The organism is Caedibacter taeniospiralis (genome assembly GCF_002803295.2).
Classification (GTDB): Bacteria; Pseudomonadota; Gammaproteobacteria; order Francisellales; family Francisellaceae; genus Caedibacter; species Caedibacter taeniospiralis.
In genome coordinates, this window is sequence record NZ_PGGB02000005.1 from 1 (window position 1) to 94,844 (window position 94,844).

The 94,844-nt window shown below is 42.0% G+C and carries 78 protein-coding genes; 55 read left to right on the forward strand and 23 right to left on the reverse strand.

Annotation, left to right across the window (positions count from 1 at the left end):
- Nucleotides 1–43 precede the first annotated feature (43 nt).
- The 3 genes from yajC to secF all read left to right on the forward strand — a co-directional run bounded on the left by yajC (nt 44) and on the right by secF (nt 3,462).
- The gene (gene yajC, locus CU053_RS02845; protein ID WP_100551294.1) at nt 44–406 is read left to right on the forward strand and encodes a preprotein translocase subunit YajC; all 363 of its coding nucleotides are present in this window, start codon (nt 44–46) and stop codon (nt 404–406) included.
- A 145-nt stretch (nt 407–551) separates the two neighbouring features.
- The gene (secD, locus tag CU053_RS02850; RefSeq protein ID WP_100551295.1) at nt 552–2,498 is read left to right on the forward strand and encodes a protein translocase subunit SecD; all 1,947 of its coding nucleotides are present in this window, start codon (nt 552–554) and stop codon (nt 2,496–2,498) included.
- 10 nt (nt 2,499–2,508) lie between these two features.
- Nucleotides 2,509–3,462 carry a protein translocase subunit SecF gene (gene secF, locus CU053_RS02855; protein WP_100551296.1) on the forward strand — a complete coding sequence of 318 codons (954 nt, stop codon included), beginning with the start codon at nt 2,509–2,511 and terminating at the stop codon, nt 3,460–3,462.
- A 4-nt stretch (nt 3,463–3,466) separates the two neighbouring features.
- Here secF and CU053_RS02860 read toward each other — a convergent pair whose 3' ends face one another.
- Nucleotides 3,467–4,666, reverse strand: a complete 1,200-nt coding sequence (locus tag CU053_RS02860; protein WP_100551297.1) for an MFS transporter — start codon at nt 4,664–4,666, stop codon at nt 3,467–3,469.
- Between the two features lie 328 nt (nt 4,667–4,994).
- Between CU053_RS02860 and gyrA the strand changes: the two genes are divergently transcribed.
- From gyrA to CU053_RS02880, 4 genes are all read left to right on the forward strand, one after another.
- Nucleotides 4,995–7,640, forward strand: coding sequence for a DNA gyrase subunit A (gene gyrA, locus CU053_RS02865; protein WP_100551298.1), 2,646 nt, complete (start codon nt 4,995–4,997; stop codon nt 7,638–7,640).
- A gap of 3 nt (nt 7,641–7,643) precedes the next feature.
- The gene (gene dxr / locus CU053_RS02870) at nt 7,644–8,822 is read left to right on the forward strand and encodes a 1-deoxy-D-xylulose-5-phosphate reductoisomerase (protein WP_100551299.1); all 1,179 of its coding nucleotides are present in this window, start codon (nt 7,644–7,646) and stop codon (nt 8,820–8,822) included.
- 342 nt (nt 8,823–9,164) lie between these two features.
- A complete protein-coding gene (gene bamA / locus CU053_RS02875) occupies nt 9,165–11,546 on the forward strand; it encodes an outer membrane protein assembly factor BamA (RefSeq protein WP_233263322.1) in 2,382 nt (793 codons plus the stop codon).
- Nucleotides 11,547–11,613: 67 nt separating this feature from the next.
- On the forward strand, nt 11,614–12,153 hold the full coding sequence (locus tag CU053_RS02880; protein WP_100551301.1) for an OmpH family outer membrane protein: 540 nt from the start codon (nt 11,614–11,616) through the stop codon (nt 12,151–12,153).
- A gap of 44 nt (nt 12,154–12,197) precedes the next feature.
- Here CU053_RS02880 and CU053_RS02885 read toward each other — a convergent pair whose 3' ends face one another.
- Nucleotides 12,198–13,379 (reverse strand): class I SAM-dependent rRNA methyltransferase, encoded by a 1,182-nt coding sequence (locus CU053_RS02885; protein WP_100551302.1) that lies wholly within the window; start codon nt 13,377–13,379, stop codon nt 12,198–12,200.
- A 231-nt stretch (nt 13,380–13,610) separates the two neighbouring features.
- Here CU053_RS02885 and epmA point away from each other — a divergent pair, with 231 nt between their 5' ends.
- The 5 genes from epmA to CU053_RS02910 all read left to right on the forward strand — a co-directional run bounded on the left by epmA (nt 13,611) and on the right by CU053_RS02910 (nt 20,146).
- The gene (gene epmA / locus CU053_RS02890; RefSeq protein ID WP_267901798.1) at nt 13,611–14,579 is read left to right on the forward strand and encodes an EF-P lysine aminoacylase EpmA; all 969 of its coding nucleotides are present in this window, start codon (nt 13,611–13,613) and stop codon (nt 14,577–14,579) included.
- A 76-nt stretch (nt 14,580–14,655) separates the two neighbouring features.
- Nucleotides 14,656–15,609 (forward strand): transaldolase, encoded by a 954-nt coding sequence (gene tal, locus CU053_RS02895; RefSeq protein WP_100551304.1) that lies wholly within the window; start codon nt 14,656–14,658, stop codon nt 15,607–15,609.
- Between the two features lie 7 nt (nt 15,610–15,616).
- Complete coding sequence (gene ispG, locus CU053_RS02900) at nt 15,617–16,822, forward strand: flavodoxin-dependent (E)-4-hydroxy-3-methylbut-2-enyl-diphosphate synthase (RefSeq protein WP_100551305.1); 1,206 nt, start codon at nt 15,617–15,619, stop codon at nt 16,820–16,822.
- Nucleotides 16,823–16,932: 110 nt separating this feature from the next.
- Nucleotides 16,933–18,039 (forward strand): PDDEXK nuclease domain-containing protein, encoded by a 1,107-nt coding sequence (locus CU053_RS02905; protein WP_100551306.1) that lies wholly within the window; start codon nt 16,933–16,935, stop codon nt 18,037–18,039.
- A gap of 70 nt (nt 18,040–18,109) precedes the next feature.
- Complete coding sequence (locus CU053_RS02910; protein ID WP_100551307.1) at nt 18,110–20,146, forward strand: FAD-dependent oxidoreductase; 2,037 nt, start codon at nt 18,110–18,112, stop codon at nt 20,144–20,146.
- A gap of 26 nt (nt 20,147–20,172) precedes the next feature.
- Here CU053_RS02910 and rsgA read toward each other — a convergent pair whose 3' ends face one another.
- The 5 genes from rsgA to leuS form a co-directional block, all read right to left on the reverse strand.
- Nucleotides 20,173–21,153, reverse strand: coding sequence for a ribosome small subunit-dependent GTPase A (rsgA, locus tag CU053_RS02915; protein WP_100551308.1), 981 nt, complete (start codon nt 21,151–21,153; stop codon nt 20,173–20,175).
- Nucleotides 21,154–21,234: 81 nt separating this feature from the next.
- Nucleotides 21,235–21,975 carry a 3-oxoacyl-ACP reductase FabG gene (gene fabG, locus CU053_RS02920; RefSeq protein ID WP_100551309.1) on the reverse strand — a complete coding sequence of 247 codons (741 nt, stop codon included), beginning with the start codon at nt 21,973–21,975 and terminating at the stop codon, nt 21,235–21,237.
- A 184-nt stretch (nt 21,976–22,159) separates the two neighbouring features.
- Nucleotides 22,160–23,095 carry an ACP S-malonyltransferase gene (gene fabD, locus CU053_RS02925; RefSeq protein WP_100551310.1) on the reverse strand — a complete coding sequence of 312 codons (936 nt, stop codon included), beginning with the start codon at nt 23,093–23,095 and terminating at the stop codon, nt 22,160–22,162.
- A gap of 139 nt (nt 23,096–23,234) precedes the next feature.
- Complete coding sequence (locus CU053_RS02930) at nt 23,235–23,795, reverse strand: LPS-assembly lipoprotein LptE (protein WP_100551311.1); 561 nt, start codon at nt 23,793–23,795, stop codon at nt 23,235–23,237.
- 6 nt (nt 23,796–23,801) lie between these two features.
- Nucleotides 23,802–26,231: a leucine--tRNA ligase gene (leuS, locus tag CU053_RS02935; RefSeq protein WP_100551312.1), complete on the reverse strand. Its 2,430-nt coding sequence runs from the start codon at nt 26,229–26,231 to the stop codon at nt 23,802–23,804.
- Between the two features lie 299 nt (nt 26,232–26,530).
- On the opposite strand from leuS, the gene CU053_RS02940 reads away from it, so the two are divergent.
- The 4 genes from CU053_RS02940 to CU053_RS02955 all read left to right on the forward strand — a co-directional run bounded on the left by CU053_RS02940 (nt 26,531) and on the right by CU053_RS02955 (nt 29,995).
- Entirely contained in the window at nt 26,531–27,280 is a 750-nt protein-coding gene (locus tag CU053_RS02940; RefSeq protein ID WP_158106959.1) for a DUF2147 domain-containing protein, read from the forward strand.
- A 127-nt stretch (nt 27,281–27,407) separates the two neighbouring features.
- Nucleotides 27,408–28,028: a penicillin-binding protein activator LpoB gene (gene lpoB, locus CU053_RS02945; RefSeq protein WP_100551313.1), complete on the forward strand. Its 621-nt coding sequence runs from the start codon at nt 27,408–27,410 to the stop codon at nt 28,026–28,028.
- Nucleotides 28,029–28,111: 83 nt separating this feature from the next.
- On the forward strand, nt 28,112–29,500 hold the full coding sequence (locus CU053_RS02950) for a COG3014 family protein (RefSeq protein ID WP_100551314.1): 1,389 nt from the start codon (nt 28,112–28,114) through the stop codon (nt 29,498–29,500).
- A gap of 12 nt (nt 29,501–29,512) precedes the next feature.
- Complete coding sequence (locus CU053_RS02955; RefSeq protein ID WP_100551315.1) at nt 29,513–29,995, forward strand: hydrogenase maturation protease; 483 nt, start codon at nt 29,513–29,515, stop codon at nt 29,993–29,995.
- Here CU053_RS02955 and pta read toward each other — a convergent pair.
- Together pta and CU053_RS02965 are read right to left on the reverse strand one after the other, a co-directional pair.
- Nucleotides 29,961–32,060, reverse strand: coding sequence for a phosphate acetyltransferase (gene pta, locus CU053_RS02960; RefSeq protein ID WP_100551316.1), 2,100 nt, complete (start codon nt 32,058–32,060; stop codon nt 29,961–29,963). The two genes, CU053_RS02955 and pta, sit on opposite strands and share 35 nt — an antisense overlap.
- A 212-nt stretch (nt 32,061–32,272) precedes the next feature.
- On the reverse strand, nt 32,273–33,448 hold the full coding sequence (locus CU053_RS02965; RefSeq protein WP_100551317.1) for an acetate/propionate family kinase: 1,176 nt from the start codon (nt 33,446–33,448) through the stop codon (nt 32,273–32,275).
- Between the two features lie 136 nt (nt 33,449–33,584).
- Between CU053_RS02965 and CU053_RS02970 the strand changes: the two genes are divergently transcribed.
- From CU053_RS02970 to CU053_RS03020, 11 genes are all read left to right on the forward strand, one after another.
- Nucleotides 33,585–33,992 (forward strand): hydrogenase maturation nickel metallochaperone HypA/HybF, encoded by a 408-nt coding sequence (locus CU053_RS02970; protein ID WP_233263323.1) that lies wholly within the window; start codon nt 33,585–33,587, stop codon nt 33,990–33,992.
- A gap of 167 nt (nt 33,993–34,159) precedes the next feature.
- Complete coding sequence (gene hypB / locus CU053_RS02975; RefSeq protein ID WP_100551318.1) at nt 34,160–34,903, forward strand: hydrogenase nickel incorporation protein HypB; 744 nt, start codon at nt 34,160–34,162, stop codon at nt 34,901–34,903.
- A gap of 368 nt (nt 34,904–35,271) precedes the next feature.
- Entirely contained in the window at nt 35,272–37,602 is a 2,331-nt protein-coding gene (gene hypF, locus CU053_RS02980; protein WP_233263324.1) for a carbamoyltransferase HypF, read from the forward strand.
- Nucleotides 37,603–37,787: 185 nt separating this feature from the next.
- A complete protein-coding gene (locus CU053_RS02985; RefSeq protein ID WP_100551320.1) occupies nt 37,788–38,021 on the forward strand; it encodes a HypC/HybG/HupF family hydrogenase formation chaperone in 234 nt (77 codons plus the stop codon).
- On the forward strand, nt 38,018–39,124 hold the full coding sequence (hypD, locus tag CU053_RS02990; protein ID WP_100551321.1) for a hydrogenase formation protein HypD: 1,107 nt from the start codon (nt 38,018–38,020) through the stop codon (nt 39,122–39,124). Before CU053_RS02985 ends, hypD begins: the two co-directional genes overlap by 4 nt.
- Nucleotides 39,121–40,146 (forward strand): hydrogenase expression/formation protein HypE, encoded by a 1,026-nt coding sequence (hypE, locus tag CU053_RS02995; RefSeq protein ID WP_100551322.1) that lies wholly within the window; start codon nt 39,121–39,123, stop codon nt 40,144–40,146. Before hypD ends, hypE begins: the two co-directional genes overlap by 4 nt.
- A 210-nt stretch (nt 40,147–40,356) precedes the next feature.
- Nucleotides 40,357–41,463: a 4Fe-4S dicluster domain-containing protein gene (locus CU053_RS03000; RefSeq protein WP_100551323.1), complete on the forward strand. Its 1,107-nt coding sequence runs from the start codon at nt 40,357–40,359 to the stop codon at nt 41,461–41,463.
- Nucleotides 41,460–42,311, forward strand: coding sequence for an FAD/NAD(P)-binding protein (locus tag CU053_RS03005; protein ID WP_100551324.1), 852 nt, complete (start codon nt 41,460–41,462; stop codon nt 42,309–42,311). The genes CU053_RS03000 and CU053_RS03005 overlap by 4 nt, the downstream gene beginning before the upstream one ends.
- Before the next feature lies 1 nt (nt 42,312).
- Nucleotides 42,313–43,134 carry an NADH-quinone oxidoreductase subunit B family protein gene (locus CU053_RS03010; protein ID WP_100551325.1) on the forward strand — a complete coding sequence of 274 codons (822 nt, stop codon included), beginning with the start codon at nt 42,313–42,315 and terminating at the stop codon, nt 43,132–43,134.
- Nucleotides 43,131–44,438 carry a Ni/Fe hydrogenase subunit alpha gene (locus CU053_RS03015; protein ID WP_100551326.1) on the forward strand — a complete coding sequence of 436 codons (1,308 nt, stop codon included), beginning with the start codon at nt 43,131–43,133 and terminating at the stop codon, nt 44,436–44,438. The genes CU053_RS03010 and CU053_RS03015 overlap by 4 nt, the downstream gene beginning before the upstream one ends.
- 51 nt (nt 44,439–44,489) lie before the next feature.
- Nucleotides 44,490–45,419 (forward strand): HoxN/HupN/NixA family nickel/cobalt transporter, encoded by a 930-nt coding sequence (locus CU053_RS03020; RefSeq protein ID WP_100551327.1) that lies wholly within the window; start codon nt 44,490–44,492, stop codon nt 45,417–45,419.
- 48 nt (nt 45,420–45,467) lie between these two features.
- Here the strand turns inward: CU053_RS03020 and CU053_RS03025 are convergent, their stop codons facing one another.
- Nucleotides 45,468–45,758, reverse strand: a complete 291-nt coding sequence (locus CU053_RS03025; protein WP_100551328.1) for a YciI family protein — start codon at nt 45,756–45,758, stop codon at nt 45,468–45,470.
- 133 nt (nt 45,759–45,891) lie between these two features.
- Here CU053_RS03025 and CU053_RS03030 point away from each other — a divergent pair, with 133 nt between their 5' ends.
- Nucleotides 45,892–47,226 carry a chloride channel protein gene (locus CU053_RS03030; RefSeq protein WP_100551329.1) on the forward strand — a complete coding sequence of 445 codons (1,335 nt, stop codon included), beginning with the start codon at nt 45,892–45,894 and terminating at the stop codon, nt 47,224–47,226.
- Nucleotides 47,227–47,464: 238 nt separating this feature from the next.
- Here the strand turns inward: CU053_RS03030 and dnaB are convergent, their stop codons facing one another.
- From dnaB to CU053_RS03045, 3 genes are all read right to left on the reverse strand, one after another.
- Nucleotides 47,465–48,865 (reverse strand): replicative DNA helicase, encoded by a 1,401-nt coding sequence (dnaB, locus tag CU053_RS03035; protein ID WP_100551330.1) that lies wholly within the window; start codon nt 48,863–48,865, stop codon nt 47,465–47,467.
- 11 nt (nt 48,866–48,876) lie between these two features.
- Complete coding sequence (locus CU053_RS03040) at nt 48,877–49,926, reverse strand: recombination-associated protein RdgC (RefSeq protein ID WP_100551331.1); 1,050 nt, start codon at nt 49,924–49,926, stop codon at nt 48,877–48,879.
- Nucleotides 49,927–50,143: 217 nt separating this feature from the next.
- Entirely contained in the window at nt 50,144–50,944 is an 801-nt protein-coding gene (locus CU053_RS03045; RefSeq protein ID WP_100551332.1) for an outer membrane protein assembly factor BamD, read from the reverse strand.
- Between the two features lie 87 nt (nt 50,945–51,031).
- On the opposite strand from CU053_RS03045, the gene rluD reads away from it, so the two are divergent.
- The 11 genes from rluD (at nt 51,032) to xerD (ending at nt 62,202) form a co-directional block, all read left to right on the forward strand.
- On the forward strand, nt 51,032–52,132 hold the full coding sequence (rluD, locus tag CU053_RS03050) for a 23S rRNA pseudouridine(1911/1915/1917) synthase RluD (RefSeq protein ID WP_100551333.1): 1,101 nt from the start codon (nt 51,032–51,034) through the stop codon (nt 52,130–52,132).
- Nucleotides 52,133–52,186: 54 nt separating this feature from the next.
- The gene (locus CU053_RS03055) at nt 52,187–53,455 is read left to right on the forward strand and encodes a hypothetical protein (RefSeq protein ID WP_100551334.1); all 1,269 of its coding nucleotides are present in this window, start codon (nt 52,187–52,189) and stop codon (nt 53,453–53,455) included.
- Between the two features lie 268 nt (nt 53,456–53,723).
- On the forward strand, nt 53,724–53,906 hold the full coding sequence (locus CU053_RS03060) for a hypothetical protein (protein WP_100551335.1): 183 nt from the start codon (nt 53,724–53,726) through the stop codon (nt 53,904–53,906).
- A gap of 27 nt (nt 53,907–53,933) precedes the next feature.
- Nucleotides 53,934–56,153 (forward strand): hypothetical protein, encoded by a 2,220-nt coding sequence (locus CU053_RS03065; protein ID WP_100551336.1) that lies wholly within the window; start codon nt 53,934–53,936, stop codon nt 56,151–56,153.
- Between the two features lie 258 nt (nt 56,154–56,411).
- Nucleotides 56,412–57,218 (forward strand): 23S rRNA (adenine(2030)-N(6))-methyltransferase RlmJ, encoded by an 807-nt coding sequence (locus CU053_RS03070; RefSeq protein WP_100551337.1) that lies wholly within the window; start codon nt 56,412–56,414, stop codon nt 57,216–57,218.
- Between the two features lie 158 nt (nt 57,219–57,376).
- Nucleotides 57,377–57,637, forward strand: coding sequence for a 30S ribosomal protein S16 (gene rpsP, locus CU053_RS03075; RefSeq protein WP_100551338.1), 261 nt, complete (start codon nt 57,377–57,379; stop codon nt 57,635–57,637).
- Between the two features lie 150 nt (nt 57,638–57,787).
- Nucleotides 57,788–58,360 carry a ribosome maturation factor RimM gene (gene rimM, locus CU053_RS03080; protein ID WP_100551339.1) on the forward strand — a complete coding sequence of 191 codons (573 nt, stop codon included), beginning with the start codon at nt 57,788–57,790 and terminating at the stop codon, nt 58,358–58,360.
- 14 nt (nt 58,361–58,374) lie between these two features.
- Nucleotides 58,375–59,166 carry a tRNA (guanosine(37)-N1)-methyltransferase TrmD gene (trmD, locus tag CU053_RS03085; protein ID WP_100551340.1) on the forward strand — a complete coding sequence of 264 codons (792 nt, stop codon included), beginning with the start codon at nt 58,375–58,377 and terminating at the stop codon, nt 59,164–59,166.
- Nucleotides 59,156–59,503 (forward strand): 50S ribosomal protein L19, encoded by a 348-nt coding sequence (gene rplS / locus CU053_RS03090; RefSeq protein WP_100551341.1) that lies wholly within the window; start codon nt 59,156–59,158, stop codon nt 59,501–59,503. The genes trmD and rplS overlap by 11 nt, the downstream gene beginning before the upstream one ends.
- A gap of 168 nt (nt 59,504–59,671) precedes the next feature.
- Nucleotides 59,672–61,267, forward strand: coding sequence for an ATP-binding protein (locus CU053_RS03095; RefSeq protein WP_100551342.1), 1,596 nt, complete (start codon nt 59,672–59,674; stop codon nt 61,265–61,267).
- 47 nt (nt 61,268–61,314) lie between these two features.
- Nucleotides 61,315–62,202, forward strand: coding sequence for a site-specific tyrosine recombinase XerD (gene xerD / locus CU053_RS03100; protein WP_100551343.1), 888 nt, complete (start codon nt 61,315–61,317; stop codon nt 62,200–62,202).
- Here xerD and CU053_RS03105 read toward each other — a convergent pair.
- Together CU053_RS03105 and CU053_RS03110 are read right to left on the reverse strand one after the other, a co-directional pair.
- Entirely contained in the window at nt 62,199–62,678 is a 480-nt protein-coding gene (locus CU053_RS03105) for a hypothetical protein (protein WP_100551344.1), read from the reverse strand. The two genes, xerD and CU053_RS03105, sit on opposite strands and share 4 nt — an antisense overlap.
- 92 nt (nt 62,679–62,770) lie before the next feature.
- Complete coding sequence (locus tag CU053_RS03110; RefSeq protein WP_100551345.1) at nt 62,771–63,481, reverse strand: UDP-2,3-diacylglucosamine diphosphatase; 711 nt, start codon at nt 63,479–63,481, stop codon at nt 62,771–62,773.
- Nucleotides 63,482–63,543: 62 nt separating this feature from the next.
- Here CU053_RS03110 and hldE point away from each other — a divergent pair, with 62 nt between their 5' ends.
- Nucleotides 63,544–65,079 (forward strand): bifunctional D-glycero-beta-D-manno-heptose-7-phosphate kinase/D-glycero-beta-D-manno-heptose 1-phosphate adenylyltransferase HldE, encoded by a 1,536-nt coding sequence (gene hldE, locus CU053_RS03115; protein WP_325063825.1) that lies wholly within the window; start codon nt 63,544–63,546, stop codon nt 65,077–65,079.
- A gap of 35 nt (nt 65,080–65,114) precedes the next feature.
- Entirely contained in the window at nt 65,115–66,491 is a 1,377-nt protein-coding gene (gene mpl / locus CU053_RS03120; RefSeq protein WP_100551346.1) for a UDP-N-acetylmuramate:L-alanyl-gamma-D-glutamyl-meso-diaminopimelate ligase, read from the forward strand.
- Here mpl and CU053_RS03125 read toward each other — a convergent pair.
- Complete coding sequence (locus tag CU053_RS03125) at nt 66,445–67,647, reverse strand: ArsB/NhaD family transporter (RefSeq protein WP_100551347.1); 1,203 nt, start codon at nt 67,645–67,647, stop codon at nt 66,445–66,447. The two genes, mpl and CU053_RS03125, sit on opposite strands and share 47 nt — an antisense overlap.
- 395 nt (nt 67,648–68,042) lie before the next feature.
- Here CU053_RS03125 and malQ point away from each other — a divergent pair, with 395 nt between their 5' ends.
- The 4 genes from malQ to CU053_RS03145 all read left to right on the forward strand — a co-directional run bounded on the left by malQ (nt 68,043) and on the right by CU053_RS03145 (nt 75,609).
- Nucleotides 68,043–69,425, forward strand: a complete 1,383-nt coding sequence (gene malQ / locus CU053_RS03130; protein WP_100551367.1) for a 4-alpha-glucanotransferase — start codon at nt 68,043–68,045, stop codon at nt 69,423–69,425.
- A gap of 41 nt (nt 69,426–69,466) precedes the next feature.
- Complete coding sequence (gene glgB / locus CU053_RS03135) at nt 69,467–71,362, forward strand: 1,4-alpha-glucan branching protein GlgB (protein WP_233263325.1); 1,896 nt, start codon at nt 69,467–69,469, stop codon at nt 71,360–71,362.
- A 178-nt stretch (nt 71,363–71,540) separates the two neighbouring features.
- Nucleotides 71,541–73,025, forward strand: coding sequence for a glycogen synthase GlgA (glgA, locus tag CU053_RS03140; RefSeq protein WP_100551349.1), 1,485 nt, complete (start codon nt 71,541–71,543; stop codon nt 73,023–73,025).
- Between the two features lie 88 nt (nt 73,026–73,113).
- Nucleotides 73,114–75,609: a glycogen/starch/alpha-glucan phosphorylase gene (locus CU053_RS03145; RefSeq protein WP_100551368.1), complete on the forward strand. Its 2,496-nt coding sequence runs from the start codon at nt 73,114–73,116 to the stop codon at nt 75,607–75,609.
- Between the two features lie 304 nt (nt 75,610–75,913).
- Here the strand turns inward: CU053_RS03145 and CU053_RS03150 are convergent, their stop codons facing one another.
- Nucleotides 75,914–77,629: a phospholipid carrier-dependent glycosyltransferase gene (locus CU053_RS03150; RefSeq protein ID WP_158106960.1), complete on the reverse strand. Its 1,716-nt coding sequence runs from the start codon at nt 77,627–77,629 to the stop codon at nt 75,914–75,916.
- Nucleotides 77,630–77,911: 282 nt separating this feature from the next.
- On the reverse strand, nt 77,912–79,324 hold the full coding sequence (glnA, locus tag CU053_RS03155) for a glutamate--ammonia ligase (protein ID WP_100551351.1): 1,413 nt from the start codon (nt 79,322–79,324) through the stop codon (nt 77,912–77,914).
- A gap of 151 nt (nt 79,325–79,475) precedes the next feature.
- Between glnA and CU053_RS03160 the strand changes: the two genes are divergently transcribed.
- From CU053_RS03160 to CU053_RS03170, 3 genes are all read left to right on the forward strand, one after another.
- Nucleotides 79,476–79,964, forward strand: a complete 489-nt coding sequence (locus CU053_RS03160; protein WP_199244194.1) for an RNA pyrophosphohydrolase — start codon at nt 79,476–79,478, stop codon at nt 79,962–79,964.
- 6 nt (nt 79,965–79,970) lie between these two features.
- Nucleotides 79,971–82,229, forward strand: a complete 2,259-nt coding sequence (gene ptsP, locus CU053_RS03165; protein ID WP_100551352.1) for a phosphoenolpyruvate--protein phosphotransferase — start codon at nt 79,971–79,973, stop codon at nt 82,227–82,229.
- Nucleotides 82,230–82,291: 62 nt separating this feature from the next.
- Entirely contained in the window at nt 82,292–83,146 is an 855-nt protein-coding gene (locus CU053_RS03170) for a hypothetical protein (protein ID WP_100551353.1), read from the forward strand.
- Here CU053_RS03170 and CU053_RS03175 read toward each other — a convergent pair.
- The 5 genes from CU053_RS03175 to CU053_RS03195 are packed head-to-tail and all read right to left on the reverse strand — an operon-like array spanning nt 83,121 to nt 86,661.
- Nucleotides 83,121–83,867 (reverse strand): SDR family oxidoreductase, encoded by a 747-nt coding sequence (locus CU053_RS03175; protein ID WP_100551354.1) that lies wholly within the window; start codon nt 83,865–83,867, stop codon nt 83,121–83,123. The two genes, CU053_RS03170 and CU053_RS03175, sit on opposite strands and share 26 nt — an antisense overlap.
- Nucleotides 83,868–83,902: 35 nt before the next feature.
- Nucleotides 83,903–84,592, reverse strand: coding sequence for an aspartyl/asparaginyl beta-hydroxylase domain-containing protein (locus tag CU053_RS03180; RefSeq protein WP_100551355.1), 690 nt, complete (start codon nt 84,590–84,592; stop codon nt 83,903–83,905).
- Nucleotides 84,593–84,603: 11 nt separating this feature from the next.
- Complete coding sequence (locus CU053_RS03185; protein ID WP_100551356.1) at nt 84,604–85,437, reverse strand: class I SAM-dependent methyltransferase; 834 nt, start codon at nt 85,435–85,437, stop codon at nt 84,604–84,606.
- The gene (locus CU053_RS03190) at nt 85,434–85,619 is read right to left on the reverse strand and encodes a Trm112 family protein (RefSeq protein WP_100551357.1); all 186 of its coding nucleotides are present in this window, start codon (nt 85,617–85,619) and stop codon (nt 85,434–85,436) included. Before CU053_RS03190 ends, CU053_RS03185 begins: the two co-directional genes overlap by 4 nt.
- Nucleotides 85,612–86,661: a GNAT family N-acetyltransferase gene (locus CU053_RS03195; RefSeq protein ID WP_158106961.1), complete on the reverse strand. Its 1,050-nt coding sequence runs from the start codon at nt 86,659–86,661 to the stop codon at nt 85,612–85,614. Before CU053_RS03195 ends, CU053_RS03190 begins: the two co-directional genes overlap by 8 nt.
- Nucleotides 86,662–87,479: 818 nt before the next feature.
- On the opposite strand from CU053_RS03195, the gene aepX reads away from it, so the two are divergent.
- The 7 genes from aepX to CU053_RS03230 all read left to right on the forward strand — a co-directional run.
- Nucleotides 87,480–88,208 carry a phosphoenolpyruvate mutase gene (gene aepX, locus CU053_RS03200; protein ID WP_267901799.1) on the forward strand — a complete coding sequence of 243 codons (729 nt, stop codon included), beginning with the start codon at nt 87,480–87,482 and terminating at the stop codon, nt 88,206–88,208.
- Between the two features lie 114 nt (nt 88,209–88,322).
- Entirely contained in the window at nt 88,323–89,435 is a 1,113-nt protein-coding gene (aepY, locus tag CU053_RS03205) for a phosphonopyruvate decarboxylase (RefSeq protein WP_100551360.1), read from the forward strand.
- 3 nt (nt 89,436–89,438) lie between these two features.
- Entirely contained in the window at nt 89,439–90,671 is a 1,233-nt protein-coding gene (locus CU053_RS03210; protein ID WP_199244192.1) for a pyridoxal phosphate-dependent aminotransferase, read from the forward strand.
- Between the two features lie 11 nt (nt 90,672–90,682).
- Entirely contained in the window at nt 90,683–91,504 is an 822-nt protein-coding gene (locus CU053_RS03215) for a phytanoyl-CoA dioxygenase family protein (protein WP_100551361.1), read from the forward strand.
- Nucleotides 91,505–92,596: a 2-aminoethylphosphonate aminotransferase gene (locus tag CU053_RS03220; RefSeq protein WP_100551362.1), complete on the forward strand. Its 1,092-nt coding sequence runs from the start codon at nt 91,505–91,507 to the stop codon at nt 92,594–92,596.
- Complete coding sequence (locus CU053_RS03225) at nt 92,586–93,662, forward strand: pyridoxal-phosphate-dependent aminotransferase family protein (RefSeq protein ID WP_100551363.1); 1,077 nt, start codon at nt 92,586–92,588, stop codon at nt 93,660–93,662. The genes CU053_RS03220 and CU053_RS03225 overlap by 11 nt, the downstream gene beginning before the upstream one ends.
- Nucleotides 93,663–94,326: 664 nt before the next feature.
- Nucleotides 94,327–94,844, forward strand: a 518-nt coding sequence (locus CU053_RS03230) for a reverse transcriptase N-terminal domain-containing protein (protein ID WP_199244193.1), incomplete at its 3' end; no start/stop codon positions are given.

The window sequence follows — 94,844 nt, forward strand, 5'->3', positions numbered from 1 at the left end:
ACATTGTATTGAATATAAACAAATATAAATAGGAGAAACAGAAATGTCTACTCGACAWAAATTTTTAGTCGTTTTGTCATCGGTGTTATTATTAACGGGCAGCGCCTTTGCCGAGGGAGTCGCAGGTGGTTCTGCCATGAGCTCGATTTTGATGCTCGTCGCATTTTTTGCGATTTTTTACTTCCTGTTGATTCGTCCACAAATGAAACGCAATAAAGAACAACGCAAGATGATTTCTGAGCTTGGCAAAGGGGATGAAGTAATGACCAATGGCGGAATTATCGGTAAAATCGTTAAAGTCGGTGAAAACTATACTGAACTGGAAATTGCCGAGAATGTGGTAATCAAAGTCCAAAAAAGTGCAGTTTCTGGCGTTTTGCCAAAAGGTGCTGTCAAAACCAATTAATGTCGGTTAGATTTTTAGGCGGTGACTATATTTACGCCCATTGCTCAGTGTGAGTGTGACACTGATCACTCACACTGACACGCTTGTGCGGATTATTTGCACAAGCCGATTTTTATACAGTCAAATAAACTAAGGTATCAGGATTATGCTTCATCTGAGACAAAAAGCTGCGGTTAACAAGTATCCTTTATGGAAATACATCTTAATTCTGGTGATTGTCATTTTGGCAGTTATCTACGCTTTACCCAATTTATTTGGTGAAACGCCATCACTACAAATATCGCCCAAAGATGGTACGGTAAATGCTGAGTTTGTCACCCAAATAAAAGACACATTAGATCAACAAAAAATTCCCTATAAGTCTCTAAAACAAGATTCAAGTACGGTAGTGCAAGTCAGATTTGCGGATGCTGAAGATCAGATTGCAGCACGCACAGTGCTACAAAAAAGCATGGGAAGTGACTATATCATTGCACTTAATATGGCGGCAAATACGCCAAACTGGCTATTGGCATTGGGAGCAACCCCCATGAACTTGGGGCTTGATCTGCGTGGCGGGATGTATTTAGTGCTGGAAGCGGATACACAGTCAGCGATTAATGCCCGTTTAGATAGCACTTTGGATAGCGTAGTACAAGGGCTGAAAAAAGTAGCAGTGACTCCTGAGTCACAATTGAAAGCCTCGCAAAAAACGGAAATAAGCAAAGCACTGCCTGTACCTGTGACCTATAGCAGTATTGGCTACGTGGCGCTTAGCTTTGCAAGCACAGCAGATTTGGATAAAGCACTTGATTATTTAAAAACGGATTATACCAAGACGCAGAATAATCAGCTGGTTTATAGTGCACTCAAAGATAAAGCCTTACTCATTGCCTTTAACAGCCAGTTGTTAGCGCAGATTAAGCAAGAGGCGATATCTCAAGTGGTAACAGTAATGCGTAATCGCATCAATGCCTTGGGTGTGGCGGAGGCTTCGGTTGCAGCCTCTGGTGACTCACGGGTGATTATTGAACTTCCAGGACTCCAGGACGCCGCACGAGCGAAGCAGATTTTAGGTGGGACATCGACAGCAAGTTTTTATATTGTCTCCCCTGTAGTTGATCGCTTAAAAGTCGAAGAGCAAGGCATTAAGGTTTATCCATTAAGCTCAAATGGCAAAACTTTTTATTACCAGCTTGATGGCAACTCGGTGGTCAGTGGTAGTGCGATTGTGAATGCCTCCCCTGGGGTTGATCATCAGTCTGGTCAGCCAATTGTTGCGGTTCAATTAAGCTCTGATGCTGCAGGTAATTTCAGAGAGGTAACCAGTAAGCATGTTGGTGATTTAATGGGGGTCATGCTGGTTAATACAACCTACCAGAAAGAGCTTGTTGATGGTAAAGAGGTAAGTCGTATTGATAAGACTGAAAAACTCGTTAATGCCGCAACGATTCAAACGACCTTGGGTGCCAATTTTCAAATCACGGGACTTGATCAGCGTGAAGCCAATAACCTGGCGTTGATGATTCGCTCAGGCGCCTTGCAGGTGCCAGTGCACATTGCCCAAGAACAGCAAATTGGTCCTACCCTTGGCAAGCAAAATATTGACCAGGGAATGCTTTCGATCGTAGTGGCACTCGTGCTGATTGTAATCTTTATGACGATTTACTACTGCCTGTTTGGGATGATTGCCAATATTGCCCTGGTGCTGAATATCGTTTTAACCATTGCAATTCTATCTATTATTCCTGGAGCCACCTTAACTTTACCAGGCATTGCGGCCCTGGTGCTTCATCTTGGAATGTCGATTGATGGTAATGTGTTAGTGTTTGAACGTATTCGCGAGGAGCTTAGAAATGGCGTTCCTGTACAAAGTGCAATCTCAGCGGGCTATGATCGCGCTTTTGCCACCATTGTTGACTCAAATGTGACGACTTTGATTGTTGCCGTGATCTTATTTGCTGTGGGAACTGGAACAGTAAAAGGGTTTGCCGTGGTATTGATCATTGGCATTTTAACCTCAATGTTTACCGCAGTAACCGTTTCAAGAGGCATGACCAACTTAATTTATGGGTCACGTCGCAACCTGAAAAAATTATCGATTGGCTTATAGGAGTCTTGGCATGGAGTTTTTTAAACGTAAAACCAATATCGACTTTATGGGCATTCGCAAATGGACGGCAGTGGTGTCTGTTGTGCTCATTGGGTTATCCTTTATTTTTCTTTTTGCCCGTGGACTCAATATGGGACTTGATTTCACTGGGGGTTATCAGATTCAGGTGAATTATCAGTCCACCCCATCCACGCAGGAAGTTGCTAAAACGCTCGAAAAAATGGGTTTCTCAGCCGTTGAAGTGACTACCTTTGGCTCAAGTGACAGTTTAATGATCAAACTATCTGCGCCTAAGGGTGAGAATGAGCAAAGCACGATTAATCAGGATGGGCAATCCACTCAACAACTTCTGCAGCAGCAAGTGGAAGCGGCTCTTGGGCAACAGGCGCATGTAACCAGTCTAAACTATATTGGACCTCAGGTAGGCAAAGAATTAGCAACCAATGGATTGTTAGCCTTGATTGTTGCCATGATTTGCATTATTGGTTACATTGCCTTTCGTTTTGAGATGAAATTTGCCATTAGTGCAGGCATTGCCCTGTTACATGATCCCATTCTTATCTTAGGTGTTTTTTCTGCTTTTCAGCTGGAGTTTAGTCAAGTAACACTGGCGGCACTGCTTGCGGTCATTGGCTTCTCCCTCAATGACACCGTGGTTATCTATGATCGCGTACGTGAAAATTTCCGTAAGATGCGTAAAGCCAGTGTGATTGAGGTGATGAATCGCTCTATCAATGACACCCTCTCAAGAACCATTATTACCTCAGGCTTAACCTTATTGGTGGTTGTTGTACTTTATTTCTTCGGCGGTCCTTCATTACATGAGTTTTCATTAGCGCTTATCCTAGGTGTGATTGTTGGCACCTATTCTTCCATCTATGTTGCAGGGGTTTTAGCGGTGTTGTTTGGTTTGAAACGTGAATCCCTTCTTCCGCCACAGAAGTTAGAGGATGATAGACCTTAGTTTATCAAGGAAGTTTTATCTCATCATTGAGGTTGTTGGTGGGATTAAAATGTATCAGCAAAAGGATGGCTAAACTATAGAATCCCGTAATCATTCCCCCTAAAAGGATGAGACTAGGATGCATGGTATTTGCAAAAATAAGCGCTAAAGCGACGATAAGATCAATACTAAGCCCGTAGATAGAGGATGCTACAGCGCTGTAGGGCTTATCAATCAGCAAAAAAGCTATCGTCACTGTATTAACACTAACGAGTGCTGATGAGAAACCAAATAAAATGGCACTAAGGATAACAAAGTAAAGGGCGGAGGCTTTGGGTATGAAAAACGCGCTAATAAACAAGATTCCGCTAAATGCTGCAACAAAAGAAAAAATCAGCGCACTCTTCTCATAGCTTATTAAGCCGTTTAACCAGCGGAGGTTGATAAAGCGTGCAAGTGCGCCAAAGAAAATCAGCAAAAAGGATAACCAGCCATAAACAATGGTATTGTAACCCAGTGAGTCGATAACGATATAAGGCGTGCAAATATAAAAAACAGACATGCCTGCCCAGGCAACTGAAGTGACATAACAATAGCTTAAAAAACGTGCGTTTGTGATGATGTGTAGCATCTTTCGACCACTTGAGGTATGCGTTTTGTTATGGTTGATTTGCGGTTCTTTAAAGTAGTTCAAAACAAGGATCAGTGTCACTAATGCAACAAGGATAACACCGCTAAAAACCCATTCCCAGCCGCCAAAATAAACGATATACCCGCCGATAAACCCGGCAATAGAGGGTGCTAAATAAAATAATAAGGCCAAGCTTTGCCAGGTTTTTACATAGGTGTTACCACTGAGTAAATCTTTAGGTAATGCTACAACAACAATGTAAAGACCTGAGGCTCCAACGCCTTGTAGAATTCGACCGATGTAAAACAGCAGAATATTATGCGAAAAAAGGCAAACAATGCTGCCAGCGATAACCACCAGGCAGTAAAGTATCAGTGTTTTTTTACGTCCAAACTTATCGCTGATAATCCCGGCAGGAATGGCAAAAATAGCACCCGCAATAACGAATAAACTCAGTGTTAATTGGCTTTGCCCAACACTGACACCAAAGTCATTTTGTAGTAATGGCAATGCTGAGATGTACATGTCATAGGCGCAAACATAGACGCCGACTAAAAAAACAGCAAAAAAGTAAACGTAATTTTCGGGTTTCATGATGGCACTGATTAGAAATTTTCCCGCAGTATATACTGCCTAAACCGCGTTTTACAGGCTTTATTACTGTGCTATCTGCGATCATTTATGGGGCAAAATTACCATCTTCTGTTATATGAATAAGCACAAGGATTGATAAGTGTGAGTTGTCAGTGAGGGTGTGACTCTGATCACTCACACCGACACGCTTGGGTAAATTATTTTCCCAAGCCTAAACGCATAATGTTTAAGCTTGCACACGATATGCTGGAGAATCCTGTTTCTGTGCGGTGGCGACTATGCTATAATCCGCGCTAGTTTTTGGAATATTTGAAGCGTTTATATCTCTATGACAACACAATTTGCCAATGAAGTTTTCCCAGTTACTATCGAGCAAGAATTAAAACAATCTTATTTAGATTATGCCATGAGTGTCATCGTTGGGCGTGCGTTACCTGATGTACGTGATGGTTTGAAGCCCGTGCACAGGCGCGTACTCTTTGCCATGAAAGAGCTGGGGAATGACTTTAATAAGCCCTATAAAAAATCCGCACGCGTTGTGGGGGACGTAATTGGTAAATACCATCCTCATGGGGACACGGCAGTATATGATACGATCGTGCGCATGGCGCAGCCGTTTTCACTGCGCTACATGCTTGTGGATGGGCAGGGTAACTTTGGTTCGGTTGATGGTGATTCACCTGCGGCGATGCGTTATACCGAAGTGCGGATGTCTAAAATTGCCCATTCACTCCTGATTGATATTGATAAGGAAACCGTTAATTTCTCACCAAACTATGATGAGACCGAAATGATTCCTGATGTGTTGCCAACACGTATTCCAAATTTGCTCGTTAATGGTTCTTCAGGGATCGCGGTAGGTATGGCAACCAACATTCCACCACACAACTTAAATGAAGTCATTGACGGGGTTATTGCATTAATTGAAAACCCTGATCTGACCATTGAAGAGTTAATGGCATACATTCCAGGACCTGATTTTCCAACGGCAGCTTACATCAATGGTCGCTCTGGTATTGTGGATGCTTACAAGACAGGGCGGGGTCGTGTGATCATGCGCGCCAAAGCTTCCATCGAAACCGATAAAAAAACGGATCGTGAACAGATTATCGTGAGCGAGCTGCCGTATCAGGTCAATAAGGCGCGCCTTATTGAGAAAATTGCTGAGCTGGTCAAAGATAAGAAAATCGAGGGTATTTCTGAACTGCGCGACGAGTCGGACAAAGATGGGATGCGTATCGCAATCGATGTCAAACGTGGTGAAGTTGCAGAGGTTTTACTGAATAATCTTTATTCGCAGACACAGATGCAATTAAGCTTTGGCGTTAATATGGTAGCACTCGTGGACAATCAGCCGAAGCTTTTAAATCTTAAAGAAGTAATTGAAGCATTTATTCGTCATCGCAAAGAAGTGGTAACGAGGCGCACGATTTTTGAATTAAGAAAAGCCCGCGAGCGTGCGCATATTTTAGAAGGTCTGGCGATCGCCTTGTCGAATATCGATGAAATGATTGCGTTGATTAAAGCTTCAAAAACTCCCGCCGAAGCGAAAGAAGCACTCTTGGCACGGTCATGGTCAGGTGATCTGGTTGGTCAAATGTTACAAGGCGTGGATCAGGATTTATATCGAGTTGATGGACTAGCTTCACATTATGGGCTTCGTAATGGTGACTATTTCTTATCTCACGTTCAAGTGGATGCCATCTTGGAGTTGCGGTTACATCGCCTGACCGGTTTAGAGCAGGATAAAATTTTAGATGAGTTTAAAGCACTTTTACTGCGCATTGAAGAGCTCATCGCGATTTTAAAAGATGTTAAGCGTCTACTTGAAGTGATATGCGAGGAGCTACAAGAAGTCAAAGAGCAATTTGGCGATGCGCGTCGCTCCGAGATTATTGCATCACAACTGGACTTAGGCTATGAGGATTTGATTACCGAGGAGTCCATGGTGGTGACACTTTCGTATGATGGTTATGTCAAGGCACAACCCTTAAAAGACTATAATGCGCAAAAGCGTGGAGGGCGAGGGAAATCATCAACGCAAATGAAGGAAGAAGATTTTGTTTATAAACTGCAAATTGCCTCGACACACGACATGATGCTGTGCTTTTCAAGCTTAGGTAAAATTTATTGGAGCAAAGTCTATGAATTTCCGCAAGCAGGCAGAGCTGCCAAAGGCAGACCAATCAACAATGTTTTCCCTCTGGAACAAGGGGAAAGAATTACTGCCATGCTTGCAGTAGCCGAATTTAGTGAAGGTTCAAATATCTTCATGGCAACCAAGCAGGCAACGGTGAAGCGAATCGAATTATCCGCATTTTCGCGACCGCGTAAGGGCGGAATTTATGCCTTGACACTGGATGAAGGCGATGAGCTGTTACATGTGCATTTAACGCGTGGTCAGCAAGAAATTATGATGTTCTCAAATGCGGGCAAAGCCATTCGTTTTAATGAGGATGAGGTTCGTACCGTAGGACGTACCGCGCGGGGTGTCCGAGGCATGCGCATTCAAGAGGATCAAAGCATCGTTGGCGTAATCGTCACCGATCCTGATCAGGGGGTTGTGCTTACAGCCACTGAGAATGGCTATGGTAAGCGTACCGCCGTGGCTGAGTATCGCAAAACAGCGCGCGGTTCACAGGGGGTTATCTCAATCTCAACTTCAGATCGCAATGGTCAAGTAGTTGCAGCTGGATTAGTTGAAGAAACAGACAATATTATGCTGATGACCGATCAAGGTGTTTTGATTAGAACCAGAGTAAGTGAAGTGCGTGAAACAGGTCGCTCGGCCCAAGGGGTTAAATTGATTAACCTTAAATCTAATGAAAAACTTGTTTCGGTGCAAGTGGTTGCTGAAGCTGAAATTGATGATGGTCTGGATGAGGAAACGCCTTTAGAGCATGCCATTGAATCAAGTGCCACTGATGATGTGGAGCCAGAGCAAAACATTGACGATGAGAACGACTTGGAGTAATTGGTGAAAGTCATCACAATCCTGGGAGCTACGGGTTCAGTCGGGGTAAACACCCTGGAGATTATTCGTGATAATCCCAATGATTTTGAAGTTTATGCACTGACGGCGCGTTGCAATATAGAACTTTTGTACCAGCAGTGTTTGCAGTTTAAACCAAACTACGCTGTGGTTGTCAGTGAGGACTTAGCCAGTAAATTAGCTAATGATTTAGCAGAAGTAAATAGTCAAACCATGGTACTGTACGGTGAATCCGCACTGATTGAGGTTGCATCCGCCAAAGCAGTTGATATGGTCATGGCAGCGATTGTTGGTATTGCGGGTTTAAAATCAACCTATGCGGCTATTGAAAAAGGTAAAACTATTTTGCTGGCAAATAAAGAGACCTTGGTCAGCGCAGGAGAGATTTTCATTCATGCCGCTAAAAAATCAGGAGCAGTCATTTTACCTGTGGATAGTGAGCACAATGCCATTTTTCAATGTTTGCCAGAGTATGCTAAAGCGTACGATGAACAAACCATTGCTAAAATTATTCTGACTGCCTCAGGAGGTCCTTTTCTCGATAAGCCCTTAAATGAATTAAAAAACATTACACCAGATGAGGCGTGTGCGCATCCAAATTGGCGGATGGGGCGAAAAATTTCGGTTGATTCCTCAACGATGATGAATAAGGCATTAGAAGTCATCGAAGCTTATTGGCTGTTTGGGGTGCCCGTTGAGCGTATTGAAGTGTTGATACATCCGCAGAGTATTGTGCATTCAATGGTTGAATATCATGATGGCAGTTTTATCGCGCAGCTTGGATCTCCCGATATGAAAACGCCGATTGGCTATGCAATGTATTATCCGAAGCGGCATAAAGTTAATGTGCCAAAATTGGATTTTACAGCAAAGCCATTAAGCTTTAGCACGCTAGACCTTGAACGCTTTGCAGTGATTTCATTGGTGTACCAAATTTTGAAAGAAAAAAATTATGCCGCAGCAATTGTACTAAATGCAGCCAATGAAGTGTTGGTTGAGGCTTTTTTGGCGGAAAAAATACAATATCTGCAGATAATCAAGTATATTGAGCAGGCTCTGAAAGCGCTTCAATTCGATAAGGCACGAACCATAGATGAGGTCATAGCCATCGATGCAAAGACACGAAAATATGTCGTAGACTTGATTGGTACGATATGTAAATAACTGGAGTTACTTATTTTTGCTTCACTACCCCTCCTCGCAGGTCTGACCACTCTGGAGTGGTCAGACGCGCTCGGCACCCCTTCACTGGTGAAGGGGAATTTCCCGAAAGCGTATCATTTAATTCCCCTTCGTTAGCGAAGGGGGCGAAAAGCGCCTTAAAGGAAGCAAACAGTTTTGCTTCCTTAGCTTTGAGCGCTGTAAGCTCCGCGCGCAGCTGGAGGACAATGCGAAGCGGACGGGGTAGTGCGAATAAACGTAGGGGCGTATTGAATATGCCGTTGTGGGCAGAAATACGGTCAATACAAAAAATGTAAACTTAATTAAGAATGAAGGAAGATTGGCTTGAGCTTATCATTAAAAAAAACGTTACTACTGACGCTATTGGGTGTGACGCCCTTTGTGGTGACTTATGCGCAAGGCGACTTTATTGCTAGCAAGATAAAGGTAGAGGGCTTGGAGCGTATTTCTGAAGAAACCGTGCTTAACGATCTAGGCATTCACACCGATCAGAAGGTGAGTGCTGCTGAGACAAACGAGGTCATCAGATCACTCTACAGCAGTGGATTTTTCAAAAGTATACAGTTATATCAAGAGGGTAATACGCTTATTGTTAAAGTAGCTGAGCGTCCAGCAATCAGTGCGGTGGACTTTACGGGTAATGATAAGATCAAAAATGACGATATGAAAAAAGTGCTGCGTGAGGCAGGGCTTGATGTCGGTAATATTGCTAATCCTGAGATTTTATTCCAGGTGAAACAATCGCTTTTAATGCAATATGCGCTCATGGGCTATTATTCGACAACCGTAGATGTAGAAGAAGTTACAGAAGCGCGAAATCGTGTTGCGATTAAAATCAATATCGCTGAAGGCAAAACGGCAACGGTACGCCGCATTGATGTCCTCGGCAATAAAGCCTTTTCGCAGAGTGAGTTGATTGACAATATTACCTTTAAAACACCATCAATCTGGAATTTATGGGGACTGTTTAGCTCTAAGGTGGATTACTCACCAACGAATATGCAGTCATCGGTTGAAGATCTTAGCAGCTATTATATGAACAATGGTTACTTAGATTTTAAGGTAACCTCTCAACAATCCTCTTTATCTCCTAACAAGGAGAACGCATTTATTGCATTTGATATTAATGAAGGGGAAATTTATAAAGTATCTGCAGTTTTACTAGAGGGTAAGTTTGTTGTGCCAAAGGCTGATCTTGAGAAGCTCATTACTTTTAGGGCAGGAGATGTTTTTTTGCGGCAAAAAGTACTTGATAGTGCCAAAGCAATAACGCAAGCACTAGGAGATAAGGGTTATGCTTTTGCCAACGTTAACCCTCTGCCAAAACTTGATAAGGATAATAAAACCGTCGCATTCACGTTCTACATAGATCCTGGCAAGAAAGTCTATATCAACCAGATTAACTTTTTGGGCAATAATGTTACCAATGATTATGTTTATCGCCGTCAGATGCAGTATTTTGAGACGGGGGTTTACAATCAATCAATGATTGATCAGTCCAAGATCAAGCTGCAGCGTATGCCATTTGTAGAAGATGTAACCGTTAGAAAAGTGCCGGTATCTGGTTCTGATGATCTGGTAAACATGGACTACGATATTAAAGAGCGCAGCGCCAATTCAATCAGTGCAAGTATTGGTTACTCGCAGTTATATAACTTTATGATTGGTGGTAATCTTGCATTACCAAACATCCTGGGCACGGGGAATCAGTTTTCAATTGGTGCAAGCCTGTCAAGTGTTTATCAAAGCTTGAACATGTCTTATACGGATCCCTATTTCACCCAATCGGGCATTAGTCAAACGATCAGTACCTATCTATCGCGCACGGATTATGATAATACTTCAGTAGCAAGTTATCGCTTAAACCAGTACGGTGCGAACTTAGGTTATAGCATACCCACCTCAGCATTTGATTCTATTAGTATTGGTGGTGGGGTAGATCACACACAAGTCTTGCAGCCAAGTGGTGGGAGATCCAGCATTCTGCAATGGTTTGTTCAGCAAAATGATGGACAAACTTCGTTTAATACTTTCACGGCGAATTTAGGCTGGAATCATAATTCAACCAATCGTGCGTACTTTCCAACGGAAGGCACGGTTTTAGGGATAAATGGTACGGTATCCGTGCCTGGAGTGAGTGATCTGCAATGGTATAAAGCCACAGGTTCCGCAGGATTCTTTCATCCAATCATCGGGGATGTGACCTTGTCAGTCAAAGGTGGTGTCGGTTATGGTAATGGTTATGGCAAAACAGAGTATTTACCATTTTTCCAAAACTTCTATGGCGGTGGTTGGGGCTCAGTGCGTGGTTTTGCCCAAGGTGGGATGGGTCCTTCGGATACCTATACACCAAACGGTGAAGCTGCACAACAAGGTAATTCGATTGGTGGAAACTTAAATGTCTATAGCAATATTGATATACTATTCCCGATTCCAGGGTTGAAGGACAGTCGCAATATGCGTTTGGGTGTGTTTTTTGACTCAGGAAATGTGTATAACACCTACGATCTGTCGGGCGCTGGGATTTGGCCTGGAACTGCTGGGAATAAGTCCCCGACTTTCTCAAATTTACGTTATTCCGTTGGGGTTGAATTTCAATGGCTGTCACCATTGGGTGCCATGGCATTTAGCCTGGCAAAAGCATTAAACACAAAACCTGGGGATTCGACTCAGGTATTTCAGTTCACACTGGGCCAAACCTTTTGATTGACTGAAATTGCGTAACTTCAGTGATTGAGTAGATTTTTTTTTGGATTAATTCAAGGAGTAAAATATGAAAAAACGAATGATGATTGGCTTGACTGCAATGGCAATAACTACAGGAGCGTTTGCTGCAGATGCAAGTAGCCTAAAAATCGGTCTGGTTAATCCTGTCGAAATTTACCAAACGGTGCCTCAAGGCGAAGAAAGTATCCATGCCTTACAAACCAAATTACAGCCCAAAGCAGATGAGTTACAAAAGCAACAGCAGGACTTAATGACTAAACTGCAGACTCTGCAAACCAATGCGCCCACTTTAACAAAGATTGATTTAGATAAACAGCAAAAGGCACTAGCAGATGAACAGGAAAAGTTCAAGCAGCAGGCATTAGCGTTTAGACAAAGTGAGATGCAACAAGAGCAGCAAGTCGCACAAGCATTCCAGGCAAGCTTTAATACGGCAGTAGAGGCGGTGGCAAAAGACGGCAAATACAGTCTTATTCTGAGTTCACAAGCCGTGGCATATGTTGCCCCTGATTTAAAAGTGGATGTTACTGATCAGGTGATTGCTGCAATGAAAAAGCAAGGTGCGCCTAAAGAAGATAAAAAATAAAAAATATCAAAAACTTAAATTTAAGTGTCTCTTCCATAGTATGCCTATCGAAGCTTAAAAATATAGCACTTAAGGTAGTCATGATAATCCACCTGAATTGCCTGAGTGTGACAGGGAGATGAGTAGCCTTTGTGTAATAAAATCAAATCGTAAGAGAGGGACCGGATAATTTCAAAGAAGGTTGCTTCATCAACGTGACGACTGCAACTACAAGCGATAAATAGTCCGTTTTTGTTTAAACACGAAAGTGCTAGTTTAAATAAGCGTTGATAAGCGCGTTTAGCCTCAGCAATATGTTTTTTCGATTTCGCAAAAGCAGGGGGATCTGCGACAACGACATCAAAGCTTTTTTGCGCGGCTTTTAGTTTTTTGAGCGCTTCAAACATATCATCATGATGAAGATCAATGCTTATGTTTTGAGGTTCGTTATGGTTGTTTTCAATATTTATTTTCGCCATTGCCAGGGCAAATTCGCTTTGGTCAATTAAGGTGAATGCTTTGATAGTGTCAGTGGCTGCAACGCTCCAAGCCCCCATATAGCTGCAGATATCTAGCATTGAGGTCATGCTTTTCTGAAGGTAATGGCAAAGTGCGATGAGATTAAGTCGCTGGTCAATAAAAAGTCCTGTTTTTTGACCATGGATAAGATCAAAGCTGAGCTTTTTTCCTGCAAGAATTGTGCTTTGCCTGTTTCCCCCAGCCAGATATTGCCATTTGCTAATGCTTTCTAATTTCTCAAACTCACGAATTTGTCCCGTGCTTCGTTCAAAGATAGGCGTTTTTGGTATCAATGTTGTGAGTGCTTTAATGACATGATTCATCAAAAGATCGGAAGCCGCAGAGCTCGATTGAATAACATTAACTGCCCCATAGCAGTCGATAGTAATGCCAGGTAAGCCATCGTGATCACCATGACATAATCGGTATGCTTCATTACTTTGGACAAAGCTAAAGTGAGTTTTTTCGTGCTGTAGTAGTTGCAGAAAGCTTAAAATGGCAGATTCCAACCCCTTGTTTTGAACGAGCTCCAGGCTGATTCGTGTGACTCTAACAGCCATTAACTGGTGCTTGCTGTATAGAGCCAGATACCCTTTGTGTTCAGTAAGTGCAACGCCGTATTCATTCAGTAAATTTTCTGCAAGATGATCAACTTCGTTGCTATAAAAAATCTGTCGGTTGTAAAAATTTTTGATTTTACTGTTAAGACTGATTGAGGGGGGATTCATGAAGTATTACCCTGGTTTCCCTTGGTTAAAGTGCTCAAATTATACTTTGTGTGCATGGTTCTGTATATGAAGAACTGTGGCTTGATGTGACTGAACAATGCTCAAAAAACCAGACTGTTATTTTTTTGGGTATTACCAGTAAATTACTTATTCTCCACAATTGTCACGGCGCTGGTGTTGTTCCCCTTCTTTTAATGTTAAAATCATCGGCAGGTAATTAAGTAGAGCTTTTTGTTTCGTTTCAGATATACAAAATATAGGACTTTTCTTATTGTTATGATCCTATCTAACCAGGCACTTGTTAAACGCGCAGAGTATCTTAGAAAAATACGCCAGTTTTTTGCTGATAAAGGCGTGTTGGAGGTCGATACGCCATTATCCTACCCCTATCCTGTGAGTGATCCATATATTGATGCGTTTGCTATTCAAACTCAATCTGGTATGCGCTACTTACAGACTTCGCCTGAATACGCAATGAAACGGTTACTTGCACAGGGAACTGGCAGTATTTATCAGATTTGCAAGGCATTTCGCAATGACCCCAAAGCCCAATATCACAACCATGAGTTTACGATGCTTGAGTGGTATCGATCAGGGTTAGATGATGAAACTTTACGCCAGGAAATCATAGAAATGCTGTTGCTACTGAAGCCAGATGCCACGATTCATCGGTTTAGTTATGAACAATTATTCAAAGAAGTGTTTGGCGTCGATCCTCACCAGATGAGTGAAATGCAGCTGCAAAACCTGCTGAATGAAAAGATAGGTCAAGTACAAGGACTTGAAAAACCAAATCAAATAGAATGTTTGGATCTATTGTTTACGCACTGTATTGAGCCATGGCTTAAGCAATATTCATTTGTGTTTGTGTATGATTATCCTCAAGTGCAGGCAGCATTGGCTCGTATCATGTGTAATGAACAGGGTCAGATGGTTGCTAAACGCTTTGAGCTTTTTTATCAAGGCATCGAGCTTGCAAATGGTTACTATGAGCTCATAAGCTCAGAGGAACAAAGAAAGCGTTTTGAAAATGATTTGGTCATGCGTGCACAGCTTGGTAAAAACGCAGTACCTATCGATCAGAAACTTCTGGCATGTCTGGATGATATTCCAGAATGTGCAGGCGTTGCCTTGGGGCTGGATAGATTAATGATGTGCCTGGAAGGCTATGCCGATATACAGGAAGTCCTCTATTGCTAGGCGCAAAGCTTGAGCCTTACGCTAATCAGCTATATGCTATGTTCAATCAAAACGACTGACCAATGGAAATAAGCAAATGAACAAATTAGAGCAGCTAAAACAAATGACTAAGGTAGTCGCCGATACAGGGGATTTTGGGCAGATTGAGCAATATCAGCCAGTGGATGCCACAACTAATCCCAGTCTATTACTCAATGCCGCTAAAATGCCTGAGTATGACTATGTGATTGACAAGGCGTTGGCAAAAAGCGCGCATTTATCAGGAAAAGCACGAGTTGAAGAGACAATGCTTGATATGGCGGTAAGCTTTGGGGTTGAGATTTTAAAAGTTATTCCAGGGAGAGTGTCAACCGAGGTGGATGCGCGCCTATCTTTTGATACGGTTGCAACGATCAGCTATGCAAAAAGACTCATCGCCAGATATAAAGAAGCGGGAGTGGATAAGTCTCGTGTTTTGATCAAGGTCGCTTCAACCTGGGAAGGTATAAAGGCAGCTGAAGCTTTGGAGCAAGAAGGGATTAATTGTAATCTGACCTTAATGTTTAGTCTTGCTCAAGCCATTGCCTGTGCGCAGGCAAACGTGTTTTTAATATCCCCATTTGTTGGTCGCATTACCGATTGGTATATGAAGGAGCAAGGTTCAAGCAATTTCCCCGATGTCAGCGAAGATAATGGTGTGTTATCGGTCAAAGAAATCTATCAGTATTACAAGCGTTATGGCTATCACACGATTGTGATGGGTGCAAGTTTCAGGCATATCGGGCAGGTTGAGGCATTGGCTGGGTGCGATGCCTTAACCATTGCGCCAAATTTATTGCAGAAGCTTCAAGCCGATGGAAAGACTTTGACGCGTCAGTTAGTAGAAGTTGAACGTGCAAAAATGCCAGATCGTAAAATGACAGAAGCTGATTTTAGATGGGCGATGAACGAAAGCCCAATGGCGACAGAGAAACTGGCCGAAGGTATTCGTAAGTTTGCCATTGATACGGTGAAGTTAGAAAAATTAATCGAATACAAAGTAGGAATATAACCACATCATGCACAAGTCTATTGCGGTAAAAGTAGGGAATATCACGATTGGTGGGGGTGCCCCTGTTGTTGTACAATCAATGACGGATACGGCAACGGCAGATATTGAAAAAACGGTAGCACAGGTCTTGGCACTCTATCACGCGGGCAGTGAGCTGGTGCGCATCACCGTTAATGATGAAGAAGCGGCACAAGCGGTCCCTGAGATTAAAAGGCGGTTATTACAAAAGGATTGTGATGTCCCGCTGGTTGGCGACTTTCATTACAATGGTCATAGGCTTCTAGCAGACTTTCCAGAATGCGCCAGGGCGCTTGATAAATATCGTATTAATCCGGGAAATGTCGGTTTTGGGCGCAAAAAAGATACCCAGTATGCCGAGATTATTCAAAAAGCGATTGAATACGATAAGCCTGTGCGTATTGGTGTTAATTGGGGGAGCTTAGATCAGGCATTACTCGCCAGACTGATGGATGAAAACAGTCGGCTGACGGTGCCATTATCAGCGCGTGAAATTATGCACAAAGCGCTGATTGAGTCGGTATTGACCAGTGCTGAGTACGCAGAGAGTCTCGGACTTCACGCGAATAAAATCATTATTTCCTGTAAAGTCAGTGATGTGCAGGATTTAATTGAAGTTTACCAAAAACTGGCTCGTGAGTGCCGTTATCCATTGCACCTGGGTTTAACCGAGGCGGGTATGGGTATTAAGGGAATTGTGGCCAGCAGTATCAGTCTGGGATATCTATTGCAGCAGGGCATAGGGGATACCATTCGCGTATCACTGACTCCAGAGCCTGGGGCTCCACGTACCAATGAGGTCAAAGTATGTCGTGAGATTTTACAAACCATGGGGCTTCGAGCCTTTACCCCCACCGTTTCGTCGTGTCCTGGATGTGGGCGAACGACAAGCAGCTTTTTTCGAGAGCTTGCCAATGACATTCAAAATTATCTAACTAAACAAATGCCCGAGTGGAAACATCAATATGTTGGCGTTGAGAACATGAAAGTCGCGGTGATGGGTTGTATTGTCAATGGACCAGGGGAAAGTAAACACGCCAATATTGGTATCAGTCTGCCAGGCACTGGTGAAGCGCCTGTGGCACCAGTGTTTGTCGATGGTCAAAAAAAGCATACGCTAAGAGGCGAGCATATCGCCAAGGAGTTTATGGCGATTGTTGAGGAATATGTGAAAGAGAAATATCAGCAGGTGTAGGGGTTGTTGGTACTATAAAGGGAGTTGTGGGTATGGAAGGTTTGCTTTTTGGAGGCGATAGTGAATTTTGAATGTACAAGGGGGGAGTATTGATTATGAGGGAAAGGCTGATGAGCAATAAATTAAAAAATTCCACATTGAACACTTCAAATGCCACCCTTATCAAAGATACAGATTACGCTAGCTGGTTAAAAGGGCTAAAAGTTAAAATTCGCTCGGTGCAAGTTAGTGCTGCATTGGCGGCAAATAGTGTACTGATTGACTTTTATTTTGATTTAGGACGGATGATATCTGAAAAAGATAGTGTTTGGGGGAGTAAATTTCTTGAACAACTTGCAAAAGATTTAAGAAGGGAGTTTCCTGATATACAAGGATTCTCTATAACAAATTTGAAGTACTGCCGCTTGTTTTTTAAATATATCTCAATTCGTCCCCAGACTGAGGACGAATTAAATTTGGGCTTAGGTGTAGGTGAGCAGACTTATCCTTTAATTAGGCGACTGCCATGGGGGCATATCAAAATGCTGATTAGCAAGGTTAAAAGCGATAAAGAGATTTTATTCTATATTAATCAAACCATTGAGAATGGCTGGAGCCGAGATACTTTAGCCCTGCAAATAAAGTCAAACCTTTATGTAAGGCAGGGTAAGGCAATTAATAATTTTCAGCAAACATTACCTGAACCTCAATCTGATCTTGCACGGCAGACCATGAAAGATCCTTATACTTTTGATTTTTTAACAATGACTAAACCTTACAATGAAAGAGATATTGAAAAACAGCTCGTGGATCATATTACTAAGTTTCTATTGGAGCTCGGCAAAGGTTTTGCATTTGTTGGTAGGCAATATCATTTGGAAGTTGGAGAAAGTGATTACTATCTGGATTTGTTGTTTTATCATGTCAAATTAAAATGTTATGTAGTGATTGAGTTAAAGAACACTAAATTTATCCCAGAATACGCTGGAAAGTTAAATTTTTATCTTTCAGCAGTAGATAGTCTGCTGAAGTCAGACACGGATAATCCAACGATTGGGATTTTGGTTTGCCGAGATAAAAATACAATTGAAACAGAGTTTGCATTGCGTGATATTAATAAACCTATGGGCGTGAGTGAGTTTACGTTAACAGAAATACTTCCTGATGAATTAAAAGGGTCACTCCCAACAGTGGAGGAAATTGAAGCTGACATGGAAAAACTTGAGGAGCAATTATAACTCCATGATTCTACAAGCGGGAAATTGTGTATATGCTGATTTAAAAATATAAAGAGGAGTTTACCGTGCTATGACGGATCAGAAAAATCCTTACCCATTATTATCGCAAACTTTAGATTTGGGATTTACCACATTGAAAAACCGTATTGTTATGGGATCGATGCACACGGGGCTTGAAGAGCAAAAGAGCGGTTTTGAGCGCCTGGCTTATTTTTACCAAAAACGTGCCAAAGGGGGTGTTGGTCTTATTGTTACAGGAGGTGTAGCTCCCAATATTTCAGGGTGGCTATATCCGTTTGCCATTAAACTTACCAATCAAAAAGAAGTCCGTAAGCATAAACTGATCACAGAGGCTGTACATAAGGCGGAAGGCAAGATACTCATGCAAATTTTGCATGCAGGACGCTATGGTTACCATCCTTTATGTGTGGGAGCGTCTAACATTAAGTCCCCCACGAATAAGTTTAAACCAAGAAAACTTAGTAATTGGGGAATTAAACGCACCATAAAGCACTTTATGCGTGCGGCAGTACTTGCAAAAGAGGCGGGTTATGATGGTGTAGAAGTCATGGGTTCTGAGGGATATTTGATTAATCAGTTTTTAGTTGAGCATACCAATAATCGTCAAGATCAATGGGGTGGCAGCTTTGACAATAGAATGCGTTTTGCACTTGAAATTGTTAAGGCGATTCGCCAAAAGGTGGGCGAAAAATTTATTATTATGTTCCGTTTATCAATGCTTGATTTAGTTGAGAAAGGTAGTAGTTTTGATGAAGTGGTCATATTAGCTAAGGCGCTAGAACAAGCAGGTGTTACCATTATTAACTCAGGCATTGGCTGGCATGAGGCGCGTATTCCAACGATCAGCACGCAGGTGCCACGAGCTGCATTTGTCCCAGTGACGGAGTTAATCCGTAAGCACGTTAGTATTCCTGTGGTTTGTGTAAATCGAATCAATACCCCTGGTGTCGCGGAAGCTATTTTACAGCAGGATAAAGCAGATTTAATTTCCATGGCGCGACCCTTATTAGCCGATCCTGACTTTGTCAAAAAAGCGCAAAATAATAAAGCACAGGAAATCAATAGCTGTATTGCCTGCAATCAGGCGTGCTTAGATCATGTATTTGTTGGCAAACAGGCATCCTGTCTGGTCAATCCATATGCTTGTAACGAGACAATGATGCAGTCGTTGCCCGTGACAAAACCAAAGCAGATAGTCGTGGTTGGGGCAGGTCCTGCTGGATGCACTGCGGCAATTGAGCTTGCCAAAAGAGGGCATAAAGTCGATTTGTATGAGGCATCAGACAGAATAGGTGGGCAATTTAAGTTAAGTGCCAAAATTCCGGGCAAAGAAGAGTTTAATGAGACATTGCGTTATTTTGAAAATCAGCTTAATAAGCATAAGGTTAATTGCATATTAAACACCAAAGTAAGCACTGATGATTTAATTGCTAAACGCTATGATGATATTGTGATTGCCTCGGGCGTTATGCCACGTATTCCTGATATTGAAGGAGTCAATCATCCTATGGTGGTGAACTATATGCAGCTATTAAACGGCGAGGTAGAGCCAGGTAGTAAAGTGGCGGTGATTGGTGCTGGTGGTATTGGCTTTGATGTGTCGGTATTTTTAGTGTTTGGCGGTAAAAAAATGGGAGAAAATGCTCAAGGGTACTACCAGGAATGGGGAATTGATACGACTCTTCAGCATCGTGGTGGGTTAAAGCAAACAATAGAACCAAGACCTGAGTGTGAAGTTTTTTTACTGCAGCGAAAGGATGAAAAACTTGGTAAAAGATTAGGAAAAACCACGGGTTGGATACATCGCACAACCTTAAAACATCAGAAGGTTAAAATGCTCAGCGGGGTAAATTATAATCAAATCGATGATGAAGGATTGCATATTACCATCAAAGGTAAAAAAGAAATTCTCAAGGTTGATCAGGTGGTCATTTGTGCAGGACAAGAGTCTGATAAAGCTTTGTATCATGCTTCGATGGCAAAGGGTATCAGCAATGTTCATATTATTGGTGGCGCGCATATTGCTGCAGAAGTAGATGCAAAACGCGCGATTAAAGAAGCGACGGAGCTCGCGTTACGGCTTTAGAGTGAAATAACGTGAGTTCGATGTCGCTATTTATTGTTTTCAAAATATTCGTATATCAATCTGTGATAATTTATCAAACGCTGCTTATTGACCTTGCCATCCTTGACGGCTTGATTGATTGCGCAACCCTTGGTATTTTCTGAGTGGTCACAATTTCTAAATCTACATTCGTTATCAAGTTCAGAAAATTCCTGGAAGCCTGAAAAAATCTCGGCTTTATCTAAGTGCCAGATACCAAACTCACGAATACCAGGGGAGTCGATAATATGCGTGTCTTTATCCAGGTGAAATAGTCTCGCACTTGTGGTGGTATGTTTGCCGCGACTGTTTTGCTCAGAAACTTCACCTGTAAGCGTTACAACATGACCAAACAGTGAATTAAGTGTTTCTGATTTGCCAACACCCGATTGTCCAACAATAATCGAGGTTTTATGCTGCAATAGACCTTTCAGGTTTTGCAGGTTATCGTGGTTTAAGGCAGAACAGGTAATGACCTGATAACCAAGACGCTGGTACAGCTCAATGATGTTATGAAGTTGGCATTGATTATCGGATGTCAAAAACAAGTCCATTTTATTGAGAACGATGACAGGCTGAACTTGCATATGGTGCGCTGCTACTAAATAGCGATCTATATAATGCTCAATAGGTGTAGGATTTACCGCAAGCATAATAATGATCTGATCAATATTTGCTGCCATCGTCCTATCATCAGCCCTAAGCTTACTAGGGCGAACAAGCGCATTGATGCGTGGCAGGATTTGACAAATAATGCCATATTCACTGTTGTCCTGGGGTAAGTACAGTACTTTATCGCCAGCAACGATGGCTCCTAGATTTTGACGATACTGACAAAAAACGGTCTTGCTATCATAAGTTTCCAGTTCAATGAGTTTCCCGCGATGTGAGATGACAAGCCCTGTTGTGGCGGATGAAAAATCATCGTGCAATGATTTATGTGCTTTGATGTTGCGAAGCTGCTGTTTACTTAGGTTACGTTTTGCCAAAGGTGAGTTTGTATCTTGATAGAGGGTTGCGCTAGATTATAACTTGTCATGTGAAAGGTAAACACAAGATTATGCTGGATGTTACGCCATATACATTCCGCCATTGACGTGTATTGTCTGACCTGTGATGTAACGCGCACCCTCTGATGCTAAGAAGGTTACTGCTGCTGCGACATCCTCTGGTTGCCCTAAACTCTGTGCGGGCACTTGATTGATGATCGCTTGTTTTTGCTCATCGGTTAATTTATCGGTCATGTCTGTTTGAATAAACCCTGGGGCAACAACGTTGACGGTGATATTGCGGGAGGCAATTTCTTGCGCAAGAGACTTAGAAAAGCCGATGACACCTGCTTTACTGGCACAATAATTCGCTTGCCCTGGATTGCCCGATGTGCCAACTACCGAGCCAATGGTGATAATGCGACCCCAGCGTTTTTTCATCATGTGGCGAATTGCCAATTTAGAGAGGTTAAATACAGAGTCCAGGTTGGTGTGGATTACATCAAGCCAATCCTGTTCGCTTAGACGCATCATCAAGTTATCTTTAGTGATTCCTGCATTATTGATGAGAATATCAGGATGTCCTGTATTATCTTTCATCCAGGTAAAAACCGACTCAATGTCAGAAATTTCAGTTACATTAAGCTTAATACCATAGCCTTTGCCATATTGCTTTAAGGTGTTGGTAATATTCTTGGCACCAGATTCTGATGTGGCTGTGCCAATGACAGTGGCGCCTTTTTGGGCGAAATCTTTGGCGATTGCCGCACCAATACCGCGGCTTGCTCCAGTTACAAAAACAACCTTATTTTCAAAACTCATTTTTTATCCTTAGTTGCTATACTGCGTGCGATCATAATCTGCGGGAATATGTTGAAGCATTTTGTTGCAGATTTGGTGTATTGATTTGCAGGCAATAGCATGCCCTATTATCAAAAAGCGATACACCAAAGGTGCTCAAAAGGCAAAAACAAAAACCTCGGATTATGATCGGGCACAGTATATATTATGCTTTGACTTGTTCAATTAATTTATCAAATGATTCAACCGTCGCGGTATCTTGATAGTTAAGCTCTTTCACAATGCGTTTATTCAAGCCCGTTAATACTTTGTTAGCACCACACTCAATGACTTCCTGGATTCCTGATTCAGCCATTTTTTCAATCGTTTGCGTCCATTTAACGGGGGAGTAAAGCTGCTTGGTTAAAGGATCTTTGATGCCAATAGCATCAGTGTGTATAGCAACATCACAATTATGAATAACGCTAAGGCTTGGAGATTTAATCGTGATTTTATCTAATGCGCTGGCAAACTTTTCAGCAGCATCTTTCATGAGTGAGCAATGCGATGGCACGCTAACAGGGAGTAATTGTGCGCGCTTTGCTCCCATTGCTTTGGCAATCTCATTGGCTTTTTCAACGGCTTTTAGCTCACCTGAAATGACGACTTGACCATGGGAATTAAAATTAGCTGGTTCAACAATACCTATCCATTTTGCTGCATTGCAGCATTCGATTACCTCTTCATTTGTCAGTGCCAAAATAGCACTCATGGCACAGTCTTTATCGGTAACAGCCGATTGCATAAGCTGACCTCTCAGTTTGACTAATCTTAGTGCATCGTCAAAGCGAATGCTCTCTGCCGCACACAACGCAGAATATTCACCCAGGCTGTGTCCTGCTAATATATCAGGGTTAATGTTGCTATAAGCACGTAGTACACGCCAGATAGCGATACTTGCAGCTAAAAGTGCGGGTTGTGTATATTCTGTCTGGTTCAGCTTATCTTCATCGTGCTGGATAATATGCCATAGATCAAAATCAAGTGCATCATTGGCTTCATCAAAGGTTTCTTTCACTTCACTAAAACGAGCGTAATAATCGCTCAACATACCCAGTTTTTGTGAACCTTGACCTGGGAAAACAATGGCAGTCTTTATCATTTAAGCTACTCCTAAAATGAGGTTGTTACGCTAAAAATGGGATCATCCTAGTGAATTTTATGCCAATCTTCAAAAGGTTTATTCTGGATTGCTTAAAATTCTTGTGCACTTTAGTTACGGGAGTTACACCACATTCGCACTAAAGCGACACCTCATTTCTCTGAGGATTGTTGTAACTTGTTTCACTAATGCTTTGGATTTGCATAATAATGTTGTTGGCTACCTGTGATTGCAGGTTGTTATAAATCAGCTGCTGCTGGCTGTTGTTGCTTAGCTGCTGGGTTGCATTGGTTGTGTAGGCTTGCTGCTCGGAGTTACTTTGATCTTTTAGAATGACTTGATTTTTGTTGTTCAAAATATCATAGCCGACGTTGTAGCTTAAAATATAATCATTCGAGGATGCGCCCCCTGTGATGCCCACAAGACGGCGACTTTGTGTGGCAGATTTGATGTGTATAATGATATCCGCATTTTGAGAAGAGTCTACCAACTTGGCGCCCGTTGAGGTAATGATCGAGTTTAAGAGGTTGATAAAGCCAAACTCACTGCCTGAGTAACTGACATAAATTTTTTGCATAAACTTAGGCATGCCCTCATTCCAGCCACGCAAATGAAAGCCGCAGCCATAAAGTATGCCAGTAAAGAGCAGAATAAATAAAAGCTGAAGATTAAAACGCTTGGTAAGAGATAATATATTCATGTCAGTTTAGGCTCCAATGACGATATTCATTAATTTTTTAGGGACATAAATCGCTTGTTTAACGGTCTTGCCTGCTAGACATTTGCTAACGATTTCATGTGCGATCACCCTATCCTCAATTTCTTTTGGACTAAGCTTGCTTGAGATGTCAAGCTTGGCACGAAGTTTGCCATTGACTTGAACAATAAGGGTAAAACTGTCACTCACAAGCGCTTTTTCATCAATAAGCGGGAAGTTTGTCTTTAAGATATTCTCCCCAAAGCGAAGGCGTTCCCACAGAAACTGAGTAATATGGGGGGTAAAAGGTGCTAATAATCGTAGCAAAATGCTTATCCCCTCAGTAATTACGGCACTGTTGTGTGCACTTTGCAAGCTGTTAAAAATCTTCATGCACGCTGATACCACGGTATTAAACTGCATTTTATCGAAATCAAATAATGCCTGTTTCAGAACACTATGGATCTCAAGGCGCACCACTTTATCTTCAGCACTTAAGACTTCGATGTCGATAAGCTCATTGGGTTTGATTTGAGCCTGGTGAAGATGTACATAGCTCCATATTTTTTTCAAAAATCGGTGGGCGCCTTCAACGCCTGAATCAGACCATTCCAGTGACTGCTCAGGAGGGGCGGCGAACATGCTAAATAAACGCACCGTATCGGCGCCATATTGTTCAATAAGCGCTTGCGGGTCAACGGTATTACCTTTGGATTTTGACATTTTGGCACCGTCTTTTAATACCATGCCCTGAGTAAGTAGATTGGTAAATGGTTCGTCACTTTCAACAAGTCCAGCATCACGCATTAGTTTATGGAAAAAACGTGCGTATAAAAGGTGCATAATTGCATGCTCAATCCCACCGATATATTGGTCCACTGGCAGCCAGTAATTCGCTTCATCATCAAGCATTTTATCCGTACTTGGGCAAGTGTAACGTGCGTAGTACCAGGATGACTCCATAAAAGTATCAAAGGTATCCGTTTCACGTGTGGCTTTATCGCCGCAGTGCGGACAGGTTGTTTCATAGAACTCTGGCATAAGCTTTAAAGGGGAAGTTGTACCGTTCAAAGTGACCTGCTTAGGCAGTCTGACGGGAAGGTTTTCCTGTTTTTCATGGACGATTCCGCAATGTTCGCAATGGATCATTGGAATCGGGCAGCCCCAATAGCGTTGGCGTGACACCCCCCAATCCCGAATCCTAAAGTTCGTGGTGATTTCACCTTTGTTATGTGCTATCAGAAACTCACTGATCTTATCAAAAGCCTGATCAAAGTTAAGACCGTTAAACTCGCCAGAATGAATCAATACGCCTTTTTCGGTAATTGCTCCCTGGTTTAAATCAGTATTACCTTCAGTGGTTTGAATGACTTGCTTTAAAGGGATGTCGTATTTATGGGCAAATTCCCAATCACGCTGATCATGTGCTGGCACAGACATAACAGCCCCCGTGCCATAGCTCATCAGTACAAAATTCGCGATCCATACTTCAACTTCATTCCCAGTAATGGGGTGTATTGCATAAAATGGTGTTTTGATCCCGAGTTTTTCCTGAGTGGCAAGATCGGCTTCCATGGTCGAAGTCTGTTGGCATTTTTTAATGAATTCAGCAATCTTAGTATTATCTTTAGCCGCTGCCAATGCCAGTGGATGCTCAGCTGCAATGGCTAAATAGGTAACCCCCATTAGGGTGTCTGGGCGTGTGGTAAATACATCAAGCTTTGTGGCATTGGCAGTAAATGAAACCGTGACACCTTTGGATTTGCCAATCCAGTTGGTTTGCATGATTTTAACTGCTTCGGGCCAGCCTTGAAGTTTATTAAGATCCTGCAGTAGTTCATTCGCATAATCGGTGATTTTAATAAACCATTGTGGGATTTCCTTTTTCTCAACCAAAGCGCCTGAACGCCAGCCACGCCCATCGATCACCTGTTCGTTAGCAAGCACCGTTTGATCCACAGGATCCCAATTGACCACCGAGTTTTTGCGATAGACGAGTCCTTTGTTATAAAGTTCGATAAAAAACCACTGCTCCCATTTATAGTAGCTATCGTCACACGTCGCAATCTCACGATCCCAATCATAGGCAAATCCTAAGGACTGTAGTTGTTTTTTCATATAGGCAATATTGCTATAGGTCCAATCCGCTGGTGCTTTCTGGTGTTTGATTGCCGCATTTTCAGCGGGTAATCCAAAGGCGTCCCAGCCCATGGGTTGTAACACATTTTTACCCAGCATGCGCTGATAGCGACTGACCACATCACCTAAGGTGTAGTTGCGTACATGCCCCATATGTAATGTGCCACTGGGATAAGGCAGCATTGACAGGCTGTAAAATTTCTCTTTTGAATCATCTTTGATGGCTTTAAAGGATTGATTTTCTTGCCAAAAGCGTTGAATTTGTTTCTCTAGTTGAGTGAAGTCATAGGTTTGCTGCATTGTTTTATCCAACATGTTAAGTTTCAGGACGCGGGTAAAAGTATTAATTTGGAGAGTATGTTAGCGAAATTTTTAAGCAACGACTAGGGGCAACAGGATTTATGTTGTAAGGTAAACAGTTAAGTCTAATCATCGTCGAATTGCTCAATAGCAGGGATTGATTTATGGAAGTTTGAAGCTTAAAGTTATACTGCAGCTACAGTCAATAAGCATGGTCATCGTGATCAAATTTGAAGGACCTACTGATCCTGTGGCTGATGATGAATGGTATGGCGTAACGTAAATCTTAAGGAAATGTGATGAAGGGAAAATATTTACCAATGATAACAGTTGTATTGGCAATGAGCGGTTTAGCGTTGTTGCATGCGGCTGAAGATTTAAATCAAAACGCATTAAAGTTGGCTAATGATCAAACTATTGGCGATGGGCAGATGGCGCAAAGTTCCAACTCTCCCGTGGGGTACTGGTTGCAATATAGCGATGATGGCAAACAAGCGCAGTCAATTCTGGAAGTTTATGCAGGCAAAGATGGTAGGCTTGAAGGCAGGATCGTCGTGCCTTTTGTTAATATGACAGATGATAAAAAACAAGTACCTGATGTATCGTGTAAAAAGTGTGGCAAGGGTGATGAAAACGGTTATACATTTGATTATTCCAGTTATCCTGATAATCAGGTGCAAGGCTTAAAAATGATGTGGAGTTTTACTCAAGACGGTAAGAGGGATGGATCTGATGGTGCATTATATGGGAATGGCTCAATCCTCGATCCATCGAGTGGCAAGGTCTATAGCTGTAAGATCCAGACTCAGGAAAATGGCAAGAAGCTATATGTGCGTGGCTATATTGGTTTTTCACTGTTTGGGCGCACACAGTACTGGTATCGCATCGATCAACAGGAGGCATTACGCTGTGTCAAAGCTTGTGGAATCACAACTGAAGGACATTATGCTTATGCCGATAAAACGGGAAAAATCATTAATGAAAAACTGTGGCAACAATGCTCGAGCATTACTATAACGGCAGGTAGCCTGTGTGATTTTGAAGCATAGACATATGTTTTAAATTCCATATATTGCACTTGTGATACAATTTTGAAGAATAAACTTTGAAAAGCCTTTGTTTTTGAATAGAATCGCTTTTGAGTTTTAGATCTTAAGAAACCACGGAGTGAACCCTATGAAAAAGACGTTAAAACGTAAATCAGCCTGCGTATTACCCGCATTATTATCGCTTGGCTTGTTAGCGGGCTGTGCAAGTTCTGGTAATGTAAGTTACGTTGACCCGCAAGGTGTCGATACCAATTCTATTAATTTCAGCTCAACCGACTTGCAGACAACCACGCAAAAAATGGTTGGTGGCATGTTAGCATCTCCTGCGATTGCACGCGTGAGCGCGGGTGACAAACAACCTGTTGTGTTCTTTAGCACGATCAAAAACGAAACGGCTGAGCACATCAATACAGGCATGTTGGCTAATACGGTTTCAACAGAGATTATTAACAGTGGCAAGTTCCAGTTTACGGATATGTCACAGGTTAAAGAGATGAAAGCGCAGATGGACTATCAATCTGAGTCTGGGATGGTTGATCAGGTAACAGCGACAAAAATGGGGCAGCAGATTGGGGCGCAATATATGATTTATGGCAGCATTGCCGATATGCAATCCATGAATAAGGATCAACAATCCTTATTCTTCTTGATTACCTTAAAAATGATTGATTTAAAGACAGGCATAATCATCTGGCAAGATCAACAGCAAATTCGCAAGGTACAAAAGCGCAGCTCTTTTGGCTGGTAGTTTTGCATCTTTCTGTTTATCTAACTCCAATTATCTAAAAGAGAAGTGATTAGCTTTACTCCAATTAACGGATTTAAAAGAACATGAAGCTACTATCAAAAAATAGTGTACTGTGGCTTTTAAGTGCGAGTGCATTAATGCTATCAGGTTGTGCTACTTTTTCGGCATCCTATCCCAGTAAAATGAAAGCCGTTAAGGCAGATGCTGAGGAGGGCAATTTGAGCGCCGCGCAAAAAGCATTTACTGAGGAGTTTGGAGATAAGCCAGATAATGATAATTTGTATTTGCTGGAGCAAGGGCGTTTAGCACAATTAAGTGGTGATGTGGCAGAGTCTAAAAAAGCCTATGAAGCGGTGATTCAAACCGTAGTAACAAGCCAAATGGCAGCGAAAGTGCAAGTATCGAAAATGCTTGAGAATATGGGCGCGGTATTGACGAATGATCGCGAGCTGCCTTTCTCAACCCCTGATTATGCGATGACATTTTTATATCCTTATCAAGCTTTAAATTACTTATCTGAGAACGATTTAAGTGGCGCTTTGGTGGCGATTCGCCAGTTAAGTAATGCACAATACTGGACATATCAACAGAAGCTTATGGCGGGAGATTTGCAAAGCAAATATCAAAAGGATACGAGTAAAGTCGGAATCGATGAAGGCAAATTTGGGCTTCAAAAATCCAAAGAAATAACGAAGATGTTTAGTGCGGTTAAAGATGCCAGTAATGCCTATGAAAATGGTTTTGGCTATTATCTGGCGAGCATTTTGTATGAGGCTTTTGACGATAATTACAATAATGCTTTTGTGTCAATCAAAGATGCAAAGCGGTTATTGCCAGATAACCCTCATGTGCTACGCACGTATCAGGAGATGGAGCGTGGCTTTAATGGTGGAAGTGCCTATGAAGATGGCAAAGGACGTCTGGTGGTGATTTATGAACAAGGATCTGTCACCCCAAAAGTGGCGTTTAAGCTGCCGCTATTTTTAGGAAAACTTGGGTTACAAGAAGTGGCGGTGACCTATTATCCATCGCAGTATACTTTGTTGCCGCCAAAAGATTTATATGTAACTCAACATGACAAAATCATCGACAAAGGACAAACATCGCTATTGGTCAATACGACACAGATGGCGATGAAGTCTTTAACCGAAGAATATCCTGTGATTATTACCCGTGAAGTCATTCGTTTGGTGGTCAAAGCCTTGGCAACCTATGAAGCGACTGATCAGGCAGGTGGATGGGGGTTGTTGGCAGGTTCCATCTACAGCTTTATGACCGCGCAGGCAGATGAGCGTAGCTGGTTGCTATTGCCGAATAATATTCAGTTGTTTGAAAATCAATATAATGCGGGAAAATATAGCGTGGATATTGGACTTAAACAAACCCCTGTTGAAATACACAGTAATAAAACGACGTTGCTTTGGGTTGTCAATATGGGCAGTTTTAATAAAATTTATCAGTTTGCACTTTAAGACTATAGGGTAATGGCACAACAAAAAATACTGATTCTTGGAATCGGCTCACCCTTTGGTGATGATCAGTTTGGCTGGCTGACAGTAAGAAAGGTCAAGGAGATGCTGACGGCTGATGTTAAAAGAAACATTGATATGGAAATTGTCGATCGCCCTGGGCTTAATCTTTTACGTTTTTTAGAAATAAATTATGCCAAAATTATTTTAATTGATGCCGTCAATGCCAACGTTGAGCCAGGGAGGCAGTTTTATTTAAAAGCTGATGAAATCATAGAATTTACAGGTTTTTTATCCTCACATAATATTGGTGTCGCACCTTCTTTGGCGCTTGCTTTTGCCCTTGATATGCCGATTAAGCATATTGTATTTTACGGCGTGCAAGGTGAGCGGTTATTTGTAAAAGATAATGTGGTATCACAGGTAGTTGAAGAAGCAGTGATTAAGGTTGCCCATAATATTCTTAGTGCTGAGTCTGGGCTGCCTGAATCGCGGTAATCGCAATGGTGTAAATAATATCGTCAACTGTGGCTCCTCTGGATAGGTCGTTCACGGGTTTGTTAAGACCTTGAAGAACGGGTCCAATGCTTAAAACATCGGCACTTCTTTGCACCGCTTTATAAGTTGTGTTTCCTGTGTTTAAATCAGGGAAAATGAGGACAGTTGCTTTACCCGCCACGGAACTACCAGGGGCTTTTTTTCTGGCAACCGATAATGTGGTTGCGGCATCGTATTGCAGTGGTCCATCAATCATAAGTTCAGGCTTGTTTTGTCTGACGAGTGCTGTTGCCGATTTCACTTTATCAACATCGACGCCATGACCTGAGTCGCCTGTGCTATAGCTGATCATGGCAATTTTGGGTTCAATACCGAAAGCTTTGGCAGACTTCGCACTTTGTATGGCAATTTCAGCTAATTGCTCGGCATTTGGATCTGGGTTCACCGCGCAATCACCATAAACAAGCACCTGATCCTCAAGACACATGAAAAAGACAGAGGAGACGATGGAACATTCGGGTCTCGTTTTAATGATTTTAAGCGCGGGAGAAAGGGTGTGTGCTGTGGTGTTAAGTGCACCTGCCACAAGCCCATCGACGTCATTCATTTGCAACATCATGGTCCCAAGCGTGATATTATCTTCAAGTGCATCAGTGGCCATCATCTCAGTCATCCCTTTATGCTTACGAATCTCTACCAGCGGCTTAATATATTGGCTTTTAACATCCTCAGGATCAATAATGCTAAGACCATCAGGAATGCTCAAACCATGTTTTTGTGCGATCTCTAGAACCTGATTGCGCTTGGCCAGTAAGATACATTCAGCAATATTGCGCCTGGTGCAGAAAATCGCTGCCTCGATGGTTCGAGGTTCTAAACCTTCAGGCAAAACAATACGTTTCTTCACTTCCATGGCACGCTTAATCAAATAATGGCGAAACGCAGGCGGTGACATTTTTTTATGCACGGGCATTTTTGTCAGTCTGGCTTCTATTTTATGGATATCAATACATTCAGCGATTGATGATTTTAATAAGTTAAGGCGAGTAATATCGTCTTTGGGGATGCTGCTGTAGTCAATATCAGCAAGTTTTAGAATGGTGCTCATGCTTTTATTTTCGGTAGTAAAAATGGGCAATGCCATCTGTTTGGCAGCATCCATGCAGAAATCAATAAGGCGTTCATTTGCCAGAGAATAAGCGGTTAAGATGAGTCCTCCAACTTTAATGCCTTTTTTGGCGGCAAGGGTTGCGCCTAAAATAATATCACTGCGATCAGCTGCAGTAATAATCAAGGTCCCTGCTTGAAATTCATCGGCAACGTGATCAATCGTTCTTGAGCACATGGTGACCACTTTTATGCGTCGACTACGGTCAAAGTCTGGATAAAGTGGCTTAAGATTAAGTCTGTCAGCAACATCGACAATGCGGGGATAGGTTAGCTCATTTTGCCAGTGGGTAACGCCTAATAAGGATAATTGTTTTGTTTGAAACAAGGATAAGCTGGCAATATCCTCAATCGAAATATGGGGTGCCTGCTCATGTAAAGTTTCATCCAAAAGACTAAAGCGGTTATTGCCATTGGTATCAAGGGGCGCGTTGATTTTGGTAATAATGGTCCCAAGCAGCACATCTTGTGGGATCTGCTGCTGATGCAGCTTAAGCTGAATTTCGAGATCTTTGAGATTCTTATAGCCCTGGCGGGCAATTAAAATAACATTGGCATTAAACGTGTGAATAAGCGTTTTATTAAAGAGATTGATGTAGGCATTTGACCAGTCAAAAGCATTATGGTTGTGCTCTTTGATAAAGATGCCGTCAATAAGGGTGATGTCAGCGCTTTGGCTAAGTCGATCATAAATGGTTAATAGATGTTCAAAAAAGTCTTTGACTTTGTTTTGGCGAAAATATTGTTCCATCTCAGCAGCAGGAAGTTCGGCATCAAACAAAGGATTAAATAGTTTGACGGTATAACCCTGCTGTTCCAGTGCATACTTTAGACCCTGTTTTAAAGAAAACAGCCCAACTCCCTGCCCTGTGGGCAGTAAAACAATTGGTAGACTCATATGGACTCCTTGTTTACCTGAGTTAGATACTTTTGCTGAACTACCCCGCCTCGCAGACCTGACCACTTTAAAGTGGTCAGGCAGGCTCGGCACCCCTTCACAAGTAAAGGGGAATTTTCGATAGCTTGTTGCTAGATTCCCCTTCGTTAGCGAAGGGGTGGACGCGAAGCGGACGGGGTAGTCTTAAAATCAGCAAAAGTACGTAACTCCAGTTATTTATTTAATAATTCATGGCAGCTTTGAGCGATCATCAGCTCCTCATCAGTTGGTAGAACCATAATGCGTTTGCTGCCTGGTTTGTGAATTTCGATATACTGCTTTGCATTACTATTACGCGTATCATCGATCATAAAGCTGAGAGCTTCAAGCTTATCAATCACTTTCTGGCGCACCATAGCGCTATGTTCACCGATGCCTGCGGTAAATATCAGTCCATCAAAATGTGCAAAGTACATCATATAACTTGCGATATACTGGGCAATACGATGGCTAAATATCTCCAGAGCTAAAATGGCTTTGGCATTATTCTGGCTGATGGCGTGTTCAATATCACGCATATCACTTAAGCCGCATATTCCCAAAAGACCGCTTTGTTTGTTTAATAGCTGATTGATTTGGTCAATGTCCATATCTATGGTTTGTTTAAGATAGCCAAAAACGCCAGGGTCAATAGCACCAGAGCGCGTGCCCATAACCAGGCCGTCAAGCGGGGTAAACCCCATGCTGGTGTCAATGCTTTTGCCCTCTTTAATTGCAGTGATACTGCAGCCATTGCCCAAATGAGCACAGATGAAATTACCCTGAGCAAGTCTAAGATAATGTGCTGCAGTTTGTGCTATGTACTGGTGACTAATGCCATGAAAGCCGTATTTTCTAAGCTTAAGCTCCTCATAAAGGTTTTGCGGAATAGCATAGCGGTATATGTGCTCAGGTATGCTTTGATGAAAAGCCGTATCAAATACGGCAACCTGTTGGATATTACCAAAATGCTGATTACAAAATTCAATTCCCTGAAGATTGGCAGGGTTATGTAAAGGTGCCAGTGGAATCAGGGCGCGAATCTTATCAAGAACATCCTGATCAATCATTACAGCTTTATTGAAATAGTGCCCTCCATGAACCACGCGGTGACCAATGCAGCTGATACATTCAAGAAACTGGTGTTCCTTTAGTGTTGCAATAATCAGTAGAAAGGCAGATTGATAACTTAATTTCACATGAGCCTGCTGTTGTTTGGCATTGATCTTAAAAGAAAAATTGCCACCAGACTGGTTAATTTTATCCGCTATGCCAGATAAAGTGGCTGTGGTTTTCCCACGTTCGAATACAGCGAACTTAATTGATGAACTGCCACAGTTAAAAACCAGATAATATGTGCCACAAGCCATGAAAGACAAAAACTCAAAACGGATACGGGCTGTCAATATAGCGCTGGAATTAGTCGTTTGGAAAGTCAAAGTGAACAAAAACTTGAGCTATGTCATAAAGTACAAAAATAAAGCTGCTTCATATTAGCTTCTTATAATGGGCAGTGGTACGCTTATCAGCATAAAGCAGCCTGGGCATCGATTTAAAATGCACGAATTTTCGTTATGTCAGCGTGTTATTGGCATTGTGTTAAACAAAGTACGAGAAATGGATCAGGATGCAAAAAAGCTTAGCGCCATTACGCTCTGCATTGGGCAATTGGCAGGTGTTGATGTCGAATCGATGCAGTTTTGGTTTCCTGTGGCAGCAAAAAACACCTCTCTTTCTGGCGTAGGCTTAAAAATACTGATTGAGTCTGCGCGTGCGCGCTGTGTGACGTGTAATAACGAGTATGAAGTGGCGCAGTTTTATGCGGCATGCCCACAGTGCCAAAGCTACGAAAAAGATATAATCTGTGGTCAGGAAATGTTGGTTGATCATATTGAATTTGAAATGAAAAAATAATCGGTTAAAGGAGTGAGTAGGGTGGATAAGCGTAGCGCATCCACGCGGGGAGGCAGATTGGCTGCGTGTTGGTGGATGCGCGTTTGGCTTATCCACCCTACTACTAAAAAGAGATGGGCGAAGACATTGTGACTGCCTGAGTTTGAAGTGAAGTAATAGGAGTAAATATGTGTACCACATGTGGTTGCCAGGCTGATATGCTCCATAAGCACGATCAGCACTATCATCATCACCACACACATGAGCATGAAGTTAATCGTGTGAAGTTAGAAGAAGCTATTTTAGCGACGAATGATCAATATGCTAAAGCCAATCGTGAATATCTTAAACGCAGGAATGCGATCGCGTTTAACTTTGTTTCAAGTCCTGGTTCAGGTAAAACTTCGTTATTGGAGAAAACAATCGCCAGGCTTAAAGGCGAATATCCCATTGTGGTAGTCGAGGGAGATCAACAGACCGAGATTGATGCAGCGCGCATTCGTAAGGCGGGGGCTCACGCTTATCAGATCAACACAGGCAAAGCATGTCACCTGGATGCGCATATGGTCGGTCATGCGTATGAACACTTACAGATCCACAATGATAGCCTCGTCTTTATTGAAAACGTCGGTAACCTGATATGTCCTGCGATGTTTGATTTAGGGGAGAAGCATCGTGTTGCTATGATTTCAGTCACTGAAGGGGATGACAAGCCGTTGAAATATCCAGACATGTTTTATCACGCCGATACCGTTGTGATCAATAAAGTTGATCTTTTGCCCTATGTTGACTTTGATGTCGCGCGTTGTATCAATAACCTGCGTAAAATTCGCTCGGACATCCGCATTTTTACGCTGTCGGTGAAAACTGAAGAAGGTTTAGGTGACTGGTGTGCGTGGCTAAAATCGCTTTTAGCAGCAAAAGCACAATAACTAAGTGGAGTTATGTACTTTTGCTGATTTTTAAGACTACCCCGTCAGCCTCACGCGCAGAGCTTGTGGCGTTCAAAGCTGAAGAAGCAAAACTGTTTACTTCTTTCGGGCGCTTTTCACCCCCTTCGCTAACGAAGGGGAATCTGACGACAAGCTATCGAAAATTCCCCTTCACTGGTGAAGGGGTGCCGAGTCTGCCTGACCACTCTGGAGTGGTCAGGTTTGCGAGGCGGGGTAGTGCAGCAAAAGCATCGAATTCCAGTGATTAAATTTGTCACCCCTTCTAAAAGAAGAGCGCGAAAGACTACACAAAGGAACGTTCTTCTTTTAGAAGGGGTGGCACAACTTCAGCAAGCTTAGGTGATATGATGCAAAGCGCAGTAAAAATCATAGTAACTGGGATAGTCCAAGGTGTGGGCTTTAGACCATTTATCTATCGTTTGGCAGCACAGTTTCATTTATCAGGAAGCGTACAAAACACGCCTTTGGGTGCTGAGATTATTCTATTTTCAAGCCCTGAAATAGCCAGGGATTTTATTGATGTGATGTGTGGTCAATTGCCGCCATTGGCTAAAATTAAATCATTGGCATGGGTTGAAGTTAAGTGCTTATCCAGTGATCAAACATTCAAAATTCTTCCGAGTGTCCCTGGAGAAAGTGCAACTGAAATTCCTGCGGATACAGCAATTTGTGTGGCATGTATCGCAGAGATATTTTCGCCAGATAGTCGTTATTATCTTTATCCTTTTACAAGCTGCACCTCTTGCGGTCCACGTTTTAGCGTGATTACATCCTTACCCTATGACAGGGACGCCACGACGTTTGTCGATTTTCCCTTGTGTGATGCCTGTTTAGCGGTTTATCAGAATCCTCTGAATCGACGCTATCATGCGCAAACGACCGTGTGTGAAAAGTGTGGTCCAGTTTTCTCAAATACTTTTAAAGCGATGTTACAGGTTTTACAAAATGGAAAAGTCTTGGCACTTAAAAGCCATAATGGTTTTAGACTCATTGTGAACGCTAAGAATAAAGCGGCAGTTGGGTTATTGCGTGAGCGTAAAAAAAGACCATATAAACCCTTTGCACTCATGGCATTGAATAGTGCGAGCATTAAGCAATATGTGGAGCTTAATGCCAAAGAAGAAGCGCTTTTAAATACAAATGCGCGTCCCATTGTGCTTTTGAACAAAAAACAAAACCATTTACTGCCCGATGCCGTAGCCCCTGGCTTAAACGAGCTTGGATTGATGTTGCCCGCAACCGGGCTTGATTATTTGCTCTTTTATTACTTGTTAAACGAACCAAAAGGCTTAGATTGGCTGGAAGCTCCTAATGATTGGCTTCTTGTGGTGACCAGTGCCAATTTTTCAGGAGGCAGCATTATTGCAGATAATGAACAAGCCAGGGAAAAACTCCATAACATCGCCGATTTAATCGTCACCGATAACCGAAAAATTGCCATGCAAAGCGATGATAGTGTGATGCGCGTGGTGGCGGGTAAAGAAATGATGATTCGCCGATCTCGTGGTTTTGCACCCCTGTCCATCGAGCTTCCAGAGCCATTGCCAAATGTATTGGCGACAGGCGCTTTGCTTAAAAACACGTTTTGTTTTATCGGGAATAAAAAAGCCTATTTATCGCAATATATAGGGGATATGGATAGTGCTGAGAGTATCGCGTATTTCAACAAGGCGTTTGTCCATTATCAACGTTTATTTGGGGTGAGCTTTGATGCCCTTGCGTGTGATTTTCACCCTGATTTATACACCACGCATTTTGCCGAGGACTTTCAATTGCCGCTTTATCAAATCCAGCATCATGAAGCGCATGCTGGAGCAGTTATTGCTGAGCATAACTTAAAGGGCGAGGCTTTAGCGCTTATCCTTGATGGTTTTGGTTTAGGTGAAGATGGTGTGGCTCGAGGGGGCGAACTCTATTATTGCGATATGGATCGATTGGATTTTGTCCGTTGTGGTGAGCTTGTGCCAATGTGGTATCTGGGTGGAGACAGGGTTCAAAAAGAGCCTTGGAGAATGGCACTTGCCTTGTGTGTACAGTTGAAATTGCCTGTGCCTCTGTATCTACTTAAAGATAAACATGCAAAAGATTTATTGACTTTATTGCGTAAGAATCAGGCTGAGATTCCAGTCACAACCAGTATGGGGCGTTTGTTTGATGCAGTTTCAAGTCTTATTAATGTTTGTCATTACAATAGCTATGAAGCTGAGGCTGCCATGAAGTTTGAAGCTTTAGCCAAAGATCCGCAATGCGATGAAAGCCTGTTTGACATTAACAATGGGCAATTAGACTTATCAGCACTGATAGCCTGTATTATCGCGATGCCAGCAAACAGGGCGAGTGACCTGTTTCATGGAACGCTAGCGTATGCCTTAGCTTTTTGGGTCAATCATGTTGCAAAAGAAAAAGACGTAAAGAAGATTATCTTAAGTGGTGGCTGTTTTCAAAATAAGATTTTATTAACATGGATACTGAAGTATTTGGCAGCATTTGGTTTAGAAAGTTTTATCCCAGAGCAAATCCCTGCTAATGATGGAGGTATTAGTTTTGGGCAAGCGTGGATTGCTGCCAGGAAGCTGGAGCTACACACTTTTGCTGTACTACCCCGCCTCGCAGACCTGACCACTCCAGAGTGGTCAGGCAGGCTCGGCACCCCTTCACAAGTGAAGGGGAATGTTTGAAAAGTATATCCCCTAATTCCCCTTCGTTAGCCAAGGGGGCGAAAAGCGCCTTAAAGGAAGCAAACAGTTTTGCTTCCTTAGCTTTGAGCGCTGTAAGCTCCGCGCGCAGCTGGAGGACAATGCGAAGCGGACGGGGTAGTCTTTAAAATCAGCAAAAGTTCAATTACAAACAGAGGAATAAAAGCATGTGTTTAGCTATTCCAGCGCAGATTATAGCGTTTAATGAGGGCAAGCAAGCGCTTGTTAATATAGGTGGAGTGCGTAAAGAGATTTCACTGGCGCTATTAAAAGAAGACGTGAATATCGACGATTATGTCATCGTTCATGTCGGTTTTGCCTTAAGTAAACTAGATGAAGCAAAGGCAAGGCAAACCTTGGCAGATTTTGCAACCATGCTGCAAGCTAAGGAGGAAAAATGAATTATATCGAAGTTTTTCGTGATCCTAAGGTCGCAAAAAAACTGATTACTGAAATAAATAGAGTAGCTCGAAGTGATCGAAACTATCACCTTATGGAGTTTTGTGGTGGGCATACCCATGCCATTTATCGCTATGGTATTACGGGGCTTTTGCCAAAAAACGTCAAAATGATTCATGGTCCAGGTTGTCCTGTGTGTGTCTTGCCAGTGGCACGAGTCGATCAGGCAATTTATCTGGCTGCTCAAAAAGAGGTAATATTTTGCAGCTATGCCGATATGTTACGCGTTCCTGGCACAAACCAGGATAGCCTACTTAAAGCAAAAGCCCGAGGTGCCGATGTGCGTATGGTGTATTCAAGTGAAGATGCGTTAAAGCTTGCGACAATGAATCCAGAGAAAAGAGTGATTTTCTTTGCCATTGGATTTGAAACAACCACTCCCCCGACAGCAGTTGCACTGGATCAGGCTGTTAAACTCGGGTTAAAGAATTTTTATGTCTTTTGCAATCACGTGCTAACACCGATTGCCATGGAGGCTATTTTATCCGATGAAGTTAAAATTGACGGTTTTGTTGGTCCCTCGCATGTCAGCATCATTATAGGCAGTAACGCCTACCACGATGTAGCAACGCGCTTTCACAAACCTGTGGTGATCGCAGGGTTTGAACCTTTGGATGTATTACAATCCATTTTAATGTTGATACAGATGATTAATAACAACGAGGTTGGCGTTAAAAACCAGTATACTCGAGCGGTAACCCAGAAAGGTAATACCCTGGCACAAGCGCTCATTGGCAAATATTTGGAGTTGCGCGATACGTTTGAATGGCGTGGCTTAGGTTTTATTCCCCAAAGTGCCCTAAAAATTAAAGCACAATATGCGTCATTTGATGCCGAAGTGGTTTTTGATATTCCAAAGATTAAAGGTGAGGAGCATAAATCCTGCGCATGTCCTGATATTTTGCGTGGCGTTAAAGAGCCTAGAGACTGCAAATTGTTTGGTGTGGCATGTACTCCTGAACAGCCGATGGGGGCGTGTATGGTATCCTCAGAAGGTGCTTGTGCGGCGCACTATCAATACCAATCGCAAGGAGAACGTGCATGAGTGTTAAACTTAACTTTAATCACGGCGTTGTCGATCTTTCAATGGGCGCAGGTGGCAAAGCGATGAATCGCCTGATTGACCAGCTGATGAAAAAAGCGTTTACCAATGAATACCTGTTGCAGGGAGAAGATCAGGCAGTTTTGCCGCATATTGATGGCAGAATAGCTATGACCACCGATAGTTACGTGATTACGCCTTACTTCTTTCCTGGAGGTGATATTGGCAGCTTAGCTATCTGTGGCACGGTAAATGATCTGGCAGTGGGCGGTGCCACTCCTCGCTATCTTTCCGTTGGCTTTATTTTAGAGGAGGGCCTTGCGTTGAGTGATTTAAAACAAATCGTGTATTCGATGGCAGATACCGCGGCAAAAGCCGATGTGATGCTGGTGGCAGGAGACACCAAAGTCGTCGAAAAAGGCAAGGGCGATGGTATTTTCATTAACACCACAGGCATTGGCGTTGTCAGGGAAAACTTTGTGACAAGAGAGGTCTTGACGGTAGGGGATTGCATTATCATCAATGGCGCTATCGCCGAGCATGGTGTGGCAGTGATGTCAAAGCGTGTGGGATTAAGCTTTGATTGTGACGTCAAAAGTGACGTTGCTCCCTTAAATGGCTTGATTGATCAGCTTTATCAATCAGGATGCAGGCTTAAAACCATGCGCGATCCAACACGCGGTGGTGTTGCTGCAACCTTAAACGAATGGGCTAAGCAGTACCAGGTGGGGATTGAAATTGATGAAAGTGCTTTAGTTATCGGTGAAGAGGTTCAATCTGCGTGTGAGTTGTTAGGGCTTGATCCTTTATTTATTGCCAATGAAGGAAAGGTGTTGATCGTTTGTGAGGCTCCAGAAGCCCAGAAAGTTTTAGCTTGTCTGACGCAAGATGAGTCAGGTAAAAATGCGAGCATAATTGCAACAGTGAAAAAGGAAGGTGAGGCTTATGTCAATATGCAAACCACTTTTGGCGGTGTTCGTCGAGTGGATTGGTTAAGTGGCGAACAATTACCCCGAATTTGTTAAAAATAACTGGAGATATAAACTTTTTAAAAACTACCCCGTCAGCCTCACGCGCAGAGCTTGTGGCGTTCAAAGCTAAAGAAGCAAAACTGTTTGCTTCTTTCGGGCGCTTTTCACCCCCTTCACTTGTGAAGGGGAATTAAGCCCGTCAGCTTTGCTGCCTGCGAGGCGGGGTAGTTAGGTAAAACCACGTACCTCAACATAGGAGGAAAAATGAGTCAGTTTTATTTTTTACCTCATGCTCGATTGGATGATTTAATCCGTCATCTAAAGCGTGATGGTTATACGGTGAAAGCACCCATGGTCAGTGAAAATGCGATCGTGTACGACGATATTGACAGTGCATCTGAATTACCTTGGGGGTATGTTGATGAGCAAAAACCTGCGCATTACCGCGTGGCAAAAACAAAAGAGAACAAGGCGTTTGCCTGGAGTCTTCCTGTGCAGTCGATAAAGCCGATGCTGTTTGAAGAGAAAGAAGCTCTGTGGCAGGTTACACGCGATCAAAATGGCAAGCTCAAGTTTGAGCAATGTTTAAACACGCAAAAATATGCGGTATTGGGTGTAAGACCCTGCGATTTACGTGCGATCGAGATTCAGGATCGCGTGTTTATTGAAAATGCCTATCAAGACGTACGCTATAAGGCGAGACGCGAACAGATGTTTATTATCGCGGCAAATTGCACCACTTGTCATAGCAACTGTTTTTGTATCAGTATGGGCGATGGTCCATATGCGGATAAAGGCTATGACTGGGCAATCACAGAGATTGATGGAGGCTTTGTTGTCGAATCAGGAAGTGATAAAGGAAGAGGGCTGATCGAATCCTTGCAGTTAGAGCCTGCTACGGGGGCAAAAACGCATAGTGCTGAAAGTGCGGTAAAAAGCGTGTATGTGGTACAAAAGAAAAAAATTCCGCCTTTAGCCAAGGTTGAAAAAGCCTTATTTTCTCAACCTGATCACCCACAGTGGGACGATGTAGCAAAGCGTTGCCTATCCTGTGGCAGCTGCACGCAGGCTTGTCCTACCTGTTTTTGTCACACGGAAAGAGAAAACCCCGATTTGGAAGGTGATAAGAGCACGCATACGCGTGAATGGGATTCCTGTTTTAGCCTGGATCATAGTTACACCCATGGTGAGCTTTATCGCGATAAGCCCAAGTATCGCTATCGACAATGGCTGACACACAAGTTTTCAACCTGGCGTGAGCAGTTTAGAACAAAAGGTTGTGTTGGCTGTGGTCGCTGTATTACCTGGTGTCCTGTCGGCATTGATGTGACTGACGAGATCAATATAATTTGTCAGGAGAAAAAAGCATGATTTATCCACAAGATCCTTATCTGCCTCATGAGGCGGAGATTGTTGAGTTTATTGAAGATGCGCCTGATATTTTCACCATACGCTTACGCTTAACCGATGAAATATTGCGTAAAGCTTATCGTTTTCAACCAGGTCAATTTAATATGATTTATCTTTATGGTGTTGGTGAGGTAGCGATTTCAATTGTCAATGATCGCAAGTTTGACGAGGAGGTGTTTGAGCATACTATTCAGGTGGTAGGACGCGTGACAAAAGGCATGCACCAATTAAAAAAAGGGCAGACAGTGGGTATTCGTGGACCTTTTGGCAGCAGCTGGCCAGTTGAAGAAGCTCGCGGCAAAGATGTCGTTATTATGACAGGAGGTCTGGGTAATGCGCCCTTGGTTGCGGCAACTGAGACCATGCTTAAAAATCGTGAAGCGTATGGGCGAATCTATGTTGTGCAAGGCGTGCGTCACAGCAGGGGTCTTATTTATCAGGATAAATATACCCGTTGGAACAATGTGCCAGATACCAAAGTAATTATTACGGCGACAGAAGGTGAGTCCTTTGGTCCGTGGAAGTGGTATCAGGGTTTTGTTACTGAAGCGGTAAAAGATTTAGTGCTTGATTATCAGAATACCTATGTGATGAGTGTGGGTCCTGAAATTATGATGAAAAATGTGGCTCGTCGCTTTATTGATATTGGCGTGCCTGAGCATCAGATTTTTGTGTCCCTTGAGCGCAGCATGAAGTGTGCTATTGGGCATTGTGGACATTGTCAAATGGGTAAAGAGTTTATCTGTAAAGATGGCGCCGTCTACGCCTATCCTCAAGTTGAAAAATTGTTAGACATTAAGGGGGTGTAAGATGTCGTCTGTAGCCAAATTAAAAAGCTTAAAAAAACTGCCAAATAAGCCAACATTAGCCGTTCACAAATTTAGTTCGTGTGATGGCTGCCAGCTTGCGTTTATCAATGACGGTGTAAGACTTCTTAAACTTTCTACACTCGTCGATATTAAACATTTCGCCGAAGCAGGTCCTGTGGAGGAGGATTGTAAAGTCGATGTTGCGATTATTGAGGGGAGTATTAACACAAAGCATGACGCTCGTCGGATAGAGAAAATTCGCCAAAACAGCAAATACTTAATTGCCATGGGGGCATGTGCGACAACTGGAGGTATTCAAGGCTTAAGAAATAACATCAATCGTCAGCAATTTGAAGACTGGATGAAAGATGTATATCCACAGCATACTGATGTGATTGATCAAATGGAGCTAGACACCGCGAAGTCGATTGGAGACTATGTTGAGGTTGATTTTGAAATAAGAGGCTGTCCCGTCAGTTCTGATCAAGTGTATCACGCAGTGCGCCAATTGCTGTTTAAAGTAGAACCTGAAAAAATTGCAGATCCCGTGTGTACCTCCTGTAAACACCGAGGCATCACCTGTGTCATGGTGGCTTTTAATGAACCTTGTCTGGGTCCTGTTACGGCAAACGGATGTGATGCACTCTGTCCACATATTAACCGTGGCTGTTACGGATGTTATGGCGCATCAAGCTATGCCAATTTTGATGCAATGACTGAAAAATTAAAATCAATGGGATTAAGTGAGAAAGAAATCGCGCGCAAGTATCATTTTATTAATAATCAGCAAAAAGGTTTCAAAGAAGCAGGAGATAAGGCATGAGTGATAATGTGAAAACAACCAGAATAGAAGTCCCTATTTTGGCTCGTGTTGAGGGAGAAGGCGCGCTCGATTTAGAAATTACTGATCATAAGATTACCAGGTGTCACGTGCGTATCTATGAACCGCCTCGCTATTTTGAGAAGTTCTTAGAGGGGCGTGAACCCAATGAGATTATCGATGCCGTGGCACGCATTTGTGGTATTTGTCCCATGGCGTATCAGATGAGTGTGGTAACCTTAATGGAGAAAGCCTTTGGCGTTACCGTCACCCCTTGGGTGCATCAGATGCGTCGGGTAATGTATTTAGGCGAGTGGATTGAATCCCATTATTTACATACTCATATTTTGGCAGCGCCTGACTTTTTGAAATATCATTCAGCTATTGAAATGGCGAAAGATTTTCCCACTGAAGTCAAGCGTGGGGTGAAGTTGCAGCATTTGGGCAATGATATTCTATCCCTTTTTGGGGGCAGATCGGTTCACCCTGGCGCAATTAAAGTCGGAGGTTTTTATCGTGCGCCAAAACCCAAGGAAATTAAGTCATTGATTCCGCGTTTACAAGAGGCATTAAACGATGCCAAAGAGGTGGTGATGTGGTTTGCCAAGCTGCCTTATCCTGATGTGTATTTTGATGAGATTTTACAGGTTTCGCTCATGGATAAATCAGGGCAATATCCCGTGATTGCGGAACATGTGGTTACCAATAGAGGAGAGTGCTTCCCCATTGAAGAATGGGATCACTATTTTTATGAGTTTCATGCGCCACAATCGACAGCCCTACATTCAACGTGTGATGGTAAACCTTATATCACAACCCCTTTAACACGACTTAATTTAAACTTTGATAAGCTGCCAAAAAACGTGAGGGATCTGGCAAACAGCACGGGAATTTTATTCCCAAGTAATAATATTTTCCATAGCATTTTGGCGCGATCGATTGAGTGCTATTATGCGTTTGGTGAGATCTTACGCATCCTGGAAAACTATGAATATTCTGATAAGCCTTATGTTGATGTGAGCTTTAAAGCAGGTAAAGCCTGGGGTGCAACAGAAGCCCCTCGCGGTATTCAGATTGATTACTTTGAGTTTGATGATAAAGGGCTTGCGACAAAAATTCGCATCACGCCACCAACGGCGCAGAATCTCGCGTGTATGGAGGCGGACCTTAAGCAGTCATTGACAAAGTTTGGTTTAGATAAATCAGATGATGAATTAAGGCAGCACGCGGAAATGGTGATCCGTAATTATGATCCATGTATTTCCTGCTCAGCGCACTTTTTAACTTTAAACCTTAAACGACATTAAAACTGGGGTAGTCCAGCAAAAGTGTGGAACGAAAGTAAGGAGGAAATATCAATGTATCAAAAGTTTTTTCGTCATTTTATCGCTATAAGCCTGATCGTATGGACAATTTTTGCGCTACTTTTTTACCAGCATTTAAATCTGTTAGCCATCGTATTTATTGCTTTTATGCTGGGACTTCGCCATGGCTTTGATGTTGATCATATCGTTGCCATTGATAATGTAACAAGGCAACTTGCAGCAAGCGGTAAACCAAGTGTCACCACGGGATTGTTTTTTGCCTTGGGTCATTCAAGTATTGTATTTTTATTGACTCTATTGGTGATTTTGGGCGTAAGTCTCACTAAAGCGGAAGATTTAGGAATCATAGGCATAGGTGCAATGATTGGCAGCATCGTGTCGATCGTATTTTTGTGGCTGACAGGGGGCATGAATCTTATCTCACTGTATCGCTTAGTGAAATATCAGCAAAACAAACATGCCCACTCGCCCTTAACACGTTGGTTTAAGCCACTTTTTACGCTCGTTGATAAGCCTTATAAGATGTATCCTGTGGGCTTTTTGTTTGGACTTGGATTTGACACTGCGACTGAAATTGCTCTTTTGGGACTTGCGGCCACAGCATCATTAAGTGGAGAGTCTATCTGGCTTATTCTCTCATTACCAATTGCATTTGCACTGGGCATGACCTGGGTTGATTCCTTAGATGCGCTGTTGATGACGAGACTCATTAGTAGTCAAAACGTCAATGATCAGCTGTTTAGGCGTTATAATATTGCAATATTATTGATTGTGATTACAGCGTCCTTCGCGGTGGGGCTGATTCAACTACTTGGGCTGATCGAACGTGACATAGAAGGTGTTGTTAGCTTTATCGGGGATCATTCACCATGGTTTGGCGCAGGTCTTGTGCTTATCATGCTGGTTGTATTTGTCAGCATGATTTTGAAAAAAAGGGTACTGATGAACCGTCAAAAAATTTAACGCCAAAATTCAAACAATACCATATCCACCCTGTATGCTGAGCAAAGGCTAAATAAACGCAGCATATGCTTCTGCATGCTTCACAGGGGAAAAACTGTGATAACTATAGGTAGCAACATTTTCCACTAAAAAGGGATCTTCCTGAAGTAAAGCTTTGATTACATCCAACTCACCTGAGGCTAAAATAACACCACCATTGCGTGCACTATTGGGACCTGATGCAATAAATAGCCCTTGGGCGTACCCGCGATCAAGAAACTCGCGATGTTTAGGTCGAATCAGATCAATCATTTCTGAGCTTGCGGTGTAGCTGATAGTAATAATATGCGTTGGTTTCATTCGTTTGCCTTGTACTAAGTGGTTGTGAGGCTAATTTTGTCATAGCTTACAGGCTGTTTGTACTTTTTTTTCAAGATTTTCCTGCGTAGAATGGACTCAGCAATTTTGCGAAACTGTGGTGAAGATAACATTCATGAAGTATTTTGATTTGAAAGCGCTAAAAAAAGATAAAATTTTCACTGAATCCCGTAAGCTTATGTCTTTTTCACTGTGGCGAAGGCGCTTACTTTTCTGGGGAGGTGCTATTTTAGTTGGGCTTATTTGTGTGTTATTTGCCTATCTTTGCGATAATTTGAATGACAGCTTTAGCGAATTAAGCCAGAAGCATCCTCATTGGCCATTGTTCATTATGCCCATTGGCTTTATGGTCATCATATATTTGCTTAAAACCTACTTTGATGGCGCTGAAGGCAGTGGGATACCACAGGTGATGGCTGCTTTGAAAGTCAAGAATATGCACAGGCGCAGCAAACTGGTTTCAATGCGTATTGCCCTAGGCAAATTTATGCTAACGGCTTTGGGTTTCTTAAGTGGTGCATCCATTGGGCGCGAGGGTCCTACCATTCAGCTAAGCGCCTCAGTCATGCACTTTTTAGGGCGCATGGAGAAGTTTAATCGCGAGGACACCGAAAAAGGTCTGCTCTTGGCAGGGGGGGCTGCAGGGATTGCCGCAGCTTTTAATGCACCGTTGGCGGGGGTGGTATTTGCAATTGAGGAATTAGCGGGCTCGTTTGATAAAGGCATTACAGGGACAATGATTACCACAGTAGTATTGTGCGGATTTGTGTCATTAGAGATTATGGGAAATTATGCCTACTTTGGTGCAAGCTCTGCCACTTTAGATATTTTAGGTTGGGGTGGGTTTGTGTTAATTGTCGTTGCCATTGCGTGCGGATTTTTAGGGGGAGTATTCAGTCGTTTGTTATTGGTAATCTCTGCTGCGGTTGCCAGGATTATTGGCAAACACCCTGTGCTCTTTGCGGGTGGTATTGGTTTTGTGATTGCTGTAATTGGTGTGCTTACCGGCGGGATTATTTATGGCAGTGGTAAAGAGACTGCTGTAGCACTGTTAAATGGGCATGAGGTGGAGGTTTCTGTTTTCTTTGGTTTATGGAAAATGATAGCAACCCTGCTATCGTTTATCAGTGGCATTCCAGGTGGGATCTTCGCCCCGTCGTTATCTGCAGGTGCGGGATTTGGTCATATGATGAGTTTTTTCTTTGAAGATCAATATGCCAGTGCGGTGGTTTTGGTTGGTACAGTTGCCTATTTTTCAGGCGTTGTTCAAAGTCCAATTACCTGCTTTATCATTGTGTCTGAAATGACCCAAAATGTCTCAACAGGCATGCTGCTACCCATTATGCTCGCGGCACTGTTAGGCACAGCAGCTTCAAGAGTGATATGCAAAGAGCCCGTATATCATGCGTTGTCATTGCGTTACTTGGAGAAACTGCGCTCGAACAGTTAAAAACCTGATTACGTCTGAAGCTTCTAAAACTTTCCATGCGCACTGAGAACTTGAGGCGTATGGGTGAGCTCAGAGTTTTTGGAATAAACCAGGGGCTGTGAGTACTAAAGTGCCACAATAAATTTTGGTTTTTAAAACAGATGAGCGCGTAGCACTGTTTTAAAAGCGTTAAAAAATTTGTGACCCTCACCTTGTCATATCGAAAGGGTACGTTTAAGCATGTCATAAAATATACACTTTAATACACGCCTATTGGTACGCTTTGCTCGAAAGTTAAATCGGCAAAGCGGCAGAATCTTCCTTCAAAATGTACTTTGATACTGCCAATAGGACCGTTACGCTGTTTGCCAATGATAATTTCACCTAAGCCTTTATTGTCTTCTTTATCTTTGTGATAAACCTCATCACGATAGACAAACATGATCACATCGGCATCCTGCTCAATTGCGCCAGATTCACGCAGATCAGACATCATTGGACGCTTATCCGCGCGATCATCCACGCCACGATTAAGCTGTGATAATGCAATAACAGGCACGTGCAACTCTTTAGCCAGCGATTTCAGCGCGCGCGAAATTTCAGAAACCTCCTGTGTGCGGTTATTTTCATAACCTGGGACTTTCATCAGTTGCAAATAGTCGACTACAATCATGCTTAAACCATTGTGCTCTTTGTACAGTTTACGCGCTCTTGAGCGCATCTCAGATGGCGAAAGCCCAGCACTGTCATCAATGTGCATGTTAAAATCTTTGGCTAAAACTTCCATCGCTGTCGTTATTTTCGCCCAATGCTCATCTTCCAAACGACCCTTTCTAAGGGCATTTTGCTCAACACGTCCCAAGGATGAAATCATTCTAAGGACAATATCTTCAGCAGGCATCTCAAGACTAAACACCAAAACGGGCTTATCAGCACCTCTTGCCACATTCTCTGCCAGGTTCATCGCAAAAGTGGTTTTTCCCATTGAAGGGCGCCCCGCAACAATGACGAGATTGGCAGGATGAAGCCCTGAGGTTAATTCATCCAAATCAGCAAAACCGCTGGGTGTTCCTGTAATGCCATCACTGGACTCCATCATTGCATCAATGCGATCAATGACGCTTGGGATAATATCACGAACTGCTCTTGGACCATCACCTCTTTGGGTGTCCGTTTCCGCGATCGCTAAAATCTTTTGTTCTGCAACATCTAAAATATCTTCCGCTTTTCTGCCTTCTGGAACGTAAACCATATTGGCAATATCCGTCGCTGTATTTAAGAGTACCCTTAACTTTGAACGCTCTTTGACAATCTCAGCATAGGCTACGACATTCGCCGCCGTTGGCGTATTTTTGGCAATCTCTGCTAAATAATGCAATCCGCCTGCCTGCTCCAATAGCTTTTCATTAGATAATGAATCACTCAATGTAATAATATCAAAGGGAGATTCATCTTGGATAAGCTTCTGCATTTGCCTAAAAATGATGCGATGTTGAGAACTATAAAAATCTTCGGGTTTAAGAATTTCTTCGATTTTAAACCATGCTTCATTATCCAATATAAGCCCACCAATAACTGACCGCTCAGCATCAATTGAAGAGGGTGGGCGTTTAATGCTTTCAAGCTGAGTATTTAAAGATATCACTTCATTTGGGTGCATAATCACGCCTGTTACTTATCTTGCTGCAGCAAAGTATCTACCTTTTTGTCTGTTTGCGCTGTGGCATTTTCCATCTCATCAACTTCTTCCCATGGCGCCTTATCTTCTTTAGGATTAGATTTACCAGTGAGCTTTGTATTTTGCTCAGTTAGATCCAAACCTGCAGTGTCTTCCTTGGCAAAAACCTGCATAAGAAAATCAATAAACTCACGCAATGTCTCTGCCATGATAATGAAGTCAGCATCAAAGCGCTCTTGTTTGGTTTCGGAAACAATATCGTTGGCTTTGTCCTGCACCATTTCCAGGAACTTTACCGATTTAATCATAAACTCATCATTGATGATAAAACTCAGCTGATCCTGCCAGGATAATCCCAACTGGATCGTCTCACGACCTGATTCTATTAATGACAAAATGTCATCGGTAAATAAATTCTGGCGCTGACAGCGAATAATTCCCGACGCATCTTTATCATCCTGCAAGATACATTGATCCTCAATGGTAAGTGCTGCTGGATATTCATTGGTTTTAAGCCATTGCGTCAAGAGCATGGAAACAGGAAGCACCTCTGGAATGCGGATCTTCAAGCTCCCCAGGGCTTTGCGCAAATTCACGGTTAAAAGCTCGGCTTTCTTTGCTGAAGAAGCATTGACCACAAGCCAACCGTTTTGCGTATCGATATAAGCGTTTATCACACTGTTACGAGTAAATGCGCGAGGTAAAAGCGTTTGATAAATTTCCTCTTTAAGCGTGTCTCTTTCTTTCTTTTTAACTGTGCGAGATTCCTGTAATTCAATCTCTGCCACTTTTTCATCCACAAGTTCTTTTATCACGCCAGCAGGCACTATTTTTTCCTGCACCTTAAATGCCATCAGCATAAAGCCACTAGCGGCATGCACGATGGGCGCATTATTTCCCAAAGGAGATACCCAGCCCATAGATACAGGAGTGCTTGTTGAACAAGGAACAAAGGCGTGTTCATTTAAATATTTTTCCACTTCCTCAACCGTAAGGGTAAATTTTTCTGTCAATTGAAATAACGCTAAATTTTTAAACCACATTTTTTACCTTCTTAATTTTTAGAGGAGTTACGTACTTTTGCTGACCTTAAAGACTACCCCGTCTGCTTCGCAGCCACCCCTTCGCTAACGAAGGGGAATTAAGTAATAAACTTTCCGAAAATTCCCCTTCACTTGTGAAGGGGTGCCTCGCGGTCTGACCACTCCAAAGTGGTCAGACCGCGAGGCGGGGTAGTGCAGCAAAAGTGTATCACTCCAGTTATTTAAATACTACCGTCGGACGCTTTGCTGCATCCTCTAAAGATTTTAAGTACACATTATTGGGATAATTTGTTTTTAACACTTCCATGGATTTCTCAGCCAACACGGGTAACTTCAAAATGTCATACGAGCGAATCATAACAACCAGCGCGTTTTCAATCGAAGTGCTTTGCGGATAAGACTCAACTACGATCTTAGCGCGATTAATTGCTGCAACATAGGCTTCATGATCAAAATAGAATTGCGCAATATTACATTCATATTCGCCAACCACATTATTGATGTGAATCATTCTACGTCTTGCGTCCTCAACAAATGCGCCTTTAGGTTCTATCAACACGGCGCGTTTTAAGTCACTAAATGCTTGTCTATATGCAGCAGGATCATGTTGTGCCATGTCATAAGGAAGTCTGCGCTGTAAAAAACCACGCCCATTGTCATAGTTCATTACCCCCATCATGTAGTAGACATACCCAAGATGTGTTGAAGTCGGATAAGCACGCAAAAACTGGCGCGCAAGCCCTAATGCCATCTCAGGCTGCCCATCTTCATAGTAAGTGTAAATAAGCTCCAAGTTACCCATTTCAGTATATTTTTGAAATGGATACTGAGAATTTAATGATCTAAACGTGTCAATAGCTTTGTAGTAATCCCTGTTTTTGACCTGCTCGTGACCCTTGGCGTAAATATACTCTGGACTTTCACCTTGATAAGGCAATGGTTTATTCGTTGTCGTCGAACAACCTGAAAAGAGCAAAAGTGCCCCTAAGCCACTTATTGCCCATAATATTTTTTTCATTGATTTCCCTTTAATTTATTACCGCCTTTGTCATTTATTGTTTACAATGCTGCACAATTTAACAGGCGTCTTGATAGGACTCTATTTGTGCCACATCATACCGTATTTAAAAATATTCAGCAAAATGTTATTGCACCTGAAACGCTGGCAGGCAAAAGACTAGATCAGTGTTTATGTATCCTGTTTAGTGATTATTCTCGTTCACAACTGCAAAAATGGTTGAAGCAGGGCAGCATCCTTGTTAATCGGGAGGTTAAAAAGGCCAAAGACAGAATCATTGGCGGTGAACACATCATGCTGGACGCTGAACTTTATGAGCATAGCGGCTGGCAGGCTGAGCATATTCCTCTTGAGGTGATATTTGAGGATGAGGACATTATTGTCATCAACAAGGCAGCAGGACTTATTGTTCACCCAGGGGCAGGGAATTTCTCAGGTACCTTATCTAATGCCCTTTTAGCCCATGATCCCATCTTTGCAACTGTGCCTCGCGCAGGCATTGTCCACCGTTTAGATAAAGATACCTCTGGATTAATGATGGCTGCTAAAAGTTTAAAAGCGCATACTTCATTGGTTGCTCAATTATCTAAGCGTCAAGTAAAACGTGAATATGAAGCCATTGTTACAGGCTATATTACCGTTGGCAGCACGATCAAGACCAAAATCGGACGAAGTCCTCATAATCGCTTAAAAATGGCAGTAACCCCTACAGGGAAAGAGGCAATCACTCACTTTGTTGTCATTGAGCGTTATCGCGACCATACGCGCATTCGCTGCAAACTGGAAACGGGGCGCACACATCAGATTCGTGTCCATATGGCGCACGTTAAAGCCCCTTTAGTGGGGGATTCCATTTACAACCCCAGATTGAAACTCGCTCGCGGCTTGTCCGATGAAGCTCAAGAGGTGTTAAAAAACTTTCAACGCCAGGCATTGCACGCTTATAAACTTGGCTTTATTCACCCTGCCAGTGGTGAAAGGATCGAATTTAGTGCTAAGCCACCTGAAGATATGCAGCACCTGATTCAAGTCCTGCGTGAGGATGCTGAAGGCTTATATTCATACGATGATGATTTTGATGACGAATGCTTCGACTTTACAGGTGATTACGTCGATGATGATTTTGACGATGAAGCGTATGACGAATACACCGATGATGATTCAGATGAGTCCACTTTTAATTCTTAGTTATTTTCAACTATCTTTAGCACTAAATGGAGTTTGAGTAAGTTTGACAAGGCTATGAAAAATTGCATCTATAACCTGTGTATCATTTTACATAAAACAATTAAGGCATCTATAAGAATTATTTTATTGCTAATGCTTTTCAGTCTATCCTTGATTTATGCAGCTGACTTGAATCCATCGAGCAAAATACTATGGGAAATGCAACAGCCATTGGCACAGTCAATGAGTAAATTTAACGATTATTGCGGCGAAAACAACACAAAAAATCAACAAATTTACTGCTATTGGTTTCAGCTGCTTCCAGCTAAACAGCTACTTCTTCAATATGCCAGGGCACAAGAATATATAGCGCTTAAAACCAGTGGGGATTTAGTGGAATTTTCGTATATTGTACGACAAAACGAGCAAGTAATTATTACTATCAATATTTATTTGAGCTGGATAAATCACGCCAAGTTAATTGATTTAGCCGAAGCTCTCAACCAAAAAATGCCCCTGTTTTCTTTGATTCATCACGCGCTTGAGGAGAGTTTGATCGATGCAATTATCGATAGCGCCGAGGTCCACCTGGATGTTGTCACTGAACTTGATGGTAAAACACTATTACAAATGCTCCAGCTTCCCATTTATACGCCACTTCAGACAAATGAGAAAATAAGCTATCAGACCCAAATTAAATTTACCGCTTACTTACAGGCAAATCAATTATTAAGGGCTGATCTTAAGATGAATATTGCTAATCTGGCTAGTGTTGAAGGTGGTTTTATCAGTCATCTGACACCTCCTCTTTGGCTGTCTCCTATTCTAAATACCCTTTCAAGTGGACTTTTTTTTGCTGCTAAAAATAGCATTCATCACACAAATGCTCTTTATTTCGACCAGGCTTTTATGCGCTTTAAGGATTTTGGGCTAATCGCTAACTTATTAGGGCAGTACATCTCAGCGAGTCCAATGTTTCGTTTTTTAGCCTTTGAAGAAATGAGTAAGTTTAGCCATGAGCTTGCACAGCAGCATAGGGATGCGGAGAAAAGAAAGTTATATCTGGCATTGGCTGAGTATTTGGCAGCACCTCAGTGTTTTGAAGCGGGTGTGGAAACTTCGAAAGATACCGCTCAAACCCAAGAAATCTGGTTTGCCTTGTGGCAGTTATTTGCCTTACCAGGGCAATTAAATCAGCAGGAAAAGATGCTTGCAAAGACACATGCCAGCAAGACTCAAGCAGAAGTCAACGAGCTCACCCGTCTGCAAAAGAAATCCCTAAGTAAAGTGCAAGGTTTACTACAGAATAATTTCAAGATTCATTATCAAAGCAAAAAATGCTAAAAAATTAGTTTCTGAACATAAGTTTAGATTTTGACCTATACTCATGACACGAAGGAACGTGTATCAAATAACTGACCTGGTTTTCTCAGTTGAGATTATTTTACGCATGACCCAAAGTTATTCTTTAAATAACGGTTATTTATGCGTGTTCCTTGGTATGAGAGTTAGGAGCGTAAAGCTATCTGTTGACCCCGTACATTATCGGAGTTACCAGGCTTTATGCAAAGAGTAGGATGATTAACCAACGCACAAATTAAGGAACATAGTAATGAAAACAAGAAGATTTTTTTTAGTCATTTTAGCGGGTTTCAGTATTTTACTTAGCGCCTGTGGTGGAGGCGGCGGTGGCGGAACTTCAAGCACAACTGCCGCTGCAGCAGAGACAACTGAAGATTGTGCAGCTGGTTCAGTATGCGCGCCAAGCCAGGTTAGCATGGTGCCAAGTAAGTAGTTACCCAAAGATCAAGGAGACAGTCAAATGAGATTAAAAACAATAGCTCAAGTAATCGGTAGTACACTACTGATTTCATCGGTTGGAATGGTAAATGCAGCTCCAGCTTCAGGTGATTATGTGAATGATAAAACAAGAACATTTACCAATAATTTTGTGCAGCGCATTATCAAAGACATCAATGGGATTTTGTGTATTGGCAAACAAACGCTATATGATCAATTCACAGGACAACCCGCGTATCTTGCGCAAGTGGATATGAATGTCTGTGGTATGGGTGAAGGGGAAGATAGCACAACACCAATGCTCATGAATGTGGTGGTAGACTCAGCTAACACTAATAACATCCAAACCGTTAAAATGTGGTTTGATGGCGTGCCAGCAGGAGAGAATGGTCAGAAAGCCTTTATTGAGGCTAAAATGGTGATTACTGCAACGCCTACAACTACCAACCCTTACGGAGAATTTACGTTCAATTACATAGGTCATCCCGTGAATGATGGGGTAATTAATGCCAATCAAACCCTAATGAAAGGAACGATTTCAAGTAGCGTAGATCCTGCTACCAAAGTAGCATCGCTAAAATATTATGATCAGTTTGGTAACGATGGAACCAATGATGTGATCAAAATAAACTTTGTCGATACGGGAAATGACACGGGTTATGGCAGGTTTGATATGAATGTTGGAGAAGGTCAGTTTAGTGATGCTATGTTAGGCACCGTCGCTTTTAATGCCACCTATTTGGAGAATCTAGTCACTAATGCTCAGGGAGAAAATGAGCTTTGTTATGATAGAACCGATTATAACAGTCATGTGTATGGTTATGGACTATATAATGCGGATGGATCGCGCGTTGGCAGACGAGACTCAGGTTTCCCCGTTATCTATACCAAAAATGGTGAAGAATTCCACGGCTGGCTTGGCTTCCATGGCTTATGGTTAGGTGGGGTGAGCTTTGCTCATGGCGATGCCATCGAGAAAATTAACATCCAAACGGACACTCGCGAATCAGGCACACTCGTGGTTTCCAGTGGACGTTTGATGCAAAGAACAGTACAAAGAAAAACCTTGGCGAATTTAAATGGCATTGATTTGATGTTTTTCTATATTACCCCGCCACAAGAAGGGCAGGAAGTCAAAGACATCCTACGTTGGAATAGCAACACCGAGACATTCTCTAAAGTCGCTGAAGAAAGCTGTTCGCCAGGGTCAGGTTGTCAAAGAACCAATGTTTCTCCTGCTGTCGAGCTGACAGCGGACCAAATCAGAAGCACCTATAGAGGCTGGCAAGGTCAAGGTAATGAGCCTGGCTTTGTCGATATTATTCTGCCTGGCATGTCAGGGGGTGGTTTTACGCAACTGCAAATTAAGGCAGATAATGGCGCTACCATAACACCAACCAATGAAAGCGGTTTAAATATCTGGACTGAGAGCATGGTAGCTCCAACCTCGACAGATGAAATACTAACATTGCGCTGTTACTTTGACTGTCCCATGTGGAATGGCTCAGCATGGGTCCGTATGAATCCTTCCCCAGCTGCTGCTGTATATAGAATCAATAAAAATATTAATACAGCAAACGGCTACACTTTACTTGCACCACAGTCGTTTGACTCCCAAACACCAAGCGTTGCTTATAAGGCAACTCAAGGTCAGAATTTAGGCATTCATGAGTTGTTTGATAGTGCCATTACCCAAGGGGATATACATCAGTTATTCGATGGCACGATTGCCACCAAATACTCATGGCGCTCAAGTGACAATCCCTGGGATAAATATATTAGCTTTAAAGATAGTGCTGGCGTCATTGCAACATTTTCTCCGCCATTACAACTGGTTTATAATGATGACGGTGGTGAGCATTACATAGAATATCAAGGCTTCCGCCAACTGCACATTCCAGGGCAATGCTACACCAGAGCGACACACGAACCAACGCGTTGTGGAGAAGGACGTGATATTATCTGGGAACCTGATTTTACCATACCCAATGGCACGCAATTAACCTCTCTTGATAGCAGTGACACCAATGCGTATTTTGTCAAACAGCTGGATGTGTCACAAAACCTGATCCCACTCTCAGCAGGAGCTGAAAAAACGGCATGTATCAATGCCTTACAATCTACCATGGTATCGGCAAGTGCCTTAAGTCTGCCCAGTGTTTCAGATTGGAGTGTCCCAAATCTGGGTACAAAACCCAGTGCAGGGAATATTCCTAAAGTCATTGTGGGTGTGAAGCAATAGCTTACAATGCTTTTATTATGTAAGGCATATGCCTGACACTGTTGAGTGTTTAAGCCAAGAGTCAGAATGATATATTTTAAGTTGAGTCGTCGTGATCAATCATCCCTGAAATCAGCATCAGAAGCTGATACCTTATTTCCCTTGGTTTTGTGTGATTTCTAAACTTTGCCAATGCCACTACTATCTGTCTGGTGTTGAATATTGTATGATTGCGACATTTGTTGCAATCCTCCAGTCTAAGGCAAGTCTTTTAGTTTTATGTCATTAAGTTATCAGCACATTTATCACGCGGGCAACCTTGCCGATGTGCATAAGCATTTATGGCTGATTGCTATTGTGGATTATCTAGGGAAAAAAGAGAAACCGTTTTTCTGGTTGGATACACATGCAGGGCGTGGAGTTTATGATTTAAATAGCATAGAGGCGCGAAAGACCAAAGAGGCGATAAATGGCATTGGCAGACTACTTGGTACCATGAGCGTCAGTAATGATCCGCTGCTCATTCAATACAAGGGTTTGATTGATGGTTTAAATGAACATGGTCTTCAGTTTTATCCTGGCTCATGCCGCCTAGCGGCAAGTCTGTTAAGAGAATCTGACAGGATGTGCGCGCTGGAGTTGCATCCTCAGGAAGTTGAATACCTCAAAGTTGCTATGCGTGGATTGAAACAGGTGGCAGTAAAGCATGGTGATATGTTAAAATTATGGTCGTCATTTTTGCCGCCAAAAGAGCGTCGAGGTGGCATGTTGATAGACCCAAGTTTTGAGATTAAAACTGAGTATGAGATTCAGGCAAAGCTCTTGATAGAAGCAACAAAAAAATGGTCAACAGGTGTTTATATGCTCTGGTATCCGCTATTGCCTCAAAGGCGGCATGAGGAGTTGAAGAATATCCTACTCAATGCGCAACTGAATATGCAGATAGATGAATGGCAATTTCAACATCCTGCTCAGGCAGTGGGTATGTACGGCTCGGGGATGGTTATCGTTAATCCGCCGTATACTGTTTACGAAAAAGTGCGTAATGCAATACGCGAGCTTGAGAGTGGTTACAATCCTAATTGAAGTGGACGAAAAGAGGCTCGCTAATTTTTAAGTCAAACCCAAGAAAACTCTGGTTCATGTCACAAAAATACGTTAGAATGCACGCGTTTTTGTCCTTTGACAAGGTCGAAAGGCAAATTCTAGAGCAACAATAACTAAATAGAATCTGGAGAAGTATTATGGTCGTAATTCGTATGGCTAGAGGTGGCGCTAAGAAACGTCCTTTTTATAGAATCGTTGTGACTGACAGCCGCGCTGCGCGTGATGGTCGTCATCTTGAGCGTGTTGGTTTCTTTAATCCCTTAGCCAAAGAACATGAAGAGAAAGTACGCGTTGATCTTGCGCGCGTTGATTACTGGGTTGGCACTGGAGCGAAAATGTCTGATCGTGTGACTTATTTAGTCAAAGAAGCACGTAAAGCAGCACTGCCACAAGCTTAATTCAGGTCTAAGCACTTAAGTGCTTAACGCTTAAAACGCCAATCTACGCTCGTCGAGATTGGCGTTTTCGTTTGGTGGGCTTAAATAATAGGGGTTGGACTATCTTTCTGCCCACAAGGGCGTATTCAATACGCCCCTACGATTGTTCAAATGAAAAATGGGCTGAAATTCTGTCAAAGCCTAAATATAGAAGGTTTTATGATGCCACAACAGACTAATGACAATATGATCGTAATCGCTAAGGTTGGAGCTCCTTACCGCTTAAAGGGTGAGCTGAAGCTTCACGTTTTAAGTGACTCAATTGAAACAGCGCTGGCTTATGGGCAATGGTTTATCAAAAAAGCAAACGATCGAACCTGGCAGCCATTGAAGGGAGAAACGGTCAGTAGAGTTGGTGATAAATTGATTATTCAATTTACAGATGCAAACGTGAAAGAAATTGCTGCTAAATACACCAATGCGTTAATTGCGGTACCTCGTTCGGTGTTAAAAGAGACAGCTGAAGATGAGTACTATTGGGTGGATCTAATTGGTATGCAAGTGATCAACCATGAAGGGCAGACATTTGGTCAGGTGGTTGACATTTTAGAAACAGGGGCTAATGAAGTTTTATGCTGCAAGCATCAGGATAAAACTTATTTGATTCCCTTTATCAATGAGTATGTCCATGAGGTTAATCGGGGTAGTAAAGTCATTACCGTTGATTGGCAGTATGATTATTAAAGCTTGGGTTTAAGATGGATTTTGCTGCCATTACCATTTTCCCAGAAATGTTCGCTGCCATTTCGCAGTTTGGCGTTTCCGCGCGGGCATTTAATCTGGGCAAGGCGAGCCTCCATACTATTAATCCCAGGCAGTTTGCAACGAATCACTATCAAACGATAGATGATCGACCTTTTGGTGGGGGACCTGGGATGGTAATGATGTATGAGCCGTTGCAAAAAGCCATTTTTGCAGCCAAAAAAAGATTGAATAAGCCCGCTAAAGTTATATACTTGTCGCCGCAAGGAAAACCGTTGACGCAAAAGCGTGTTAAAGAGTTTGCTTGCGAAGATGCTTTAATCTTGCTTTGTGGTCGTTATGAAGGTATCGATGAGCGCTTGATTGAACGTCATGTTGATGAAGAAGTTTCAGTTGGTGATTATGTTTTAAGTGGCGGTGAATTACCTGCCATGACTTTGATTGATAGCATTGTGCGGCTGTTGCCAGGTGTGCTAAACGATCAGAATTCAGCTGTTGAAGATTCTTTTTACGATGGTTTACTGGATTGCCCACATTACACAAGACCTGCGACGCATATCGAAGCAGGTGATGTGCCAGTGGTGCTTTTATCTGGAGATCATCAGAACATTCAGCAGTGGCGACATCAAGAAAAGCTTAAACGTACTTTTTTACGACGTAAAGAATTGATTGAGTGCCTATGTCTATCGAATGAAGATAAACAATACATTGCGCAGCTTGCGCAACAGAAAAAACAACAAATCGTGATAGAGAATGCACAATTAGGAGAAAAGAAGAATGAAAAGTAAATACTTGGAATTAGTTGAAAAAACGCAGTTACGCACTGATTTACCCGTTATTTACCCTGGTGACTCAGTCACTGTAAATGTATGGGTGAAAGAGGGCGATAAAGCGCGTATTCAGGCGTTTAAAGGTTTTGTGCTTGCGATTAAAAATCGTGGCATTAACTCAGCCTTTACCGTGCGTAAAATGTCATCAGGTGAAGGTGTTGAACGCACTTTCCAAACGCACAGCCCAATTATCGATAGCGTCGTTGTAGAAAGGCGTGCTAAGGTGCGTCGTGCCAAGCTTTACTACATGCGTGGACTTACTGGTAAAGCTGCAAGAATCAAAGAAAAAGTATAATTTTAGGGGCTGGTATTGCCAGCCTTTTTTGTTTTAATCCTTAGGGATGCGGTTATCCAAAATACATTCAGCTTGCTTGGTACTTTACTGAATATGGGGGTGATAAAGTAGTTTTGAACAGTGCAAACTGTTATACTTTCCCTCTCTTGAATTTCTTGGTTGAATAGCATGAAAAAACTTCCCATTGGTATTTCTGGTTTAGAGAAAATTATCACCGGCAATTACGTTTATGTCGATAAAACTAGACATATTGCTGAGCTTGCTCACGGTGGAGGAGGGTATTATTTTCTCTCTCGACCACGACGCTTTGGCAAATCCCTTTTGATCGATACGATTAAACAAGCGTTTCTAGGCAATAAAGATCTGTTTAATGGCTTGTACCTGGAAAATAACTGGGACTGGGATGTGAGCTATCCTGTGCTGCATTTCACCTTTGGTGAGGGCAATGCCGCTGACCCTGAAGCACTAGATGCAAAAATCACCAAATTTTTGGATGCTTATTATGAAAGCTATCAGATTCAAAATATCTACGATGAAATCAGTAGTCGCTTTGCTTATTTGATCGAACAACTTGCTCGTAAAAGTAATAAGGTCGTGATTTTAGTCGATGAGTATGACAAACCCATTTTAGACAATGTTGACAACACCGAGATTGCCAAGGCAATGCGCGGGCGTCTTAGAAATTTTTATAGCGTGATTAAATCCCAGGATGTGAATGTAAAATTTGCGATGCTCACAGGTGTGTCAAGATTTAGTAAAATCAGTATTTTTAGTGAATTGAATAATTTAAAAGATATTACGCTGGATAAACGCTATGCGGATATTTGCGGCTATAACCAGAGTGAGCTAGAGCATTCATTTAACGCTTATTTGACTGAAGGACAAGTTGATCTTAAGCAACTTAAAAAATGGTATAACGGCTACAACTTCACAGGCATAGAAAGCCAAAAGGTCTATAACCCATTTGATATTTTGTTATTTATCGATGGCGATTATCAGTACCAGTCCTATTGGTTTGAAACGGCGACACCGACTTTTTTGGTCAAAATGATCGAAAAGAGTCGTTATTTTATCCCAGATCTTGAAGATATTGTTGTCGGTGAGGAGATCTTAAAAACTTTTGATATTGAAACCATGCCGATTGAAACCTTACTGTTTCAGACAGGCTATTTAACGATTAAAGAAATCACGAGCCGTGGTCAGACAATAGCCTATCGCTTAAGCTACCCTAATTATGAAGTCAAATACAGTCTAAATAATGCATTAGCGGTTATCGCTTCTAATCAAAGCGTTAAAAACATGCTGATTGATCGCATGCTTAATGTATTGGAAGGGGATGATTTTAAGCGTCTTGAGCTGCTGCTAAGTAGCCACTTCGCCTCCATTCCACATGACTGGTATCGCAATAATCAAATTGACCAGTACGAAGGGTTTTATGCGAGCGTTGTGTATAGTTTTCTAACTGCTTTGGGATACGACACGATTCCTGAGGATGTGACCAATCACGGTAAGATTGATTTGACGATTATAATGCACGATAAGATCGTGATTATCGAATTTAAACTCGCTAAGTTGGGGGATGCTAAAAGTGCTATTCAGCAGATTAAAGACAAAAAATATGCGGAAAAATATCTCAGTATCAATAAGCCTATTTATCTCATCGGTATGAGTTTTGATCCGATTGAACGCAATGTTATGGGTCTTGCGGTTGAGCACTTTATAGCTAAAAATACAATGAAATATAAGGATTGTGATGGAAGTTAAGCGAGGTGGTTTAACCCGAATGAAAGTTGCTGGGTTTAAGTCAATAAATGTCTAATTTTTGTGAAATTATTGACCAGTTTATTGATGATATTTGGCTTTCCGAAGGCTTAAGCCAAAATACTTTGTCCGCCTATAAAACGGATTTAAATCATTTGGCAAAAGCCTATCCAAAGAGAGATTTAGTCAAGCTTTCCTTGCAGGATTTACAAACCTTCCTGACCAGGCGCTTAAGCTTGGGATTAAGTGCGCGCTCTAATGCGCGTATGATTTCAACGCTACATAAGTTTTATCAGTGGTGTTATGCACAAGAGAAAATCAGCATAGATCCAACACAAAAATTGACTCTGCCAAAATTACCTAAATATTTGCCTCAGGATTTATCTGAGGAGGACGTCGAAAAACTGCTTGCCGCACCAGATTTAAATAGTGACCTTGGCATAAGGGACAAAGCGTTATTGGAGCTTATCTATGCAACAGGTTTACGTGTCAGCGAACTTGTCGGTTTAACTTTGGATGATGTTAATCTGCGCCAAGGGGTGGTGCGTGTGATGGGAAAAGGTTCAAAAGAGCGCCTGGTGCCAACGGGTGAATATGCCCTAGATTATTTAAACAAATATATCAACGAAGTGCGTGAAGAATGGTTGCAAGGGTTGAAGCTTGATAAGCTGTTTGTGTCACATCATCGAAAAGGTATTACTCGACAAACCTTTTGGCATAGAATCAAGTATTATGCTGAACTGGCAGGGATCAATAAAGAGATTTCGCCACACACCTTGCGTCATGCCTTTGCGACACATTTGCTTAATCACGGTGCAGATTTGCGTTCTGTACAAATGTTATTAGGGCACAGCAGTGTCTCAACGACAACGATTTACACGCATGTTTCCCAAGTGCGTTTGTTGCAGTTATATAAAATTCACCATCCACGGGCTTAGGCTTTATTTTCACTACTTTCCAGAAGCTTGCGCACTTTCACGACTTTAATCCAGTAGATAATGTAGATGACAATACACGCGATAGAAGCAAACGGTGAAATAATGGGAACAAAGGTGACAATAGGTAAAATTACCAGGGCAAGACCCAGAATAAACAGGGTGTCACCGCGAAGTTTAATCGCCATATCCTGATATTTTTTAAGGGCATTGCCAACGCCAAATGGTAAGACAATCCACTGAAAAACATAGCCAACAACAGGTACAAGAAATAACCAGGCAAACCATGGTTTACTGATTTGCTTATCATTGTCGATGACTTTTAAGAGTTTGTAAACGCTCCATGAAAATAGAATGGAGAAGAGATAAAAAACAACGATCATTATTAAAAGTGCAATTCCAACACCCATGATGGAATAGGGATCAGTTGAAGTTGTCGTGCTTTGGATGCTGATGTTGGTGACGGTTTCCTGATTCATGGGTTTAGGCTCCTTATTTTAACCTCAATAAATGTGTGCTAAGTATGGCAAAATCCTGCTGATTTTAAAACTATGATAACGACCAAATGAGATTAAACAGTTAAGCTTACCAGGGAAATATTTTCATTCGTGTCAATATGAATATAACTTCCGCTGTTAAACCAGTCCCCCAGCACATAACGGGTATACCCTTTTTCATAATGTACATTCAACATGTGTGTGTGCCCATGAATAAGGGTTTGATACTGATTCAGGTATTTTTGAATGCCTTTTTCGGTGACATCAATGACTTTATATTGAGCATTTTTGTGTTTGCTTTGTCTGCGAATTTTCTGCGCAATTTTTTGCCTTAATGGGCGAGGTAATGCCAGGTAAAGCTTTTGAATGAGTCTGCTTCTGACAAATTGACGAAAAATCTGGTAGCTTTTGTCATCGGTGCAAAGCAGATCGCCGTGCATAAGCAAAATGGCTTTATGCTCAAGGTTTAATACATAGGGATCAGGAATAAGTTCGAGCTTAGCCTTCCTGGCAAATGTTTTTCCAATGAGAAAGTCGCGATTGCCGTGCATAAAGTAGACCTGTAATCCTTGATCATGCGCGTTGGACAGCAGTTTAATAATATGTTGCTGGAAATCACTGATAACATCATCACCTACCCAATAGTCAAAGAAGTCTCCTAATATAAACAGTGTATTATCCGTGATGCTGATTTGTGATAGAAACTCTGCAAATAAGGAAGTCGCTTCAGGGCGGGCTTCACTTAAATGCAAATCTGCGATGATGTAATAGTTTTGATAACTCATTTAGTGTTTTTAGTGCTTTGTTTATTCAATAACGCGTGTTTAGTATAACAAGGATCCCGTCTATGAAAATCATTAATTCAGGTCAATTGTGTAATCCATTGACCAGTGGTGGTATCCGCTACAATTTTGGTAGTGTTTGGTGTAGTATTTGGCGCATTGCAAAGAGGGTAAACAGAACAATGCAAAGCAATTTACAAAAAGCGCGTGTCTTAGTCGTGGGCGACTTAATGCTGGATCGTTATTACTATGGTGCCACTGAACGTATTTCTCCTGAGGCACCCGTGCCTGTGGTACATGTTAAAACGATTCAGGATCGAGCAGGAGGGGCAGGTAACGTCGCACTGAATATTGCTTCACTTGAGGGTAAGGCGGGTATTTGTGCGATGGTGGGTCAAGATGAACCTGCTCAAATCTTAGAAAAATTTTTCGCTGAGCAATCGATTCAAGCACATTTAATGGGAACACATTTACCAACGATCACTAAATTAAGGGTGTTATCACAAAAGCAACAACTTTTGCGTTTGGATTTTGAAGAAGGATTTAGCCAGATTGATGGTGCTTTATTGGCAAAGAATGTGAGTAAAGTTATCGGGCAGTATAATGTGATGATTTTATCGGATTACGGCAAAGGTACATTACAGGATGCTAGAAGCTTAATTGCCTTGGCAAAGTCACGTGATATAGCCGTACTTGTTGATCCTAAAGGCAATGATTTTAGTATTTATCAGGGAGCGAGCTTAATTACTCCCAATCGCAAAGAATTTGAAGCAGTTGTGGGTAAATGCCATGATGAAAAAGAGCTCGTTGAGAAAGCCAGAGGGCTCATTAGAGCATGTCAATTGGGTGGCTTATTGATTACACGCAGTGAAGAGGGGATGACACTTGTGTTAAACACAGGTGAGCTCACAACGATCCCCACTGTTGCCAAAGAAGTGTTTGATGTAACTGGTGCGGGAGATACCGTGATTGCCGTGATGGCGATGGCTATCTCTTGTGGTTATGATCTAATTTCAGCGATGCGCTTAGCTAATGCTGCTGCGGGCGTTGTCGTGGGTAAAGTGGGAACTGCGACGCTTAATGCTCAGGAACTGCACGATGCACTTCATGCGCAAACAAGGGTTGATAAAGGAATTTTAAGTGAGAGTGCACTAAAAAAAGCCATGAATGAAGTGCGTCTTCAAGGTGAAAAGGTGGTAATGACCAATGGATGTTTTGATATTTTGCATGCAGGACACGTGGAATATTTACAAAAAGCACGTGCACTGGGAGATCGGCTTATCGTTGCTGTCAATACGGATGAATCAGTAAAGCGCATTAAAGGGAATACACGTCCTTATGTGGGTTTACAGTCAAGGATGGAGGTTTTAGCGGCGCTATCTTGCGTTGATTGGGTGGTCGCATTTGATGAAGACACCCCTAAACGGATTATATCTGAGATTTTACCCGATATTTTAGTCAAGGGTGCTGACTATGAGATCGATCAGATTGCGGGTGCCAGGGAGGTCATGGCAGCAGGGGGAGAGGTTAAAACCATCACCTTAAAACCAGATCACTCCAGCACATCAATTATTGAAAAAATTAAGACAACAATAAACTGACATTTACACAAGTTTTATAAAGGGTATTAAACGATATGAAGCATGTTCATATACTGGGTATTTGCGGCACATTTATGGGTGCGCTTGCTATTTTGGCGCGTGAAAAGGGCTATAAAGTCACAGGAAGTGACCAGAATGTTTATCCACCTATGAGTACGTACCTAAATAACCAGGGGATTGAATTAATTGAGGGTTATGACTATGACCTTTTAGCGCTTAAGCCTGACCAGGTTGTTGTTGGTAATACCATGCGTCGTGGCATGCCGATCATTGAGGATTTATTAAATAGTGATCAAGTGTATTTTTCAGCACCTCACTGGCTTTATGAAGAAGTTCTAAAAGATAAAAGGGTGATTGCCATTGCTGGAACTCATGGCAAAACTACAACGACCTCATTGGTGATTAAGCTATTAGAAGATGCAAGTCTAAATCCAGGTTTTTTAGTGGGCGGAATCAGCCAGGATTTTGGCATTTCTTCTCGCTTAACGGATTCCCCCTATTTTGTTATTGAAGCGGATGAGTATGATACGGCGTTTTTTGATAAAAGATCGAAATTCATGCACTATCACCCATGGATTTTAGTGATTAATAATTTAGAGTTTGATCATGCCGATATCTTTAACAGCATGGATGACATTTATCGTCAATTTCATCATTTACTAAGAACGATGCCTGGAAAATCGATGGTTATTTATCCAGAAGACGACCAGAATATCCTGCATCTCTTGAATATGGGGTGCTGGTCAAAGCGTATTACAGTTAGGACAAAGTCACTCGACATTTCCTCCGCCAAAGCAGATTTTAGCGAGTTTTTCCTCATTGATGAAGATAAAACGGAGCTTGTACAATGGTCAATGCTGGGGGAGTATAATGCGAGAAATGCGTTATCTGCCTATGCGGTTGCCAAAGTGCTTGGATTGTCGCTGACTGATGTGGTGCCAGGTTTCACCCATTTTAAAGGAGTAAAGCGGCGTTTAGAGTGTATTTTTCACCATGATAATTGTGCCATTTATGATGATTTTGCGCATCATCCAACGGCGGTAAGAGAAACCTTAATGGCGATGAAAGCAAAAGCTCAAACTCAAGAAAAAGTCGTGGCGATCCTGGAACCTCGATCAAACACCATGAAAATGGGGGCGCAAGAAAGTGAGCTCATCAAGGCGCTTGGCATCGCAGATGAGGTGTGGTTTTATCAAAATGGTACGATGCAGTGGCAGGCAAAGATCCACCAAAAAGAACATTTTTTAGTCTTTGATTGTGTTGATGACATTGTTGCATACTTTACTAAGCATTCAAAAGAAGACGTATTTACGCATTATGTGTTGATGAGTAATGGCTCTTTTGACGGCTTGCATCAAAAGCTGGTCAATGCAAAACAGTGGCTAATAGAAAATAGCAGAGCAGGAAAATAAGGCTAAGCAGCGATCCTATCAGGAAGAATGAGCAAAAGCGAAAGGCAAAAATCTTCATTTTTTCAGCGTATTGGAAGATAATGACATTACTTGCAGCTCCAAGCATACTTAAATTTCCTGCCAGCGTACTGCCAATACTCAAAGCAATGAGTAGCTCCGTTGAGTGGCTATTGTACTGATTAAGGACAGGCAAAAGAAGCATTACCGCAGGAACGTTGGATAAAATCTGGCTAAGCACAAAACCAATAATCACAAGGCTTAGTGGATGAATAAGCCAGTGTTGGTGTATATCCAAAAACGCCTGGGTTATCCCCGTGAGCCACACAGCGTGCATAAAAATAAACATCGCAATAAAGAAGAGTAAACTATACCAGTCAACACCTTTGATGACCCTAAAGCGCCTAGGGTAGAATAACAAAATAGGCAGACAAGCCAGCAAGGCAATCATGCTAAGCGACAGGAAAAAATGTAGATCAAGCACGGCAAACAGTATTTTTAAAATGATTAAAGAAATAAAGATTGTCATGGCTAAATAGATAGGGACAATTTTTCGTGTTTCAAACTTGGGTGTTTCAATGGCTGATTTTTCGATAGCTATGGGGTTTTGCAACTGCTTGTGGTAGATAAAAGTGATAATTTTATAGCAGGCATATAGGCTGATAAGACTGGGAATAATCAAATGGGTAAAAAAGCTGATAAAAGGCGAGTCAAGATATTGTGCAATTAATAAATTCTGTGGGTTGCCAACTGGGCTAAATGCGCTGCCGATTGTCATGCTAAAAGCCAGTGTGTACAAATAGGGTTGAGGCGTGAGATTAAACCGTCTGATAAGACTAATCACCGTCCCAATGCCGATGATGGCAATGGTATCGTTAAGGAGTAATGCAGAGAGTAGACCACTGCTAAAGCAGAGGACAAAAAGGAGTTTCTGTTGTGATATTTGATGGGATAAATAGTTAAACAGCAGGGTTTCAAGTAGTTTGCTGTCGTGAAGAGCGCTACCTATAAAAAATACAGCCAATAGATAGAAAATCGTTGCAAAATTAATGGCATTAAAAGCCTGCTTCAGTGTAATGTTTCCACTGATCAAAACCGCTAATGCACAGGCAGACATCACAAGCCAGATAGGTAATGAGAACTGCCCAATTTTTCGCATCGAAGCGCCTATGAGAACAAATAAAAGTAAAATGAGTGGGAAGTATTGCAATTAAGACTCGAATCGCTCTGTTATAAAGTTTTGGGATTATATATCAGCTATGAACTATTTTGCAGAGATTTCACTGCTATCTTCCAGGGTCATATACTACCCCAAACTGTCAAGACAGTTTGGGGTAGTATATGACAGCAACTATGCTTTTTGTGTGCCATTATGAAAACCTTTTTGGCGGCGAGCAGCCTTGCTTGCTTGTGGAGTCAGCTGCTCGCGTCAAAAGTTTTCGTATAACAATTAAAATCCCTTGCAAAAGGGAGAAAGTCCATATATGGTCAGACCTGCGAGGCGAGGTAGTGCAGCAAAAATGCGTAACGCCCATCAATAAACAGGGACAAAGGATGAATCAACAACGAAAAGCGGGGGTTTTGTTACACCCTACCTCGTTACCAAATGGTGTATTGGATCAACATGCTTATAAATTTATAGACTGGTTGAGTGAGTCTGATTTGGGTATATGGCAAATGTTACCTCTGACGCCACCTGTTGATGGTATCTCTCCTTATCACAGCGACTCAGCCTTTGCATTGAATACGGCGTTGTTACCAGACGACTGGCAGGTGCATTTTGATCATAAAAAATTTCAGCAATATCTTCAAAATCCCCCAGAATGGCTAGAGGATTATGTACTTTTTCAGATATTAAAAAATAAATACCATACACCTTGGTCAAAGTGGCCCCATGAATATTGCTTTAGAGACTCAAAAGCGCTGCTAAGTTTAAACATGACATTTGCAGCCGAAATATTGCAGCATAAAAAGCAGCAATTTGCGATCTTTGACGTATGGCAAAAAGTTAAGCGCTATGCAAACCAGAAGGGTATTCAGCTTTTTGGTGATATTCCCATATTTATTACCTACAATAGCGTCGATGTGTGGGCAAATTTATCTCAATTTAAGCTCGATCAGAATCTTCAGCCACTGGTGGTCACAGGAGTCCCTCCTGATTATTTTTCTGAAGAAGGGCAGTTATGGGGAAATCCTCACTACGACTGGGGCAGGATGGAAGAAAATGGCTTTAGATGGTGGGTGAGCCGAATTGAAGAGGCATTCAAATATTTTGACCTGTTGCGTATTGATCACTTTAGGGGGCTTCAGGCGGTATGGGAAATTCCAGCAGATTCTCATACTGCAAGAAATGGACAGTGGCATAAGGTGCCTGGCAGTGCGCTATTAGATAAACTCCAGCAAAAATTCCCGGAAATGCCGTTTATCGCAGAGGATCTTGGGTTTATTACACCAGAGGTTGTGGCGTTAAAAAACAAATATGACTTGCTGGGAATGTCTGTTTTGCAGTTTGGGTTTAATGGACATGCGAACAACCCTCATGCCCTGTATAATCAGAGTGCAAATGCGGTGGTATATACAGGAACACATGATAATGACACCTCCCTTGGCTGGTTTAATAGTTTAGATGAACCAACCCAAAAAATAGTGCTTGATCAGCTATCAGCAAAAGAAACACCTATGCCTTGGCCTTTGATTGATGCAGCACTGGCTTCACCTGCTAGGTTATCGATTATCCCTATGCAAGACTGGCTTGGCTTTGGAACTTCGACCAGAATGAATACGCCAGGAACGATTTCAAATAATTGGAGTTGGCGGTTTCAATGGCATGATGTACCCGAACAATTAAGCAATAAAATAAAGGCATTAGTTGAAAAGACACAAAGATCAGAAAGTGTGATGGCTAATGCAGGTAATGAAGGGTTTCCTCATGGATAAAATGGAGCAATGTATACAGCAGTTACAAAATGGCAGTTATCATGATTATACTCCCCCCCCCTGTTTTAGGTGATTTAGATCTGCACTTATTTGGTGAAGGGAAACATTGGCGTATTTATCGTAAGATGGGTGCTCATTGCATGAGCATCAATGCAATAGAAGGAGTGTACTTTTGTGTGTGGGCTCCCTCAGCAAAAAGAGTTTCTGTGGTTGGAAGCTTTAATAACTGGAATGGTCTGCGGCATTTAATGCGTGGTCTTGGCAACTCTGGTGTCTGGGAAATATTTATCCCCGAAGTGCAAGCGGGAGATGCGTATAAGTACGAAATTTTAACGCAAAAAGATCAGTGTCTGATCAAAACTGACCCGTATGCAATGTCTATGGAGCTTAGACCCTCGAGCAATTCTATTGTCAGCACGTCTGGGTATTTATGGAAAGATAAGCATTGGCTACGTGCTCGCAAACAATTTCAGTGGCAACATGAGCCGATCAATATCTATGAGGTGCATTTAGGCTCCTGGCAACGTGAGAGTGATGGTCGGTTTTTAAATTATAAAGTGTTAGCACATAAATTGGTTGAGTACCTTAAATGGATGGCGTACACCCACATTGAATTGCTGCCAATTATGGAACATCCTCTTGATGAATCCTGGGGATATCAGGTCTCAGGATACTATGCTCCCACCAGTCGTTTCGGAACTCCTGATGATTTTCGCTATTTTGTCGATTATTGTCATCAAAATAATATTGGGGTATTTTTAGACTGGGTGCCTGCCCATTTCCCAAAAGATATATTTGCCTTAGGCAGATTTGATGGCACGGCGTTATATGAGCACGCCGATCCCCGTCAAGGTGAGCACCAGGATTGGGGGACCTATATTTTTAATTATAATCGCAATGAAGTCCGTAATTTTCTGATTGCAAATGCCTTATATTGGATTGATGAGTTCCACATAGATGGGCTGCGTGTTGATGCGGTAGCCTCAATGCTTTATTTAAATTACTCGCGCAAAGAAGGTCAGTGGATTCCCAATGAATTTGGTGGGCATGAAAACCTTGAAGCCATTGAGTTTTTAAAAACTTTAAATATTGAAGTTCACTCTCAGCATCCAGGTGTGGTGATGATGGCAGAGGAATCGACCTCGTGGCCTATGGTCTCTAAACCAACGAGTATGGGAGGTATTGGTTTTTCGATGAAATGGAATATGGGCTGGATGAATGATACATTGAAGTATTTCCAATATGATCCCATTTATCGCCAGTTTCACCACAATGAATTAACGTTTTCTCAAACCTATGCCTATAGCGAAAATTTCGTTTTACCGCTTTCTCATGACGAGGTCGTTCATCTAAAGCATGCCCTGATCAATAAAATGCCAGGTGATGACTGGCAAAAAATGGCAAATCTTCGTTTGTTGTTTGGATATCAACAGCTGACACCTGGTAAGAAGCTATTGTTCATGGGCGCTGAGTTTGCACAATGGAATGAATGGAGTGAAAAAAAAGCCCTTGACTGGTATTTATGTGAACATCCCTCTCACCGAGGAATTATGCGTTTGGTTCGCGATCTAAATCACTTATATCGACAGGAGAAAGCATTGCATCAGTATGATTTTGAACAACGGGGATTTAGGTGGATAGACTGTAATGATCACAGCCAGTCTATTCTAAGTTTCATACGCCAAACAGAAAATGCACAATTAGTTTGTGTGTTTAATTTTACGCCAGTTAAACGCGCTTCCTATCGAATTGGTTTGCCTGAGCCTGGTCTTTACAAAGAATTACTCAATTCGGACTCCACTTACTATGGAGGCTCAAATATTGGTTGTTTTGGGCAAGTCCATTCAGTAAACATTCCTTGTATGGGTTGCCAAGATTCTGTTGAGATTGTGATCCCTCCATTAGCATTTATCGTATTAAAGAAAATGGCTGAGTGATAAGGGATATCAAGTTTAATAAGATACCCATTTGACGGTAGTAGTAGGGTGGAGATCCCTAAACTTATGGGCTTTACGTCATTGTGAGCGAGGATATTGTCCCAATGCCAAAAAGTCTGCAAAATAGTTTACGATGAGTATATAATGCGGATCATTGAATTATCGATCAACCATCAACATGCCTAAGTGTTTAAATATTCTGTTTGCTTCATCTGAAGCGGTGCCTTTTATAAAAACGGGGGGCTTGGCAGATGTAAGCGGTAGTTTGCCAAAAGCGTTAAGTCACTTGGGTCTCGCGGTATCTGTTATTATTCCTGCGTATCGCGAGGTATTAGCAAGTGTGGTTGATGCAAAAGTGGTGAGTCAATTTAGCGTTTTTGGGTTTGGCAAAATCTATTACGTCAAACTGATTGAAGCACGAGTTCCAATTCCAAGCACGTCGCTTACATTCTGGTTTATTGATATCCCAGAGCTATTTGATCGTCCCCATGGTATCTACTTAGCAGAGGATGGTAAAGACTGGTGGGATAATGGCGAACGTTTTGCCATATTTTCTAAAGCGGTTACTGAAGTCGCCATGAATAGAGTCAAGCTGGATTGGAAAGCAGATGTTGTGCATAGTAACGACTGGCAAACGGGAGTAATATCAGTTTTTCTTAAACTAGAAAAAAATTGCGCTAAAACCGTCTTTACGATTCATAACATGGCATATCAAGGCAGTTTTCCGTATGAAGTATTTAAAGCCATGAACCTGCCAGAGCACTGGTGGCATAAGGATGGATTGGAATTTTATGGTAATTTTTCCATGCTCAAAGCAGGAATTTTATTTTCAGATATTGTCACAACGGTCAGTCCAACCTATGCAAAAGAAATATGTACGCCCAGGTTTGCTTATGGTCTTGAAGGGGTAATGCGTCGGTGTCAGCTTGAAGGTAAACTATTTGGGATTTTAAATGGAATAGATCAAGCCCATTGGAATCCGCAAAAGGATACACTCATTCCCTATCGGTATTCTGCAAGCTATCGATTGATGGCAAATAAATTTAAAAATAAACAGGCTTTACTGTCAGCACTAGGTGTCGGTGGTGGTATTGTAAACCTTGAAGCGCCACTATTTGGGTTAGTTGGCAGGTTAATTGAGCAAAAGGGCATCGATTTAATTCTGAGTGTTGTGCCTGATTTACTGACCTACAGCAATGCAAATTTTGTGTTTCTTGGATCAGGTGATCATCATTTCGAGCACGCTATTAAGTTATTTGCAGAGCATTACCCTGATAGGGTTTTAGTACGCATTGGCTACGCTGAAAAGTTGGCACATATGATTGAAGCAGGGGCTGATCTGTTTTTGATGCCATCTCGTTTTGAACCCTGTGGACTCAACCAGCTCTATAGTTTGGCTTATGGCACGCTACCGATCGTTCACCACACAGGCGGCTTGGCAGATACGGTTGTAAATGCAAGCACAGAAAATATAGCAAGAGGTACCGCAACTGGTTTTGTTTTTTATGAGCCTACCGCGTATGCACTCAAAGAAACCATGTATTATGCTATCAGCCTTTTTGCTCAGAAAGAACGATGGAAGGGGATACAAAGAACGGCAATGGCTCAAAATTTGAGCTGGGAAAACAGTGCTAAAGCGTATTTGGATTTATATTGTTTGTAAACCTGACTATTCCAGAGTAGTCAGGTAAACCTGACTTATTTTTCAATAGTCACTAAGGTTAATGGAGTTTTTATTAGAGGTAAAAAATATGGTAAAAAATACAGAAAAAGCTTCTCAGATCATGGCACAGGTTGAGAGCGAAGTTGATAGTAATAAAGAGCAAATTGCAAAAAGCTTTATCCATTACTTATACAATTCACTGGGTCGAGAAATCGATTCTAAGGCACATTATCTGGAGCATGCGCTTGTTTATACCATTCGCGATCGACTGATGATTAATTGGAAAAAAACAGAACAAAGATACGCTATCAAAAATTTGAGGAAAGGATACTATCTTTCCATGGAGTTTCTGATAGGACGTTCTTTGACCAATAGTCTGATCAATCTAGGATTGAAAGATATTACGCTTGCCGCCTTATATGATTTGGGTCTCAACTTTGAAGAAATTGAAGAGGCTGAGCATGATGCAGGGTTAGGCAATGGCGGTTTAGGAAGATTGGCCGCCTGCTTTATGGATAGTTGTGCCACATTGGCTTTGCCGGTTATGGGGTACGGATTGCGCTACGAATATGGAATGTTTAGGCAGCATATAAAAAATGGTTACCAGGTAGAAGAGCCTGATCAGTGGTTGCGCCATGGTTACTACCCCTGGGGATTAATGCGTAGAGAATATACCAGGGTGGTTAAGTTTGGAGGTAGAACCGTTAAATCAGTTCACCCTGACACAGGACGGCTCATGGTGAAATGGGAAGATACTTGCCCCGTATTGGCTGTGCCATTTGATGTTCCTGTACCTGGATTTAGCAATAATGTTGTCAATACCTTAAGATTATGGTCAGCGGCAGCCGTTGAAGCGTTTAATCTCAATGCGTTTAACGCAGGCTCATATGCCTCTTCGGTGGCAGAAAAAAATAATGCAGAAAGTATCACAATGGTACTTTATCCAAATGATGCAAGTGAAAATGGTAAGGAATTACGTCTTAAACAGCAGTATTTCCTGGTGTCAGCAAGTCTTCAGGATATTGTTGTGCAATGGGCAGAGAAAAATAATAATGATTTTACTCAATTTGCTGAAAACAATACCTTTCAACTAAATGATACCCACCCAAGTCTTGCAATTGCAGAGTTAATGCGACTTTTAATGGATGAGTATGAGTTAGAATGGCAGGATGCCTGGGAGATAACGAGCAAAACCATGGCGTATACTAACCATACTTTATTGCCTGAAGCATTAGAAAAGTGGCATGTTTCACTCTTTGAGCGCCTATTGCCACGCCTGTTGGAAGTTATTTATGAGATCAATAAGCGGTTTTTAAATGTCATTGAGCAGAAATGGTCAGACGATATCAGTAAACAGCGCGAGCTATCTATCATTGACGAAGATAATATGGTGCGCATGGCACATTTAGCCATCGTAGGCAGTTATTCGGTAAATGGTGTCGCAGAGCTACATTCTCAGCTGTTAAAAGAGAGTTTGTTTAAAACGTTTTATGATTTATGGCCACAAAAATTTAATAACAAAACCAATGGCGTGACCCAAAGGCGCTGGCTGGCGGTTTGTAATCCTGAGCTTAAACAGTTATTGGAGGATAAAATTGGAGGGGATTGGATTGTAAATCTTGATGAGTTAAAAAAAATAGAAGCATTTGCAGAGGAGAGTGCATTTTGCGAGCGCTGGGAGAAAGTCAGACTTGCTAATAAAAAACGTTTAGCTAATTACATTAAAAAAGAAACCGGAGTGGAGTTTGATCCCAGTGCGTTATTTGATGTTCAGGTAAAACGGATTCACGAATATAAGCGCCAGCTGTTAAATATTCTGCATGTTATTCATCTTTATAACAGGATTAAAAGAGGGCAAACTCAACATTGGACTAATCGCTGTGTGATTATTGGCGGCAAAGCAGCGCCAGGTTATTACATGGCAAAGCTTATTATTAAGTTGATCAATAATGTGGCAGATAGGATTAACCATGATTTAGAAGTTGGGGATAAGCTTAAGGTTGTTTTTCTGCCAAATTACAGCGTTTCAGCAATGGAAGTGATTTGTGCAGGAACAGATTTATCCGAGCAAATTTCTACAGCAGGCAAAGAAGCTTCAGGCACGGGTAATATGAAGTTTATGATGAATGGTGCGATCACCATTGGCACGCTCGATGGTGCTAATGTTGAAATATTAGAGGAAGTGGGTAACGAGAATTTTTTTCTCTTTGGATTAAAAACAGCTGAGGTTTCTGCGCTGCGCAAACATTACAACCCTGAGCACTTTATCCAAAATAATAACGACCTTAAACAAGTGATGGATAGGCTTGAGTCTGGATTTTTTAATGAAGAAGAACCGAATATTTTTGACAGCATCATAGGTTCATTAAAAAGCCCGTATGATCCCTGGATGACTTTAGCAGATTTTGCAGACTATCTACAGGCACAACAGCGGGCAGCGAATACCTTTCAAAATAAGGCGGGTTGGATAAAAATGAGCATCATAAACTGTGCGCGAAGCGGTCGTTTTTCATCAGATCGCACGATACGTCAATACAATGATGAAATATGGAAGCTAAGCCCCGTGGGTATAGACAAAACGTAGCTACCCAGCAGGTCTAAAAATAAGCAGAAAATCGGATTTAAATCTGAATAACTTTGTTTGAAAAGCAGCTTCACAAAAGAGAATTGACTTATTTGTGAACATGATTGACTTTAAAACACTCTATTTCATGAGCATTTATCATGCTGCTAGGTAGTTACCAAAGAAGGTACTATCGGAGTTAAAAACCAGGTGCAAAAAGCATTGCAGGTGGCGTAAGGTGAATAGGAATAAGAGTTCTTAAAAAAACTTTCTTGGCAACTTGGGGTAGTATCTCTCAGAAATCAGCAAAAGGATGTAACTCGAGCTATTGAGTAAGTGCTGCTTCTGCCACAGAGTGATTTGTCAATAAGTAGCGTTTAGGCGTTTGTGCTAATAGATATCCTTGGTAAGGTTTACCCTGTTTAAAATACGTATCATAGTTATCGTCATCGGTCATTACAAACACACGCTGATCACTTTGCCAGATAGGCCAAAATTGCGCAGCGGTTCTTAAAGTTTTATCCGCCCCTGAGTCTGGCATTTTCGCTGTATTGGCCAGCTCTCCCTCATTGGCAACAATCCAGGTTAAACGATTTAAATAAAACTGAGCGTCATAATAATAACCACCATAGTTGGCAACGATGGCATTTGGATAGGTTTTTAACAATAACGCAACAATGTTTGTTAATGGCTTTACCGTTTTTTGGGCAAAATACTGCGAGCCAGACCAGCCTAAATTTAAAATAATCATCATCGCAAACACAAAGCACAACATCATTGCTTTGAGGTTGTTTTTTCTTAAGTAACCAAATCCAACAATCGTTGTGACCAGAGCCACTATTGCCCCTGGCCAATAGAATGCTGCAATTTCACTAAAGAACATGGAAAAGTTTGAAATAAATGGCAACACCACAAAGGCAATGGCAATGATCAGGAAAAAAAACAGTGTGATTGCAACACTTGCCTTCGTCGATTTGCGCATTTCAGGTTCATTGAGAAGCTTATCAACGCGGCGTGCGATCAAGATGGCAAATGGCGTAATGATTGGAATTAAATAACCCATGAGTATTGATTTTGAGAAAGCAAAAAACAATAAAATCGCCATACCCCAAATAAATAAAAACCATTCATTTTCATGTTTTTTACGGTTTTCCCATTTCAGTAACACCGATGTGAATGCCTGTGGTAAAAAGCCAAACCAAGGGAAAAAGCCGATGATAAAAATTCCAGCATAGACAAACTTACTCATCTGTCGCCCCTGCTCATCGGTGGCATAGCGCAAAATCTGTTGCACGATCACGTAGTAATAGAAAAACTCAGGATGCTGGTTATTCACTGCAATAACCCATGGTGCTGAAATTATTGTAACAATAACCAAACCAAGGTAAAGACGGTAATCAAGTAACAGCCTATATTTTCCAACAACGATTGCCCATAGCCCAATAATCATCATTGGAAATACAATACCAATAAGACCTTTGGTCATTACTGCAAGCCCAGAAAAAATAAAGGCATTCAATAACCAAAGATGTGCTTGCCAGCTCTTTTGAGCATATTGTCTTGATGCCCAGAAGGACAGCATTGTGATCGTCAGAAAAAATGCAATGCCGGCATCCAGATTGAGATAGCGACCACCACCTAAATATAAAATTGAGGTTCCCGTAATCAAAGCCGCCCAGAATGACACACGCCTTTTTTGGTAGACGATGCGGCAAACAATATAAACAAACCACACCCCAATAATCGATAACACAGGATTTGGCAGTCTTGCTGCCCAGATATTAAAACCAAAAATTTTTAAGGACAACGCCGTCAACCAGTAGATCATTGGCGGTTTTTCAAAATAAATAACCCCATCCAGGTGCGGCACGATGTATTCGTGATTGACAAGCATCTCACGTGCGATTTCAGCATAACGCCCTTCATCCGGGGTAAACAGCACGGGTACGCCATAAAGGCATAAAGCAATTGCCATGATAATAGTCACTATTAATAAATCACACCAAAATATTCGATCCATTTGCCAACGAAGGCGACTCATCTTTTTTTCCATCATATCTACGACCAATGTTTTAAGCTGGCAAGAGTATACCATCAGTGTGCCATTTTGCAGATTCAATCATCAGGAAATAAGTTACCGCCTACTTTTACAAGGGCGTATTGCAATACGCCCCTACGCCATCTACCATCATCAGCGAAGATATTGTCCCATGCCTGAAATTTCAAGTGGCGAGTACATGAGCAGTTTATGCTCTCCAAGACAGGCTTCGCCCCCTTCACAAGTGAAGGGGAATTTAGCGCCCACGAATTTGGAATGGGTCCGTTACAGGCTATAATACATCTGAAACTCAATTGGATGCGGCGCCATATTTAACTTCTGGACTTCCTCCATTTTAAGATCTATATAAGCATCAATAATATCATCAGAAAACACGCCACTTGCCGTTAAAAATTCACGATCCTGATCAAGCGCAGTTAGCGCTTCCTCAAGGGAGCCTGCTACGGTTGGAATATCATACAACTCCTCAGGTGGCAAGTTGTATAAGTTTTTATCCATTGCCTCGCCTGGATGAATTTTATTTTTGATCCCATCAAGCCCTGCCATCACCATGGCTGAAAACGCTAAGTATGGGTTTGCCATTGGATCGACGAAACGCACTTCTATACGACGCGCTTTTTCACTATTAACAAAAGGGATACGAATAGATGCCGAGCGATTGCGTGCGGAATAAGCAAGTAATACAGGTGCTTCAAATCCAGGAACCAGGCGCTTGTAACTATTGGTCGATGGATTACAGAATGCGTTTAATGCCTTTGCGTGTTTGATAATACCGCCTATGTAGTAAAGTGCTTCTTCTGAGAGTCCAGCGTAACCATTACCTGCAAACAGATTCTTGCCATTTTTTGATAAGGATTGGTGCACGTGCATCCCAGAGCCGTTATCTCCTGGAATAGGTTTTGGCATAAAAGTTGCACTCTTGCCGTAAGCATTAGCCACATTGTGCACTACGTATTTGAATACCTGCGTCTGATCTGCTTTATCGACCAGCGTTGAAAACTTGGTTCCAATTTCACACTGCCCCGCTGTCGCTACTTCATGATGGTGAACCTCAACCTTCTGTCCAAGCTCTTCTAAAACTGAGCACATTTCTGAGCGAATATCTTGCAATGAATCCACTGGCGGCACGGGGAAATAACCGCCTTTAACACCTGGTTTATGTCCATTGTTAAGACCATTGGCAAAATCATTTGTGCTCCATGCAGCTTCATGACTCCTGATTTTGTATTCAGAGCCTTCCATATCTGATTTATAAGTGACATTGTCAAAAATGAAAAACTCAGGCTCTGGACCAAAAAATGCCGTGTCGGCAATCCCTGTTGATTTAATATAGGTTTCACATCTTTTTGCAATCGAACGCGGATCGCGATCATAAGCCTGCATCGTTGCGGGCTCCAGAATGTTGCAGCGAATGATCAAAGTCGGCGCGTCAAAAAATGGATCGACAAGCATCGCTGAAGCATCAGGCATTAAAATCATATCCGACTCATTTATCCCTTTCCAGCCTTCAATTGATGAGCCATCAAACATTTTGCCATCATTGAAAAAATCGTCATCCACAGCATGCACGGGAATGGTGACGTGTTGTTCCTTACCTTTAGTATCTGTGAATCGAAGATCGACAAACTCGATTCCATATTCACTCACCATGGCTTGATAATGTGTAAAGTCAGACATACTGATAACGCTCCTTGAGATTTTGGTTAATGGTTTTGCCGCGTTCTATTCTATCAGAGTTTTTTTGCAAAATTTAGCAAGATTTTCAAGGAAAAGTTATCTCCTTTACGGTATGCTAAACGGCAGAATGGTACTAGGTTTGGAAATGATCGTGATAGATCAAGAAGGTTTCAGAGCAAATGTGGCGATCATCATTCTAAATGATCAAAACAAAGTGTTCTGGGGTCGTCGTGTAAACCAAAGTTCATGGCAATTTCCACAAGGAGGATTGAACTCCGGCGAAACGCCAATTGAAGCAATGTATCGCGAACTCAAAGAGGAGGTTGGTTTGATGCCTTATGATGTCGAGGTCATTGCTGCAACAAGAACATGGTTGCGATATCGACTTCCCAGATTTTTAATTAGAAGAAATTGTCCTTTGTGTATTGGTCAAAAACAGAAATGGTTTCTGCTCAGACTTAAATCACCCGAGAGTGCTATTAATCTTAATGCAAACATCAAACCCGAGTTTGATGAGTGGCGTTGGGTAAACTATTGGTATCCAACAGGCAAAGTTGTCGCTTTTAAGCGTCATGTCTACCAAAAGGCGCTGGAGCATTTTTTCCCAGTGCTTAAAAATTTTTCACAAGAGCAAGAGTAAGCTAAGATGTTTTGGCAGGCACTAGTAAAAATCATCGAACTTAAGCAGGATCTTGATGTTGTTCTGTCAATGTTTGCTAAAGATACATGCAAGCTTTTGAATATTGATGCGTGCAGTGTATTTATCCTGGATGACACTGAACACATCTACACGTTAAGCGCCTCCACCTTAGTGCCGACACTAAGATCGGGGATGATCTATATTAACGCCAGGGACGACTTACTTGGCAAAGTCGCCTTGCGTGAAGAAGCACTTGTGGTTGCTGATATGTCTAAAGCGCCAAGCTATAGTGTCCTGCAAACGCTGTCGCGTAACAAACTTCAGTCACTCTTGGCAGCTCCCGTTGTTCATAAGGGAGAAGTGATCGCCATAATCGCTTTTCAGTTGAGTGACAAAGACAAAATTACCGAGAACTTACAGACCGATGTCGCGACCCTTTGCGCTAACCTTTCGTTGCCACTTAATCGTGCGATTCACATTGAGGATATTTCTGAGCAGATTGAAGACCAGCCTCAAAGCCCGTTGTTCTTTGATGGGATCAGTGCTAATGAAGGCGTGCAAAAGGGGGTTGCTGTTGGTCGCTATAACATCACTGATATTGAGGAAATTCCCGATAAATTAACTCAGTCTGAGGATGAAGAAAACTTATTTATTGCTGCAGTAAAAGAAGTCAAAGCTTCGCTAAAAGAAATGCTACAACGCATAAACTTGCTGGTTGGTAATAGCGAGGCTTCTTTATTTGAAGCTTATTTGCAAATGATTGACAGCAGTCGTTTTTATGATGCCATTATTCATTACATTCGCCAGGGAATCTGGCTGCAAAGTGCGATTAAACGCGTGGTATTAGAGCAGGTTGCTATTTTTGAACAGATGGATGAGACGTATTTTGCTGAGCGCGCGAGTGACATTCGTGATTTAGGCAAGCGTGTTTTACTGGTGCTTGAAAATAAGATTTTGAAAAAGAGTCACTATGCGGTTGACACCGTGCTTGTTGCCAGTGAAGTAACGGCATCGATGATTGCTGAAGTTCCCAAGGGGCGCCTAAAAGCAATTATCTCCGAACATGGCTCCTCGTACTCTCATGCGGCTATCTTAGCCAAAGCATTATCCATTCCCTTTGTCACTGGCATTAAAGCCTTACCTGTTAGTTTTATTGATGGCAAAGAGGTGATTGTCGATGCCTATGTTGGACGCATTTATATTCAACCCACGAAAGGGCTTAAAACTGCTTATGAGAGATTAATCAAGCATGAAAGCCAAAAAGCGGTTGAGCTGCAAGCGATAAAAGAACTCCCTAGCGAAACACTGGATGGGCATGCTATTGAGCTTAAGGCAAATGTTGGCTTGATTGCAGATCTGGATAGAGCTGTCACCCAAGGGGCTGAAAGCGTTGGTCTTTACCGCTCTGAAATCCCATTTATGATCCGTGAGCGTTTTCCCAGCGAGGATGAACAGCGGATTATCTACCAGCAAATTTTATCCACATTTCCCAACAAACCCGTTGTACTGCGTATTTTAGATGTGGGTGCTGATAAGACCTTACCTTATTTTTATGAAGAGGAGCAAAACCCTGCATTGGGCTGGCGCGGTATCCGCATGATGCTGGATCAATCCAATTTGTTTTTAATGCAAATCAGAGCAATGCTCAAGGCAAGCCTGCACCATAATAACCTGCGCATTTTACTACCAATGATCACCACGATTGAAGAGGTTAAAGAAGCAAAGAAACTGATTCGCCAGGCCTACAAAGAAGTCGTTGAAGAGGGTTTTGACATTGAGCTTCCTGCGATTGGTGTCATGATTGAAGTGCCAGCAGCAGCCATTCTTATTGATCGCATCATCGGTTTAGTTGATTTTGTCTCCATCGGTTCAAACGATTTAGCGCAATATATTTTAGCAGTTGATCGCACTAACGAAAAAGTTGCTTCGTTGTACGACCAGCTACATCCTGCGATGATTAGAGTACTTTATCACTTAGTTAAAACCACAAAAAAACACAACGCAGAAATTTCTTTATGTGGTGAGCTTGGTGGCAATCCTCTGGCAACTGCTTTGCTTGTTGGCATGGGCTTTGATAGCTTAAGCATGAATGCCGCTGTACTTCTTAAGGTGAAACATGTTTTAAGAAATGTTTCCTACAAACAGTGTCGGAATGTCTTAAAACACGTACTCAAACTAGCAACCACTGAAGAGGTGCACACTTATTTAGAGAATTTTCTCGTTGAGAATGACTTAGGCGGACTGATTCGCGCGGGGATTAGCTAACTCCAATAACTAATTTGAAAATCGCGCTTTGACAAAAATAAGAATTTAGAAAAGGAAAGAGGATGATAAAAGGGTATGGTTTTGGTTTTCTCTATGTTTTTCTTGTCGCTGCTTCGACCATTTGGCTAAACAGTCTGGGTCAAGGCATAACCATTCCTATCCTTTTATTTTATACCTCGCTGACCTCAATATTGATTTTCAATTTGGTGAATATTAATCGGTTTAAGCAAAACCATGCGCTAATTTTGAGTTCCAAGAAAAATTGGCTTTATATGTCAATTTGCCTAATCTTCGTCTGGTATTTTACCTACTATGCAACAATTCACAGTTCTGCTGAATTTTTCATTGCGACAGCGTTTTTGACGGCAGCATTTATTTCTTCAGGGCTTGCCAAGAAATATTTTAAAACCTTGGCTTGTGTGTTCTCTTTGGGGTTGGTTTATTTTTATTCTTCTATCGATTCGCCTATCACTTTAGGGACCGCCATGCTTGCAGGGGCAGCAACTTATGCCTATTACCGAAGTTCTTATCAATTTAGCCAAGAAACAAAAATGAGTGCGTTGGCAATTCTCTCCATTCGATTTTATCTGGTTTTGCTTTTTGCAGTGCTTTACATTGTGGCTTCAGGCGAGCTCATTCATCTAAAAATTTCGATTGATGAAATCGCGGTAATTGTCTTATTTGCATTGGTGAACATGGTAATGCCCGCTTATTTGTCGCAAACCTCTTTGCATGCTATCGGTGTCAGTAAGTTTACTTTTTTAAACACGCTCATCCCTGCTTTAACCTTCTTTTTGGATGCCATTTTTAATCATACTTGGCATATTCAAATGCTTGTTGCTTGTCTTTGTGCTACGCTGACCCTGAATGTAGATCAATGGGGACGGGCATTTAGCGCCCGCCAGCAACGTCAATAAAACTTCCTGTGACATACGAGGCTTCATCGGACAACAACCAAAGAATGGCATTTGCTACTTCACCTGGCTCACCACCTCTTTGCATCGGTAAGGAATCTTTGATGCGATCAACCCGATTAGGCTCACCACCGCTGGCATGGATATCAGTATAAATGAATCCAGGTCTGACACAGTTCACACGAATTCCCTCATTTGCCACTTCTCGTGATAGGCCTATGGTTAAAGTATCGATTGCTCCTTTTGAGGCGGCATAGTCCACATATTCTCCAGAGGAACCTAAGCGTGATGCGGCAGAGGAAACATTAACAATCGCACCTCCACTTCCCCCTTGTTTCGTAGACATGCGTTTCACAGCCTCACGTGCGCATAAGAAATGGCTTGTGATGTTGGTCGTGAAAATTCGGTTGAGTCGGGCCATATCCATTTGATCAACACGCATTTTTTGCTCTAGGATTCCCACATTGTTGACTAAGGCTGTTAGGAGACCTAGTTCTTTGTCTACCGTTTTAAAGAGCTTTTCAACAACGGATTCTTGGCTAACATCCCCTTCAATAGCAATTGCTATCCCGCCAGTTTTTTGGATTTGAGCAACCAAATTCTGAGCTGACTGTTGCTTACGAAGGTAGTTAATACATACAGCGTAACCTTGTGCTACCGCTTTTAATGCAGTTTCAGCACCAATTCCACGGCTTGCACCTGTGATCAACATTACTTTTTGCATGTGGTAGTCCTTTCTCGGTCTGGCACCTCATTATTCTAGTCAATATTGGACTTACTGATAATGTGCGTACTCCATTTTTTCTTGAGCAGCAGGCATTTTTTGTTGAGGTAGTTTAACGGAAAGGGCATGGGGCGCATAATATCAACCATCAAGATAACGCGAATGCTGTCGCTGTGATTCGTGACTTCATGGTCATAGCGATCATCAATGATAATGCTTTCACCCATTTTCCAAGTATAGGTCTTGTCAGATACCCTAATAAAAGGAGGGTTGTTTTTGGGGATCGTAATTCCAAGGTGATACCTCAGTATGCCTGCATAAGGGCCCTGATGTGCTGCAAGGCAGACGCCAGGCTCCAGCACAGCGATCGTTACATTAATCGGATCGGGCATGCCTTTGATAAGCTCAAGTAGTTTAGGGCAATCTTTTTGGGCATGGGGGTTGATTTGCCACATGAAAGACACATAGTAGAGTTTCCAGTTTTCAGAAACCTCTTTGGCTCGAATGGGATCAATATCTTTGTAGGCAGTCAAATTTCTGGTTGAGACTAGCTGATCAATTTCTTCTTTAATTTCATCAAAGTGGTCTTCTAATATTTTTGAGTCTGGAAAAACCTTTTTTGAATCCAAAAAAGGCGGGCGCCTGTCCCAGCCTGCATAAGTTAAAAAAAGAGCATTTAAGAGGCTTCTGAAAAAAGCGCTATTCTTACTGATTGATCCCTTCATTTTTCCCTCTCTTAATTTCTAGGTTTTCTGGCAATGATATAGCAGAACTGGCCTATTTTTTGTCTGAGTTTATCCCTGGACTGAATATAGTCATGAATTTTCCCACTTTCTTTTAAAGAGGTTAATTTATTCAGTACCCCATTGAGCTCATCTGGGGTTAATAAGGAAAAATGCGAGTCGCCATCCCTGAATTCTTTCTTATAAAGAGAGTCAGCATCGAAATATCCATTGTGTTGGATGATGGTAGAAGTGGGTACGATTTTTTCTGGGGTGGCATAGCCAAACGTATTGAGTATTTCTACCAATTGATCATCAGATAAAAAGCGTTTTTTCATTCTATCTACGGCAGGCTTAATCAATTCACCCCACCACACGCCATCATCCAATTGTTCGTGAGTGATGGTGTTGATGATCAATCTCCCATTGGGTTTTAAAGCCTTAAGCGCATATTCAAAAAAGCGTCTGTGATTTTTAAAGTTTGTGTCTACTTCATCTATGTGATGAAGCGACTGGTTGCACATAATAGCATCGAATGTATTTTCTTTAAATGGAAGCTCAGAAATATCACATCGAATTAGGTCATCATTTTTCAGGTCTTTTTCTGTATATTTTTCTTTTGCTTTGGCAAGCATTCCCTGGCTAAAATCTGCGGAAATCACATTTGGAATGAATTTTTTTAAAGGGACTGCATAGTTACCTGTACCACACCCTGCATCCAGAACCTTAATATTTTCCAGTTTCTCCTGTATCGTTAGAATGTAGCCAAGGACAATTTCAATACCGACTGCGCTTCTGGTTTTATCATAATTTTTGCTGGTTTCGTCATAGCGCTCATACTTACTCATTTGCTTAACTCCTTGTCGCTGATTTTGATTGCTTCACTGCTGATTAAATTGGGTATGCCATCCTTGATGAGATAGGCGACACCGATCTCTTTTGAGATTAAGCGGTTATTTGCCTCATCATAAATTAGAGGTTGCCTGGTGGTTGGGCAAACAAGATAATTGAGTAGTTCCTTGTTAAACATTTTTAGCGTTCTCCGTTGCTGAGTTGAAGTTAATGATAGATTGTAAAGGTACTGGGGAAAAGCCAAGGCGTTCTTTTATAGCCTGTGTTGTGCGTCCTGCCTCAATGATCTTGTAATTATGTTGTAGGGCATATTGATACAAATTGACATACAACATGGTGTAAGGGCTGTATTCAGTTAAGGAGTAATCCACCCCAAGCGCCCAAAAATGCAGCGTGTCATGGTCTAAAAATACGATACCAGCAGCGACTCGCTGCTCGCCATGCTTGATCTCAAGTACCGTTGCAATGGCATCGCAGCTTTTTAGAAAATTGTACATCGGGCCTTTCGGATAGTAAGCCCCTGTCCCATATTTGTCAGTGGTCTGATGAATCAAATCGACAACCGCTTCTAAATCAGCATCCCGAATGTTGTACCACTTTGCAGAGGAGTCGGTTGCATTGTATTTTCGTATTTGCCTATTTACTTCTTGTCGCCCATGTCTAGGTAGCTTTGCAATAATTTCATCTAAACTGGAGTGTGGAGCTATCTCTGTCCTAAAACGATTCCACATAGGATTGATTTTGTACTCATGCTTGCTAAAAATATCCAAGGGATAGCTTAAGGAATGAGTATCAATATTTAAAACACCGCAGCATTCTATTTGTTCTTTTTGGCGGATTGCTTTCAAAGAGCTCAAGATTTTTTCAATTACGATGTTTTCATGGCCTTTGGCCGCCAAAATTCTTGAATCGCTAACGTGCATAATATGAGAGAAGAGCGCTTTGGTATCAGCAGAAAAATCATAGTTAGTGCTTTGGCTTAGCACTTTGAAGGTGTCTACATTTTTTTGTAGGTATAAAGGGAGAAAGCCAACAATATCATCCTTGTGTTTAACAACGATGTAGAATGTTTTTAAGGTAGGAAGCAACGGAAATTGCTCAACAGCATTTAAAAGTTCCCAGCTATAAAATACAGATGCCCCCACAGATTTTTGAAATTTTTCGTATGGAGCGTGTTCAATGCTCTTAAGACCTTCAAAAACAGAAACTTCAAAACTCAAGATCGCCCCCTAGCTAATTTATATTCTATGGTGTCGTGATTTAATAAATCAATGGCACTACCTCAAGCAAGCACAGGTAAGTAACCACAAGATTTTAATCTCTTCGGGATATATTTCCCGCTGCTTGCGGCAGGGAGTTTCATTTGAGCCCAGTTTTCAAATTTATTATGATTTTTTGCAAAAAAGCAATCAAATGGAAATGAAACTTAGGAGCGAATTCTAGCGTAAAACGTAAGGCAATACAAAACAAAAATTAGGTTTTTGCTATTTCAGGGAAGTGTAAGAAAAAGTGATGAAGGTGTTGTTTAATTCCTGTAAATATTGTAATTTTATGGCAGTTCGCACAAACTTGGCATAGCTCAGGTAAAGAGATAACGAAGTGATTAAGATTCAACTTAATTAGGGAAGCACAATGCTGTGAAAATGTGCGTAAATTACGTTGGTCAAAGGGCGTGATCTGTGCCCATATTGCCAAGCCCTGTCAGAAGAGATTATGAAGAGAAGGAGAGTGGGGAAAAGCATGTTCTGTCCACGTTATCGTTGCGAACGATGTCATCAGGACTTTGATGACTTAACTAATAGCATTTTCACAGCGTGCCATCAACCCCTGAGGGTGTGGATTTTACGCCTTTATTTTATGGGTTTAAAGTTATCCAATGAGCAGATTGCAAAGAAGTTTGTGTATAATGCAAGAAAAAAGAGAAAGGTCTTACCTGACCACTCTTTAGAGGCTTTTTTATGTAGAAAACCAACATTGGAGAAAGCATGACCATCACCTCCCTGAAACACCAAAAGAACCATCTAAAAAATTAAAGGAACTGCTTTACAGCTCGGAATTAAAATTTTTTATGGAGTCTCATAGTGCATTAAGTGCCAAAATTGCAGAGGATGCAGGATTTGAGGCTTTATGGGCCTCACGTCTCTCCATTTCTGCTTCAATGGGGTTAAGTGATAGAAACGAAGCCTCTTGGACACAGGTTCTAGAGGTAGTTGAGTTTATGGCTGACCATACTAAAGTTCCTATTTTAATGGATGGCGACACTGGCTTTGGCAACTTCAATAATGTGCGCCGTTTAGTGAAAAAGCTCTCCCAAAAAGGAGTGGCTGGGGTATGCCTGGAAGATAAGCTATTTCCAAAGCTTAATTCTTTCTTAGGGGATGGTCAGGAATTAGCAGATATTGAAGAGTTCAGTGGAAAAATTAAAGCTGCCAAAGATAGCCAACTGCATGATGATTTTTGTGTGGTAGCACGTACTGAAGCGCTTGTTGCAGGTCATGGCATGGACGAAGCTTTGAAGCGTGCAGATCGTTTTCATGCTGCTGGTGCAGATGCCATCTTGATTCATTCTAAAAAAGATACGGGAGACGAGGTGCTAGAATTTTGTAAACGGTGGGAGAATCGTTGCCCTGTCGTGATCGTGCCGACAAAATACTACAAAACTCCCACCACCACTTATCGGGAAGCTGGCGTGTCAACTGTAATTTGGGCTAACCATAGCTTGCGTGCGTCTATTGCAGCGATGAAGCGTGTAACTTCTCTGAATTAAAAAAGAAGAAGCTGTTTCTGGTATTGAGCATGAAATTGCCTCTCTTCACGATGTGTTCTCATTAACAAATGAATTTGAAGTGCAGGAAGCTGAAAGAAAATACGGTATGCCATCATGATTTGTCCAGAATATTTTACCAATGCTCTCATTGATCGTGGCGTGCAATTTTTCACAGGGGTGCCTTGCTCCTATTTAACCCCATTGATCAATGAGGTCATCGCTACCGAGGTCACGGATTACGTGATTGCTTCAAGCGAAGGAGATGCCCTTGCTATGGCTTCAGGAGCATGGCTCGCTGGCAAATTAGGATTGGTGATGTGTCAAAATTCAGGACTTGGCAACATGATTAATCCTTTAACATCATTAAATGCCCCTTTTAACATTCCCGTTTTGCTATTGATCACGTGGAGAGGCAAGCCTGGTGAGCCCGATGAGCCTCAGCATGAGGTAATGGGGAAAATTACAACAGGTCTTTTAGATTTAATGGGGATTCAATGGAGCTATTTTCCCGAGACTGAAGCCGAGGTTTTGGCATCCTTGGATAAAGCCATGTCAGTCATGGGCAATGCCCATTGTCCTTATGCCCTCATTTTACAAAAGGACAGTTTCAAAACAGGAAAGCCAGCGCCTAAAGTGGTTGAAGATGCGCACTTGCCAACTCGTGAGGAAGTATTGAGCACTTTCTTAAAATCTTTGCCCGATGAGGTCTCTGTGATTGCAACCACAGGAAAAACAGGACGGGAGCTATACACGTTGCAAGATCATTCAAAGCATTTCTACTGCGTAGGCTCAATGGGCTATGCTAATGCTTTAGCTCATGGAGTGGCCTTAAATAGCAAAAAACCAGTGTTTGTGATTGATGGTGATGGAGCAGCGATTATGCATCTTGGAAATCTCACCAGTATTGGTGCCAGTGCGCCGAGTAATTTAGTACATGTTATTTTAGATAATGGAACGTATGATTCTACAGGGGCTCAAGCTACCGTTTCGGAGTACGTCGATTTTGCAGCATTAGCCAAAAGTTTGGGCTATAAAAAACAATTTCGCTGCTCTTCGCTAAGGGATTTTTCAAATGCTTTGAAAACCGTAGATTCTGGTGGACCTGCATTAATTCATTTGAAAATAAAAAGCGGTTCAATGAAAAATTTAGGGCGTCCAGCGGTTAAGCCGCATGAAATTGCTCGTCGGTTACGTCAACACATTCAGAAAATGGAACAAGGGGAATAGTTTATGCCAGAAATGATTAAAAAAGCCAAGCTCAATCCAAGCTTGTTAAACCTACAAATTTACGCTTCTAAAGCTATTTCCTTAGAGGTCAAAAAGAACCCTGACATAGTGGGGCTAAGCTTTGGTGAGCCAGAGTTTGGTCCCCCCCCTTATGCCCTAAAAGACATTGAAGATAAAGACCTTTCTATCGGCAACTTTTTAAACGCGGTAAAGCGCTATGAGGACCCGAAAGGATCATTAGAGCTTAGGCAGGCTATCGCTGCTTGGTATAAGCAGCGTTACAATTTAGATGTGAACCCTGAGAAAGAAATTATGGTGACACACGGAGGGGTTGAGGCCATTACCCTAGCCATTTTGTCTACCAGTGAAGTGGGTGATATCATTGCGGTGACGGACCCCTCTTACATGCTTTATTCTCGAACGATTACAACCCTAGAGCGTAAGTGCCATACGATTCATCGTCCAGTAGGCGGGTATGAATATAAGAAAATTCTGGAAGATAAAGCTATTCTGCAGTCAGACTTTGCCAAAGCAAAAACGATCATTATTAATTCACCAGAAAATCCTTCTGGGTATGTGGTTGATCCTACTGAATGGGAAATGATTGCCGATTACTCCAAAAAAATGGGGCTATGGGTCATTCATGATGAGGTTTACGATACAATGGCGTTCGAGCGAAAGCACATTCCATTTCGAGCTAGTTGTTCTTTGCCACCCTATTCAATTATGATCAACAGCTTTTCTAAAAAATTTGGTATTCCAGGCTTACGTATTGGCTGGATAGTCGCAAATGAAGAGGTAATTAATTTAGCGAGCAAGATTCATGACTATATGTATCTTGGGGTCAATATTCAGTATGAAAAAATTGCAACTCGCTTACTGTCTGACCAAAGAAATATGGAATGGCTGGCAGGCATTACTCAGAAAATAAAGCAACGCGCAGAAAAAGCAATGCACGTTCTGGGTGAACAGCAAGGGTTTTCCTGGCCTCGTCTGCCTCTTGGCGCAATGTTTCTTTTCCCGAATGTGCGTGCTTTGTATGATAAAATGCCTGAAGCCTATCGGTCAAAAGGTGTAGTTGTAGGGGATGCTGTAGCACAATATTTGATGAAAGAGAAAAAAGTGGCTGTCGTGCCTGGTTCAGTGTACGGTTCGGAAAGCAGTGAGCATGTACGCCTGGTATTGTGTACAACTGATAAAGAGTTTGATCTTGCGCTTGACCGCCTTCAAGCTTAAGGGCGTCAATCATGAAAACTGAAAAAAATTCCTTGATCGAACAAGGATTTGCTCATTTTAAAAACGCGCTGCATCCTTCTGCATTTTCTGCTTTGAGTGAGGAATATGAACGTCTGGTTGTAAGAGCGCGAGAAATTATAGCTCACACTAAGAAAGAAAATATCAGTTTGGGAGATTATTACCAGCAGCATGATGGCGAAATTATTGTTGTACCTGAAGCGGAGCAACCGACCGAGCCTTGCCGTTTTGAATATATTGCGCATTGTTCAAAGCGTTTAAATGATGAGGTTGTTCAGTATGTGAAAGATTTAATTGAAACGCTAACTGGCGAGTCATTTGTACTGTTTAAAGATAAGTGCAATCTTAAAAATCCAGGAGGCGGTGCTTTTCCTCCACACCAGGATATTACTGCATATCGCCATTTCAAGCCAAAGTTCCATATTACTGCGGCAGTCATGCTGGATGACTCAACCGTAGAAAATGGTTGTTTGGAAATGGCAAGTAATTATCACCAAAGTCTTGGGACTCAAGCATTAGGCATTCTGGATTTTTATGAGGGAGGTCCTCGCAATGGAGACATTAAGGATGAGATTAGTCAGCAATTTGATTGGAGGTCTATTCCAGCGGCGCCTGGTGATGTAGTGCTTTTTAATTCCTTTGTGCCACATCGATCAGCAAAGAATACTTCGCAAAAGAGTCGACGGAATTTCTTTTTTACTTTTAATGTGGCTCGAGAAGGCAACTGGTATGAGCATTATTATGCTGCAAAAAAGCTGGACTTTAATAATCCGATGTTTCATGTTTCGACCCCAACGCAGCATCGAGGCAAGTAAATGAGTAAACAGGCACGTTTATTTACCCCAGGACCTTTAAATACTTCACAACAGGTTAAGGCATCGATGCAGATTGACCTTGGAAGCCGTACCGAGACACTTGCCGATTTGACTCAGAATATTCGGAATGAGCTTGAGTCTATTGCTGAATGCGGGAAAGAGTGTACCTCTGTTCTGTTGCAGGGAAGCGGCACTTTTGCTGTGGAGGCAATGCTAAGTACGTTGATTCAGGCAGATGATTGTGTATTGGTCATATCTAATGGTGTATATGGTGACCGGATGGCTAAAATATGCCAGATACATGGACTGCCTTTTTTTGTCTTGCAGCAGGACCCAGCGGCTCCGATTCAGCTTGATGAGGTTGAGAAATTTCTCAAAAATGAGCCATGCATCACACACATTGGGGTGGTTCAATTTGAGACTGCTGTAGGGATATTGAATAATATCGACGCTTTACTAGTTTTAGCTGAGCAGCATGCTTGCAAAGTTTTGGTGGATGCAATGAGTTCCTTTGGAGCATTACCATTGCCCTATCAAAGTACTGCTTTGGTTGCGGTAGTATCTTCGGCGAATAAATGCCTACATGGAGTGCCTGGGTTAGCATTTGTCCTAGTCCGCTTGGAAAGCCTATTGCGTTCTCGCGTAACCCGCTCATTAAGTTTAGATTTAAAGGCTCAGTGGAAATCTTTTGAAGATCAGCATCAATGGCGTTTTACTCCACCCACGCATTGTTTGCTTGCTTTTCAACAAGCTTTATTGGAGTTTAAGCAGGCAGGTGGCATGCAGGCTCGCCTCAAAAAATATCAAGCACTCAATGAGCAATTGATAGCGGGATTAGAGCAGCTTGGCATCTATCCCGCTATTCCAGAATCATACCGTGTCCCGATGATTACGACCTTTTTGCTCAAGAACATCAAAATCAATTTTAATGATCTGTACACTGCCTTGTTTGAGCAAGGATTAGTGATTTATCCTAGCAGTTTTCTGGCAGAAAAAAGCTTTCGGGTCGGGTGCATTGGCGAACTTGATGCGAGAGATATCGAGAGATTAGTTTCTGCGATTAAACAGGTACTTTTACAAAATGAAAAATAACCGTATTACAGGTCCCACTGATTTGCCCCCTGAGGTAAGAAATGCAATCAATCAACAGATGATCAGTCATCGCAGTGACGAATTCAAAAGTGTTTTTGCCAGAGCTTCTAAGAAACTTCAAACGCTTCTGCATTCCAAAAATATCCCTTTGTTTTTAAGCTGCTCAGGTACAGGTGGATTAGAGGCTGCAATTTTAAATACCCTGCAGAAAGGAAACCGAGTGCTTGTGCTGAGTGCAGGATATTACGGGGATTTATTTGCTCAAATAGCAAAAAAGCACTTAGGTGAGCATGTGATGACCCATCAAGTTACGCCAGGCACAGCAATTAGTCCTGAGAAAGTGAAGGAGATTCTTCAGGAGCAAGATTTTGATGCGGTCTTGCTAACACATAGTGAAAGCTCAACTGGAGTTTCAAATCCCGTGCCAGAATTAGCTGAGTTGATTCGGCAATACTCGAATGCTTTAATTCTGGTGGATGCGATTAGCAGTGTAGGCACAACTGAAATTAATATGGAAAAATGGGGTGTGGATGTCATTGTTACTGTCCCACAAAAGGGTCTAATGGCCCCGCCAGGCTTATCCATGATCGCGATAAGTGACCGAGCTATGGATATTGTGAACAGTGGCTGCGCTCTAGGTTCTTTTTATTTTGATTTTAAACGTGCTTATGAGGCTACATTAAAGAATCAACCTGCCTTTACCCCTGCAATGTTTTCTGTTTGGGGGATTGATGCAACTTTAGATTTGATCGAAGCTGAGGGTTCTCAGCAGGTTTTTGCTAGGCACAAGCGATTATCATTATGCTGTCAAAATGGTGTTCTTGCTGCTGGTTTTACACTTTTTGCAGAGAAAGATTTTCGTGCTCCTGGCATTACCTCTTTTCGCGTGCCTGCCTCCACCTCTTCTCATGCACTACAAAAATATCTGGAAGAAAAACATCAAATTTTTGTAGGTGTGGGTGTAGGGTCTTGGGAAAGTGAAGTAATTCGTGTTGGTCACATGGGGTGGGTCTTTGATCAAGACATTGAATCGGTTTCGCAAGCCTTAGCTGAAAGTTGTCTTTAATTTTTATTGACCCTCTGCTGTGATAACAGCATAACTGTCAATCACAGGACTAGCATCAATAATGTACGGTTCTGTCGCAGAGGTGCGACACGAAGTCGCATATTAGTGCTGCTTCCCACGTTAAGAGGAAGCCATCTGTGCCACCAGATGAGCCTACCGATCTGAATAAAGAGCGATCGGAACAATGTAATGAAGCGCAGTAATGCGCGGGGTGAGAATCGCAAGAGGACAACCCTCCTGATAACCATAGATCGGGTGAGTGCTAGGCAGTTAGTATGGCGAATATAGGTGAATCTACGTAGAAAGSGTCATCCGCAAAGAGCGTAAGTGGTTGAGACGCTCTAGCCAAAACGGCACTGAAGGATGGTAAGGGGGTCGTATTCTTCCCTTTCGTGGTCAATATATCCTTCCGCTTTACAGTAGGCGCCTAAGCTAACATGCACAATATGCGGAACGTGGGAACCTCGTACTGCTCCTGTTATCAGGGAGGTGAGCTGTGAGGTTCACTGTGAGCAGTGCGGGATTGGGATGCTGGAAAAAGCGAAGGTCTGGTTGTAATGATCAGGATAGGGGTTTAAACGTCACCCAACACGAAAGTGTGCCCACGTCCAGCGGGTCTCTCGTTGCAAGAGAGTTTGTAGAACCTGAATATAAGGAAAAGCAAATGACGGCTAAATCTGATTTAACTGGTGCATCCTTAGCATGGAACTTTATCGACTGGAAGGTTATAGAGCGTCATGTCAACAGGCTGCAAATGCGTATTGCAAAGGCTACCASAGAAGGAAAACACGGTAAGGTTAAAGCTTTGCAGTGGATTCTGACTCACTCGTTTTATGCCAAATTACTGGCAATCAAACGAGTCACTAGCAATAAAGGAAGCGAGACAGCAGGGGTAGATAAAGAGTTGTGGAAATCAGATAAACAAAAGACAATCGCGGTGATTCGACTGAAGCGACGTGGTTACCAACCACAACCGTTAAGGAGGATATACATCCCCAAGAAAAACGGCAAACAAAGACCTTTAGGCATTCCCTGTATGATTGATCGGGCACAACAGGCATTACATCTGCTTGCCTTAGAGCCTGTATCAGAAACGATGGTAGATAAGAATGCCTATGGGTTTCGACCCAAAAGGTCGGCAGCTGATGCCATTGAGCAATGTTTTAAAACACTGTGTAGAAG

Excerpts from the sequence above, each read along its gene's own strand:
- CU053_RS02885 (WP_100551302.1), bottom strand. The coding sequence starts at position 13,379 with ATGAATCCCCCCTCAATCAGTCTTAACAGTAAAATCAAAAATTTTTAC.
- CU053_RS02955 (WP_100551315.1), top strand. The coding sequence starts at position 29,513 with ATGGCACAACAAAAAATACTGATTCTTGGAATCGGCTCACCCTTTGGT.
- CU053_RS03225 (WP_100551363.1), top strand. The coding sequence starts at position 92,586 with ATGAAAAATAACCGTATTACAGGTCCCACTGATTTGCCCCCTGAGGTA.
- CU053_RS03000 (WP_100551323.1), top strand. The coding sequence starts at position 40,357 with ATGAGTCAGTTTTATTTTTTACCTCATGCTCGATTGGATGATTTAATC.
- CU053_RS03105 (WP_100551344.1), bottom strand. The coding sequence starts at position 62,678 with ATGAATCAGGAAACCGTCACCAACATCAGCATCCAAAGCACGACAACT.
- CU053_RS03210 (WP_199244192.1), top strand. The coding sequence starts at position 89,439 with ATGCCAGAAATGATTAAAAAAGCCAAGCTCAATCCAAGCTTGTTAAAC.
- CU053_RS03125 (WP_100551347.1), bottom strand. The coding sequence starts at position 67,647 with ATGCGAAAAATTGGGCAGTTCTCATTACCTATCTGGCTTGTGATGTCT.
- CU053_RS03150 (WP_158106960.1), bottom strand. The coding sequence starts at position 77,629 with ATGAGTCGCCTTCGTTGGCAAATGGATCGAATATTTTGGTGTGATTTA.
- rimM (WP_100551339.1), top strand. The coding sequence starts at position 57,788 with ATGAAAAATGGGCTGAAATTCTGTCAAAGCCTAAATATAGAAGGTTTT.
- CU053_RS03040 (WP_100551331.1), bottom strand. The coding sequence starts at position 49,926 with ATGTGGTTTAAAAATTTAGCGTTATTTCAATTGACAGAAAAATTTACC.
- malQ (WP_100551367.1), top strand. The coding sequence starts at position 68,043 with ATGAATCAACAACGAAAAGCGGGGGTTTTGTTACACCCTACCTCGTTA.
- CU053_RS03180 (WP_100551355.1), bottom strand. The coding sequence starts at position 84,592 with ATGAAGGGATCAATCAGTAAGAATAGCGCTTTTTTCAGAAGCCTCTTA.
- ispG (WP_100551305.1), top strand. The coding sequence starts at position 15,617 with ATGCACAAGTCTATTGCGGTAAAAGTAGGGAATATCACGATTGGTGGG.
- glnA (WP_100551351.1), bottom strand. The coding sequence starts at position 79,324 with ATGTCTGACTTTACACATTATCAAGCCATGGTGAGTGAATATGGAATC.
- CU053_RS02880 (WP_100551301.1), top strand. The coding sequence starts at position 11,614 with ATGAAAAAACGAATGATGATTGGCTTGACTGCAATGGCAATAACTACA.
- CU053_RS03065 (WP_100551336.1), top strand. The coding sequence starts at position 53,934 with ATGAGATTAAAAACAATAGCTCAAGTAATCGGTAGTACACTACTGATT.
- fabG (WP_100551309.1), bottom strand. The coding sequence starts at position 21,975 with ATGAGTTTTGAAAATAAGGTTGTTTTTGTAACTGGAGCAAGCCGCGGT.
- pta (WP_100551316.1), bottom strand. The coding sequence starts at position 32,060 with ATGAGTCTACCAATTGTTTTACTGCCCACAGGGCAGGGAGTTGGGCTG.
- hypD (WP_100551321.1), top strand. The coding sequence starts at position 38,018 with ATGAATTATATCGAAGTTTTTCGTGATCCTAAGGTCGCAAAAAAACTG.
- secF (WP_100551296.1), top strand. The coding sequence starts at position 2,509 with ATGGAGTTTTTTAAACGTAAAACCAATATCGACTTTATGGGCATTCGC.
- CU053_RS03185 (WP_100551356.1), bottom strand. The coding sequence starts at position 85,437 with ATGAGTAAGTATGAGCGCTATGACGAAACCAGCAAAAATTATGATAAA.
- CU053_RS03015 (WP_100551326.1), top strand. The coding sequence starts at position 43,131 with ATGAGTGATAATGTGAAAACAACCAGAATAGAAGTCCCTATTTTGGCT.
- CU053_RS03190 (WP_100551357.1), bottom strand. The coding sequence starts at position 85,619 with ATGTTTAACAAGGAACTACTCAATTATCTTGTTTGCCCAACCACCAGG.
- CU053_RS02940 (WP_158106959.1), top strand. The coding sequence starts at position 26,531 with ATGAAGGGAAAATATTTACCAATGATAACAGTTGTATTGGCAATGAGC.
- hypE (WP_100551322.1), top strand. The coding sequence starts at position 39,121 with ATGAGTGTTAAACTTAACTTTAATCACGGCGTTGTCGATCTTTCAATG.
- CU053_RS03145 (WP_100551368.1), top strand. The coding sequence starts at position 73,114 with ATGGTAAAAAATACAGAAAAAGCTTCTCAGATCATGGCACAGGTTGAG.
- hypB (WP_100551318.1), top strand. The coding sequence starts at position 34,160 with ATGTGTACCACATGTGGTTGCCAGGCTGATATGCTCCATAAGCACGAT.
- xerD (WP_100551343.1), top strand. The coding sequence starts at position 61,315 with ATGTCTAATTTTTGTGAAATTATTGACCAGTTTATTGATGATATTTGG.
- ptsP (WP_100551352.1), top strand. The coding sequence starts at position 79,971 with ATGTTTTGGCAGGCACTAGTAAAAATCATCGAACTTAAGCAGGATCTT.
- dnaB (WP_100551330.1), bottom strand. The coding sequence starts at position 48,865 with ATGCACCCAAATGAAGTGATATCTTTAAATACTCAGCTTGAAAGCATT.
- CU053_RS03215 (WP_100551361.1), top strand. The coding sequence starts at position 90,683 with ATGAAAACTGAAAAAAATTCCTTGATCGAACAAGGATTTGCTCATTTT.
- CU053_RS03110 (WP_100551345.1), bottom strand. The coding sequence starts at position 63,481 with ATGAGTTATCAAAACTATTACATCATCGCAGATTTGCATTTAAGTGAA.
- CU053_RS03045 (WP_100551332.1), bottom strand. The coding sequence starts at position 50,944 with ATGAAAAAAATATTATGGGCAATAAGTGGCTTAGGGGCACTTTTGCTC.
- CU053_RS03095 (WP_100551342.1), top strand. The coding sequence starts at position 59,672 with ATGAAAAAACTTCCCATTGGTATTTCTGGTTTAGAGAAAATTATCACC.
- trmD (WP_100551340.1), top strand. The coding sequence starts at position 58,375 with ATGGATTTTGCTGCCATTACCATTTTCCCAGAAATGTTCGCTGCCATT.
- CU053_RS02985 (WP_100551320.1), top strand. The coding sequence starts at position 37,788 with ATGTGTTTAGCTATTCCAGCGCAGATTATAGCGTTTAATGAGGGCAAG.
- tal (WP_100551304.1), top strand. The coding sequence starts at position 14,656 with ATGAACAAATTAGAGCAGCTAAAACAAATGACTAAGGTAGTCGCCGAT.
- CU053_RS03070 (WP_100551337.1), top strand. The coding sequence starts at position 56,412 with ATGTCATTAAGTTATCAGCACATTTATCACGCGGGCAACCTTGCCGAT.
- CU053_RS02910 (WP_100551307.1), top strand. The coding sequence starts at position 18,110 with ATGACGGATCAGAAAAATCCTTACCCATTATTATCGCAAACTTTAGAT.
- CU053_RS03020 (WP_100551327.1), top strand. The coding sequence starts at position 44,490 with ATGTATCAAAAGTTTTTTCGTCATTTTATCGCTATAAGCCTGATCGTA.
- CU053_RS03170 (WP_100551353.1), top strand. The coding sequence starts at position 82,292 with ATGATAAAAGGGTATGGTTTTGGTTTTCTCTATGTTTTTCTTGTCGCT.
- hypF (WP_233263324.1), top strand. The coding sequence starts at position 35,272 with ATGCAAAGCGCAGTAAAAATCATAGTAACTGGGATAGTCCAAGGTGTG.
- CU053_RS03005 (WP_100551324.1), top strand. The coding sequence starts at position 41,460 with ATGATTTATCCACAAGATCCTTATCTGCCTCATGAGGCGGAGATTGTT.
- lpoB (WP_100551313.1), top strand. The coding sequence starts at position 27,408 with ATGAAAAAGACGTTAAAACGTAAATCAGCCTGCGTATTACCCGCATTA.
- glgA (WP_100551349.1), top strand. The coding sequence starts at position 71,541 with ATGCCTAAGTGTTTAAATATTCTGTTTGCTTCATCTGAAGCGGTGCCT.
- leuS (WP_100551312.1), bottom strand. The coding sequence starts at position 26,231 with ATGCAGCAAACCTATGACTTCACTCAACTAGAGAAACAAATTCAACGC.
- CU053_RS03030 (WP_100551329.1), top strand. The coding sequence starts at position 45,892 with ATGAAGTATTTTGATTTGAAAGCGCTAAAAAAAGATAAAATTTTCACT.
- CU053_RS02950 (WP_100551314.1), top strand. The coding sequence starts at position 28,112 with ATGAAGCTACTATCAAAAAATAGTGTACTGTGGCTTTTAAGTGCGAGT.
- CU053_RS02965 (WP_100551317.1), bottom strand. The coding sequence starts at position 33,448 with ATGGCTTGTGGCACATATTATCTGGTTTTTAACTGTGGCAGTTCATCA.
- CU053_RS03055 (WP_100551334.1), top strand. The coding sequence starts at position 52,187 with ATGAAAAATTGCATCTATAACCTGTGTATCATTTTACATAAAACAATT.
- CU053_RS02970 (WP_233263323.1), top strand. The coding sequence starts at position 33,585 with ATGGGCAGTGGTACGCTTATCAGCATAAAGCAGCCTGGGCATCGATTT.
- secD (WP_100551295.1), top strand. The coding sequence starts at position 552 with ATGCTTCATCTGAGACAAAAAGCTGCGGTTAACAAGTATCCTTTATGG.
- CU053_RS03060 (WP_100551335.1), top strand. The coding sequence starts at position 53,724 with ATGAAAACAAGAAGATTTTTTTTAGTCATTTTAGCGGGTTTCAGTATT.
- aepY (WP_100551360.1), top strand. The coding sequence starts at position 88,323 with ATGATTTGTCCAGAATATTTTACCAATGCTCTCATTGATCGTGGCGTG.
- CU053_RS03010 (WP_100551325.1), top strand. The coding sequence starts at position 42,313 with ATGTCGTCTGTAGCCAAATTAAAAAGCTTAAAAAAACTGCCAAATAAG.
- rpsP (WP_100551338.1), top strand. The coding sequence starts at position 57,377 with ATGGTCGTAATTCGTATGGCTAGAGGTGGCGCTAAGAAACGTCCTTTT.
- CU053_RS02905 (WP_100551306.1), top strand. The coding sequence starts at position 16,933 with ATGAGCAATAAATTAAAAAATTCCACATTGAACACTTCAAATGCCACC.
- CU053_RS03220 (WP_100551362.1), top strand. The coding sequence starts at position 91,505 with ATGAGTAAACAGGCACGTTTATTTACCCCAGGACCTTTAAATACTTCA.
- CU053_RS02930 (WP_100551311.1), bottom strand. The coding sequence starts at position 23,795 with ATGAATATATTATCTCTTACCAAGCGTTTTAATCTTCAGCTTTTATTT.
- gyrA (WP_100551298.1), top strand. The coding sequence starts at position 4,995 with ATGACAACACAATTTGCCAATGAAGTTTTCCCAGTTACTATCGAGCAA.
- hldE (WP_325063825.1), top strand. The coding sequence starts at position 63,544 with ATGAAAATCATTAATTCAGGTCAATTGTGTAATCCATTGACCAGTGGT.
- mpl (WP_100551346.1), top strand. The coding sequence starts at position 65,115 with ATGAAGCATGTTCATATACTGGGTATTTGCGGCACATTTATGGGTGCG.
- CU053_RS03175 (WP_100551354.1), bottom strand. The coding sequence starts at position 83,867 with ATGCAAAAAGTAATGTTGATCACAGGTGCAAGCCGTGGAATTGGTGCT.
- CU053_RS02860 (WP_100551297.1), bottom strand. The coding sequence starts at position 4,666 with ATGAAACCCGAAAATTACGTTTACTTTTTTGCTGTTTTTTTAGTCGGC.
- rplS (WP_100551341.1), top strand. The coding sequence starts at position 59,156 with ATGAAAAGTAAATACTTGGAATTAGTTGAAAAAACGCAGTTACGCACT.
- CU053_RS03025 (WP_100551328.1), bottom strand. The coding sequence starts at position 45,758 with ATGAAACCAACGCATATTATTACTATCAGCTACACCGCAAGCTCAGAA.
- glgB (WP_233263325.1), top strand. The coding sequence starts at position 69,467 with ATGATTATACTCCCCCCCCCTGTTTTAGGTGATTTAGATCTGCACTTA.
- fabD (WP_100551310.1), bottom strand. The coding sequence starts at position 23,095 with ATGATAAAGACTGCCATTGTTTTCCCAGGTCAAGGTTCACAAAAACTG.